Annotated in this window: 81 protein-coding genes and 1 pseudogene (1 of these 82 running past the window's edge); 30 read left to right on the plus strand and 52 right to left on the minus strand. The window is 51.5% G+C overall.

Annotated elements, in window-relative coordinates:
* The 3 genes from VV869_RS18300 to VV869_RS18310 all read right to left on the minus strand — a co-directional run.
* Positions 1-61, minus strand: the 5' end (the start) of a protein-coding gene (locus VV869_RS18300) for an RluA family pseudouridine synthase (RefSeq protein ID WP_337736350.1). It extends 1,622 nt beyond the left edge of the window; the window shows 61 of its 1,683 coding nt (coding positions 1-61); its start codon is at positions 59-61; its stop codon lies off the left edge, out of view.
* A gap of 107 nt (positions 62-168) precedes the next feature.
* Positions 169-834, minus strand: coding sequence for an alpha/beta hydrolase (locus VV869_RS18305; protein ID WP_337736435.1), 666 nt, complete (start codon positions 832-834; stop codon positions 169-171).
* A 126-nt stretch (positions 835-960) separates the two neighbouring features.
* Positions 961-1,428, minus strand: coding sequence for a glycine zipper 2TM domain-containing protein (locus VV869_RS18310; RefSeq protein ID WP_337736351.1), 468 nt, complete (start codon positions 1,426-1,428; stop codon positions 961-963).
* A gap of 241 nt (positions 1,429-1,669) precedes the next feature.
* Between VV869_RS18310 and VV869_RS18315 the strand changes: the two genes are divergently transcribed.
* The 4 genes from VV869_RS18315 to VV869_RS18330 all read left to right on the plus strand — a co-directional run bounded on the left by VV869_RS18315 (position 1,670) and on the right by VV869_RS18330 (position 5,491).
* Positions 1,670-2,938 (plus strand): O-acetylhomoserine aminocarboxypropyltransferase/cysteine synthase family protein, encoded by a 1,269-nt coding sequence (locus VV869_RS18315; RefSeq protein ID WP_337736352.1) that lies wholly within the window; start codon positions 1,670-1,672, stop codon positions 2,936-2,938.
* 301 nt (positions 2,939-3,239) lie between these two features.
* Positions 3,240-3,785, plus strand: coding sequence for a hypothetical protein (locus VV869_RS18320; RefSeq protein WP_337736353.1), 546 nt, complete (start codon positions 3,240-3,242; stop codon positions 3,783-3,785).
* 201 nt (positions 3,786-3,986) lie between these two features.
* Positions 3,987-4,730, plus strand: coding sequence for an SDR family NAD(P)-dependent oxidoreductase (locus tag VV869_RS18325; RefSeq protein WP_337736354.1), 744 nt, complete (start codon positions 3,987-3,989; stop codon positions 4,728-4,730).
* 104 nt (positions 4,731-4,834) lie between these two features.
* On the plus strand, positions 4,835-5,491 hold the full coding sequence (locus VV869_RS18330) for a DJ-1/PfpI family protein (protein ID WP_337736355.1): 657 nt from the start codon (positions 4,835-4,837) through the stop codon (positions 5,489-5,491).
* A 71-nt stretch (positions 5,492-5,562) separates the two neighbouring features.
* On the opposite strand, the gene VV869_RS18335 is transcribed toward VV869_RS18330, so the two are convergent.
* From VV869_RS18335 to VV869_RS18350, 4 genes are all read right to left on the minus strand, one after another.
* Positions 5,563-5,907 carry a DUF1840 domain-containing protein gene (locus tag VV869_RS18335; RefSeq protein ID WP_337736356.1) on the minus strand — a complete coding sequence of 115 codons (345 nt, stop codon included), beginning with the start codon at positions 5,905-5,907 and terminating at the stop codon, positions 5,563-5,565.
* Positions 5,908-5,972: 65 nt separating this feature from the next.
* A complete protein-coding gene (locus tag VV869_RS18340) occupies positions 5,973-6,542 on the minus strand; it encodes a rhomboid family intramembrane serine protease (protein ID WP_337736357.1) in 570 nt (189 codons plus the stop codon).
* A 116-nt stretch (positions 6,543-6,658) separates the two neighbouring features.
* Positions 6,659-7,465 carry a crotonase/enoyl-CoA hydratase family protein gene (locus tag VV869_RS18345; RefSeq protein ID WP_337736358.1) on the minus strand — a complete coding sequence of 269 codons (807 nt, stop codon included), beginning with the start codon at positions 7,463-7,465 and terminating at the stop codon, positions 6,659-6,661.
* 140 nt (positions 7,466-7,605) lie between these two features.
* Positions 7,606-8,001 (minus strand): DUF2391 family protein, encoded by a 396-nt coding sequence (locus VV869_RS18350; RefSeq protein WP_261604154.1) that lies wholly within the window; start codon positions 7,999-8,001, stop codon positions 7,606-7,608.
* Between the two features lie 102 nt (positions 8,002-8,103).
* Between VV869_RS18350 and VV869_RS18355 the strand changes: the two genes are divergently transcribed.
* On the plus strand, positions 8,104-8,316 hold the full coding sequence (locus tag VV869_RS18355; protein WP_337736359.1) for a hypothetical protein: 213 nt from the start codon (positions 8,104-8,106) through the stop codon (positions 8,314-8,316).
* A gap of 194 nt (positions 8,317-8,510) precedes the next feature.
* The gene (locus tag VV869_RS18360; RefSeq protein WP_337736360.1) at positions 8,511-9,623 is read left to right on the plus strand and encodes an LbtU family siderophore porin; all 1,113 of its coding nucleotides are present in this window, start codon (positions 8,511-8,513) and stop codon (positions 9,621-9,623) included.
* A gap of 128 nt (positions 9,624-9,751) precedes the next feature.
* Here VV869_RS18360 and arsB read toward each other — a convergent pair whose 3' ends face one another.
* Together arsB and VV869_RS18370 are read right to left on the minus strand one after the other, a co-directional pair.
* Positions 9,752-10,774: an ACR3 family arsenite efflux transporter gene (gene arsB, locus VV869_RS18365; RefSeq protein ID WP_337736361.1), complete on the minus strand. Its 1,023-nt coding sequence runs from the start codon at positions 10,772-10,774 to the stop codon at positions 9,752-9,754.
* A 115-nt stretch (positions 10,775-10,889) separates the two neighbouring features.
* On the minus strand, positions 10,890-11,198 hold the full coding sequence (locus VV869_RS18370; protein ID WP_337736362.1) for an ArsR/SmtB family transcription factor: 309 nt from the start codon (positions 11,196-11,198) through the stop codon (positions 10,890-10,892).
* 142 nt (positions 11,199-11,340) lie between these two features.
* Here VV869_RS18370 and VV869_RS18375 point away from each other — a divergent pair, with 142 nt between their 5' ends.
* A complete protein-coding gene (locus tag VV869_RS18375; RefSeq protein WP_337736363.1) occupies positions 11,341-11,856 on the plus strand; it encodes a DUF4136 domain-containing protein in 516 nt (171 codons plus the stop codon).
* A 154-nt stretch (positions 11,857-12,010) separates the two neighbouring features.
* Here VV869_RS18375 and aroG read toward each other — a convergent pair whose 3' ends face one another.
* The 5 genes from aroG to VV869_RS18400 all read right to left on the minus strand — a co-directional run bounded on the left by aroG (position 12,011) and on the right by VV869_RS18400 (position 17,001).
* The gene (gene aroG, locus VV869_RS18380) at positions 12,011-13,066 is read right to left on the minus strand and encodes a 3-deoxy-7-phosphoheptulonate synthase AroG (RefSeq protein ID WP_337736364.1); all 1,056 of its coding nucleotides are present in this window, start codon (positions 13,064-13,066) and stop codon (positions 12,011-12,013) included.
* 270 nt (positions 13,067-13,336) lie between these two features.
* Entirely contained in the window at positions 13,337-14,815 is a 1,479-nt protein-coding gene (locus VV869_RS18385) for a cobyric acid synthase (RefSeq protein ID WP_337736365.1), read from the minus strand.
* Between the two features lie 137 nt (positions 14,816-14,952).
* On the minus strand, positions 14,953-15,585 hold the full coding sequence (locus VV869_RS18390) for a histidine phosphatase family protein (protein WP_337736366.1): 633 nt from the start codon (positions 15,583-15,585) through the stop codon (positions 14,953-14,955).
* A gap of 10 nt (positions 15,586-15,595) precedes the next feature.
* Complete coding sequence (gene cobU / locus VV869_RS18395; protein ID WP_337736367.1) at positions 15,596-16,129, minus strand: bifunctional adenosylcobinamide kinase/adenosylcobinamide-phosphate guanylyltransferase; 534 nt, start codon at positions 16,127-16,129, stop codon at positions 15,596-15,598.
* Positions 16,130-16,413: 284 nt separating this feature from the next.
* Complete coding sequence (locus VV869_RS18400) at positions 16,414-17,001, minus strand: TetR/AcrR family transcriptional regulator (protein ID WP_337736368.1); 588 nt, start codon at positions 16,999-17,001, stop codon at positions 16,414-16,416.
* Between the two features lie 136 nt (positions 17,002-17,137).
* Between VV869_RS18400 and VV869_RS18405 the strand changes: the two genes are divergently transcribed.
* Positions 17,138-18,181, plus strand: coding sequence for an alkene reductase (locus tag VV869_RS18405; RefSeq protein WP_337736369.1), 1,044 nt, complete (start codon positions 17,138-17,140; stop codon positions 18,179-18,181).
* A 128-nt stretch (positions 18,182-18,309) separates the two neighbouring features.
* Here VV869_RS18405 and ileS read toward each other — a convergent pair whose 3' ends face one another.
* On the minus strand, positions 18,310-21,525 hold the full coding sequence (gene ileS / locus VV869_RS18410) for an isoleucine--tRNA ligase (RefSeq protein WP_337736370.1): 3,216 nt from the start codon (positions 21,523-21,525) through the stop codon (positions 18,310-18,312).
* Positions 21,526-21,837: 312 nt separating this feature from the next.
* On the opposite strand from ileS, the gene VV869_RS18415 reads away from it, so the two are divergent.
* Together VV869_RS18415 and VV869_RS18420 are read left to right on the plus strand one after the other, a co-directional pair.
* Positions 21,838-22,203, plus strand: coding sequence for a YgiW/YdeI family stress tolerance OB fold protein (locus tag VV869_RS18415; RefSeq protein WP_337736371.1), 366 nt, complete (start codon positions 21,838-21,840; stop codon positions 22,201-22,203).
* Positions 22,204-22,358: 155 nt separating this feature from the next.
* Complete coding sequence (locus VV869_RS18420) at positions 22,359-23,174, plus strand: alpha/beta fold hydrolase (RefSeq protein WP_337736372.1); 816 nt, start codon at positions 22,359-22,361, stop codon at positions 23,172-23,174.
* A gap of 54 nt (positions 23,175-23,228) precedes the next feature.
* Here VV869_RS18420 and VV869_RS18425 read toward each other — a convergent pair whose 3' ends face one another.
* From VV869_RS18425 to VV869_RS18445, 5 genes are all read right to left on the minus strand, one after another.
* Entirely contained in the window at positions 23,229-24,044 is an 816-nt protein-coding gene (locus VV869_RS18425) for an alpha/beta fold hydrolase (RefSeq protein WP_337736373.1), read from the minus strand.
* 168 nt (positions 24,045-24,212) lie between these two features.
* Entirely contained in the window at positions 24,213-25,571 is a 1,359-nt protein-coding gene (locus tag VV869_RS18430; protein WP_443147337.1) for an MATE family efflux transporter, read from the minus strand.
* Positions 25,572-25,717: 146 nt separating this feature from the next.
* Positions 25,718-26,296, minus strand: a complete 579-nt coding sequence (locus tag VV869_RS18435) for a nucleoside triphosphate pyrophosphohydrolase family protein (RefSeq protein ID WP_337736375.1) — start codon at positions 26,294-26,296, stop codon at positions 25,718-25,720.
* A gap of 157 nt (positions 26,297-26,453) precedes the next feature.
* Positions 26,454-26,810: a YibL family ribosome-associated protein gene (locus VV869_RS18440; protein ID WP_337736376.1), complete on the minus strand. Its 357-nt coding sequence runs from the start codon at positions 26,808-26,810 to the stop codon at positions 26,454-26,456.
* Positions 26,811-26,994: 184 nt separating this feature from the next.
* Positions 26,995-28,374, minus strand: a complete 1,380-nt coding sequence (locus VV869_RS18445; protein ID WP_337736436.1) for a multicopper oxidase family protein — start codon at positions 28,372-28,374, stop codon at positions 26,995-26,997.
* A gap of 288 nt (positions 28,375-28,662) precedes the next feature.
* Between VV869_RS18445 and VV869_RS18450 the strand changes: the two genes are divergently transcribed.
* The gene (locus VV869_RS18450; RefSeq protein WP_337736377.1) at positions 28,663-29,961 is read left to right on the plus strand and encodes a DEAD/DEAH box helicase; all 1,299 of its coding nucleotides are present in this window, start codon (positions 28,663-28,665) and stop codon (positions 29,959-29,961) included.
* 339 nt (positions 29,962-30,300) lie between these two features.
* Here VV869_RS18450 and VV869_RS18455 read toward each other — a convergent pair whose 3' ends face one another.
* The 7 genes from VV869_RS18455 to VV869_RS18485 all read right to left on the minus strand — a co-directional run bounded on the left by VV869_RS18455 (position 30,301) and on the right by VV869_RS18485 (position 34,588).
* A complete protein-coding gene (locus VV869_RS18455; protein WP_337736378.1) occupies positions 30,301-30,813 on the minus strand; it encodes a GNAT family N-acetyltransferase in 513 nt (170 codons plus the stop codon).
* Between the two features lie 163 nt (positions 30,814-30,976).
* Positions 30,977-31,330 (minus strand): glyoxalase/bleomycin resistance/dioxygenase family protein, encoded by a 354-nt coding sequence (locus VV869_RS18460; RefSeq protein ID WP_337736379.1) that lies wholly within the window; start codon positions 31,328-31,330, stop codon positions 30,977-30,979.
* A 67-nt stretch (positions 31,331-31,397) separates the two neighbouring features.
* Complete coding sequence (locus VV869_RS18465; protein WP_337736380.1) at positions 31,398-32,180, minus strand: methyltransferase domain-containing protein; 783 nt, start codon at positions 32,178-32,180, stop codon at positions 31,398-31,400.
* Between the two features lie 130 nt (positions 32,181-32,310).
* Positions 32,311-32,670: a hypothetical protein gene (locus tag VV869_RS18470; RefSeq protein WP_337736381.1), complete on the minus strand. Its 360-nt coding sequence runs from the start codon at positions 32,668-32,670 to the stop codon at positions 32,311-32,313.
* 415 nt (positions 32,671-33,085) lie between these two features.
* Complete coding sequence (locus VV869_RS18475) at positions 33,086-33,514, minus strand: hypothetical protein (protein ID WP_337736382.1); 429 nt, start codon at positions 33,512-33,514, stop codon at positions 33,086-33,088.
* Positions 33,515-33,527: 13 nt separating this feature from the next.
* Positions 33,528-33,959: a hypothetical protein gene (locus VV869_RS18480; RefSeq protein WP_337736383.1), complete on the minus strand. Its 432-nt coding sequence runs from the start codon at positions 33,957-33,959 to the stop codon at positions 33,528-33,530.
* A gap of 92 nt (positions 33,960-34,051) precedes the next feature.
* Positions 34,052-34,588, minus strand: a complete 537-nt coding sequence (locus tag VV869_RS18485; RefSeq protein ID WP_337736384.1) for a GNAT family N-acetyltransferase — start codon at positions 34,586-34,588, stop codon at positions 34,052-34,054.
* A gap of 107 nt (positions 34,589-34,695) precedes the next feature.
* On the opposite strand from VV869_RS18485, the pseudogene VV869_RS18490 reads away from it, so the two are divergent.
* Positions 34,696-34,923, plus strand: a pseudogene (locus tag VV869_RS18490) (IS110 family transposase); the annotation flags it as partial.
* Between the two features lie 378 nt (positions 34,924-35,301).
* Here the strand turns inward: VV869_RS18490 and VV869_RS18495 are convergent.
* Entirely contained in the window at positions 35,302-35,610 is a 309-nt protein-coding gene (locus tag VV869_RS18495; protein WP_337736385.1) for a hypothetical protein, read from the minus strand.
* A 452-nt stretch (positions 35,611-36,062) separates the two neighbouring features.
* Between VV869_RS18495 and slyA the strand changes: the two genes are divergently transcribed.
* Genes slyA through VV869_RS18510 form a run of 3 tightly spaced genes read left to right on the plus strand, consistent with a single transcriptional unit; the run spans position 36,063 to position 38,667 of the window.
* A complete protein-coding gene (gene slyA, locus VV869_RS18500) occupies positions 36,063-36,530 on the plus strand; it encodes a transcriptional regulator SlyA (RefSeq protein WP_337736386.1) in 468 nt (155 codons plus the stop codon).
* Positions 36,531-36,562: 32 nt separating this feature from the next.
* Positions 36,563-37,621, plus strand: coding sequence for an HlyD family secretion protein (locus VV869_RS18505; RefSeq protein ID WP_337736387.1), 1,059 nt, complete (start codon positions 36,563-36,565; stop codon positions 37,619-37,621).
* 11 nt (positions 37,622-37,632) lie between these two features.
* The gene (locus VV869_RS18510; protein WP_337736388.1) at positions 37,633-38,667 is read left to right on the plus strand and encodes a DUF2955 domain-containing protein; all 1,035 of its coding nucleotides are present in this window, start codon (positions 37,633-37,635) and stop codon (positions 38,665-38,667) included.
* Positions 38,668-38,737: 70 nt separating this feature from the next.
* Here VV869_RS18510 and VV869_RS18515 read toward each other — a convergent pair whose 3' ends face one another.
* Entirely contained in the window at positions 38,738-39,595 is an 858-nt protein-coding gene (locus VV869_RS18515; RefSeq protein ID WP_337736389.1) for a PfkB family carbohydrate kinase, read from the minus strand.
* 136 nt (positions 39,596-39,731) lie between these two features.
* Positions 39,732-41,597 (minus strand): beta-ketoacyl synthase, encoded by a 1,866-nt coding sequence (locus VV869_RS18520; RefSeq protein ID WP_337736390.1) that lies wholly within the window; start codon positions 41,595-41,597, stop codon positions 39,732-39,734.
* 116 nt (positions 41,598-41,713) lie between these two features.
* On the opposite strand from VV869_RS18520, the gene VV869_RS18525 reads away from it, so the two are divergent.
* From VV869_RS18525 to VV869_RS18535, 3 genes are all read left to right on the plus strand, one after another.
* The gene (locus VV869_RS18525; RefSeq protein ID WP_337736391.1) at positions 41,714-42,691 is read left to right on the plus strand and encodes a GlxA family transcriptional regulator; all 978 of its coding nucleotides are present in this window, start codon (positions 41,714-41,716) and stop codon (positions 42,689-42,691) included.
* A 114-nt stretch (positions 42,692-42,805) separates the two neighbouring features.
* A complete protein-coding gene (locus VV869_RS18530; RefSeq protein ID WP_337736392.1) occupies positions 42,806-43,330 on the plus strand; it encodes a hypothetical protein in 525 nt (174 codons plus the stop codon).
* A gap of 296 nt (positions 43,331-43,626) precedes the next feature.
* Entirely contained in the window at positions 43,627-45,504 is a 1,878-nt protein-coding gene (locus tag VV869_RS18535) for a methyl-accepting chemotaxis protein (protein WP_337736393.1), read from the plus strand.
* A gap of 110 nt (positions 45,505-45,614) precedes the next feature.
* Here the strand turns inward: VV869_RS18535 and VV869_RS18540 are convergent, their stop codons facing one another.
* From VV869_RS18540 to nhaD, 4 genes are all read right to left on the minus strand, one after another.
* Positions 45,615-45,851 (minus strand): hypothetical protein, encoded by a 237-nt coding sequence (locus tag VV869_RS18540; protein ID WP_337736394.1) that lies wholly within the window; start codon positions 45,849-45,851, stop codon positions 45,615-45,617.
* Between the two features lie 108 nt (positions 45,852-45,959).
* Entirely contained in the window at positions 45,960-47,909 is a 1,950-nt protein-coding gene (locus VV869_RS18545; RefSeq protein ID WP_337736395.1) for a HAMP domain-containing methyl-accepting chemotaxis protein, read from the minus strand.
* A gap of 235 nt (positions 47,910-48,144) precedes the next feature.
* The gene (locus VV869_RS18550) at positions 48,145-48,447 is read right to left on the minus strand and encodes a hypothetical protein (RefSeq protein WP_337736396.1); all 303 of its coding nucleotides are present in this window, start codon (positions 48,445-48,447) and stop codon (positions 48,145-48,147) included.
* Positions 48,448-48,654: 207 nt separating this feature from the next.
* Positions 48,655-50,079, minus strand: coding sequence for a sodium:proton antiporter NhaD (gene nhaD / locus VV869_RS18555; protein ID WP_337736397.1), 1,425 nt, complete (start codon positions 50,077-50,079; stop codon positions 48,655-48,657).
* A gap of 238 nt (positions 50,080-50,317) precedes the next feature.
* On the opposite strand from nhaD, the gene VV869_RS18560 reads away from it, so the two are divergent.
* Positions 50,318-51,529, plus strand: a complete 1,212-nt coding sequence (locus VV869_RS18560) for a D-alanyl-D-alanine carboxypeptidase family protein (protein ID WP_337736398.1) — start codon at positions 50,318-50,320, stop codon at positions 51,527-51,529.
* A gap of 96 nt (positions 51,530-51,625) precedes the next feature.
* Here the strand turns inward: VV869_RS18560 and VV869_RS18565 are convergent, their stop codons facing one another.
* The 5 genes from VV869_RS18565 to VV869_RS18585 form a co-directional block, all read right to left on the minus strand.
* Complete coding sequence (locus tag VV869_RS18565) at positions 51,626-51,751, minus strand: hypothetical protein (protein ID WP_337736399.1); 126 nt, start codon at positions 51,749-51,751, stop codon at positions 51,626-51,628.
* 126 nt (positions 51,752-51,877) lie between these two features.
* A complete protein-coding gene (sgrR, locus tag VV869_RS18570; protein ID WP_337736400.1) occupies positions 51,878-53,572 on the minus strand; it encodes an HTH-type transcriptional regulator SgrR in 1,695 nt (564 codons plus the stop codon).
* A 284-nt stretch (positions 53,573-53,856) separates the two neighbouring features.
* A complete protein-coding gene (locus VV869_RS18575; protein WP_337736401.1) occupies positions 53,857-54,951 on the minus strand; it encodes an ABC transporter permease in 1,095 nt (364 codons plus the stop codon).
* A complete protein-coding gene (locus VV869_RS18580) occupies positions 54,948-55,874 on the minus strand; it encodes an ABC transporter ATP-binding protein (RefSeq protein WP_337736402.1) in 927 nt (308 codons plus the stop codon). The genes VV869_RS18575 and VV869_RS18580 overlap by 4 nt, the downstream gene beginning before the upstream one ends.
* Positions 55,871-56,818 (minus strand): HlyD family secretion protein, encoded by a 948-nt coding sequence (locus VV869_RS18585; RefSeq protein WP_337736403.1) that lies wholly within the window; start codon positions 56,816-56,818, stop codon positions 55,871-55,873. The genes VV869_RS18580 and VV869_RS18585 overlap by 4 nt, the downstream gene beginning before the upstream one ends.
* 337 nt (positions 56,819-57,155) lie before the next feature.
* Between VV869_RS18585 and VV869_RS18590 the strand changes: the two genes are divergently transcribed.
* The gene (locus VV869_RS18590; protein ID WP_337736405.1) at positions 57,156-58,019 is read left to right on the plus strand and encodes a hypothetical protein; all 864 of its coding nucleotides are present in this window, start codon (positions 57,156-57,158) and stop codon (positions 58,017-58,019) included.
* 77 nt (positions 58,020-58,096) lie between these two features.
* Here the strand turns inward: VV869_RS18590 and VV869_RS18595 are convergent, their stop codons facing one another.
* The 5 genes from VV869_RS18595 to VV869_RS18615 all read right to left on the minus strand — a co-directional run bounded on the left by VV869_RS18595 (position 58,097) and on the right by VV869_RS18615 (position 63,138).
* Positions 58,097-58,708 carry a hypothetical protein gene (locus VV869_RS18595; RefSeq protein WP_337736406.1) on the minus strand — a complete coding sequence of 204 codons (612 nt, stop codon included), beginning with the start codon at positions 58,706-58,708 and terminating at the stop codon, positions 58,097-58,099.
* Between the two features lie 2 nt (positions 58,709-58,710).
* Positions 58,711-59,745 (minus strand): inorganic phosphate transporter, encoded by a 1,035-nt coding sequence (locus VV869_RS18600; protein WP_337736407.1) that lies wholly within the window; start codon positions 59,743-59,745, stop codon positions 58,711-58,713.
* A 78-nt stretch (positions 59,746-59,823) separates the two neighbouring features.
* A complete protein-coding gene (locus VV869_RS18605) occupies positions 59,824-61,659 on the minus strand; it encodes an ATP-dependent nuclease (protein WP_337736408.1) in 1,836 nt (611 codons plus the stop codon).
* A gap of 372 nt (positions 61,660-62,031) precedes the next feature.
* Positions 62,032-62,313: a peptidylprolyl isomerase PpiC gene (ppiC, locus tag VV869_RS18610; protein ID WP_007465584.1), complete on the minus strand. Its 282-nt coding sequence runs from the start codon at positions 62,311-62,313 to the stop codon at positions 62,032-62,034.
* Between the two features lie 138 nt (positions 62,314-62,451).
* Complete coding sequence (locus tag VV869_RS18615; protein ID WP_337736409.1) at positions 62,452-63,138, minus strand: VC0807 family protein; 687 nt, start codon at positions 63,136-63,138, stop codon at positions 62,452-62,454.
* A gap of 168 nt (positions 63,139-63,306) precedes the next feature.
* On the opposite strand from VV869_RS18615, the gene VV869_RS18620 reads away from it, so the two are divergent.
* The gene (locus VV869_RS18620; RefSeq protein ID WP_337736411.1) at positions 63,307-64,851 is read left to right on the plus strand and encodes a glutamate synthase-related protein; all 1,545 of its coding nucleotides are present in this window, start codon (positions 63,307-63,309) and stop codon (positions 64,849-64,851) included.
* Positions 64,852-64,960: 109 nt separating this feature from the next.
* Positions 64,961-65,500, plus strand: coding sequence for a hydrolase (locus VV869_RS18625; RefSeq protein ID WP_337736412.1), 540 nt, complete (start codon positions 64,961-64,963; stop codon positions 65,498-65,500).
* A 75-nt stretch (positions 65,501-65,575) separates the two neighbouring features.
* Here VV869_RS18625 and VV869_RS18630 read toward each other — a convergent pair whose 3' ends face one another.
* Together VV869_RS18630 and VV869_RS18635 are read right to left on the minus strand one after the other, a co-directional pair.
* On the minus strand, positions 65,576-66,328 hold the full coding sequence (locus tag VV869_RS18630) for a DmsC/YnfH family molybdoenzyme membrane anchor subunit (protein ID WP_337736413.1): 753 nt from the start codon (positions 66,326-66,328) through the stop codon (positions 65,576-65,578).
* Between the two features lie 136 nt (positions 66,329-66,464).
* Positions 66,465-67,874 carry an MDR family MFS transporter gene (locus VV869_RS18635; protein WP_337736414.1) on the minus strand — a complete coding sequence of 470 codons (1,410 nt, stop codon included), beginning with the start codon at positions 67,872-67,874 and terminating at the stop codon, positions 66,465-66,467.
* Between the two features lie 105 nt (positions 67,875-67,979).
* Between VV869_RS18635 and VV869_RS18640 the strand changes: the two genes are divergently transcribed.
* Positions 67,980-68,900: a LysR family transcriptional regulator gene (locus VV869_RS18640; RefSeq protein ID WP_337736415.1), complete on the plus strand. Its 921-nt coding sequence runs from the start codon at positions 67,980-67,982 to the stop codon at positions 68,898-68,900.
* A 180-nt stretch (positions 68,901-69,080) separates the two neighbouring features.
* Positions 69,081-70,205: an N-acetylglucosamine-6-phosphate deacetylase gene (gene nagA, locus VV869_RS18645; RefSeq protein WP_337736416.1), complete on the plus strand. Its 1,125-nt coding sequence runs from the start codon at positions 69,081-69,083 to the stop codon at positions 70,203-70,205.
* 194 nt (positions 70,206-70,399) lie between these two features.
* Here the strand turns inward: nagA and VV869_RS18650 are convergent, their stop codons facing one another.
* The gene (locus VV869_RS18650; protein WP_337736418.1) at positions 70,400-70,789 is read right to left on the minus strand and encodes an NADH:ubiquinone oxidoreductase; all 390 of its coding nucleotides are present in this window, start codon (positions 70,787-70,789) and stop codon (positions 70,400-70,402) included.
* Between the two features lie 580 nt (positions 70,790-71,369).
* Between VV869_RS18650 and VV869_RS18655 the strand changes: the two genes are divergently transcribed.
* Positions 71,370-72,314 carry a chemotaxis protein CheV gene (locus VV869_RS18655; RefSeq protein WP_337736419.1) on the plus strand — a complete coding sequence of 315 codons (945 nt, stop codon included), beginning with the start codon at positions 71,370-71,372 and terminating at the stop codon, positions 72,312-72,314.
* A 219-nt stretch (positions 72,315-72,533) separates the two neighbouring features.
* On the opposite strand, the gene VV869_RS18660 is transcribed toward VV869_RS18655, so the two are convergent.
* On the minus strand, positions 72,534-72,761 hold the full coding sequence (locus tag VV869_RS18660) for a hypothetical protein (RefSeq protein WP_337736420.1): 228 nt from the start codon (positions 72,759-72,761) through the stop codon (positions 72,534-72,536).
* Positions 72,762-72,779: 18 nt separating this feature from the next.
* Entirely contained in the window at positions 72,780-73,562 is a 783-nt protein-coding gene (gene pdsO, locus VV869_RS18665) for a sortase-associated OmpA-like protein PdsO (RefSeq protein WP_337736421.1), read from the minus strand.
* Positions 73,563-73,808: 246 nt separating this feature from the next.
* On the opposite strand from pdsO, the gene pdsR reads away from it, so the two are divergent.
* Both pdsR and pdsS read left to right on the plus strand, forming a co-directional pair.
* Positions 73,809-74,495 (plus strand): proteobacterial dedicated sortase system response regulator, encoded by a 687-nt coding sequence (gene pdsR, locus VV869_RS18670; protein ID WP_337736422.1) that lies wholly within the window; start codon positions 73,809-73,811, stop codon positions 74,493-74,495.
* On the plus strand, positions 74,483-76,723 hold the full coding sequence (pdsS, locus tag VV869_RS18675; protein ID WP_337736423.1) for a proteobacterial dedicated sortase system histidine kinase: 2,241 nt from the start codon (positions 74,483-74,485) through the stop codon (positions 76,721-76,723). The genes pdsR and pdsS overlap by 13 nt, the downstream gene beginning before the upstream one ends.
* 418 nt (positions 76,724-77,141) lie before the next feature.
* Here pdsS and VV869_RS18680 read toward each other — a convergent pair whose 3' ends face one another.
* The 3 genes from VV869_RS18680 to VV869_RS18690 all read right to left on the minus strand — a co-directional run bounded on the left by VV869_RS18680 (position 77,142) and on the right by VV869_RS18690 (position 79,473).
* Entirely contained in the window at positions 77,142-77,408 is a 267-nt protein-coding gene (locus VV869_RS18680; protein ID WP_337736424.1) for a hypothetical protein, read from the minus strand.
* Positions 77,409-77,554: 146 nt separating this feature from the next.
* Positions 77,555-78,673: a glycine cleavage system aminomethyltransferase GcvT gene (gene gcvT, locus VV869_RS18685; RefSeq protein WP_337736425.1), complete on the minus strand. Its 1,119-nt coding sequence runs from the start codon at positions 78,671-78,673 to the stop codon at positions 77,555-77,557.
* 164 nt (positions 78,674-78,837) lie between these two features.
* Positions 78,838-79,473, minus strand: a complete 636-nt coding sequence (locus VV869_RS18690) for a helix-turn-helix domain-containing protein (protein WP_337736426.1) — start codon at positions 79,471-79,473, stop codon at positions 78,838-78,840.
* A 568-nt stretch (positions 79,474-80,041) separates the two neighbouring features.
* On the opposite strand from VV869_RS18690, the gene VV869_RS18695 reads away from it, so the two are divergent.
* From VV869_RS18695 to gcvP, 3 genes are all read left to right on the plus strand, one after another.
* A complete protein-coding gene (locus tag VV869_RS18695; protein ID WP_337736428.1) occupies positions 80,042-81,337 on the plus strand; it encodes a serine hydroxymethyltransferase in 1,296 nt (431 codons plus the stop codon).
* A gap of 144 nt (positions 81,338-81,481) precedes the next feature.
* Positions 81,482-81,859: a glycine cleavage system protein GcvH gene (gene gcvH, locus VV869_RS18700; RefSeq protein WP_261604222.1), complete on the plus strand. Its 378-nt coding sequence runs from the start codon at positions 81,482-81,484 to the stop codon at positions 81,857-81,859.
* Positions 81,860-81,987: 128 nt separating this feature from the next.
* Positions 81,988-84,858, plus strand: a complete 2,871-nt coding sequence (gene gcvP / locus VV869_RS18705; protein WP_443147340.1) for an aminomethyl-transferring glycine dehydrogenase — start codon at positions 81,988-81,990, stop codon at positions 84,856-84,858.
* Positions 84,859-85,186 lie beyond the last annotated feature (328 nt).

Genomic DNA, 85,186 nt, shown 5'->3' on the forward strand with positions numbered 1-85,186 from the left:
GCAACGTCTGGGGATCGATCGGGTGCTGAAAAGGCGTAAAGCAGTGTTCCGGGGAATGCATATCAAGATCTATCGTGTAAAGTGACGCCGCCGGAACACATTGCTCCGGCGGCCAAACAGGCGACTGATTCTACCCTGTCACATCAGAATGATCACTAGGGCTGTCACTTATAACGCCAGAACCTGCTTTAACCACGCTGCAATGTCCCGAATTTGTGGCATGCAAACCTGATGTTCCATCGGATAAGTACGCCAGTTCGGCTTGCACCCTGCAGCCTCCAGATCCTGAACCGCCGCCTGGCCCATTGCTGGTAACACGACCGGATCATAACTGCCGTGCATCACTTCCAGCGGGATACTACGATTGGCCTCGGAGATCGTGATCCGATCGGAAGTCGGAAAATAAGTTGAGAGCGCCAGCAGACCGGCGAGTTTGTGCGGAAAACTCAGCGCAGCGTGATAGGCCACGGCACCGCCCTGGGAGAATCCGGCCAGCACAATCCTTTCGCTGGGAATGCCCCGCGCCATCTCCCGCTCAATCAGTGCGGTGACTTGTGCCGCCGAATGCAGCAGTTGATCCATATTCAGACGACGCCCTGCACCCATTTCCAAAATATCGTACCAGGCCGGCATCACCACGCCCCCATTGACGCTCACTGGCATCGAGGGAGAATGCGGAAACACGAAACGCACCGGCGCATCCGCAGGCAACTGCAACTCCGGTACGATCGCTTCAAAATCATGGCCATTGGAGCCTAAGCCATGGAGCCAAATTACCGCAGCAGTTGCCGCAACATTGTCCGGCTCCAGTTCAACACAGGAGAGGTAAGTCATCATGATGTTATCTATTTGTGATTCAATGCCCTGCATCTTGGCGAAGTTTCCCGGTCGGGTCAACAATGCGACTGCTGACCCGCTACCCGCCTCTCATCCATCCCTCATAACGCCAACCAGATCAAGCTATTCCGGAACGACGCGGGCGGTCCGACCATCAATATTCACCCGAACCCGCTGACCAACCCGGAAAATCATGTTGGGGTTAACTTCCTGAACGATCGCCACCGTGTCTCCTGCATCCATTTTGATGGTCAGGTTTACCCCTTGTCGCTGAGTCACGCCCTTCGCCGCTTTACTCCCGGCGACACCGCCCAGCACCCCCCCACCAATTGCAGCAATGTCGGATCCCGAACCGCCCCCGATTTTTGAGCCTAAAATCCCACCGATCGCAGCACCGGCGACGGCCCCGACCACCTGGCCTTCCCCTTCAATGGTCACCGGCTCGGTTTTCATAATGGTGCCATACCGCACCTGCTGAATGGTCCGGGTATCCGCGACACCATAAGAATCGCCATACGGGTTACTGGAACAACCGAATAACCCAAAGCCGATACAAGACAGTACGAAAACGCAGAAAATCTTACTCATCATCCCTACCTCACGATCTTTGTTGCTGTAAGTATAGCAAGACGTTATTTTCTTATTCAGAGAGACCGAAACACCCAACCAATTGACTTTTATGGATATTACCCAGGACTCGCCAAGTTCAACCACATGCATTTCAACGGGTTGAATCTTGAGATCCGGCTACAAGTTTTTCATGAATGTCTCTGCCATACTGAGCAGTCACGCGATCCGTAACATTCGCCTCCGTTGACCTCAAGGAAGACCCATGAAAGACGAAACGCTGGCCATTCACCATGGCTATGAAACCGATCCGACGACGAAATCCGTCGCGACACCAATTTACCAAACCGTGGCTTACGAATTTGACAGCGCCCAGCACGGTGCGGATCTGTTTAATCTAGAAGTGCCGGGAAATATTTATACCCGGATCATGAACCCGACCAATGATGTACTGGAAAAGCGCCTGGCCGCGCTTGAAGGGGGGATCGCCGGGCTGGTGGTCAGTGCCGGCAGCGCCGCGATCAACTACGCGATTCTGACGCTGGCCGAAGCCGGGGACAATATCATTTCCACACCGCAGCTTTATGGCGGCACCTATACCCTGTTTGCCCATATGCTGCCCAAGCAAGGGATCGAAGTGCGCTTTGCCAAGGATGACAAGCCGGAAAGCCTGGCTGAGCTGATCGACGACAACACCAAAGCGGTGTACTGCGAAAGTATCGGCAACCCGGCCGGTAACATTATCGATCTGGCGCGCATTGCTGAGCTGGCCCACGCGCAGGGAGTACCCGTTATTGTTGACAATACGGTCGCCACACCAGCTTTATGTAAACCCATTGCCCACGGTGCCGATATCGTGGTGCATTCGCTCACCAAATATATCGGCGGCCACGGTACCACCTTAGGCGGGGCGATCATTGACGCCGGCAAGTTCCCTTGGGCCGAGCACAAAGAACGTTTCCCGGTTTTCAACCAACCGGAACCGTCCTATCACGGCGTGGTCTACACTGAAGCATTTGGCGAAGCCGCCTTTATCGGTCGCGCGCGGACCGTCCCGCTACGCAACACCGGCTCAGCTTTGTCACCGATGAATGCTTTTTTGCTGATGCAGGGCCTGGAGACCCTTTCCCTGCGGATGGAACGCCACACCGACAATGCCCGCCAGGTCGCAGATTTTCTGAAACAACACCCGAAAGTCAGCTGGGTCAGCTATGCCGGACTGCCCGATTCGCCATACTATCCGCTGGCTGAAAAATACATGGCCGGCAAACCTTCAGCCATTTTATCTTTCGGCCTCAAAGACGGTTACGATGCCGGTGTCCGGTTCTATGACAGCCTGAATATCTTCAAGCGACTGGTCAATATCGGCGATGCCAAATCCCTGGCTTGCCATCCGGCTTCGACCACGCACCGCCAGCTCAACGAAGCCGAGCAGCGCCAGGCCGGGGTTAGTCCGGAAATGATCCGCTTGTCCGTCGGGATTGAACATATCGATGATATTCTGGCTGATTTGTCGCAGGCTCTGAACGCCTGATCTGGCGCCTGACCCAATAATCATGGCATGAAATCGTGTTCACCTCCGCGTTTGACGCGGAGGTGATTTTTCTGGTCTTATGCCCAATATCCAATACGTGCAGCAGCGTGATTTCATCTCTGAAACCGGCGATGGCAAACGACCCGGAAGCCCCTGAGGGTGACGTTGCTCAACTTCTTTGCGAAAACACCCTCCAAGTCAATGATGTGTAGTGGAATTATTCAATTTCGCATAGCTTTGCAACAAAGACTTTTGGCATAATCGCTTTTAATGGATCTTAAATAAGTGCAACAACCTTTTCATGAATGTAAAAAACCCGACGAAACTGCTGTGCTGTGCGGCGCTGTGTGCGGTTGCCGGATTCAGCTCAGCTGTCACTGCCGCGAATTTTCCGTACAACTACTTTGAGGTCCGTGTACCACTCAGCCCCGGGGGACTTGGTGTGGCCATGAGCCAACAGATCCACCCAAATGCCCATGTGATCGTGGAAGCAGAAAGTCATTTTGATGACGACTGGATCATCGGCGGCGGCTTTGGCTTCAATGCCCCGGTCAACCAATTCACCGATATCACCGGCCAGGTGAAACTGTTATCGGTCAAGAACGAAGACAATGACAAAGCGCTGGGCCGGGTATCCTCGGAACTCAATTTAGGCCTGTCGGCCTGGCTCCTGCCCTATCTTGAAACCGGCGGAAAAGTTGGGGTCATCTCTGCCCATGACGATTTATCGCTGATGTCACTCTATGCCCGTTTTCATTCCAGTGATGCGTTTTCTATGGGTGTAGAATGGCGGGTCACCGGGATCGAAAATCATATCCTGGCATTTTCTGTCCGCTATCCTTTTTAGGACGCACATTCACCAGACAAAACACGATACGGATATCGACGATGTCAAAAATGTAGATTGCATCGCCCATTTTCAGCCGAAACCCGAACACGAGCAGGAATGAGCTGGTCGTTGTGACAACCGTCATGGCAGCAACTCAGCTATGCTGGAAAAGCGACTCAAAGCTCAGCTTCATAATGAAGGTTCAAGGAGGAACAACGCATGGAAAGAAAAGTTGCCCTGGTCACCGGTGGCAGCAAGGGCATTGGCCTTGCACTCGTGCATCGTTGGGTTCAAGCCGGTCACCAAGTGATCACCTGTGCCCGGGACGCCGCCTGTTGGCAGACGGTTGTGGACAGGCATCCACACCTCAGCACCGTTGATTTCAAAGCAGTAGACCTCGCTCGCCCGGATCAGACCCAAGCGATGTTTGAAGCAATCCGAGCGGACTATGGCCGGCTGGATATTGCCGTCAATAATGCCTCCCCGAAATTGCAGTCCGGCGGCACATTTGCTCAGGTGGCACCGGATGATCTGTTCCAGACGCTGGTCGATGATCTCTGGGCTCCTGCCCGCTGCCTGCAACATGAGCTGAACCTGATGACATCCGGCAGCGCCATCGTCAATGTAAGCTCCATTAACGGCTTGCGGCCAACCCCGAGTGCCGCGATGTACAGCGCCGCCAAACACGGACTGGAAGGCCTGACCCGCTCGGTTGCCCTGGAAGCGATGCAATCTGGTATTCGCATCAATTCAGTCGCGCCGGGTGTCACCTGGACCCCGCGGTGGGAACAAAAACAACACGACACGCCGACCATCCGCGAGGATGTCGAGAAGCTGGTTCCGGTCGGGCGATTCGCTGAGCCTGATGAGATCGCCGAAGCCATTGAGTGGCTGTGCAGCGATCGCAGTCGCTACATCGTCGGCCACACGTTAGTGATCGATGGCGGACTGTCTCTGAAATAAAACCAAATGTAGTAAATCACGGGTCATTCGCTGTGCTGCGATCCCGTCTTCAACGGATGAGCACTATGCTTTCAAGAGTGTACGCAGACCATTGACAAGGCGCTATGACAGAAAGCAAATCGACAGATAGCGAATTGACCCGGGTTTCAAGCCCCTTCACCGTCACCGCCCTGCTCTACGAGCAGTTCGACCTCCTGGAAGTCAGCGGGCCGCTGGAAATGTTCGGCCTGCTGCCAGAGCAATTTACAATCCGGATGTTTTCCATGATTGGCGAACCGGTTGCCAGCATGCAAGGGCCCTCGCTATGTCCGGATTGCCATATGCCCGATCAATTTCAGAGCGATATTTTGCTGATCCCAGGCGGCAGTGGCTGTGAATCCGCATTGGAAAATGTTGTGTTGATTGACTGGCTGAAGCAACAACGCCAGCACACAACCTATGTTTGTGCCATCGGTACCGGTGCCGCGCTAGCTGCCCGGGCGGGTTTGCTGAAAGGAAAAGCGGCCACAACGAATAAACAGCACTATCGCTGGGTGACCGGCGTTGATTCAGAAGTAAACTGGTTTCCGGTTGCCCGCTGGACCATCGACGGCACCACCTGTACGGCGTCCGGTCGGGCCGCAGGCATGGATCTGTCCCTGGCCCTGATTGCCCACTTAATTAACGAAGAAACAGCCCGGAAAACCGCCGTAAATGCGGAATATCTCTGGATCAACGATCCCAGTGACGACCCTTTTGCCCCGCTCCATATCGTTCAATAACAGCGTTCAATAACAGCGTTCAGTAACAGAATGGTTTGAAGTAAAAAATCCCTGGCAACGCCTTGCAGGTGCTATTCCCACATCACGAAACACTGCTCTTTTTCTGCCGCTTCCAGCATTGCCACCAACGGCAGTGCGCGGGTCGCCATACTGATCACCGGCTCAACATCCTGCTCATCCAGATCATCCCCGGTCGTAGCTTCAGAGCTGGGTCCGTCGTCTTCCTGCCCCGCCTGCTCCAACTCATGGATTCGTTCTATATAGCGCCGCAAATGCGCCAAAGCTTCCGGGACCTGTTCCGCTTCAATCACACCGGGAATGTTTTCACATTGTCCCATCATTTTCAGCATTTGCCTGGCGACATCACCAAACATCACGATATTCCCACTCGCTTTACAATGAAACGTCACCAACATACCGACTCCTGTTGAATTCGTATGGTTGTTCAATAAACCCTGTCATCGCCCTGTCTCACCGCCGCTCAGGCGAACTGATCCCGGACTTTATCCCGCCGGGCATAAAAATACCCGGCCACGGCACCGGCCAGCGCGCCAAAGAAGTGGCTTTCATAGCTCACCCAGGCATGGGCCGGAATAAATCCCCAAACCATTGACCCGTAGAGAAACATCACAATCAGCGCAATCGCGATTGATTTTAAACTGCGATACATAATGGCGTAGATCAGCAAATAGGTCCAAAGGCCATAAATGATCCCGCTCAGCCCAATGTGATAATGCATCCGGCCGAACAGCCAGACGCCCAGGCCACTGCCAATCCAACTTACCAGAAAAATGGCCATGAAGCGGGCCAGACCGGAGCGGGACAACAGGTAACCGAGCACGGCAAATGAAGCCAGATTACTCAGTAAATGCCCCCACGAACCATGCAAAAACGGAAAAGCGATGATACCGGTAAAATGGCTGAAGTGGCGCGGCAGTAACCCATACTCATTGAGCTGCCCCTGAAGCAGCACATTGATGATATGAACCGCCAGGGTAAACAGGCAGACAAATCCTATAACTTTGATTGTATCGATATCACTCTGCCGCATCGCAGCTCCTCACCCGGACGGTTTACTTTCAAGTATATAGCGGTCAGGCATTCTGTTCACGAACGGCAGTGAGATCGTACAACGCGTGTCTCATCGTTCAGCAACGGTCAGCGTTCTCACCAGAACAACTGACGCGGGCGATATTCTTCATCCTGCCGGGTGCGCTGCCGTTTACCGGCAATTCGGAAATTTCGGCCCAGCAGTAGCCGGATCTGGCTGAAGGTTTCACCCGCCAGCAACCGCCGCTCGCCAGCCAGCCAATACCGGTTGGTCGTCCGTTTGATCGCGGCCAGCGCATCGGGTGACGCTTGCTGAAGTTGCTGACAAAATGCCTGGGCAGTTGCCATCGGCTGCTCGCTGACCTCTGTCACCAGCCCCAACTGCTGCGCTGTTTCTCCGCAGACAATCTCGCCGGTCATGGTCAGTTTCATCGCCACGTCTTTCGATACCACTTCGCGAAGTGACAACAGGCCCGCCATATCCGGCACCAGCCCCCAGCGGACTTCCATAATAGAGAGCTCACACGCCGGGGTGGCAATCCGAAAATCAGCCCCCAGCGCAATTTGTAACCCGCCGCCAAAACAACGCCCTTCTAATACAGCAATCACCGGCACCGGGATCCGTCGCCAGTTGCGGGAGACCCGTTGTACCAAGTTCGCATTTCCCGGCAGAATTTTAGCCAGTAACCGCAATGCCTTTTTGGGTGAGGTGGCCACGCTGTTGATATCCAGGCCACTGCTGAACGTTCCGCCGATGCCCGTCAGGATCACCGCGCGGATATCCCGCCGTTTTCGCAATTGCAGACTGACGGCATCCAACTCGTGAAACATCGCCATATCCAGTGCATTCAGTTTGTCCGGTCGGTTCAAAGCGACGGTGACAATCCCTTGTGCTTCCGTCACCACAATACTGGTCCATCCCATGTCTTATTCCTTCAATCTGGTCTGTCCAGTTAACATTAACACATGTTCAACAAATCACCAGCGAGCTCGGCAACAAAACAGCTGTAAATCGATGTTTCAAAAACATAAACTTCAAACATCTTTCAAAACTGCCCGTTGCGTTACTCTTTATCAAAGCTGTCCACCACGATGGCGCCCATGGAGGCCGGCATGGTGATCAGGACAATCCGCTTGAAGGAAAGTAGCGGTTCTGACAGCAAAGGGAGTTTATCAAGCGCCAGCAACACCAGGCACACAACGAAAGCGGTGATCAAGTAGGCCACCACAATCCGGAAAACAAAGACCGGTAAACGTCGACGAATATCGGCTTGAAACACGCTTTCGTAAGCAAAAAATCCCAGGAAGAAAACAGACAGAATAAACACCATCAACAAATTCTGCATCGGTAATGTTTCCCCCAAACGCCAGGCTTCTTCCGAAAAAGAGATGGGGACTGCCAGGGCAAACGCCCCAACAAAGACCTGGCTGGCATCCTCCAGGTTAAAACTGAATTTCATGATGACTCCCGTCATAGCTTGCCGATCAACGTCTTAGCAATAACACACATGGTGTTCAAGGCTCCACTACAATGAGGATATATCAATCTTCGAGCTGTTCAGATGGAAGAACGTATCTTAATCGCTGATACCAAAACTATTCTTGATGCATTTATCGAAAATGGCTTACACCATGACTACGCCATTTATTGCCAATTTCCGCATTGCGACAAAACCGTCATAGAGCTGCGCCGACATCATCCCCGCTCAGTTGAGTTTAACGACGGGTATCAGGTGACCGCAGGCTTGGCGACTTTTCCCACATCTTCAAAATAACCCCCCGCCATGCCTTGGAATAGCTGTTTATTTTACGGAAAGTCTCAACCCTGATAGGCATTCTCGATAATACCGCTTGGCCCGGGACAACATGCTGCCCTAAACTTGAAAAACAATAAAAACTACAAATACCACTTTTCCGGACAACCAGTTGAGCGCCCCATTGAACCATGTTTTTGATCAGGGACTGCGTTATGAAAGTGTCTATCACTGCTACACTCGTGGCGACTTGCATGTTTTCCACCCTTTCCGCAAATGCCGCTGAACCAAGTCTTGCCGGACTCGAGCATCGCATCGACGATCTGGAGCAACAACTCGAGGCGCAGGAAAACGATGGATACGGCTCCGCCCTGGAAGACAGCTGGACACAACAGATCAGTATCGGCGGAACACTGGAATTAGAAGCCAGTATCCTGAGTCCTTATATCGGTGATGCTTCCACCGATCTGGCCCTCGCTACTGCTGAGCTGGGGATCGCCGCCGATATAAACGACTGGGTCAGTAGTGAGATCATTTTCCTGTACGAGCAAGATGACACGCCGCTGGAAGTTGATGTCGCCACCCTGTATCTTTCGCCGCCGGATGAACCCTGGTATCTCACCGCAGGGCAGTTCTACCTGCCGTTTGGTGTCTATGACACCCAAATGGTTTCCAGTCCGCTGACTTCGGATGTAGGTGAAACCCGGGAAACCGCCTTCTTGACTGGTGTCGCACAGCGCGACTTTTATGCCAGTGTGTTTTTATTCAACGGCAGCAACAAAAAAGAGGGGAAAGAGCATCTCAACAACTGGGGTGTCCAGGTGGGCTTAGCAACGGAAACAGACAACATCGTACTCATTAGTGAGTTAAGTTACATCAACGACATCGGGGATTCGGATAATTTACAGGATGTCCTCAGAAGCCAGAATGTGAATGACTACACCGACGGCTGGAACGGGTTTGCCAAGGCGATCTCAGGGCCATGGACCGTGATTGGGGAGTACACCGCAACACTGAGCGGTTTTGAATCCAATGTGCTGACGTTTAATTTTCATGGCGCCAAACCCAGTGCCTGGAACCTCGAGCTGGGATATCAATTCTTCCTCGGCCAATTTGGAGCCACAGCCGCCTTCGGCTATCAGGGCACCCGAGAAGCATTGCCACTTGAGCTTCCCGAAGAACGGCTGCTGGCCGCACTCTCTGTCGACGTGCTGGATAATACCGCCATTTCACTGGAATGGGCCCGCGATCAGGACTATGAAATTGCGGAAGGCGGCACCGGAGAATCTGCAAGTACGATCACCCTGCAAGTGGCAGCCGTATTTTAACGACACAACATGCCAGCATGGCTTCCCCAAAGAAAAACGCCAGCCTGTTGTCTGTTCAGGCTGGCGTAAACGGCACCCCTCAGGGAATGTTGCTTATTGAGAGCGCTTATAAAGCCACAACCCCAACGCTATGACGCGCGGGCGCTAAACCGGAGTTTGGTTCGGTTTGCATAGGCCACCAGCGACAACATCACCGGTACTTCGACCAATACCCCGACAACCGTGGCCAGCGCCGCCCCCGAATGAATGCCGAACAGACTAATCGCGACGGCGACCGCCAGTTCGAAGAAGTTTGACGCGCCAATCATACTCCCCGGCGCTGCCACACAGTGCGGTTGTTGCCATTTTTTCATCCAGAAATAGGCAATCGCAAAGATCAGATAGGTTTGAATCAACAGCGGGATCGCAATCAGCACGATATCAACCGGATTATCCAGAATTGTCTGAGCCTGAAAGCCAAACAGCAAAATCACAGTGCCCACCAGGCCGAAAATCGAAAACGGCTTCATGGTCGCAGAAATCTTATCCAGTTGTTCGGCACTGCGGACAATCCGACGCGTCAGCACGCCCCCCGCCACCAGCGGGACCACCACAAACAAGCTCACGGACAGGAGCAGCGTATCCCAGGGAACGGTCACTTCCGTCACTCCCAGCAGGAACGCCGCGATTGGTGCGAATGCCACCACCATGATTAAGTCATTCACGGCAACCTGAGCCAACGTATAATTCGCATCCCCTTTGGTCAGTTGGCTCCAGACAAACACCATCGCCGTACAAGGTGCCACGCCCAGCAGGATCATCCCGGCAATATACTCTTCGGCCAAGGTGGCTGAAATCCAGTCACCAAAGACATGCCGCATAAACACCATCGCCAGCAAGGCCATGGTAAATGGCTTGATCAACCAGTTCACCACCAGGGTGATCACCAGCCCTTTGGGACGCCGACGAATATCCGCGACCGCTTTAAAGTCGACCTGCATCATCATCGGATAAATCATCAGCCAGATCAGCACCGCAATCACCAGGTTGATCTGCGCGTATTGCAGCTCACCCAACATGGTAAACACCTCGGGCAATACCGAGCCCCCCACCAGACCGGCAATCATCCCGAGTCCGACCCAAACACTCAAAAAGCGCTCAAAAATACCCATATTCACACCTTGAAACACTGCGGTTCATCCCGCGGTCGATTTAATAGAGTCAATCGTCGATTAACGATTGACTAAGCGATAAAAAAGGCCACATCTAGTGACCTCAGTGACATCGTTATAAATAGGATAACAACGCCCGAAATTCTTCCAGCTGCTGCTGGTTGACGGTAAAACAGGTCCGTGGCGGCTGAGATTCCGCCGTCACAAACCCGACTGCTTTCAGGATCCGCAAATGTTCAGAAACCGTCGATTGCGCCAGCCCCAGCTCCCCCACCAAGTCACTGTTCAGGCAGCCCTGCTGACGGGTCAGGATCCGTAGAATTCGAACCCGAGCCGGATGAGCCAGTGCCTTGGCAGCCGCTGCCAGCGCCTGCTCTTTATGCTCATCAATCTCAATGTCCGCTAATCCGGTGATGCACCCCATCACTTACCACCCTTTCGTTCATCGTCGAATGGCGATAATAGAAATAAATCTGAAAACTGTCAACGAGATCCCTTTCCCGCCGGACAGAAAGGATTCAGTGTGGGTTGCTATACTAGAGGAAGAATTTCACGAGGTGTCCATTATGATCCCGTTCCTTCGTCTGCTATTCCTGACTGTTGTGTTAACCGGCTGTAGCGCACCGGTGACGACGGACTACAACGCCCAAATCAATTACACCCAATTTAAAACCTATCAATTTGCACCGGGACAAAGTCACTCGGCATTGAGCCTGGACGAGTCCCGAGTTGAAGAAGCCATTTCCGTTCAACTACACAGTAAAGGACTCAAACCGGGTGAAAATGCCGATCTCACCGTGAAGCACTACATTCAGCAGCAGTCTGATTTTCAATCCTACGGGACTTCCGTCGGATTTGGATACGGCTACCGACATGTGGGCGTCGCGTACAGCACCCCGGTACGTTACCGCGAGTACACCTACGGGAAGTTAATTGTTGAGCTGATCGACAACCAAAGCAATAAAGTGGTCTGGCGCGCCGTCTCGCAGCGCAAACTCACCGAAAGTATGACCCCGTCATCGCGGGAAGCCTTTATTGATGAGCAAGTGTTTGAAATGTTCAAAAACTATCCACCGAGCTAATCTAAACGGGGCTCAGACTCTAACCGTCCTCCAAGAGGCAGCCGTCACTCATCACCTGAGTCATACATATCACTCAAACAGGAAAGCCAGGCGAATGCCTGGCTTTCTTACTATCGACAACAATGGATGTTTGTATCGTTTCTGGGTCTTCCATTTACTGAGCTGTGCGGCGCTTCGCCACATCAGCAGCCAGTTGGCGCAAGACTTTGGCGGTATCTTCCCAACCGATGCAGGCATCAGTGATACTCTGACCATAGGTCGCGGTTTGGCCATCCACAATATCCTGTCGTCCTTCAACCAGATGACTTTCAATCATGACCCCAAAGATCGCCTGATTCCCGCCGGCAATCTGCTCGCCGACATCTTCAGCAACCAGCATCTGGCGCTGGAACTGCTTCAGGCTGTTGGCATGGCTGAAATCAATCATCACTTTCTGACGCAGCCCGGCTTTCTCTAGCTGATCGGTGATGACCGAGACGTGTTCAGCACTGTAGTTCGGCGCTTTCCCGCCACGCAGAATAATATGACAATCTTCATTTCCGGCCGTCGAGACAATAGCCGAGTGCCCGTACTTGGTGACAGACAAAAAGTGGTGCGGTGCGCTGGCAGAGCCGATGGCATCGGTCGCGATCTTGATGTTGCCGTCAGTTCCGTTTTTAAACCCAACAGGGCAAGACAAGCCAGAGGCCAGTTCACGGTGAACCTGAGATTCTGTGGTCCGGGCCCCAATCGCGCCCCAGCTGATCAGATCACCCATATATTGCGGGGTGATCATATCGAGAAACTCACCTGCGGTCGGCACACCCATGTCGGTCAGATCCAACAACAGCTTGCGGCCGATCCGTAACCCGTCATTGAGCTGAAAACTGCCGTCCATGTATGGGTCGTTAATCAGGCCTTTCCAGCCCACGGTTGTGCGCGGCTTTTCAAAGTAAACCCGCATGACCACTTCAAGCTCGCCCTTCAGCTCTTCTCGCAGCGCTTTCAAGCGCTCACCGTATTCCAGTGCCGCTTTCGGATCATGGATCGAGCAAGGGCCGACGATGACAAGCAGGCGATCATCTTCATCATTCAGAATGTTGTGAATCGCCTGTCGAGCCTGAAACACAGTTTCAGAAGCGACTTCGGTCGCCGGATACTTCTCCAGTACCGCGACAGGGGGCAACAATTCTTTAATTTCGCGAATGCGTACGTCATCAGTTTTATGCATGTCTTTACTTCCCGTATTGCTCTTACCTGTCAATGTGTAAATATTAATATACGCACTTTGTTGACAGTAAATTCCACTTCCAGTTGACTTTAACTTATCGTCTTATCCATACATGTGCAATCAGTATTTAAAAATAAATTACAATCAAGGAGATAGCTTAAAAACTGAGCATCCCAAGTACATCCAGACCGGAAGGCAGGCAAGAAAAAAGCGGCCCCGTCATCGAAAGCCGCTTCCATCCCTGTGAACATGTCGAACTCTCATCAGAGATTACATGCCGAACTTGTCCTGCCACTGGGGCCACAACCTGGCTAAATCCATGTGTTGTTCAATCGTATCCGCCAAACGGTCGATATGCTGCTCCCGCAACGCATCAAAGTCCGGGGTCTGCGTCGCAGCCAGACCAGCCCAGGCCAGAATCGCATCACACGCTTCACGCTGCTCAAAAATACCGTGCAGGTAAGTGCCGAACACCTGATCATCAATCGCGATTTGCCCGTCCGGACCGTCGGTCAATTGCACCGGCGCATCCGACCGAACCCCCTGCGTCACTCCGGCATGAATCTCATATCCACGTACGGGCACCGGTTGCTGATCGGGCATCGTCAGCTCTCCCCGGGTTTGTTTCAATTGCTTGTGCGGGGCCAGCACGGTCGTTGTTTGCAAGTAACCAAGCCCCTGACTTTCACCAGCCTCGCCTTCAATCCCATTGGGATCAGCAATCGACTCGCCCAGCATCTGATAGCCACCACAAATTCCCATCAATTTGCCGCCAAGGCGAACATGGCGGGCAATTTGCTGATCCCAGCCTTGCTCGCGTAAGAAGGCCAGATCACTGCGCACACTTTTGGAGCCCGGAATGATAATCAGATCTGCCGGCGGCAATGGCTCACCTTTGCCGACAAATTGCAGATCGACCTGTGGGTGCATTCGCAAGGGATCGAAATCGGTATGGTTACTCACCCGAGTCAGCACCGGAACCACGACTTTCAGCTGTTTTGCCGCCGGCGCCACCTGCTGAACGTTAATCGCATCTTCCGCTTCCAGCATCAGGCCATGCAGGTATGGCAGCACCCCGAGCACCGGTTTGCCGGTTTTCTCTTCCAACCAGTCCAGACCGGATTCCAGAAGTTTGATATCCCCCCGGAACCGGTTGATAACAAATCCAATCACCCGGTTTTGCTCTGATTCGGACAACAAAGCCAACGTACCGTATAAGTGGGCAAAAACCCCGCCACGGTCGATATCTGCCACGATAATGACCGGAACATCCGCCTCTTCGGCAAATCCCATGTTGGCCACATCGTTCTCGCGCAGGTTGATTTCCGCCGGGCTGCCCGCCCCTTCGATCACCACGGTCTGGTATTGGGATTGCAGCTGCCGGAATGAGTCCATCACCGGCCCCATGACGACTTTCTTGTAACCGTGGTAACCCACCGCATCCATGTCCGCCAGGGCTTTGCCCTGCACGATGACCTGTGCGCCGATGTCGGTATTTGGTTTTAGCAGAACCGGATTCATATGAACCGTCGGTTCAATGCCGCAAGCCTGCGCCTGCACCGCCTGTGCCCGCCCAATCTCGCCGCCGTCTTGAGTCACCGCACTGTTGAGCGCCATATTTTGCGACTTAAACGGCGCAACCCGGATCCCTTTTCGCGCCAGCACCCGGCACAACCCGGCCACCAGCACACTTTTTCCGGCATCCGATGTTGTCCCTTGGACCATCAGTGCTTGCGTCGTTAACTGCATGTTTTCATTCTCACTTTTTGATTATTCTGTATTACGCCGACACAGACTTACCTGGTGTAGATACTGACCGTAGAACCGCACGAGCGCATATAACTCGGCGGCAGCGATCACCAGGCGTTATCCTGTCACGAATAGATTTACCAGGATTCATATTGCTGCTGGGTCGGCCACTGAATCTGCGGCCAGGACTGACCGTCCTGATCATGAAACACCGTGACGCGGTAACGTGCTGCATAAGGCAAATCCAGCCGCTGCAAGTACAAGGCATTTTCCGGCATTTCCAACAGGATACGAAGCAACTGCTTCATCACCCCGGCATGGGTCACCAGCAACAGCCGTTTGCCGCGATGCTGTTTCAGCAGCGATTGCCAGGCCCCCTGGATCCGGGCATCGAACGCTTGTAGGGTTTCTCCGCCGTGCGGCGTACTTTGCCAAGGGTCTTGCCAGTACTGCGTCAGCACTTCCCCGTGCGATTGCCAGAGCTGGTCCCGGCTTTCACCATCCCAGTGGCCAAAGTTCATCTCTTTCCACACATCCAGCTGCTCAATCGGCAGCGCATACTGATCAGCAAACTGCACGGCAAAGTCACAACAGCGTTTCAGCGGCGAGGACAACACCTGCTCAACATCCGCCAACCCGTCCACAGCCGCTGCCATTTGTTTCAGTCCGGCAGCTGTGATCGGAAAGTCCGTATGACCGCGCAAGCAGCCATCGCCTTCCGGTAAACCATGGCGCAAAATATCAATTCGGGTGGTTGATGTCTGACTCATGTTGTTCTCCTTACCATACAGGTCCTTTGAGCACTTGGGGGATCCCGGCGGTGACAAACACCACGCGCTCGGCCTGACGCGCGATGGCCTGATGCAGCCAGCCGCTTTCATCGACGAAACGCCGGGAGAGCTCACCCATTGGCACGATCCCCTGACCAACTTCATTACTGACCAGAATAATACGGCCTTCAGCGTGCAACAGTGCAGTTAAAAAATCATGTTTATGCTGCTGCCAGTGCTCATGGGTCGCTTCTTCGGCGCAAAGGCAATGGGTGAGCCATAAAGTCAGACAATCGATCAGCAGGCAAGTGCCCTTCCGACTATAGCGTTGCACCACGCTCGCCAGATCCTGCTGCTCTTCCACAACTTGCCAGGCTGCTGGCCGCTGGGTCTGATGTCTGGCAATACGCTCAGCCATTTCTTCATCGCCGGCCGTTGCGGTCGCAACATATATCACGTCCAGACCGGAGGCCGCGGCAAGTTGCTCTGCCAGGCGACTCTTGCCCGAACGTGCACCGCCTAAGATCAGTTCGGTCCCTTTCAAATCAGATTCCACGTCTCACCGTTATTCATCAATTCAAGATGTATCATCCTGCATTGTAAGGGAGCGCAGACACACCCTCAATGGTCAACAGGCCATGCCAACCCGGGGATCGGTGACGAAACAGGCAAAACATCAGGAAATGAATAAAGGCGCGGCATGTCTGCAAGCGGTGAAAACAGCGGTTTGGGAAAGTCAGGCCAGGATGATGAGGTCAGTTCGCGGGGTGATTCATTCACAGGTTCCATCCGCAGGTATTCCATCTGCGGATGATAATTTCAGAGGGTTTAGAGATCGCAGTTACGAATCGCATTCAGTAGCTGGGTAGCCAGTCGGTGCAATGCCCCTTTAGGCGGATGGGTATGAGAGAAGGTCCGGATGCCGTAGATCCCCATCACCAGAAACTGGGCCAATGCTTCACAGTCTTTGTCGGCAGGTATCTCCTGCTGCTGCTGGGCCAGGCGCAATTTTTCTGTGATTCCCTGCTGCCATTGATTCAACATTTCGCTAATCACGGCTTCCACTTCATCATCTTGGTGGGAGAGTTCACTCAATGCCTTTTGCAACAGACAATCTTTGATTTCTTCCCGCTCGCACTCCTCGACGATATGATCCAGATAGCACGCCAGAGCTGCCATCACGGATGGCGATGCCTCAAAAAAAGCGGTGAATTCTACCCGACGCTCTTCACGGTAATGCTCCAGAGCAGCCAGCAGCAAACCTCGCTTATTGTCAAAAGCGCAATAGATCGATCCGGGATGCAGCCCAGTTGCGGCCTTCAAATCCTTCATACTGGTTTTGCTGTAACCCTTGGCTATAAAAGCATCCATCGCCGCCCGAAGAACATACTCTCGGTCAAATTCTGCACTGCGCATAAGCTATCTCTGGTACTAAACAATGATTCCGTACAGATTGTATGGCATTTTGAATGCCTGTTCAAAAATATTTCTTGAACAATGATTCAAGTAAAGCTATCTTGAATGGGCATTCAAGATATAAGGAACAAGCACCATGACCGACAATTTATTTCAGCCTTATGCGCTCAACGACACACTGACGCTACACAACCGGATTCTGATGGCACCGCTCACCCGCTGTATAGCCGATGACAATCTGGTCCCGACAGACGCAATGGTCGAATACTACGCGCGACGCGCTGAATCCGGGCTGATCATTTCTGAAGCGACCATCATTCGCCCGGACGGTCAGGGTTATCCGAACACCCCGGGGCTTTATACCCCCGAGCAATTGGCAGGCTGGCGCAAAGTGACGGACGCCGTACACGCCAAAGGCGGTAAGATTTTTGCCCAGCTCTGGCATACCGGCCGGGTCGCCCATCCACACTTCTTCGGCGGAGAGTTTGTTCTGGCCCCATCTGCCGTGAAGGTTGAAGGCACCGTACCGCGGATGAGGGAGCTCAGCTATATCGAGCCGAAACCTGCCAGCCATGAAGAGATTGAACAACTGATCGCGGACTACAGCCAGGCGGCTGCCAATGCGATCGATGCCGGATTTGACGGCGTTGAGATCCACGGCGCGAACGGCTACCTGATTGATCAGTTCCTGCATTACAGCAGCAACCAGCGTGATGACGAATTTGGCGGCACACCGGAAAATATGGCACGCTTCCCACTGGCTGTGGTTGACGCCATTGCTGAGCGTATCGGTGAAGATCGCACCGCACTGCGGGTCTCTCCGGGAGCCTACTTCAACATAGAAACCGATGCCCGCGATCGCCAGGTGTTTGATTATTTCCTGGCGCAACTGGAGCAGCGCAACCTGGCCTTCCTGCACATCGGAATTTTCGACGACAGCATGGTCTTTGATTATCTGGACGGCACCGCATCGGCCTATACCCGTGCCCGTTACAGCAAAACGCTGGTGGGTGTCGGTAGCTATACTGCGGAAACCGGCAGTGAAGCCATCGCCGAAGATCGCTTTGATTTGCTGGCCATCGGGCGCCCGTTTATCGCCAACCCGGACTACGTGCAGCGAGTTAAAACTGGCCAACCACTGGTTGAATATTCTGATGCGATGCTGGCCGAGCTTGTCTAATCAGCCAATCAACGCCTGCGCATAAAAAACCGGAAGCCTTGGCTTCCGGTTTTCATGTGCAAGGGGGCAGCGAAACGATGGCGCACGTTAACCTCAAACCAACCTGTCACCCCCTGTTAGAACCTCAGTTACTCAGCCCTGTCACCCAACACCTGAGCCGAAATCGCAACCTGGCCGTGTTCAGTTTTGAACGACACTGATTGTGCATCCGGCGACTCACTGAAAATCAGCTCCTGAGTCAGGGTTTCTGCCGTCAGATAATCCTGATGACGCTTCACCCATCCCGCGAGTTGTGCTGGCGCATGCAGAGAAACCCGGATCCGATCGTCCACGTTAAACTGCGACTGTTTCCGTAGTTTCTGGATCCGGCTGACGACTTCACGCACTGCCCCTTCAGCGATCAATGCTTCCGTCAGCTCGGGATCGACATCCAGCGAGATAAAGCGATTGGAGACGGCATGGGTCCCCGGCTTGGCCTGACGATACAAGACGATCTCCTGATCGGTAAACGTTTGGCCCGCCAATTCAATGCTTCCCTGCTCCTGCAACTGCTCCAACTGCGCGTCGGTCAGCGCTTCAATCAAGCGGGTATATTGCTTCATCGCTTTGCCCAGCCGTTTGCCGAGCACCGGAAAGTTCGGTTTGGCATAGAAATCAATGTAAGCCGCTTCTTCTTCACTAAAATCGACCTGCTTCACGTTCAGCTCACTCTGGATATAACACGAGAGCTGCTGAACATCGGCCAACACGTCTGCTTTCTTGTGCAGCACCGTGACCCGGCTCAGTGGCGTTTTTACTTTGATTTTCAGATCATTCCGCTTTTGTCGACCCATCGCTACCAGATGTTGCAGGCGAGTCACCGACGCCTCCAATGCGGGTTTGGTCAAAGCCGATTCTGCTTGTGGATAGTCGCACAAATGGACCGACAGCGGCGCATCCGCCTCACTGCGAAACGCATTGAGACCCTGATACAAATGCTCGGACAGGAACGGCGCAAAAGGAGCCATTAGCTTACCAAACGTGTCCAAACAGCGGAACAAGGTGCTGTAAGCCTGCACCTTATCGCGGCTCATCCCGGCCTCCCAGAAGCGTGAACGATTCAGGCGGATATACCAGTTGGTCAGCTGCTCGATAAAATCAAACAGTGCTGGGACCACATTGTACAAGTGGTATTGCTGCATCTCGTCATTCACCGTCTGGGTCAGCGTCTGCAAGCGGGACAGGATCCATTGATCCAAAATGTTCTCGCTGTCCTGCGCAGACTCGCACCATTGCCAGCCGTCCAGCTCGGCATAAGTGGCGAAGAATTTGTAGCCATTGAGCCACGGCAGCAAGACCCGGCGCACCATCTCCTGCACCCCGGCATCGGTAAAACGCTGCTCTTCGGCTTTGACCAGACCAGAGTTGATCAGATACAGACGCAGCGCATCGGCGCCGTAAGTCTCCATCAGAATGTCCGGCGCGGTGTAGTTTTTCAGCCGCTTCGACATTTTCTTGCCGTCTTCGGCCATCACGATGCCATTGACGATGACGTTTTTAAACGCCGGTTGGCCGAACAGACACTGACTCAGGACCTGAAGCGTATAAAACCAGCCCCGGGTTTGATCGACCCCCTCGGCAATGAAAGCAGCCGGGAAATTCGATTCAAACTGTTCTTTGTTCTCAAACGGGTAATGCACCTGCGCGTACGGCATCGCACCGGATTCAAACCAGCAGTCCAGCACCTCATCAATCCGGCGATAAACGCCAGGCTCACCGGGAACCGTGAACGTCAGTTCATCGACATGGTCACGGTGAAGATCTTCAACCAATACACCGGTATAACGTTGCAATTCTTCACGCGAACCAATACAGCGCTGCTGCCCGGTTTCATCATTGATCCAGACCGGGATCGGTGTACCCCAGTAACGATTGCGCGACACGGCCCAGTCTTTCGCGCCTTCAAGCCATTTCCCCATCCGGCCTTGCTGCAAATGATCCGGCACCCAATTAATTTGGTTATTATTTGCCACCAGCGCATCACGCATTTGTTCGACCCGGATATACCAGGACGGTACCGTCCGGTAGATGATCGGCGTATCTGAGCGTGGGCAAAACGGATAGCTGTGAACCAGCGTTTCCTGACGATAGAGTTGCTGGCGTGACTTCAGCGCCTGAAGGATCAACTTATCGGCATCCTTCACATACAGCCCCTGATAATCCGGCACTTCCCCGGTAAACCGCCCCCGTTCATCCAGCGGACAAGGTGACACGGTCACACCATGGGCCTTCGCCACCCGTTGATCGTCTTCCCCGAATGCCGGTGCCATATGCACGATCCCGGTTCCGCTGTCGGTCGAGACAAAGTCATCGGCCAGGACCTGAAACGCACCTTCTTGCGCCATGTCGGCGAAATAGTCAAACAGTGGCTGATAGCGCTTCCCGGCCAGCTGGCTGCCCACACAACGTTCGGTCACTTCGACATCGCGATGGTGGCACACCGCCTCCTGGCGTGACTCAGCCACCCAGAAGGTAACCCCGGCTTCACGATCGTGAACTTTGACATAAGTCATGTCGCCACCGACACAGAGCGCCATATTGGATGGCAGCGTCCAGGGAGTGGTGGTCCAGGCCGCCAGATACACGTCTTCATCGGCGAGTTTGAACAGCACGGTGGCCGCCGGATCCTGCACATCTTTGTAGTTGGAGCTGGCCTCGAAGTTCGACAGCACGGTAGAAAGCTCAGTGGAAAACGGCACCACTTTTTCCCCCTGATAGACCAGTCCCTTGTCCCACAGCTGCTGGAAGACCCACCACACCGACTCCATATACCAGGGTTCCATGGTGCGGTAATCATTGTCGAAATCGACCCAGCGCCCTAGCCGGGTGATTGTTTTCTCCCACTCGCGAGTGTAACGCTGCACAATGCCGCGACACTCATCGTTGTAGCGGGCAATCCCCAGGCTCTCAACGGCTTCCTTGGCCGACATCCCTAAAGATTTATCAATTTCGTGCTCGATCGGCAGACCGTGGCAGTCCCAGCCAAAGCGGCGCTGCACATGGAAACCTTTCATGGTGAAATAACGCGGGATCACATCTTTGATGGTGGACGCAACCAAGTGCCCATGGTGCGGTAAGCCGGTCGCGAACGGGGGACCGTCGTAAAACACATAGTCGGGCTTGTCCTGCGTTTGCCGGAGTGACTGGTGAAACACCTGATTTTTTTGCCAGAAATCAAGCACGGCGTGCTCTGCATCGACAAAAGAAAAAGACTGACTGTCGGTCTGATCCGCCTGAACCGCCTGAGCGGCCGACTTGGCACTTGCATCATCTGCGCTGACTGGATTGTTTTGGGATGTACTCATCACTGCCTCATTCAGTTGGGCCCAAGATGCAGTGATGAAAAAACCCGCCTCCTGGGCGGGTTTTGAAATTCTGACAACAGCAACCCACCACTCCTATGGAATGATGATAATAATTCGCTGTTGGTTAAATAATGTCTTCATGGTTTCAACGTAATCGCTATCCCTTCGGCTGTCAATCAAATATTCAATCCATTGACTAGCGCCGGGTGATAAGCCTGCTGGTGGCCCGGATGAACCCCGGATGAATTGATGCCTCACGTTTCATTCAGTTCCCCTGTTATTTAATGGTCTCATCAACCCAAGGAGAACATCATGAAAAAGACCATTATTGCCCTGACTGCCGCCACTATCATGACCCCAGCTCTGGTGCTGGCCGACCAGGATCATCGACCAACACTCACTTACGCCGGCCCGGTGGAAATCGTGACGGTTTCGGAGTTACTGAAAGATACCGGCATGTTAGCCGAGCGAGATGCGGTCGTTGAAGGCCGGTTGATCAAGCAAATCAATGCCGATACCTATATCTTCAGCGACGCCACCGGCGAGATTCAGGTCGAAGTCGATGACCATGTTCAGCTACCGCAAGCTATTAATGCCTCAACCCGGTTACGCCTGTTCGGGGAATATGAAGGCGGCCGGACGCCGGAAATCGAAGTCGATCACATTCAGGTTTTATAACATCCCCAACCAACGCACAGCCCCCGTCTTTCTGACACGGGGGCTGGTGCCATTTCGCATATACACTCGATCACACATAAAACTGCTTCGTTGATTGTGCTAAACTTTTCCGGCTGCGTTCAATGTTGCATCGCCGTGAAAAGTTAAGGACCCCAATGTCAGATACCCTGTTGTTCCACAAAACATACCACCACCCATCCAGCCAGGACTGGGTTGTCTTTGTTCATGGTGCCGGCGGCAGCTCTTCCATCTGGTTCAAACAGATCAAAGCCTACAAACAACATTTCAATTTATTGCTGCTGGATCTCCGCGGACACGGCAAGTCCAACACCATGTTTCAGGACATGATGAAAAATCCGTATACCTTTAAAACGGTGACTCAGGATATTGTTCAGGTGCTTAACCATCACAAAATCCAATCGGCACATTTTGTCGGGATCTCTTTGGGTACCATCATCATCCGCACCCTGGCCGAGCTGGCGCCGGATCGGGTTAAAAGCATGGTGCTGGGCGGCGCGGTCACCCGGCTGAATACCCGCTCGCAGCTGCTGGTGAAAGGCGGGAACCTGTGCAAACACATCATTCCGTACATGTGGCTGTATCAGTTGTTTGCCTATGTGGTGATGCCGCAACGCACGCAAAAAGAGTCGCGCCTGTTGTTTGTGAGGGAAGCCCGCAAGCTGTGTCAAAAAGAGTTCAAACGCTGGTTCAAACTGGCGGCGGATGTGAATCCGTTGATGAAATACTTCAAGGAAAAAGAGCTGGCCATCCCAACCCTGTATCTCATGGGCGGCAATGACTATATGTTCATTAAGCCGGTCAAGGAAATGGTGAAGCAGCACAAGCACAGTCACCTGACCGAGTTAGAAAATTGCGGCCATGTCTGCAATGTCGAACGACCGGATGAGTTTAACCAGCATTCGATTGCTTTTATTCAGCAATATCAGGCACCTCAGGCTGTGATCCGCTGAGGTGCCTGCTTTCACGACTGGCTTGGCCTAACCGGCCACAGCAAAGGTTCAGGCTCAGCCGAGCACTTCGGCCAGGAATTCAGTTAACCGGGCCGTTACCAAATCCGGCTGCTCCAGGTTACTGATATGACCCGCAGCCGGGATGATCGTGTACTGGCTGCCGTCGATCGCATCATGCATCAATTGGGATTCAAGTGGCGGACGCGGACCGTCTTCTGCGCCAACCATTACCAAGGTCGGTAAGGTCAGTTGTTCGACGTCATCAAAGGTGTCACGACGACCAAAGACCATCCGGCCAATCGCCGCCATATCCACCGCTTTCTGCCCTTTCAGTTCAGCCAGTTGCTGACGAAACTGCGCGAACAGTTCTGGATTGGTTTCCCGGACATTGCGCGAGAAAAACATCGGCGGGATCACATCCAGCAGCGGCTCAGGCACAAATTGCAGTTCGTTGATGGTATCGAGCATGCCGAAATATTTATCCCGGGCGACTTCCGGTTCATAGCCGATAAACGTATCCATCAGCACCAGCGACTGAACACGCGCCGGGGCTTTGAGCACCAGTTCTGCGCCCCACATCCCGCCGACGGAAAGTCCAATGACTGAAAATTTTTCAATATTCAGGTGATCCATCAGCGCCAGAATGTCATCGGCATAGTCTCGCAGGCTACGAGTTTTAGTCGGTGCTGCATCGGACAATCCGTGCGCCCAGAAGTCCGGCACGATACAGCGGTAGTGCTGGCTCAGCGCTTCGACTTGCGGTGCCCACATGGCGCTGTCCCACAAGTAACTGTGGCCGAAGACCAATACCGGCCCTTCCCCTTTGTCCACAAAATGCATGGTTTTATTGTCGATGGTAAATGTGCCCATGAACTCAAGATCCTATTTCTGAACGTTTTTTCAGCCTGAATGATAGCAAGGAACGTCGCCGCTGTTGACTCTGGTATCGCTCAATTCTGATATTTCTCTCAACAAGTCCCACCGATAGCATAGCGCCCGGCAGAACCGGGCGCAAAATCGATGGGACAACCGCACCGGTTAAACCGGCTCTTCAGCACAATATTTCGCACTCGCCTTGCGGATCCCCTGATGATACAGCACCCAGGCCGTCAGTCCGGCGGCAATATTTCCCAGCATCGCACCCAAAAACAAGCCCTGGATCCCGGCTAACTGCGCGCCGAGCCAGAGCAGTGGCAAAAAGCACACAAACAGCCGCAAACCAGAAATAAGCAAGGCACGCATCGGCAACACCAAAGCATTACAAATCGATACCATCAGCATGCAGACCCCAAGCGGCCCCAGGCTGATCGGCACCCAGGTCAGATGGATCGACAGAATGTCACTGACCGATGCTTCACTGGTCAGAAGCGCCGTCAGAACCGGTGACGTGACCAACAAAATAGTGGCAATCACCAATTGCCAGATCAGGACAAATTTGACGGCAATACCGACCAAAGCTTTGATCTTATCGATTTCTTTCGCGCCCAGCATGCGGCCCACCATCGGCGGCATCGACATGGTCAGGGCCAGCACCACCACAATCGAGAAAAACTCCAGGCGCGAGCCCAATGCCCAGGCCGCAACCGTCGCCGCCCCGAATCCGGCCACCAGTTTGGTCGCCAGCATCGACGACAATGGCGGCAGCAGTTGGCTCATCATCGCCGGCGCCATAATATGGACCAGCTCTTGCACCGAGTCACCGACGGCCAGTCCCTGCCACTGAAAGCTCATCCAGTGCCGTTTCAGCACCAACGGGAACACCACCAGTAAACCAACGCCAAAAGCGGCAATCGTTGCCCAGGCCGCGCCGACCAGACCCATCTCCCAGTGGAAGATGAACAACGGATCAAGCACCATGTTCAGTACACTGGTCACCATCATCATAATGCCCGGCAGCATGGTATTGCCGTTCGCCCGGCATAAGCTGTAAGCGAAATAAAGCATGGCCCCGGTCCAGGCACTCATCAGCCAAACTGGCCAGTACTGGTCAACCACCGGAAACACATCCGCCGGCGCACTCAGCAGCGACAGGATCGGACCACGCAGGAGCCAGATCAGCACGCAAATCAGGAACACACTGAGCGCCCCAACCAGCACCACCAACCCGCCCAACTGCTTGGCCCGGGTGGTGTCCTGCGCACCCAGCACTCTGGCGATTAAAGAAGTGGTCGCAATCCCCAAACCGACCTGAAGCCCGATGATGACCATTTGCATCGGCAGCGTGAACCCCTGAGCCGCCAGCGGTAATACGCCAAGCTGCCCGATAAAGGCACTGTCGACCAGTTGGAAACTCATTAAGGAAAGCACCCCGAACAGCATCGGCCACGTCATGTTGAACAACTGACGGCCCAAGCCCGGGAAAGTTTTGACGGAATGATTAGAAATTGTAGAACCCATGAAACCTGATGGTTAAGAAAAATCAGGTTCGTAGTGTACGGACTTTTGTGAGCAAGCTAAAGCAAAGAAACGAAACTCAGCTGCGCTTGAGAGATACCGCAGCTGAGTTTGAACCGGCCCCAGAACAGGGTTACTGGGTTACTGGGTTACTGGGTGACCAGCTGTACCAGATTGGCCGGGCGATAATAGACCGACTTCAGCACTTTGCCCTGACGAATCACTTTTCCGTCCAGGTCAACATCTTTTGCACACTTGGCGATAATGTACTCGCCTTTTTTCGCAGCCATCAGCGCAACACCTTGCTTGGCATAGTGCGCTTCCGTATCAGCATATTCTTGCTCGTTCCGGCACACTTTGCTCATGTTGCTTGAGTGCACTTCATCCCAGCAAGCCACGAAGTCAAAGTTCAGACGCTGCGCAATTTGCAACAGCAGATCAATCAGGTAACTGATCCCGATGTTGTCTTCAACGCGCTTGTCCCCAAGGTGCACCAGGCGTCCCATCAGCACGTAGACTGAGTCGACAATCGCATCCGCCTGCTCAACTAAAGAATCTGCTTCTGCCAGCTCAGTCATCTCTTCAACGGCCAGAGAGGTGTGCAGCGTATCAGCCTGCTCATCCAGACTGGACGGGGTTTCGATATCCAGATCAAAAGTTGTCCGAAATTCACGGATATCTTGGTACAGGTGATCAAACAACGCTTGATCCAGAACTGCCAGCTTCATTCAATGATTCCTTGTTCACTACAGTGTTTGGACACAATACTAAGCGAATGAGCCACCGCGACCAACGACACTTCGGCGACCCGTTGCTCAGTATCCAAAATAAAAAGCAGCGCCGGAAGCCTAACTTCTGACGCTGCCTGATGATCTTAACAGAGCATTAAAACGCTTTCGGTGCAAAACCTGTCACTTCCGACAGACCCATCTCGCGACCCAGCGCAGTCATCGGGTGAACCACCACCAGACCTTTCACCGATTTTTTCAGTTTCCCCATATCGGCCTGTTCGGCTTTTGTCAGAGCACGTTTAAACGGCAGTGACTTCACATCGGACTCCTGCTTCGACAGCTGGCGTCGTTGCTGATTTTTCACCTTGGTGAGTTTCTTGGTCAGCGTTTCGATTTCGTTACTTGCTTGCGCGGCGATCGCCTCGTCGCCCCGCTCTTTCGCTCCAGCACGCTTACGACGTAACTTGTCTAAACGGTTGTTCATTTGCTGAAGCTCTTGCTTTAAATTCATGCGGCTACCTTCTCATTCGCATTTTCAGCCCGAGCGCGCTCCGCTGGGCTGACCGGCCGACAGTATATACCGGATACCACCGCTTTTCACGGTCCGTTCGAAAGGAACATCACCAGAATCAGCATAAAGCCTGCAAATGCCGCGCTTTTCACCGATCTGCTTTCGTATCCGGCATCGACGCCGACTAAACGACTTCAATATAGCCCATCAGGCCGGTTTTCATGTGCTCAATCACATGACAGTGATACATCCAGCGACCCGGGTTATCGGCCACAAACGCCGCTTTGGCATGACCATTTTTCCCCAGTAACACCGTGTCTGTATGGAACGGTGTCACCGGCTTGCCATCCATTTCCAGCACGGTAAACGTGTGGCCGTGCAGGTGGATCGGATGGTGATACTGCGTCACGTTCTTCAGATCAAAAATATAAGTTTTCCCTCGTTTCAGGCTGGCCAGCGGTGCCGGGATATTCTCTTTGCTCATTCCTTCCCAGGCGCGCTTGTTCATCAGCCAGAATTTCGGCACCGATTTACCGTCATTGCTCGCCGGGGTAACCGCGCCTTCCCATTCAAACACGAAGTGCAGTTCTTCGGCATTGGCCAGATCCGGCGCCGGGATTGGGTTCAGCGGCAACGCCGGAACCGGTTTCCCCGGCTGGAGTGTCGATGACACCGATCGGAAACTTGCCAGCGGGAACCCAAACCGCCCTTTCATCTGAACCACCTGGAACTGCTGTCCAGCCGCCGGGGCTTCAACCGCCAGGTCTAGGCGCATTCCCGGCGCAATTTTGTGCTGCGCCAGCTTCATCGGCTCACGAATCGGGTTGCCGTCAATCGCAATAATCCAGGCTTGTGCCCCTTCAACCGCAATCGGATAAGTGATGGTGTTGTCCACATTTGCCAGTCGAAGACGCGTCATGGCATGTTGTGGCAGCTCATAAGTCGGCTCATGTTTGCCATTCACGGTTCCCCACTCCCCCGGCGTCCCCATTCGGGCACTCAGTCTTGGCACCATCAGCTTTTTCCAGCGCCCCTGCGCATCCAGATGCCAGTGCTTGAGCAGCATCACCTGCTCGGCATCAAACTGAACCGGTCGGGCTTCTTCGACCACAATCGCGCCGACCAAGCCCATCCCCAGCTGAACCACACTATTCATATGCGGGTGATACCAGAAGGTGCCGGCATCCGGCGGCGTGAATTCATAAACAAAGGTTTCTCCGGGCATGATAGGCGGCTGACTGAGGAACGGGACGCCGTCCATTTCAATCGGGATCCGCAACCCGTGCCAGTGAATCGTCGTCGGCTCATCCAGTTTATTGGTAAAACGAATGGTGACCTTTTCCCCCTGACGACAACGGATCGTCGGGGCCGGGATTTGTCCGCTGAACCCCAGCACATCAGTCTGATATCCGGGCACCAGCTCCGCCGTCGCCGGCTCCGCGGTAATATCATAAAAATACCCGTCTTTTGTCTCGCGGGCCGAATTTAACGTACAGGCCGGCAAAACCATGGCACCAGCAATAGCAGTTGATAACTTTAAAAAATCGCGACGACTTACATCCATCATGCTTATCCTTTGACTTAACGCCCCCGAATGGTACCGAAATCTATGCAGTTGAGAAGTGATCTCATTTACAATTACTAAATTTTCAGCCGGTTGCAGTCACAACCATCCGGGTAATCCACCAAGCCCGTTGGTTTACCGCAATCCGCAGCAATAAGCCACCAAAAGCAGTTAATACGGGTAAATATCAGCCAATCACATGAAATTCTCCCCACAGCCTGCAATTATTCCTCTATAATCACCCACCATAATTTTGTCAGGCTCAGCCGTCTGCTTTAGGAACAAAGAATGTCATTTGCATCACAAAACTTTTCTCAGGATATAGTGCGCGCGCTCGATGAGTGCGGCTACGAGAAATTAACCCCTATCCAACAGCAAGCGATCCCACACGCTCGTCGCGGACACGATATTCTTGCCAACGCGCAAACCGGCACTGGTAAAACCGCAGCGTTCTCGCTGCCGATTATCCAGCAGATCCTCGACAACCCGAAACAAAGCAGCCGTTTCAATGCCCGCGCGCTGATCCTGGCGCCGACCCGAGAGCTGGTTGCCCAAATCGCCAAGAACATTGAAGACTACAGCAAGTACACCGACCTCAAAGTCGCCGCGATTTACGGCGGCACCAAAATGGCGTCGCAAGAGAAAAAGCTGGAGCAGGGTGTGGATATCCTGGTCGCGACCCCTGGTCGCCTGCTGGAACATATGGATCTGAACAATGTCAGCCTGGCCAACCTCGAATTCCTGGTCTTTGATGAAGCTGACCGTATGCTGGATATGGGCTTTATCGCCGATATCCGGATGATCATGAGCGACATCCGCAGCCAGCCGCAAACCATGCTGTTCTCGGCCACGTTCTCCAGCCAGATGAACAAACTGGCCAATGAAATTCTGCGCAAACCAAAACGTATCTCGGTCAGCCCGGAAAACGCTACTGCCGAAACCGTGGCGCATGTTGTCTACCCGGTCGACCAGGAGCGCAAGCGCGAACTGCTGTCAGAGCTGATCGGCAAGAAAAACTGGCAACAAGTGCTGGTGTTTGTGAACTACAAAGAAACCGCCAACGAGCTGGTCCAAGAGCTGAAACTAGACGGTATCAAAGCGGTGCTGTGTCACGGCGATAAAGCACAGAGCGCCCGTCGCCGCGCGCTGGATGAGTTCAAAGAAGGGAAAGCTCGTGTGATGGTTGCAACCGAAGTTGCTGCCCGCGGTCTGGATATTCAGGGGCTGCCGCACGTCGTGAACTTCGACATGCCGTTCCTGGCAGAAGACTATGTTCACCGCATCGGCCGCACAGGCCGTGCGGGTCAGCAAGGTCATGCAATCTCCTTCGTGAGCCGCGAGGAAGAGCTGACGTTGGTTCAGATTGAAAACCTGATCAAACAGCAGATTCGCCGGATCCAGCTGGCCGGCTATGAGCCGAAAAGCCGTGACGCCCTGCTGGAGAAAATGCACTCCAAGCCAGCTTTCCGTGACCGCCGCGGCCGGACCAACAACCCGAGCGAGCAGTCTGACGCCGAGCGCCGGGCGCGCCTTCGCCGGGCCGTGCTGAATAAAAGCCGGGCGAAAATCACTAAACTGAAGAAGTAATTCAAGAATGCCGCAAGCCTGATACTTGCGGCATTTTCTTTGCCTGCAATATCTTCCTCACCTCGTCCTGCGCAGCAATCCAGCACCCGACTTGTGAATCCAAACCTCACAGGTGTTACAGACGCTACTATTCTCTCCGTTTTCCGGGCGGTAAACTTTTCTTCGGTTGTATCTAGATGTCACAAGAAAGATGACTGCAACCAAAAAACAATGTTTCAGATACATCGTGACGGGTAGCCCACCGCTTCCCAGATAGTTAACATCAATGAACGAAGCGACACCCACGAAGATCAAGTACAAAATCACCGTGAAAATCATAGCTTCATCATTGTTGGAAATTCACGTCGATGAGAATTCAATGTCCAACGCCTTTTCCAGCCACATCGAACTGATGTACTGGCCATTTTTCTTCGCGTACTCTTGAAACACCCCCACTTCCCTGAAATCAAAACATCTGTGAAGTGCTAATGAGGCATCATTAGGCAGTGCGACACCAGACAAAACCCGGTGAACGCCTTGGTTACCCAACGCTTCGAACAACATTGAATACAGAATTGACCCGAGTCCTTTGCCCCTAGCTTCGGGCGCCAGATAAATTGTGGCTTCAACCGTATCCTCAAATGCAGGCGTTGCTCTATAGGGCTGAGAACATGCAAAGCCTAAAAGTATCCCGTTTTCGACCGCCACAAAGATTTGATATTTGGAATCGCCGGCAAACTGAGAAAACCACGCTTGACGGTCTTCATAAGATAGCGGCATCTCTTCGAAGCGCGCATTGGTATGTTCAATGTAGTAATTGAAGATATCGGTGACCTGCCCAATATCTGATCGTTTTCCGAATCTGATTTCCACGTAACGTCCTTATCATTTCGAATTTGATAGAATAACTTGATCTCGTTTTCAGGGAGCAGTTGATAAGTGTTAAAAAATACAGCACGATGGCGTTCAGAAATATTGGTTTCTCCACAGCTAACGCGTTCGCTTTACCTCTTGATACCTAGAGGGCTCATATGTATTACGTGATTGCCCCACGTAGACCAATTAAGTTTCCAAATGGATCTTCAACTTGGCACATAAAAATCCCATTTTCGATTTCTATTGGACCACGATAAAGATACGCACCAAGTGCTTCAAAGCGAGCTAAGGCGGCTGATAGGTTATTAACAGACCAATAGATGACAGTACCATTTTTACCTACACCTACCTTTTCATCTGCTTGGACGATTTCTAAGGAAAAGCCATTTAAATCGAGAACGGTGAAATCGAAGTCGGGATGATAGATTGGAACTGCTTCAGGAAAAGCTGTGTTATACCACTCAAGCCCTCTCGTCACGTCGGGAACATGAACAAGAACTGCTGCTGGGACCATGATTTCTCTCCTACCGAATAACGAATGACATGGCCTCTGATCAGGCTGCCACCGCACGCACCAAACGTTAGTGACCAACTTTTTTGTAAGCGACCACATGAGAAAGGAAGAGTAACGAATACCGTTCATTAAATCTGATTTTGTACTCAATTTCGTCTTCAGATAATTTTTCCCAATTCACACCAAAGTAGTCGTTAATGTCATCGACTGCTTCGCTTTCATTTTTCAGATGCTTTTTGCTCCATTGATAAGTGCATGATAAAACCAGCACGCCATTCAAAGCTGTTGCATCCATCAATGCATCCACTATAGCTCTGGGGGATTCACATTGATCCAGCACATTGAGGCAGGTGACTAAGTCAAATTCTTTGGTGACCAGCCCATGCTCAAAAGGAGCTTCTATCAAAGTGAATGCTACATGATCACAGGCTTTTGCTATTGATGATGCATCAAAGTCCAAATAACCCAGTTCATTCAAACTCTTGATATATGGGAACTGACACTTAGCACCTTCGATAATTATTTGTTTGAAATTTGATAGTAAGCGATGAGATGGTTCAACAACCGTGACAGAACTAATGGTGGGAACGTTAGTAACTAATTCGAAACTATTTCTTCCTAAAGCAGGTCCCACCTCTAATGCGCTATTAGGAGCGATATTTTCAGCTTCGAGTGCCTCAATAATAAACTGAGCAACGCTTTGTGTATGCGTTGAATAAATAAATGACTCAGGAACATGCCTAGATTTACTCTCTAACTGTTCAGTTACTCCATTTAGGCGAAGTTTATCAAGCCATTGAATCTCATAGTATGCTGCCAATCCTTTTTGATCGATGTAAAAATCGTCCACCTATAATTCCTTCTATAAAAGCTTCTTTTTTGGTGCGCATAGCGCCTAAATCATGGGCAAACAAAAATGGGACGCTTGCGGCCCAGGCCAGCTTGCCCATGATTTGTTAGTTAGCTTTTTAACTTCATTGCTACTCGGGTATTGCCACGATCTGAAACTCATCTTCATAAATGATATTGCCAGGAGATGCTGATGTTAACTCAGTAACAGCTAAGCCACATTCTTCAACAAGAGGCACGATAGTTCTTACACAGTCAATAATTTCAACTTGCGAGTTTTTGAACCAGCATACACCCTTAAGATTTTCTGGCTTATCAAAGATCTCTGGTGTCACAAAGGCATCCTCTAACCATTCAAGATGGCTATCTAGCTCGAGTTTGGCTGAGCCGTTCAGCTTCTCTTCTCGACTAAGGCGATACGCAGCGCCGAGTATTCCTTGGTTAACGCCGGATTGCCTATTTACATGGTCAACAACAAAACGCTTATACATTATTTGCTCATTCCTTGAAACTTAATCACAAAAGCTAACAAATGACATGGACTCCCCCTCATCAGACTTTGCCACACTTAGTAAGTCTGATCCCGTAATTACCGGAAGCCACCATGTCACCATCTGTTCTATGCAGGGTGAGAGCGCGAGTTAACAAGTTGTAAACTCACCACATAAAAGGCACGTTGGGATCTACAAAAAGATTGATTTTTAACCATCTGACACAGGTGTGAAATGCATGAGGTGTCTAATGATTACTCAACCAGCCCGAGGGAACTCACAGCTGTTCAAAAAGAGAACATACGTATTCTCACCCTGGCGAAGTAGACAGCCTTATTCTTCAGAAATATTGGCTGCTCCGCCGTCAACGGCTTCGATTTATCCCTTGACACCGAGAAACTTATATGTATTAAATTTATTGTGTAAAAAAACCTTCTGCTAGCATTTTTTGAATATTGGTTTCAATATTAATCGAAGTAATTGTCGGACTATTAGGAGCATCATAATAAGTAATAAATGCCAATATTGGCCCACCATGATATTCTAACACCGCAGATAAGTAACATGTCTTATTTCCTAATTGTTTTCTGCTAAAAATAGACAATGATTCTATATTTCCAAGGTATTTTTCAACAATAGTCAATATTTTCATTTTCTCTAATGAACTAGTATCCGTTTCTAATGGACCTCCAGCAACCATACTCTTCAAGAAAGCAGCATTACCATCTTTTTTATATACATTAAATTCTTGATTAAAGTCTTTTTCTGCAACACTGCAAAAATCTTGTGATAAAACAGAGCCACTAAAAAAAATCCCACCTATTAAAACCATATATTTAATCATAGCAACACTCCCATCAATCTTGAAACAAAACATTTGAGGATAGAATAACTTCAGCTTCAGTTTGAAAAGAAAATGAGGAAACAATAATTTCTTTTGAAGTTTTATAATACATAAGAGACATGAAAACTGGCCCTAATTCATACTCCAATATTGATGAAATAAAGCAAGACCTGTCACCTAATGACTTCTTAATTATAACAGATGTAGTTCCAACATCTCCAAATGATGATTCAATTCTTTGAAAGTGCTCGCTCTGATTTAGAGCTTTTTCATCTGATGAAAATTTACCTCCTTCTAACATAGTTCTAATAAAACTTACACTTCCATTTTCTCGATACTCATTAAATGCTTCCTGATATTTCACTTCTGAAACATCACAAATACCTTTAGAAAAAACAGGCCCGACATACATAAAAATGCTTAATAACACAATCCTTTTTATCACTTTATTCTCCTATAAGTTTAACGCCCAAATCATGGGCAGACAGGTTTGGGACGCTCGCGGCCCGAGCCTGGCTGTCCCTATAAATTTGCTGGTTATATGCCAACCCACTCATGCGAAAGAACTGACATTTGGACTTTATCAATAAACTGACCGTTGCGATATCCCGACTGCCTTTTCACGCCCTCATGAACGTAACCCGCTTTCTCATATGCTCTAATTGCTGATGGATTTGTGGCATATGCAGTTAGTTCTATCCGGTGAAGACCCAAGTCCTTGAAACCGTAGTCGGTCACTAACTTGGTTACTTCTGTACCTATACCTTTGCCCCAGTACTCCTTGTCACCAATAAGAATGAAGTACTCACCACATCGATTTAGAGTACTTATAGAAGCGATACCGGCATATCCAATCAACCTACCGGTTTCACCACAAGTAATACCAAGCGAAATACTCTTTGAATCGTTGTTTATTCCGGCCAACCATTTAGATATGTCGGTTTTTGACTTCGGGTAAGAGTAGGATGAGATGCTGAACTGGGTCACTTCTCGGTTACATGCCCACAGATAAAACTCATCAGTGTCATCAACGTCAAGTGGTCTGAGTTTTATCATTTTTGACTGTAGAAACATCCACATTCTCTCTTAGTATTATTGGCATATAACGAATGACATGGACTCCCCCTCATCAGGCTTTGCCACACTTGGTAAATCTAATCACGTAATTACCGGAGGCCACCATGTCACATTCCGTCTATGGCATTGATTTAGCCAAACATAGCTTCAGTATCCACGGTGAGGATCACCAAGGCAAGGTCTTGATCCACAAAACAATACCACGATCGAAAGTTCTCTCGACGTTTGCCAATATCCCGCCAGCAATTATCGGGATGGAAGCCTGCGGTGCCTCTCATTACTGGGCCCGAGACCTGGCTAAACTCGGCCATACACCAAAAATCATGGCATCAACAGATATGGCGTTTTTCAGGACGGGCCCCAATGAACACAGAACCACAGCAAGCAACACGGGACTGCCCAAGCTGTCGGCATACCATGTGCTTGTGTCGTCATCACCCGGCCGTGGTAGCCGGAAAAGGCACACAGAATGAGGAGAATGGCACTTACCCCCAACGAGGAGAAAGCCAACGCATAACCGAACTCAGGCGGTAACCCATTGAAGTGAAACACAGCGTGATCACTTCCAGGCTGCGCTCGCCCTGAAGAAAGACGCGGGCGCAACGCCCAACAACCCCCAATCGAGCAATTGACTTAATAAGGCTGTCCGGGCTTGTCCAACACCCGGATAGAAGTGTCGGCTGCGCGACACGTATCCTTATTTGTTATGTTTATTCTCGCTCAACAGCTAAAGTAACCCTGCCCTTATCAATGCTTGTGCACCCCATTTTTTGGGCATATCGTGTAGCCCTATCTAATACTTCTGTTTCCGACTCACTGTAGAATACACAAAACTCAAAGTCAGCGATCGAATTTAATGAATTAGCCCAAAGAACATAAGGTGAAGTGGGAGATAAGCCATCAGTACCCTTTGCGATGTTATACATTTCATTATGTGAAAACGTACCAACGCAATTATTGTTTCCAGATAAATATGCTGTCTTTGAAGCTAAATTTAATAGCGCTGTCAATTTATACATAAATATATTCCTACCAAGTTTATTTTTCTGCTAATTCTGAGTCATGAACATAAATGCAGCATGCTCGCTTTCACGCAGCTACCGCACCACTTCTTTTCACACACTATAGCCACAATTTGACTATTTTTCAGCTAGTTAGATCACCAAACCGTAAATATCAGTTCCAGATACTCCGCACAAAGTAGGCATTTCAATTTAACGAGACCGCATATGCAATAACACAAACAAAACCCTTTATGATCAGTGAGATAACTTTGATGAAGTTGTGCAACCCAGGCAATCTCTGCCTCGTGAATACCGGAAACTGACTGGAACTTGAAACAGCTTCCTATATCCAACCTTTGCTCCCCATCCCACCCGAAGCACTATTTTGTGACACGCATCACGACCATTTACTTAGCCTGCTAACTAAAGTATATTACTTAGCTTGCTAAGTATTTAAGGCGTCTCTCATGGTCAAGGACATCAATCTGCTGCAAAACTTATCGCTCGCTGAGCAGCTGGCGCGGGTTGCCCGCCTTTGGAAAATGGTCGCGGACAAGGAGTTAGCCCCGCTGGGGCTCACCCACCCGCGCTGGACTGCACTTTGGAAGTTGCAACGACTGGGCGACAGCGTCAGTCAGAAGGTTCTGGCAGAATCGCTTGAGATTGAACTGGCGTCTTTAATGCGCACCTTAAAACAACTCGAAGAGCAGTCGTTGATCGCCCGCCACTGCTGTCAGCATGATAAACGCGCCCGAATAGTCAGCCTGACCGACGAAGGACGCGCACTGCTCAAGCAGATGGAAACCCGGATCCTGCAAATACGGCAGAGTTTACTGACCGGGATCAGCGATGACGAGCTGGTCAAGATAAGTGGCACGCTGGAACTGATTGCCGGAAACGCCTTAAACACGCTCAACACCCACACCGAACAATAACAACGACGTACAGACGGAGAAGTAATCTTTTTATGACACCTGATCAGAAATTTGCCCGCTGGATCAAACACAGCATCATTCTATTTGTCCTGACTTTCGCCTATTTTCTCGTGGCTGACCTGGCCGTTCCGCTGACGCCGCAAGCGATGGCAACCCGCACGGTCACCCAGGTCGCGCCCCAAGTCAATGGCCCGGTCAGCAAGGTTTATGTCCATACCAACCAACCGGTAAAACAAGGTGACGTGCTATTTGAAATCGACGCGCAGCCGTTTGAGCTGGCCGTTGCCGAAGCCCGCTTACAGCTGGCCCAAGCCATCAAAAACAACGATCAACTGGATGCATCTATCGCGGCTGCTGAGGCCAAAGTGACCGCCAGTGAAATTATTGCTGAGCAGAAAGTCCGTGAAGCCAACCGTTTGAATACCCTTTTTCAGCGAAACGGTACTTCCCGCCAGCTTCGTGATGACGCCATCAGCGCCGCAACCGCCGCCAAAGCCGATCTGACTGCTGCACGAGCCAGCCTGAAAGAGCTGAAAGTCAATCGTGGTGCCGAGGATGACACCAACATCAATATCCGCGTCGCCAAGAACAAGCTTGAAAAAGCCCTGCTGAATCTCTCGTACACTCAGGTGACAGCCCGCCACGATGGGGTGATCACCAACCTGCAATTGGAACCGGGCACCTATGCCGCCGCCGGGAAGCCGTTGGTAGCCCTGGTGGATACCAAGTTGGATATCATTGCCGATTTCCGGGAGAAGAGCCTGCGTCATTTTGATCAGCACAGCAGAGCCTTGATTGCCTTCGACAGCCAACCGGGCACTGTGTATACGGCTGAAATCAGCAGCCTTGACGCGGGGGTCAGCAGCGGTCAGTTCAGCGCCGACGGTAACCTGGCAACACCGACTGAGTCCAACCGCTGGGTTCGCGATGCGCAGCGAATGCGTCTGCATCTGACGATGCAAGACACATTGGAAAAACCACTACCGGCTGGCGCACGGGCCACAGTACAGCTGGTTCCGGACGGCAGTTTGCTGTCATGGCTGGCTTTTGCCCAGATTAAGTTTCTGAGCACCCTGCACTACATTTACTAACCGGAGGCACCATGCGGCTTTGGGATCATCCATTATCCGAAAATGATCTGCGCCAGTGCGTCCGGATCGCCTGCGGCGCAACGCTGGGGTTCACCATCAGTAAAATATTCGGCTGGAATTACGGGGTTTTCTTTACCGTGTTACCGATGCTGTTACTAGGCATGGTACCGGTGATGTCGCTGCACGCCGCCCGGCAGCTCTTTGCTTCCGGGGTGGTGTGTGCGCTGGAAGTCGGGATCCTTGGGGGGCTGTTCGGCAGCCATCCGGGGCTGATGACCCTGATCGTCTTCGGCCTGTTCTTATACAAGTTCGCCTGTATGTCCAAAGGCAGCTTGTTCCTGTTCGGCGCCACGGGCGTACTGAGCCTGAGCATCATGCTCCATTTTGCCAGCTACCCGAATGTCGATCTCAATGAATTGATTGTCGGAAACCTGCTGGCCGGCACGCTGTCGGTGATCATCGCTTATCTGGTCTCTTTTTTGATCCCGGATGCGGAGCCTCGTCAGCCACCGCCACGCTCGACCGAGCCGAAGGGATCACACCGGATGCGGCATGAAGCGCTACTGGGTGCCACACTGGCAACACTCTCGTTTCTGGTGTTTCAGGTTCTGGATTTGAGCGATTCCATGTCGGCTCAGGCAACCACGATTTTGCTGCTGTTTCCGATGAACTGGAACGGAGCACTGGGCTCGGCGAGAAAACGAGCCATGGGCACAATTCTCGGGGTGGCGTTTGGTTTGGTCGGCCAGCTCTTCCTATATGACTGGTCCAGTCTCCTGCTGCTGGTGATCCCGCTGCTGTGGATCGGCACCATGCTGTTTAGCTATTTGCATGTCAAGGAAGCCAGCGGATCCGGGGTTGGATTTGGCGCGTTGACCACGCTGGGAATTTTGTTTGGTCAGTACCTGACACCGACCAATGATTTGATGTTCAGCGCACTGTACCGAATCGGTTGTATTGTGTTTGCGATTATTGTGACCCTGCTTGCAACTTACTTAGTGCATCGCCTGCTGAATAATTTCGAAGCCACCCGCTACGGCTACTGAGTCACGCTGAAATAGCTCAGCTCAATCCATCCTTCCCTGCCCCGGCCCAGTAATTCCCTGCCGGGGCCGGTTAGTTCCCCGAAGACAAAGAAAGACTGAGTTGCTGTTTGAGTGCTTCTCCTGGCGTTGAGCTTGATGTGCTCACCGCGCAAGCCGCCCATTTCGCCCCTTCTTCCAATGCGGTCTGAATCTGACTCTGGCTGATCAGGGCATGGATCAAACCGGCTGCAAACGCATCGCCGGCACCGGTGGTATCCACCACTTCCGCAGGCACTGCGGGAATCTCGACTTCTGTCCCTTCGCTATACGCCACAGCCCCGTTAGCACCGTCGGTCATCACGAAATATTGCAAGCTCTCACCGGCAATCCGGCGGGCATATTGCCACGGGGATAAATCAGAGCGTCCCTGCCAGTCATCTTTTGAGGTAATCAGGACATGACAAGGGCGAAGCCGCTCATCTTTGGCCAGTTGCGCCACAACCAGACATTTTGGCATCGCCGCTTGTGCCCATGCTTCGCAGCCTTGGGCGGAAGAGTTGAAATAGAGCACATCCCAGCGGGAAAAATCAGGGGGATTGCCGAGAATAAACGGCGGTCGGTGGGGACGGATAATGGTTCGCTCACCATCGGGAGTCATCACCAGCAATAGCTCCGGGGTAGCCACATCGTGACGATGTAACAGACTACAATTGAGCCCTTGCAGACTTGCCTCGGCAAGCAACCAGTCCGCCGTGTCGTCTTTGCCGACCTGACTGACCAGGGCAACCTGATGTCCGGCCCAGATCAATCCCAGGCCGGTATTCGCACCACCACCGCCCAGTCGGCGACCGCCGTCCTGATAATGATGACGGCCGCCGGGTGACAGCGGCTTATCCAGCGTCAGAACACGATCGCAATTGAGGTTTGCGACCAGCATGATATTCGCCAATGAATCTCTCCCTTTACCTAACCGGTATCTGACAGGCTTCAGCATGAACACTTAACAGCCCATGCTGCCTGATTATCCAGCCATTATAGGGAAATAAGCGCAGATTCCTATTCAGACGCGATTCGTTGCAGATATTTTAACCTTGCCCGGACTCGCTGTAATCGGCATAAGGATTGTGCTGGGGCAAAGCAATCGCCTGCTCAAATGCAGACAACGCGATCGATTCCCGAGTCAGTGTCACCGCACTTTCATCCATCACATGTTCCCCGAAGTGATAGCGGATCGTCTCTTGTCCGGCACAAGCTGCCTGATCATTGGCCGTTGCCTGCTGACGGACGCTCAGGTTTTTATCCCAGTAGTGCTGTAGCGCTGCCGAACCATATTTGTGTTCCAGCATGGTCAGGGTTTGCGCCGGTGACAGCACCAGACCCGTAGCGTTATTGCCACCAAAGCCCTTGGCATTAATGATCACCGCTTTATAGTCTTCACCGCGTTCTCCGGCGAACGCATGATCGGTCAGAATATTCAGGTGTGACTGGTGTACATCGTCGGCAATATGATCGATGGTTTTGATCCCCGGGATCCAGCCGTACTGCCATACCCCCAGCGAAGCAATCAGCTGATCGCCGGCAGCCACACTCATCGAGTGGCCGACGTAAGATTTAATCGCCGTCACCGGCCATTGGTCGATGGCGAAGGTTTTCGCCACCTCGTTCAGAATATGGCTTTCCGTCACCCGGTTCTGCGGCGTGCCGGTGCCGTGAGCCTGCACAAAGGTCTGCTTGACCCCTTCCGGGCCAAGAATCGCCTGAGCCAGCGCCGCTGCCTTGGCAACGGTCACATAGTTCCCGACTCCCGGGGCAGAAATCGACTTCTTGTTGGCATCGGCATTGATAAACACATCCGCCACAGCCCCGTAAATCGTGACCCCAAGTTCCAGCGCCAGCGCATCCTCCATCAGCACCACAAACTGCGCCGATTCGGCCATGGTAAACCCGGCGTTACTGGAGAACGGTCGGCAGGCGCGGCGGTTATCCACCGTTTCACTGTTATCCAGCGCTTTAAGCTGCTCATCTTCCGCCAATGCGCCCATCACCCGGAACCCTTCCATCACCTCGGCGACGACCGGCGCTTCCGCATTACCAACGATCACGACTTTGGCATGGCCCTGCTGGATATCCCGCATCCCCTGGCGCAGGTTATAAAGAAACGTGGCACAAGCCCCCATATTGGTGCCGGTCGAGCCCACACTGTTAATGACATAACTATTGATGAAATCCGCAGGCATTTCCGCAAACGACAGCGCCATCATTTTCGAACTAACCCGCCCCCCGGTCAGCGGTGCGGCGAGCATGCCAGCGAGCGACTGATCATCAATTTGTGCCAGCGCGCTGCCTGCATACACAGCCACTTCATCCGGGCGGATATGACTCAGCACGTCACGCCACTCTACCCCGAGGGAGTTCAGTGCGTCCGAAGCCCCATAAACGCTCAGTTTCAGGCCACGTGGGTGGTGACGGGAGTTGTACAACTTGCCCGGATCAAACCCGGCCGGAATGTTACCGCCACTGGTGACCGGAAAGCTTGTCCTATCCTCAAGCAACGCACCCAGCTCGCCGTGGACGGTGATCTTCACCCGGCTGCCTTGTCCTTCCAGTTGCCAGTTGTCCGGAATTCGGGTCGGCAATTTCGATTTGCGCAGCGTAAACTCAATGTGCTCATCCCCCCCGGTCAGTTGGGCTTGATACTGCTGTCGCACCTGATCCGGGTCAAATGAATCAATCCGGCGAATAAGCGTTCCGGCTTTGATCGCTTCAATCAGCTCTGGCGTGACATCGTCACTTTCCGACAGCCCCATCCGACGCGCCAAATCCTGCCAGGTCGCGGCCATCTCTTGCGCCGGGAGCACTTCGGCGATCATCCGTTTGTAGCTGTGAAATCCGGAACTGCGACCCGCGGCATTCATCCCACCAAGCCCGACAATCAAAGGTAACTTCGCCATGTTGTACCTGCATCAATTCGTAAAGATGGCTATAGGGTAATGATTTACACTGTTCATTCACCTCAAAAATATGCCAAAATTACTTAAATTCAGGCCAACCAGGCAGGCAAAAGTTCATGAAAGTTGGATTTGTGCTGTACGACAAAGCATTGATTACCGGCATTTCACTGGCTGCCGAGATGCTCAGTAGCGCCGCGAGCCTTCGACCACGTCAGCTTCAGCGGGAGAAGCCTTTTGACATTCAGGTGATTGCATCGACCCTGACGCCGCCACCCGTTTCTGCGGGATTGAAACTCCAGCCCGATACCACCTTTGGCAGCCTGCAAATCTTCGACATTATTATTCTGCCGCCGATGTGGGGAAACCCGATCGCTTCCCTGCGCCATACGCCGGCGATTGCCCCCTGGCTCAAGCGCCAATACCAACAAGGAGCACAACTCGTGGCCACCGGGACCGGCGTGATCTGGCTGGCCGAAACCGGATTACTGGATGATCAGGTCGCGACCACCCACTGGTACTACTACGATAAGTTTGCCGAACGTTACCCGAAAATCCGCTTAAACCGGCAAGCCTCGATCACTGCTGCAAACGGTCTGTTCTGTACCGGCAGTATCAACTCGCAAACCGAGATGATCCTCTATCTGATCACCGAACATTTCGGACAAAAAATTGCCGCGATTATCGAAACCCACTATGGCCATGAAATCTCCAAGTCTACCCAGCAGCCGTTTTACCAAATTGGCGGCCAGCTTCAGTTTGATGAGTCCATCGCACTGGCGCAGGACTGGATGAAGCGGCATATCGCTGAGCCCATCACAGCCAGAGAAATCGCCGAACAATGCGGGATCCCGCTCCGCAGTTTCAATCGGAAATTCAGTGATCAGGTAGGCCAGACGCCGCACCAATACCTGCAAAAAATTCGCATGGAATCGGCACAGCAATTGTTGCGTGACTTCGGGATGTCGACCCAGGATGTGGCCGAGCAAGTCGGCTATAAAAATGCCTATCATTTTTCGACCCGCTTCCAGCAGCAGTTTGGCATGACGCCCAGCCAGTACCGCCGGATGGTGAAAGCAAAAATCTACAACCCCTGATACTGAAAAAACCGAGATCACGGACTGTTTATGAAATGAGACACTCAGCAACTTAGATAGTATCTATGCTTTGACTGAACCTTGAGTCGTTGTCGTTTACAAGGATGAAGTCAGATGCAACCTATCGCTCTTTTTCACAAACTCTTTTTGATCACTTGTGCCATTCTTTTCTCAGGCCAAACCTTGGCCAAAATCGTGCCCACCAGTACGACCGAGCTCAGTCAGCAAAGCTGTCGACTGGACTTATACCACCTCACCAAAAACGAGCAGCAGCAGTTTGAAAGTAACCTGCAGTTGGCGCTGATCACGGAGAACCCTCTCCGGCAGCGATATATCGCTTTAAAAACAGCCAGTTCACATCGAAGTGGATTTGAAAACATTGGTTATTACCGCAGCGGTCAGCCTGTTGAGATCTTTACAGCCAACTGGCGGAAGTACAAAAATCAGTACAGCGTCAGTCGGCTGGTCGTTCTGGGCGGCACCAGCGATAAACAAGCATTTGATGTTTTTACCCGCCTGTTGAAACAAGATCAGGGCCATATTGAACTCAAAGCGTCAAACCTGAGTTACCGCTTCACGGTCCGTCAACAAGACCTGTCTGATTTTCAAGCCTGTATTGACCAGCACTATCACAAATAGCACGAATAACTGGAATAGCACGAGTAACAGGAAAAGCACGCCAAGGTGCTTTTCTTTTGACCAAAACTTATTTCCATTACAAATACCTAAGTATAGGCCATACTTATCAGGCAAATATTTTGTTGCAAAAAATCACCATAGAGAACAATTCTGTGACACAATAATTACTCAGCGACCATTTTGAGGAGGGTGAACCGCCAGCGAGTCGTCCATGGATGAATAATAATAAACAGTTCGCGATATGAGCAATCCAGCATTGCCGCGCAAATTCCCGTAAAAACAAGAGGAATGGAAGTTTGAACCTTTCTATCAAAAATAAACTCGCCCTGACCTTCGCAGGGATCATTCTGTTGACCGCCACGATTCAGATCTGGCTCACCCGTGAGCGCCTGACAGAAGAAACCAACCGATCAACACAAGAACTAGCACAATCTCTCACCCAATCTAACATCAGTACCATCAGCCAATGGCTGGATAATAAAACCGCCATTGTCCGGGCCTCCGTGAAAGGGTTTAACCAAAGTGCGGAGCCGATCCCGGCCCTGGCACAAGCGATGGACTCGGGTCAGTTCGATCTGGTGTATGCCGGTACCCAGCAAGGACAAATGATCACCGGTACACCCGTCAATTTTCCCGCCGGCTATGACCCGAGACAACGTCCCTGGTATCAGGCAGCCACGGCAAAGAACGGGCTGATTGTCACTAAACCCTACAAAGACGCAGCGTCCGGCAAGCTCATCGTCTCGGTTGCAGAGCCGTTTAGTGCCAAGATGAACAGCGGGATCATCGCCGGGGATGTCTCGATCGAGATGCTGGTCTCCGACATTCTGGCCATCGAACAGGAAGGTGTTTACGCCGGACTGTTTAGCCGTGACGGCACGATCATCGCTCACCCGAACAAGTCCCTGACACTGAAGCCGACCACAGAAATGGGCGCGGCATTTGACTCGGCCTTTATCCAGAAATCCGCGGCAAGCAATACCTTGACGACACTGAATGTCTCCGGGGTTGAGAGCCTGGTCAGTATTAAGCAGATTCCGGGAACAGACTGGTATTTCTCACTGATTATCGACAAGCCTCTGGCGTATGCACCGGTTCAGGAAGCCTTAACCGACGCACTGGTTGGCGCTGTGGTTCAGTTGCTGCTGACTTTGGCGGTTGCTGCTTTACTGATTGCCAAAGCCCTGAAACCTTTGGATACGCTCTCCGAGGCGATGGCCGACTTGTCACATGGTAACGGCGATCTGACTCGTCGTATCCAGTTCGATAAAGATGATGAGATTGGTCGTCTGAGCAAACATGTCAACGCCTTTATTGAGAAGCTGCATCGTTCGATCACCGGCATTTCCGGCTCGTCTGAGCAACTTTCCCAACAGGCAAAAGCCAGCCATAACCTGGCGCTGCAAACCAACGAAGCCCTGAGCTTGCAGGTGAATGAGATCTCGCAAATCGCGACGGCCATTCATGAGATGTCCGCCACCGCTCAGGAAGTTGCCAGCCATGCTGAGCAAACTGCCGGGGCTGCCGGGGCATCCCAGGAAAGCTGTAACGAAGGGAAAGACGTTATCCTGCGCAATCAGCAATCCATTACCGATCTTGCAGATCACGTCGAAAATGCGTCCGGGATCATTAAAGAGCTGGAGCATAATGCCCAAGGCATCAACGCAATCCTTTCGACCATTCAGGGTATCGCCGAACAAACCAACCTATTGGCTTTGAACGCTGCCATTGAAGCCGCTCGTGCCGGTGAGCAGGGCCGTGGTTTTGCTGTGGTTGCCGATGAAGTTCGGGTGCTGTCTCAACGGACCCACAGCTCCACCGAAGAGATTCGCGGCATGATTGAAACGCTGCAGCGCAATACTCACAGCGCGGTCGAAACTATGGCCCAAAGCCAGGAGCTGGCGACCAACAGCGTGGAAGAAGCGAACAATGCGACCCGGGCACTGGAGCAGATCACGGCGTCAATTCAGGAAATTTCTGATATGGCGACCCAGATCTCCAGCGCCGCAGAAGAGCAACGAGCCGTGACGGATGAAATCAGCCGCAACACGCAAGCCGTGAATGATGTCTCTGATCAGCTGTCCGGCGAAGCCAACGAAGCGCAGCGTCTATCTGAAGAGCTGAACGACATTGCCCAACACCTGAACTCTGAAGTCAGTAAATTCAGAATCTAACGCGCAATGTCGTTTCCGGTCTGCCAAGACAAAACGCCAGCCCAAAACAAAACGCCAGCAATGATTGCTGGCGTTTTCTTTTTTCAATATTGAATGGACTACGTCAAACGTTATGATGTTGCTTTTTGGGTAATGTCGTCAAATTCGCCTTCAATCACCGTTCCACGATCACCCGGTTCCCATGTGCCGGTTTTACCATTCGCAGCCACGGCGCGTTTGACTTTCATTCGGACAAACGGCAATGCAATCAGACCAGCGACCATCATAACCGCGGCCAGCAGACCGGCGACCGCAAGGACAACCAGGCCGACCATCAGGGAAATCGCACTCGCAACATATTTCTTCATAACAGCCCCTTCGCAGTGTTTTCGCGCGCTCAGCTTTTCAATCAATCGTTTCATTTTAGTTGGCAGTCTAACCACCCAACCATGAATGAAACATGAACAAGCGCGCTGTTAAACCCGAAAGCGCTCCACCAGCATTTTGAGCTGTTCAGACAGCTGTGCAATCTCGCTGCTGGCATTTTTACTCTGCCCGGCTGCCACCGCATTCTCTTCAGCAATCCGTTTGACGTTCACGACGTTTTTATTAATGCTCTCGGCGACTGAACTTTGTTGTTCAGCCGCACTGGCAATTTGCATGTTCATATCATTGATCAAGGTTACCGCGCGGGTAATCGCTTCAAGCGCAGCGCTAGCGTTAGCGGCCTGCGCCACACTTCGATCGGCCTGATCTTTCCCCTGACCCATCACCGTAACCGCGGTTCTCATTCCAGATTGCAACTGCTCGATCAGGGTTTGTATCTCTGACGTTGATGTCTGTGTACGTTGCGCCAGACTACGAACTTCATCGGCAACCACGGCAAACCCACGGCCCTGTTCACCGGCACGGGCAGCTTCAATGGCGGCGTTCAGAGCCAACAAGTTAGTCTGCTCCGCAATTTCCCGGATCACATCGAGGATGCGGCCAATGTTCAAGACCTCTTGCTCAACTTCATGCAGCTTTTCAGAAGAATCACTGACGCGATCGGACAACACATTAATCGAGGCAATGGTCTGCGCCACTACTTCATTCCCGGTACTGGCTTCATTGTCCGCCTGATTGGCAGCATCGGCAGCTTTCGCCGCATTATCGGCAACATCATGAACCGTGGCGGCCATCTCGTTCATCGCCGTTGCGACAAGCTCAGTTTCCCGTTCCTGCTCCACGATACCGCGACTGGCCTGATCCGTCGTGACAGCCAGCTCCTCGGCTGCCGAGGCCAATTCAACACTGGCGCCGGAAATTGTCGTAATCATATGCCGCAGTTGTTCACAGGTATTTTGAATGGCTTCCAGCAACCGGCCGGTTTCATCCTCCCCGGTATGGGGAATATCGACCGTCAAATCCCCTTCTGCCAGCTGATTTGCCGCTAACACAGCTTGTTTGATTGGCCGGGTGATAGTGATGGTCAGCAGGTAAGCCGCCAGAACGCCTACCGCAATCGCGGCAAAGGACAGGAATAGATTCAGGTTGATACTGTCAACCGTTCTCGCCTTTAAAGCCGGGCCAAGCTGATCCTGCTCCCGCATCACAGACAACTTCACGGCTTCGACTAACTCGGCAACTTCCGGGCCAATCCGATTCAGTTGCTGATTGACCAGCGCAGCACGGTGTTCGATGACCGTATGGGCGGACGACAGGCTCTCCAGATATTGCTGATGGCTCTGATTAAACTGGGTCAGTAGCTGGCGCTGCCCCGCATCTTGTAGCAGGCTGGTGAGGCGATCCCGTTCCTGGCGGAGTTCACTGCCCAGAGTCTGGTATGCCTTGTTATAGTCTTCCGAGCTGCCGGAGTTTATAAACAGTGCGACATACATCTCGCCCAACAAGAGTTTCTCCTGCACTTTTGCCGCATAATACGCAGCCTGGGTATCCGCATCCTCGTACGCGGAATCCATTAGGGTCGACAAGAGCCGGCGCATCGTGTCACCGGCAGGAACCACCTGCTGAGAGAGGATCTCATCCCGCTGACTCGTCAGCGAAACAACCTGATCAAATGCCTGCTGGTAAGCCTTAATCGAAGTTTCAACCTGACTGATCATTGCTGCGCGTTCAGGACTCTGAATACTATTTTTTGCTTCCGAGAGAAAAGCATTCATTTTCTCCTGATAATCCCGATATTCAGCCAGCTTTTGCTCCTGACGGATCATCAAATAATCTTTTACGTTCATTCTGACCATCAGCATATTGGCTTGCAGGCGTCCGGCGAGATTCGTGTCCCGGGCTAATTCCCGATAATTTTCGATGCCTTGCTCCGTACTTCTCAGTGCCATAATACTAATCGCCAGCACAATCGATAACAGCCCAAGAACAACGAAAAAACCCATCCCAATCTTTACGCCCAGACTTAAATTCCTAAACATAGCCACACCTTCATGATTTATTTATGTATTAAGTATTTTTTATCCAATGACATCACCCTGAAGTATTCATTATTGGTTTTAATTATAATTTTCCTGTTTACCCTTAAGAGTTATAGCATGAAACTTGGCGCATAATTATTTAAGTCAGACAAATCTGTGACGGAAAAAAAGGCCTTGATAAAAATCAAGGCCTTAGTATCCAGCTCGTATTCGTCTCTCAGGAAGTGATCATTCCTCAAAGATCCCGCATCAGAATTTCAAGCTCTTCTTCTGCTAATTCAATCAATTTCGCCAACTCTCTGGCATCTTTATTCTCCAGATGCAATTGCCAACGAACAGAGTCAGACTCGAGCGGCGCTTTACAAACCAGCTCAGTCCCATTCCCCGCAGAATAAAAATACAACTCTTCAAAATCTGCTTTTAACGGATGCGCTTCTTCCTGAATCTTCACTTCCAGTTCACCCGTTGGAATAACGGTGATATTTGCGTGTAACGCTTTTTGCCCTGGCAGGATAAACTGCCGACGTTCAGCTAACATAATCGCTGCCTCCACGATTCCCCGACCCATTTTAAGTTTAGTCAAGCCGCAGTGCCCCCGATAAGAATTCACAAAAACAACACAAATATTCAACATTATTTTTGAGGAAGATCATAGAAAGCGTAAAAAAGCGTGCCGCCCTTAGCCAATGGCGCGTGGGCGACACGCTTATCAGTCCCGCTTACGATGATGCCATTCCACCGGTGATTAGAAGAGATGTTGATTCATGAGCAGGTGGCAGACGATACTCCCGACATAACCCAGTGCAATGACCGGCATCCATTTCAGGTGACCAACGAAAGTATACTTGCCGTGTGCAGCTCCCATCAATGCGACGCCGGCAGCCGAGCCAATCGACAGCAGACTGCCGCCGACCCCGGCAGTCAACGTAACCAACAACCAGTTCCCCGCTGAAAGTTCAGGTTGCATACTTAACACCGCAAACATCACCGGAATGTTATCAACAATAGCGGAGAGTAAGCCCACCATGACATTGGCCCACACCGGGTTCCACTGGGTATACATCACTTCCGACGCCAATCCGAGGTAGCCCAGCAAGCTCAGTCCTCCGACACACATCACAACGCCGTAAAAGAACAACAGGGTATCCCACTCTGCATGCGAGATCCGCTTGAAAACATCGAACGGCACCACAGAACCTAATCGTCTTAACGCCGCCTCATCATTATTGGCCAGGGCAACCGCTCGTTTCCTCGCCAATGAGCCCGGCAATGTTTTACGCAGGAAAAATCCGAAAAATTGTAGGTAGCCAAGCCCCATCATCATGCCAACCACCGGCGGGAAATGAAGCATGCCATGGAAGCCAACCGCTGTAGCAATCGTCAGGATAAACAGCAGCACAATGCGACGTGCACCGCGTTTGAGCTCAATAAACTCACTCACCGTATCCGGTTGTGTCTTCGGCACAAACAAAGACATGATCAAGGCCGGGAGCAAGTAATTGACCAAGGACGGTACAAACAGATCCCCGAACTCCATAAACGTCACCAGCCCCGCCTGCCAGACCATCAGCGTGGTAATATCCCCGAATGGGCTGAACGCCCCACCCGCGTTGGCTGCGATGACAATGTTAATACACGCCAGGTTGATAAAGCGGCTATTTTCACCACCCACCTTCAACACCACGGCACACATCAACAAGGCAGTCGTGAGGTTGTCCGCAACGGGAGAAATGAAAAATGCCAGCAGGCCGGTTAACCAAAACAGCGCCCTGAAGTTAAAACCTTTGCTGACCATCCAGGATTGCAGCACATCGAATAATCGCCGCTCTTCCATCGCATTGATATACGTCATTGCCACCAGCAGGAACAGTAACAACTCGGCGTATTCCAGTAAGTTATGCTCCAACGCTTCTTTCGCTGCTTCGGCCTGCCCCATCTGCTGGTAAACAACCCCAATCATCAACCAGATAATCCCGGCCGCAAGCAAAACCGGTTTTGACTTGCGAAGCTGTAAAAATTCCTCGCCCATCACCAGGCAATAAGCCAAGCCAAACACCAGCAAGGATGCGTAACCGACGGTCGATTGCGTCAAGTCGAGCTCCCCGCCAGCGGCCAGGGCCGGTGAAGCTAACAAGCTGCCGGCGAATAACCATAAAAATCTTGCTTTCATGCTCTGTCCAACTCCATTTGCAACTGTCCTGCAGCCAGTTTACACATCCCCTGATGGCATTAACGTGAACACCCCAACAAGTTCCTGAAAAGCAACAACATACCTCTAACAAGCACACCTCCCTCTTTACAACTCGATAAATCAACAGGTGAACAAACAGGTAAAATTTATCCTGCCCTTTGCAAGTTTTTACTAAGCTCAATAGAGCGTTACCACTTGCGATGAAGGGTTTAGAGCTATGAAGTTTAAGAATTTCCTGACCATCCTCCCCCTGTTATCGACGCTCTGTGTCAGTCTCCCTACATTTTCGGAAGAACATACCGCCATGCCCACCCCACCCGAAATTGCTGCCAAAGCCTGGGTGCTGATGAGCTACAACTCCGGACAAATCCTGGCCAGTGAACATGCGCATGATCAACTGGCACCAGCCAGCCTGACTAAAATCATGACCAGCTATGTCGTCGGACAAGAACTGAAAGCCGGCCACATCGCCGCAGATGACCGGGTGGTGATCAGTGAAAATGCCTGGAGCCAGAAATTTCCCGGCTCTTCCAAGATGTTTCTTGATGTCGGGGATGAAGTGAGCGTGTATGATCTGAACCGGGGTGTGATCATTTCTTCCGGCAACGACGCAACCGTTGCCCTGGCAGAGCATGTGGCCGGACATCAACCCGCCTTCATTGAAATGATGAACCGCTACGCTGAAAAACTCGGCATGGACAATACCTACTTTGCGAACCCGCACGGGCTGGATTCCGACGATCAGGTGACTACCGCCTATGATATGGCTTTATTGACCCGCGCTTTTATTCGGGATCTCCCCGAGATTTATCCGTTGTTTAAAGAGAAGTCCTTCACGTTCCATAAAATTAAGCAAGGGAACCGCAACTCACTGTTGTGGGATACGACGTTGAACGTCGACGGGGTCAAAACCGGCTATACCAAGCAAGCCGGCTATAGTCTGGTTTCATCCGCTGAGCAGAGCGGTCAGCGCTTGATTGCGGTCGTCATGGGCACTGAAAGCGTCAGCGCCCGCAGTACCGAGAGCAAAAAACTGCTCACCTGGGGATTTCGCTTCTTTCAGGACATTACCCCGGAATTCAAACCCTCAGATCTGGACACCCTGAAAGTCTGGTACGGCAGCCCTTCCCGTATTCGCCTGGAAGTTGCGGATGGCGGGACCATCACCGTCCCGCGCCGACAGCGCAAAAACATCGAGTACAAAGTTTTTTATGACAATGACCTTGAAGCGCCGGTGGAAAAAGGCCAGCAAGTCGGCAAAGTAGAATGGTATCTGAACGAGGAGCTCCTGACAGAACAGCCCATTTTAGCTGCAGAAAGCGCGACATCTGCCCCCTGGTATCAATCAATGATCGATGTCGTGTGGCGTCCGATTGGTCAATGGTTCAGCCGTCAGGACTGGAAACCTGAACTGACCACCAGCCAATAATAAGGCGATAAAGGAAGTAGCAAGGCAATTACGAAACAAAAAATCAGGGCGGGATCATCCCGCCCTGTTCGAATGGGTCACACCCCGGAACGCACTTTATTCGAAGTCATTCAAATCTTCATTATCCAGCCAGTCTTCAACATCCAGCTCAACGTCATCCGGGTAGTCATCCCAGCTATTGTCTTCTGTCAGATCGACATCTTTCGGCTCAAAGTCAGGCATCGTCTCTTCTCCGTCGCAATCAGTGGCTTTGACCCTCTCTTTGTAATCACCCGGGATGACAAAACAATGACCGAAACGTGCCAGCAAGATGACAATCAATGCCTGCTGAAACAATGTCAAAAACGGCTATTGGGTCGGCTTCACCCAGACGGACTTGAAATCAAACCACCCCATGGAATTGGACTGCATCCCCTGGATTGAACCATTGTTATCAACCCCGAGCCAATTATGGAACAGCGGCAGGATCTGTCCGCTTTCCACCAACTTCGCCCCAATTTGCTGACAGGGTGACGCCTGTTGCTTGTCAGCACGCCAGCGCACCACGGCTTGATCCAGGGCCTCGAATTCTTCTTCCGGCATCACCCGGGCAATATGATCAAAGCTATAGAACCAGGACAGGATCGCATCATCCCGATAATTACTCAGGCTCATTCCGCCGAGCCAGATATCAATCTTATCCGCATGTTTGCCCGACTGAATTTCCCCGGTCGAGAGCTCCAGCTCCTTGATCTTGATGCCATCGGCGGACAGGATATCCCGAATCGCTTCAGCCACATGCGGATAAACCGGATGCTGCTGGGGATAGGCTAGCGTGACAATCCGCTTCGACGGTGGCGGCGCAATTGCCTGACTCAACGGGACATGGGCCCAACCCGGCAGCAAACCGTAAGCGTTGATCAAACGGAAATCACCGATTTTGTCCTGTTGCAGACGCTGCATGATATTCAGCGGCGTCAGGTGCGTGCGCAAATACGCCAGCCATTCCTGCTGACTGGCCAGACCGTTGATACGATTGAGCAACAGATAGTTACAGCCTTCGTCCAACTTAAGCCGGGCCGATACCGTCATCTCCTGCAACTGGCTGCCTTCCGTCATCGGCTGGAGAAAACACGACGCGACTTCCGACAGCATCCAAATATCGACCACATCAATCAACGCCCGAAGCCCGAAATACTGATCGAAGGCTTCGAGTTTAAAGCGCTGCTTGTCATTCTGGATCACCCGGTACGGCCCGGTCCCAATCGGAAACAACTCATTTTCCTTGTCATGATCGGTATCTGCCGGCTGGATCACCGCCAGCAGATTCGCCATTAAAGCCGGCAGCCGGTGATCATCCCGGCTCAAATGAATATCAATGGTATTGCTGAACGGTGAATCAACCTGGCTGAGATGCCTGAACAAGCGATGCTTACGGACCTGCTCCAGGGTCACAATGATGTCCTGGCAGTCGAGCAAACGGCCATCATGGAATTTTACCGCCGGGCGAATATAGAACCGCCAGTGCCGCGGTGACAGGGCTTCCCAGTGATGGGCTAAATCGCCTTCGACTTCCTCTTTTTCCTCATTAATTCGGGTCAGGCCGTTAAAGATTTGGCGAACCAGATGCTGCTCGGAGCGACGCAGCGGGTGCAGCGGATTCAAATTACTGAAAGGCCGGTAGTACGGTAAGCGGAGAATCTGTCGCCCCTGGGCCGTAGTGTGTCCCAGTTGTTCCTGAATTAACTGCGCCAGCTTGTCCGCGTTGTTGCCCAGCGCCTCTAGGGCAGGTTCCAGCTTCCCTTCGGCGACCAGTTTACGGGCATGCATGTATTGCAGTTCGGTGTCTGAACTTTGGAAAACCAGCTTTGACTGTTTCCCCCGGCCGACGGCAGGTTGCCAGTCGATCCAGCCCTTCTCCACCATTTTATTGATGACCATCCGCACATTACGGCGGGTACAGAACAGGACCTCAGCAATATCCTGCAAGTTCGTCTCACAATCTTCGCCGGAAAAGTGATTATAAAGACGCTGGAACTGGGCTTTCAGTCGCTGACTGCTCATAAAAGAGGAACCTTAATATTTTATTTGTTCTGTTTTTAACTTCCTATTTTAACGTAACAATAACCGAGTACAACACGTAACCCCAATTGTGACGGCAATTCACTTACCGACGATCTTTTTCCGCGTTTATTTTTAGTGGTCGGGACCGGAATCCAGCAATTTTACCCCCATTCAATTGTGAACTTCATGAATGTGTCCCGGCCACCTTTTTTAACTCAGAAGCTTATGTCACCACAGCAGCATGACAATTGGATGTCCAGCGCATCACACCAATCTCCCAACCCCTAATCCAATGATTTCTTGAATCGCAGTGACGCCAACAACAAGCCCAGCATGGTAAAGCCAACCATCCACAATGCATCACGCCAAAGTTCCATCAAATCAGCGCCGCGCAAGACGATCCCGCGGATCATGCGCATAAAATGCGTCGCGGGCAGGACTTCTGCAATCCACTGCGCCACATTCGGCATCGCCTCATAAGGGAAGATAAACCCGGACAACAGAATGGATGGCAGCAGGATAAAGACCGTCATCTGCATCGCCTGCAGCTGTGTTTGAGCCACCGTTGAAATCATCAATCCCAGCGTCAAACTGGCCGCAATAAACAGCAAGGTGCCCAGCAACAGTTGAGACAGCGCCCCGTTGATCGGGACATCAAAAATCAGGTGTCCCAGACCGAGAATAATCCCCACCTGGATCAGGCCAACGAAGATGTAAGGAATGATCTTCGCAATCATCAGCTCCAGCGGCCGGACCGGCGTGGTGATCAGCAGTTCTAAGTTGCCCCGCTCACGCTCACGGACAATCGCAGCCGAGGTAAAAAGCACCATGGTCATGGTTAGGATCACCCCAAGCAGCCCCGGCACAATATTCACGGCTGAGCGCCGGGACGGGTTAAAGTACAAGGCAACTTCAAAAGTCGATGCACTGGGCGGCTGGTAATTCGCCAGCTCTTGCAAAGGCATGCGTTGCAACTGCAACAGTGCGGAGCTGACCATGGTATCAGAGCCATCCACCAGCCATTGGCCGACCGTCTCCCGCTTCACAATGCGCTGGGTCAGATCCGACGGCAACACCAGCACCGCCCTGACCTGCCCCGCATTAATCGCCTGTTCGGCTTCCACCACCGTCGGGAAATGTCGGGTCACCGTCACCACTTGCGTCGCTTTCACCGCTTCGGTGATCACCCGTCCCACCGCAGAGTGGCTTTGATCCACCACGGCCACCGGAATATTCCGCACATCGGTATTAATGGCATAGCCAAACAGCATCAGCTGGATCAGCGGGATCATCACCACCATCCCGAAGGTGATCCGATCCCGGGACAGCTGACGGAACTCTTTGATCATGATGGCGCTCATCCGGAACACGCTTTTCATTGTCGTCCCTCCCCGGTACTGGTCACAAACACATCTTCCAGGCTCGGCCGGGCAAGACTCATTTCACAGTGCGCTAAATGAGGAAATTCAGACACGATCCAGTGCAACGGATCCGACACACGCTGGTCGATCAACACCCGCAGACGGATCCCCAGCTGCGCGGCAGAGCGAACTTCCGGCTTTTTCAACAAATCCGTTTTCAACGAACGCAATTGATCAGCCAGCACTTCCACCACATTCACGCCCATACTGTTCATCAAAACTTCCGGCGGCCCGTCGGCCCGGACCACCCCCGCTTCCATAATTGCCAGACCGTGACAGCGCTCAGCTTCATCCATGTAATGGCTGGTCACCAGAATCGTGGTGCCCTGATCACTGAGGTCAAACAGTTTTTCCCAGAAGTCGCGCCGGTTTTCCGGATCGACCGCAGAAGTCGGCTCATCCAAGAACAGCAAGCTGGGCCGGTGCATGGTTGCCGCAGCAAGGCCTAAGCGCTGCTTTTGCCCACCACTCATACTTCCCGCACGTTGCCGCGCCAGGCGGTCCAGACCATAGGTTGAAAGCTGCTCGGCGATCCTCGCCTTCTGCTCCTTGCGTGACATCCCAAAGATCTGGCCGATAAAATCGAGATTTTCCCGGACCGTCAAATCTTCATACAACGAGAATTTCTGGGTCATATAACCAATGCGCAGCCTGAGCGCCTCAGCTTCGCGGGGAATGTCCAGCCCCAGCACCTTAACGGTGCCAGCGGTCGGGCTCAGCAGGCCGGTCAGCATTCGGATGGTAGTTGATTTTCCACAACCGTTCGGACCTAAAAAGCCATAAATGATGCCTTTCGGCACTTTGAGATCCAGGCTGTTGACGGCTGTAAAGTCACCAAACTTTCGCGTCAACTGCTCCGCAACAATGGCATAGTCCGTCATAGCGGCATCTCCACCTGCACCGGCACCCCGGCAGGCAAGTTCTTGGCCTCTTGCGGCAAATCGACTTCTGCCAGATAGACCAGGCGAGCGCGATCCTGTTCGTTCAGTGCGTAGTACGGCGTAAATGCAGGCTCCATCGCAATCCAGCGTAAAGTTCCGGTATAGCTCTGCTCCAAGCCATCAATGTGAACTGTGAGTACATCGCCCGCCTTCAGCCGAATCCGATAAGGCTCCGGCACATACACTCTGGCATACGGTACGGTATCGGCCTGAATGCCGGCAACAATACTCCCGCTGCTGACCCGCTCCCCCACGTTGTACGGCAGGCTGTCCAACACGCCGTCCCGCGTCGCAACCACAGTCAAATCTTCCAGAATCTGCTGCTGCAAAACGACTTCCGCTTGGGCGGCATCCAGCGCCGCTTTGGCCTGAGTAATATCTTCCGGACGCTCCCCGCTGGTCAGTTTGGCCAGTTGCTCACTGGCAGAGCGATAATCGGCCTGTGCTGCGTCCCGTTCAGCCACGGCTTTGTCCCGCTCTGAATAGCTCACCAACCGCTGCTCAACCAGACGCGCAATCCGGCCATAATTACTGTTAGCCTCACGCAACGTTGCTTCAGCTCGCACCAGGTTCGCCTGAGCCGCAGCAATATCTTCCGGGCGCTCACCGTTGGTCAGCCGTAGCAGATAAGCCGCAGCTTTTGCTTCTTCGGCCTTCACCCTTGCAAGGACCGCCAGTTGCTGTTTGTCGTCAAGTCTCACCAGCACCTGGCCCTGCGTGACAAATTCGCCTTCTTTGATTGGTTGCTCTCGCACAATTTCACTGGAGGTTGCCGTCAGCGTGACACGGTCACGCTCCAGCGTTCCCAGCGCCTCCGTCGGCACCTGCTCGCTGCATCCAAACAAAGCCAGGAGCGCCACCCCAAAGACTGATATCCGTTTCATTCTATTCACCGCATTTCGATTACCTTTATTCAAAGTGTACGCCCTTGCTGTAAACAGACAATTGATTTAATTCGCGAAAATCCAGGCTTTGTTGAATAGTCCACAACGGCCAATACCACTAACGATTGTCCTGTTTACAAAAATGTCGAGTGTATCCCCGAACAGAGCAAAACGAATAACAATGAAAGTGCAACAATTTGAATATGGAGACAGATACTGTAGACTGAGCCGCGTCGCAAGAGGACAACCATGCTGTCGTAGCGACATCCGAACGAGATGGGATAGACGACCGACCGCGTTTGATTCCATGATTTAGCTAAGGTTTAATAAAAAAGATATGCAAGAATTTAACATCGACAAGCGGCTTATCACACTGATGAAATTCTGCCTGATTTTTTTTGTTGTATTGATGGTATCAAGCTTGATGATGCCCTTTATACCCGGTGAAGCTGACGAAGACTTCTATGCAAATTTAAGAGCATCAATATTTGGTTTCGTTGTTTGTAGTGGATTTACCGCCTTAGCTTATTACTTGCTCAGAAAGCTACCGTATACAAATGTCGTCGCGGATAACGACGGCCTGTGGTACAAGCATTTAGGAAAAGAGCGTGGTTTAGTCCGTTGGCGCGATATATCCAGTGTCAAACAAAGGCTGTTTTTACAGAGTATGGATCTGTTAGATGAGCACGGCAAACAGCTACTCCGGATAGAATACCAGCTGATTGGATTTCCCCTGCTTCGAGCAACCATCGCTGACAAGTTGCTGGCAAGCGTTCAAACAGAGCATCAAACCTACTTTTGCAAATCCAAAACTTATCATCTTTTCAACGTCATTAGCTTGCTACTCATGCTTGCTGGCTGTGTTTACCTGATATTCAACGATAGAGAGCTCCTTGGTTACAGCGCCATCCTGATCATATTGCTCGGTCTCCATGAGTATTTCACAACCATTGTTAGTCTTCGGTTGACTGAAAAAAAAGTTGAAATGTCGTACCCATTCACCAAAAAATACCTGTCACTCTCTGATATTGTGGATATACAGTTAGTCGATATATTTGATAACTCGAACCTGATCCCTCAAATATGGATCGTCTCGAGTCATGCCAAGAAGCCATATCGGTTTAATCGACTTGGTGTCGACGAAATCGGCCTATTGAACATCCTGCGAAAGGCTGTTCACAAGATACATCACCCTCAGTAATTCAAGCGCATTCCGAGTGGTCCGAATAACGAGCCAGTTTAAATCTCGATTGTCGCCGACCTCTTTAATAATCAATCTCACATGAGCTTGATGGCCATATCCTCCAGCGTGTTGGCGGTAACGTGCATGCGCTTTGCAATTTCCTTCAACTGAGACAGAATTTCATTATGAATGATAATGTGCTTCAGGTCGTCTTGTTGTAGCAGCTGCGCAACGTGCTGAGCGCGGTATTCCACCACCAGATCATACTTGTCATGAATCAACGCGATGCTGGGGAGTTCCTTTTTAGTGAGTTGCTTGAACCCATCTTCCAGCAGGCTTGCCATCTCTTTGAGGAGCTCGAAGATATCACGATAAACATCCAGGGCTTGTTTATCATGAAATGCATCCACTTCAACAACGAAGTGTTTCACACTGAGCGCTATCCAATCGAGTTGGGTGATAATACGGAACACAGATTCCTTATCATAGGGAGCAATAAAGACATCCAGCAGCTCCTTCATATTTTTGTCCTTAATCGCACTGGTTTCGCTGGTATCGTTCTTGATAGCATTGAAAGCCTCTTTTTCATGAAGGATGTAGGCGGCATAGAGGTCATGCACGATGTTTCTGGTGGCCAAAGTCTGTGCCTGTAGTGCCGCGACTAAATCCACATCTTTTGGCAGAATGAATTTCTGTATAAACCCCATGTTCACCCCCACAGTTTGATAAACAGGAAACAATACAACCAGCCCAGAGCCATGGATACGGGTACATTCATAAACCAACCTGTGACGATCCCCCGCGCCGTACGCCACTTCACATGCTGCGGTTTTTCTGCCGCACCATTACCCAACAATGTCGCCGTCACAACTTGCGTGGTCGAAGTCGGAGCACCGCTGATGGTGGCAATGGTATTAACCAGTGCAGAGCCCAGTTGATTGGCCACCGAATGAATGGTTTTCACACGAAACAGACCGAAGCCAAGCGTTTTGATGATACGCCAACCACCAAACATGGTCCCCAGAGTAATGGCAGAGGCGCACAAAAAGATTGCCCACACCGGAATAGAAAACTCGGTTGTGATGCCGCTTGCCAGTAACATCATCCCGATGACGGCCATGCCCTTCTGTGCATCATTGGCGCCATGGGAAAACCCGAGCCAGGCGACACTCACATATTGAGAAACAATCAAGATTTTATTTATCTTCGTCGTGGTTCGGCGCAGTATGAGAAAAAACAGTTTCAACACCAGAAAACCGATAACAAAACCAAAGAAAGGCGATACAAACAGCCCCACAACAACCTTCATCACTCCCTCAAGGTGTCCATTCTGTAAAGCCTTGACACCCCAAGCAATATTCGCACTGCCCACGCAGTAGAGCCCAGCCCCCACCAATCCGCCGGCAAGGGAATTGGAAGATGACGAGGGAAAGCCCAACCACCAGGTAACCAGATTGTAGGATACGGCAGCCAGCAGGGCTGCAATGACCAGGCTTTCACCCTGAATGGTTGTTACGGCACTTACATCCACAAAGGTGCCCACGGTATCCGCTACCGCCAGTCCCACGCTAAAGGGAGCGATGAAGGTGAAAAAGGTAACAATGCCGATAGCCATCCCCGGCTTCATCGCGCGCGAGGCGATCGCAGTGGCCACCATATCGGCAGCGTCGTGGAAGCCGTTGGTAAAATCGAATGCTGCGACCAGCACGACCACGAGGACCAGTAATATCGTCACCAAATCCATTTATTATTCTCACAGGATTGTACGTTTAGTGTAGTGGATCTGTGACTTACGCTGACGCAGAACTATGAATGTCCTCTATTAATCATCTGCACACATATTTATTATTTCATTTATGATAGTAATCATATCATCGCAAATTTCATTAGCGCTGATGAAATTAATATATTCTTCTTTGTCAAACTTAACTTTGAAGTGAGAGTTAATCCCTCCAAGGACAGGTTTTACATCCTTTATAAAAAGTGCCTCTGTATTACTCGCCCTATCAGAATTTTTATATGAATCAGGGACTACCAAACCGTGCTCATCTGCAAGGTAATTTCTAACTGCACCAACATCTTTTACAATATCCTGATTACGACAATTATTAGTGATATAACGGCTGATAGCTTCTGGAATTATCAGATAATTTTCTATCTCTCGACGTCTCAATGTTCTATACATCATTATCACATGCCGACCTGAGTCATCTCTTTGGACATCAAGACCATTATCATGTAGATTTGAATTTGTAGTATTATAATTATTATCGTCCAAATCTCTAAGACTATATGCCGTTATATGCCTGCCAGTTTCTTGAATGATTTTTTGGTTCAGCTCCACAATTAATGTTTTACGTTCTTTGTGTTTCTTATTTGTCACCCACTCGGCGATATTTTTAGGCCACTCCTTCCCTAACTTTTCACATAGCAATTTTAAAATTCTGGCGTCACTCGCATTTTCAACAAGCAAGACTTTTTTATGTTCTATCATAGAGTCAAGAAGTGGAAAATACTTGCTACCCAACCCCTCTAGAACCAACACCTTTTCTTCATTGTTTTTTAGGTATTCGGCCTTTGAGTTCTCAACATGCAGCACTTTCTGATAGTCAATTAACTTTATCAACTCAGAGCTATGACTAACCATAAGAATCTGTTTATTATTTTCTTCACATATCTTTTCCAGTTTTTCCATAAGAAGAGACTGCAGAGATGAATGTAAGTGGGCATCAGGTTCATCCAAAAGGAGAATATCATTATTTTTGTCTAAGGCTAAAGCGAAAACACTTAACCACTGAAGAAAACCGCTCCCCTCGACCATCAGATCTCTTTTACTTGAACTTTTTCTCTCTTTTTCTTGTGTGTCAGGATTTTTGATTAAATCCAAAACATCGACGCTTATGAAGTTATGAAATTGACTATCGAAATCATGCACATATAGATTTACATGAAATACTTCAGCAAGTATTCCTTTTAGCTGTCGCCATTCGGTACTAATATTTTCAAGTACCTGCTGATCTGCTTGTGATAATCTTTTTCTGCTCGGGAAAAGCTCATTCTTTTTTTCTTCAATGGTGGATTCATGAGCCTCATGTAAGTCCAATAGTAAATTTCTAATTACTGAACCAGCTTGTCCCTTTCCTATTAACTTTCTTCGGTCAGCAACGGACAACCAACTTTCATTTTCGTTCATTCCACCAAAAGGTGGCAGATAAGCAATGGTCGGTATTATATCTTTATCAGATAGATTTGAATCAGACTTTTTTATCGCAAAATTATTACCATTCAAAGTATAAGCAATCTCAAGAAATACATTTTTGTTGTCTGAACTTTTCCACCCAACTTTAATTTTGAGTTGATAGGACCCATTCGTTTTTTGGTCTTTCCAAAGATATTTAAGAGAGGGAATACTGATTGGCGAAAATGATTCAGGAGCAATACCAAGTCCTTTCCTCTCTATATCATACTCTTCGAGCAATGAATTTTTTCCACGATAATTTATCAAGAGAATTTTTGCATACTCCCATACAGCAAGAGCATGTAATAAACTAGTTTTCCCTGAGTTGTTAACTCCAGATATCAAAGTCAACCCATTTTCGTTTAGATCAACATTGATCCCATCAAATTTTTTAAAATTTTGTAATTCTATAAGGTTCACTATATACCGCCCGGATAAAGATAACTATTTCAGAAAACTCAGAGTTCGATTGATAAAATTAAAGCAACAGCAATAATATTACTATAACATACTGTTTTATCGATAAAAAATACTAATCTAATTACACAAGCAAGAAAATACACCACAGTGGGAGATTACTACGAAGATCGCGGAGAACCATTAACAAAACTATTGGAAACTAAAAGTAGTGGTGGTGAAAGCAACTTCTACACTGATTGGGGAAAAATGGAATTTGGTATGGCAGGTTAAAGCGGGAGTAGCTCTAGTCATCCCTGCCATAGGAGAAGTTCATAGTGGCGTCAATTTGTTCCTTGGTCGGCACAGATCATATGTAAGTCACCCGAATGCCAACTACGTCCGGTACAACACCTTAATGATGTGATACCCGAACTTGGTTTTGACCGGTCCGATGGGTTCCAGGACTTTGCCGGTGAAAACGGCTTTATCGAACGCCGGAACCATGGCACCTTTGCGGAACTCACCCAGATCGCCGCCCCGTTTGCCGGATGGGCAGGTGGAATATTTCTTTGCCAGCGTCTGAAATTTCGCGCCTTTTTTTAATTGCTTCAGGATATCGTCGGCTTGTTCTTTGTGTTTAACCAGAATATGAAGCGCTGCTGCTGTTGAAGCCATAATCGCAAACCTAATGTCACTTATCAAAAACGGGCAAAGTGTGCGATAAATCACGGCGACAGGCAAGCGCCTGGCAATAAAAAACCAGCCGCCAGGGCTGGTTTTCAGAATCAATTGGGTGAGTAGCCGTTCAATGTTTTACTGAGTTTTGAAAATCTGCGCGGTTTCCAACTGCGTCATCTGGCGGATCTGGCGCCACATGAAGTAGAAGATCCCCATCATCATCACCATGGACGGAATGGCAATCATCGGATAGCTCAGCAGCGTCATCTTACCCAACTCTTCATTGAAAGCCTGTGTGCCGGATGGACTGGTCACAATCGTGGTCGCCAGCACGTAGTTCATCACAGAAGAGAAGACAAACGTACCCGAGAACAGGTAGTTGGATTTAATCAGACAACGGGCGAAGTCTTTCTCTTTGCCGTGTTCGGTCAGCTTTTGCTTGATAACATCCAGGTTCAGGACCGTATCGTTGAACAGCAGTTTACTGACAACCGGGTACTTAGTGAACGTGGAGATGAATACCCCGGTACCAATCAGACCCGGGATCAGGGCTTCTTTGACAGCCAGCCATTTGGCATCCAGTTCCAGCAGCCCGATACCACCGGTCAACAAGACGCTGACAAAACCCAACAGCGAGATGAAGTTAAACTTTTTGTATTTGATCAGCTCATAGCCACCCAGGACCACAGGAAATGCCAGTGCCACCAGCAGGGCCATCAGAGAGCCCAGATGCTCTTCGCCGCTGAGTTTCATCAGCACGACAGACGGGACGATGACGTTAAAAATCAAATCGGTCAAAGGGTTTGCTTTCTTTTCAGCCATAATTCTACAAACGTTACCTAATAGTTAATGCGCGCCCATTGTTCCCCGAATTGATGCGGCTGTAAAGAGCGCGCGCCTGCAAATTCGCCCGTCCTCCCCCATACTCTATCAACAATCCCATCAAAAACGTGTCTGGATTCACGACGTTGCCGGTATGGAGAAAAAAGCATGAGCAAACCTGTCGTTGCCAATAACCAGCCTGTTAAGGTTAGTTTAGTTGAGGGCAAAGAATATTACTTCTGTCGTTGCGGCCGTTCCGCCAACCAGCCATTCTGCGACGGCTCTCACGCCGGCACTGACTTTACCCCGAAAAAGTTCAAGGCTGAAAAAAGCGGCGACGCATATCTGTGTGCCTGCAAACATACCGCGAATGCCCCCTTTTGCGACGGCACCCATCGGCGCTTCAGTCCTGAAGATGTCGGCAAAGAAGGTCCGGGCCCCTCTGCCGACGAGCAATCCATGCCGGAAGCCAAACCCACCAAAGAAGAGCCAACCGTCGCTTTTATTCACCAGCTGGCACGCGAAGGGCTTGCGGGGATGGGAAAACACGGTCCGATGACTGCGATGGGCGTGCCCCGCTACCTATTGCCCGACTGGAACGACATTCAGATCATGGTGGCTCAGATGGCGACCAAGCCCCTGCTGGATGAAGCCAAAGTCGGCACCGAGCTGGTGATTGGCCCCAAGGCCAAGCGCCCGCTGGTGTTGGATATTCCGCTGCTGGTGTCCGATATGAGCTTCGGATCCTTATCCGAAGAAGCCAAAATCGCTCTGGCGATGGGGGCTGAGCAAGCCGGCACCGGGATCTGCTCCGGCGAAGGCGGCATGCTGGCTGAAGAGCAACAGGCCAACAGCCGTTATTTCTACGAGCTGGCCAGCGCCAAGTTTGGCTATCACGAAGGCTTGTTACCCAAGGTGCAGGCCTTCCACTTTAAAGGGGGCCAGGGGGCTAAAACCGGCACCGGCGGTCACCTGCCCGCGGCAAAAAACATCGATAAAATTGCCCAAACGCGTTGTCTGGAGCCGGGAACCGAAGCCATTTCACCGGCCACCTTCATCGACTTAAAAACCACTGCTGATTTTGCCAAATTTGCTAATCACGTTCGCGACCTCACAGGCGGGATCCCAATCGGCTTTAAGCTCAGTGCCAATCATATCGAACGGGATATGGGCTTTGCATTAGAAGCCGGGGCAGATTACATCATTCTGGACGGTCGCGGCGGCGGCACCGGGGCAGCGCCGCAGATCTTCCGCGATCATATCAGCGTGCCGACGATTCCTGCCCTCGCCCGGGCACGCTATTTTCTCGATAAACAGGGCATGTCCGATCAGGTCACGCTGATCATCACCGGCGGACTCAGAACCCCGATGGATTTTGTCAAAGCACTGGCCTTGGGTGCGGACGGGGTTGCGATCGCCAACAGTGCCATGCAGTCGATCGGCTGCGTCGCGGCCAGGATCTGTAACACCAACAATTGCCCTGCTGGTATCGCCACTCAAAATGCTGATCTACGCCAGAAACTGAATCCGGAGAAAGCTGCGCACCAACTGACCAACTTTCTCACCGCCTCGACAGAGCTGATGAAAGTGATGGCTCGCGCCTGTGGTCACTGCCACCTCAATCAGTTCGACAAGGACGATCTGGCGACCTGGGATTATGAGATGGCACGTCTGGCCGGGATCGAGTTCTCGGGCTTCAAACAACGGGATTAATTGTGTGATGATAGCCGGGTCTGGCTCACAGTTAGACGATGTTCGAATAGAGAAGCTGGCAAAAGCAACTATGCTAACTGCTTGTAACGCCATATAAAAGGACACAATCATGCTGAATGCAAACGAAACCACGCTTGTCATTGTCGATGTTCAGGGCAAGCTGGCGCAAATCATGGATGAGCGGGATTCTCTGTTCCGTAACCTAGAAACGCTGGTGAAAGGTGCCAAGGTGCTCGAACTACCCATCGTATGGGTTGAGCAGTTGCCGGATAAACTCGGCCCGACCATCCCACAGATTGCCGATCACCTTCATCATCAGACGCCGATTGCCAAAAACAGCTTCAGTTGTTACAAATCACCGGAATTTGTCAGTGCGTTAGAAGCGACTGGACGCAAAAGTGTTATTGTTGTCGGGATTGAGGCGCATATCTGTGTTTATCAAACGGTCAGAGAGCTGCTCGATGCCGGATACCATGTTGAAGTGGTAGCCGATGCAGTCTCCTCACGCCAGGCCAACAACCGAGCAGTCGCCCTCAACAAGATGCAACAAGCCGGCGCCGGCCTCACCTGTACCGAGATGGTTTTGTTTGAGCTGCAGGCCATTGCTGAAGGCGAAAAATTCAAAGAGATCCTCAGCCTGATCAAATAACACGCGCTCCGAAAAAGAAAAGCCGGTGAATTTCTTCATCGGCTTTTCTGTCCGTCCTGATGGCACCCGTTTGGATTAACCGATACCGGCCCCGAAAGAAGATCCCGCCACCAACACCAGAGCGAATGTCATCACCGGCAGCGCAGGCTTGCTTTTCGTCAACGTCGGCATCAACCAAACACCGACCGAAGCCAACAGCATGCCCAAACTCAGCGCCTGGGCAACAAAAAGTCCGGCCGACTGTTCCACGTCGCCAGCCAGGGTGGCCAGTTGCGGCACCCCTACGAGAAAACAGATCACCGCGATGCCTGCACCCAGCTTCGGCAGATAACGGTCCACTTCCGCAACTTTGTGCTCAGCTTTGACCAATGCCGCATGAGCCAGAAGCGTACCGCCGCACAAAGTGGTCGCCGTAAAGTGAACCACTTCCAGCCAATGTTCGTCTCGTACCCAAACGCCGTGTCCCAAATACCCCAACCCACACAGCATCACCAACAACAGCCCAGCTTTGCGGAGCGCATCGCTGGCAAACAAAGCTTTTTCCGCAAACCAGTAGATCAATGCCATCGCAAAAAAGACAAAGATCAGCATAGCTTCCCGGGTAAAGTTGTAGCTTTCATGATGCGACTGCAACATAAAATCCGCTTCACGTAAGACGATTGCCGCGAACAACAGAAGCCAGAAGACCGGCATGGTTCTATGCAGGCGATCACTTTGGCCAAAACAGAGTCGGCCGCTGAAAATCACCAGCCCCAGCACAATAAAGGCACCAATGGTTAATTGAGCCAGCACGCTGGACAGGATCAGCGGCCAATCACCCCAAGTCATATTCATCCTCTCTATCTGCCGCCACCAGAGCAGCAAAAACTAACAATGCTCAAAAGGAGGCGTATTGTGCCTCAGCACACAATGATCTGCCAAACGGGATCAGGCCGTTATTCATCCATATTTACTGACTGGCCACTTATTTGGATTCATCAGCCGGTTGCGGCGAGGACATTTTCACCTCACGCGACAACGCCTGGCCCTTGAGGGCAACCAGGGTCGCAATCAAGGCAACCACCCCCACCCCGGCCATGCCGACATAAATCAGACTGAATGCCTGCTCCAAGCGCTGCGGATCAATCGCATCCGGACTCAGAGTGCTGCCGTCGCCGACAACCACCGGTACTTTGCTGTGAAACAACATGGCGCAAATCGCCACGCCGATCGCACCGCCCAATTCCCGGCCGTAGTTAAACATGGACGTCCCGATCCCGCGGTCCTCCGGCGGCAACACATTCTGCACCACAACACTCAATGACGGTAAAGTCAGTCCCAGTCCTGCGCCCGCCAGCGCCAATGCCACCACCGGCAACCAGCCGAGATACAAGGCCAAAAGGCCGACGGCCGCAAAGAAGAAGCCAATCACAACGAATGACTTGTAATAACCGGTTTTAGCGATTCGGCGGCCTCCCAGATAAGCACCACCCGTGATGCTGACCATAAAGGCCATCATCATCAAACCACTGTCAAAAGCAGACATCCCTTGTTGCCACTGCATCTGAAGCGGCAGATACACCAACACCGCAAACATCAACAGCTGAGAGCAACAAATCAGGATCACACAGGTGAGGTAACCCGGCAACTTCGCCAATCTGCCGGGCAAAATGGGATCGTGAACCTTTCGCTCCACCAGCACCAATGCCATGACAAACACAACGAACAGAACAATCACGCCGGTGCGATCAAAGGTCAGCTCCGGCGAAAGCATGAGGAGCAAGAGCGTCGTGAGCACCATCAACAACCCGGCACCAATCCAGTCGAAGGGGCTTTGGCGTCCCTGACTCAGGTGTTTCAAATTGGTGTTGATCAGCCATAACGCCAGACCACCCAGCGGCAGGTTGATCCAGAACACCCAGCGCCAGCTGAGCTGCTCGGCAAAAAAGCCCCCCAGCAACGGCCCGGCGATACTGGACACCGCATAAACTGCGGAGATATAGCCCTGATATTTCCCGACCTCACGCGCAGGAATGCTGTCGGCAATCACCGTAAAGGCAAGTGCAATCAAACCACCGCCGCCAATGCCCTGCAGTATCCGGGAAGCCACGAGTGAAGTCAGATCCTGAGACAAACCACAAGCAACAGAGCCCAGTACAAATAAGATAACGCTCATGTTGAGCATTTTGACCCGGCCAAAAATATCACTCAGCTTGCCATACACCGGCAAGACCGCCGTCGCCGCAAGTAAATAAGCCGTGATCACCCAGGTCAGTGCCTGCCCGGCCCCCATCTCTTCCCCGATGATCGGCAATGGCGTGGTAACAATACTTTTTTCTAGAGATCCCAGTGCAATCACTAACGCAACACTGGCAAAAATCGTCTTTGGCGACATGTATCCTCCTTCTTGTGGCGACGGCAAGCATAATGCAACTTTAAACTCTCGAAAATAGGATATAATGAACCTCAAAGTTCCATAAATGGGATATTAAGCGGAACAATGAAACTTGATGATTTAGAACTCTTCCTCGCAGTAGTGAAATCCGGCAGCTTTGCGGCTGCCGCGCGCAAAAAAAATATGCCGACCAGCACCCTCAGTCGCCGGATCCAGCAACTTGAAACCGATACCGGGCGTAAGCTGCTGCTCCGGCATGCCAAAGAGATGAGCCTGACCAAAGACGGTCAGCTCTTCGTGCAACAATTCTCCGCGCTGTTTGACGATATCGAAACCCGACTGATCAATATTGCAGAAGAAAAGGAGCAGCTGTCCGGACTGATTGTCCTGAACTCTCCGATCAATCCAATCCAGCATCAGATCGGCCAGTTGGCCCTGGAATTTGCCCGCCAGCACCCGAAAGTTCAGCTTCGCTTTCAGCTCGGAAACCAACTGGACTACTACATGCGGGGAGACATTGATATCGCACTGAGATTTGGCAAACAGCCGGCATCTGACTGGATCCAGAAATGGATCGCCCACAATCCGTCCGTACTCTGCGCCAGTCGTGAATACCTGGACACGCACCCGCCGGTGACGCATCCCAACCAACTGCATCAACATCACCTGTTAACCTCGAATCCGGCACATAAGTGGTTTTTCCGCCATCCCGACGGCGAAACCTTCCAGATGGTTCACAACGCCCGGATACAGTCTGATGAGCTGGAATCGGTCCATTACGCCGCCGCGGCGGGATTCGGTATCGCCAAGCTGCCGGAATGGTATGCCACAGAGCTCATCCACCGTCATGAACTGGAAGCAGTTTTGCCGGATTGGCAAATGGAAGGCACGGATCTGGTGATCCTTCATCCCCAACGCAAGTTGTTATCTGAGCGAGCGCTGGCCCTGATTGACTATATCAATACCCACTGGACCGGTGTCACCTCGACGTCTTTGCTAACACGAACACACCGTCATGAAACATAATTTCAACATATAATTTGATATTCAATGCAGATTTATCGCCGATGTCTTGACTCAGCCTTGCGTAGCCCGCTATCTTATTTCAAAGAGAAAAATAAGTGGTCCCAGTCCTCAGCACCGCGCTCATGGCGCAATCAAATACCCCGTGCTTGAGGTGAGTCTGACTTGATAAATGAGAAGCCTATGTTTGCCATAACCCACGTTGATGTATTTGACGGCCGCCGTACAATAAAAGATCAAGCGATTATCATCGAAGGCGATACGATCCAAACCGTCTGCCCAATGCAAGAAGCTCAGTTGCCTGAAGCAACCCTGGATGCCAGCGGCCTGACGGCCACAGCCGGTTTCATCGATATTCAACTCAATGGCTGTGGCGGTGTGCTGCTGAATACCGATATCCGACAGTCAACGCTGGATGTCATGAACCAGACAAACCTGCGCCACGGCACCACTCAGTACCTGCCGACATTTATCACCAGTGACCAAGAGCCCATGCATAAGGTGATTGATCTGATCGGTGATATTGATAACCGGGAAGCCCAGGGAATTCTTGGCCTCCACCTGGAAGGACCTTTTATTAACAAGGCTAAAAAAGGCGCGCACGATCCGATTCATATTCGTCATCTCGACGAAATGACCGCCTATTATCTGGCTGATCATGCCGATAAAATTAAGGTGATCACCTTAGCGCCTGAAAACTGCGAGCAGTCCGTCATCAATATTCTGACCGAGGGCGGCATCACAGTATCAATGGGCCACACCAATGCCCGTTATGATGAACTGCTGAATAAGCATGGGATTACCATGGCCACCCACCTGTTTAATGCCATGAGTCCTTTTGGCTCTCGTGAACCAGGCGCCGTCGGGTATATCTTTGATAAAAAGCCCTATGCCGGAATTATTGTGGACGGGGTCCACTCAGACTTTGCTTCAGTTCGGATCGCACACCAAGTGTTAGGCAATCGCCTGTTTATGGTCACCGATGCGGTAACGCCAGCCGGGACAGACATGACGGAGTATGACATGGCCGGCACCAAAGCCTATGTCACGGCCGGAAAGTGCCACTACGCAGACGGCACGATTGCCGGCGCCGCAATTACCATGATTGAAGGGGTCAAAAACCTGATCCACGAAGTCGGGGTCAGCCGGGAAGAAGCGTTGCGAATGGCCAGCCTCTACCCTGCGCGCGCGCTGAATATCGATGACGAATACGGAAAAATCGCCGCCGGGTATAAAGCCAATATCACATTACTGACTCCGGCGAATGACGTACACAGCGTCTTTCAGATGGGCGTTCAAAAAGTGTAGTCCGCGACCAGGTGGCCAAACGATACGACAAGGCTGCGCTGCTGATAGGCTTCACCGGCCCATCACGTGTAATACACAACAGCCAGTAATGAACTAAAACGACCTGTCAGTAACGACGAAAAAGCGATCCTCGGCTCGCTTTTTCATTGCAATGCTTTGTTACTTTCAACAAAGTTCGGTTGTTTTCGGTAAAATTAGTTTTGCGCGACAAGCTGACTCACGGGCGCCGCAGAAGCAGCCGTTTTCACCCGTGCCATCTGGAACTCACGCAGTCTTGAATACAGGTAAGTCACTACAATCGAGAAGAACAGGTAAGACAGTGCAAACACAATCGGCGAGTTAATCAACTTGGCTTCCATCCCCCACATAACGCCAGTGATGGTAACGCCCATTTTCGCCATCATCCCCATCAGTAGCATCAGCAAAGCCAATTGCGGGTAACGAGTCGAGCAACGGAATGCCAGCCAGTACCCCGTACCCACCGCCACCGCGGCGATACCAAAACCGGCCATAAATGAATGAAAATGTTCGCCGGAAAGTACGCCACCGACAGTAGACAATAGGAAAATCAGCACGAACTTCATGGTTTCACCCCAACCCAAATCACAAAAAACACAACTTTCGACAGGAATTTTCTTTACCGGGTTATTTTCCCATGACTTGTACATTTTTCATACTCAGCCCCACGAGGACAGTTCCTGATAATTCGCATAGTTTTCATTCGTTTACATTTTGTAACAAGCTAACCACATGATTCATCGAGCACGGCACGAATCACGTTAAAACATTGTTAATATTGTTTGGTTTTGTAAGTTATCTTTTCTATGCCGGGTTTGACCTTAATTTATTTCAACTCGAAGCAAAAATATTTCAGTCGCGCAGAGAGAAGTATCAAGGATGGTGTAGATTTGTTTATTAAATATGGAATTTAAGATTTGAGTTTTGCAGAACCAAAAACGTGAACCCGGCCACGTGAGATCGACCGATACCGAATCAGCGTAACAAGCCCGAATCATATGTGACCGAGCTCATAATAAGAAAAATGCGATCGTTATCAAGCTCTCCAATCACCATCTCCAACGGATTAAAGGGGTGACAACACAAGAATGTGGCACTTATAATCCGATGAAGTAACTAACAATTCTAAGAACAGTCGGGCAACCTATGGCCAATATTCTCGATTCCGTTGATCAGCGCACGCAGCTTGTTGGTGAGAACCGTTTAGAGCTCCTTATCTTTCAACTGAACTCTGCTCAGCTGTTTGCGATCAACGTGTTTAAAGTCAAAGAAGTTGTCAAACTTCCCAAGTTGAACAGCCTCCCCGGCTCTCACCCTAATATTACCGGTGTTGCCTGTATTCGCGGCCTCTCGATTCCAGTAATTGACTTGCGCCAGGCAATTGGTATGCGTGCGACCGAAACCGGGGGTGAGCAAAACATGATCATCACCGAATACAACCGGACCATTCAGGCATTTCTGGTCGGTCAGGTCATGAATATCGAAAATATGACCTGGAAAGATATTCAACCACCGCCAAGCCAGGTTGGCCGGAACAACTACCTCACGGCCATCACCAAGCTCCAGCGAGGAGGGATGGATCGCCTGGTCAGTATTATTGACGTTGAAAAGGTACTGGCTGAAATTGTCGATTACGATGTCCAGATTTCTGAAGATGTCCTGGATACCGAAATCGCCAATCACTTCCATGGTCAGAAAGTGCTGATCGTCGACGATTCTTCAACTGCGCGCGCTCAAATCCGCGATACCCTGTCACAGCTCGGCTTGCAGGTGATTGAAGCCAGCAACGGCCTGATTGCCCTGAACATGCTGAAAAAATGGTGCGATGAAGGCAAACACATCAATGACGAATTGCTGATGATGTTCACCGACGCCGAAATGCCGGAGATGGATGGTTATAAACTCACCCACGAAATCCGCAATGATGAGCGCATGAAAGACTTACATATCGCCCTGAACACCTCACTCAGTGGTAGTTTCAATGAGGCGATGGTGAAAAAAGTCGGCTGTGACCGCTTTATTTCTAAATTCCAGCCGGATCTGCTGGTTGAAGTGGTTCAGGAACGCCTCAGAACGGTCCTGTCAGCCTGATTCCTGACACTGTTATGCGGCTCAAGGCGCGTTTAGCCTTGAGTCGCTGATTCAGTGCCGAGCCATCGGGCCTCCCTTCTGCTTTCCCTTTTCTGTTTTTCTTTTTTCTGTTTTCTTCTTTCTCCTTGCTTTCGCACATCCCAATCCTCCGATGCCTAGCAGTAAATCAGGCTGAAATGGAGAACGGAAATTTTCAGGAACAGCGCGATCCATTGCGATTCATCCCAACACATTTGAATGCTCCTTCTGGGTAGGATCCATCTTGGTGATCGCCTCCCCCGGTGATGCGAGGGACTGCCAGGCCCGCAGGGTTTCCCCATGAAGAATATCAATCTGTTGTGCCCGTACATCGCCGGACTTCGCCACCAGTTGCAACACCAGCAACGCCAGGATACAAAGTGGAAGCACCCAACTCGGTGCTCCCTTTGCTGAGGTGTGTTTCATCATCAACCCTCTTCCATCCCCTTAGTTGGCATGTGCTGTCTGCACGGTGTCCAAAGAGCTGCGCAACGTGACACGACGATCGAAGAAGTCACCTTCAAAACTCTGCTCAGCTTTCAGCGGCTCCTGATCCCCAAAGGCTGAGGCAAACACCTGCTGCGGGCTGATTCCCCGTTGCTCCAGGTAAGTTCGCACCGCTTCAACCCGGCGCTTAGACAAATCGTAGTTTTTGATACTGTCCCCGCGGCGATCGGCGTAGCCCGACAGTTCCCAACTCACTTCCGGCGCTTGCTTCATCAACTCAGCCAATTCGTCCAGTTGCGCCATAAACAGAGGTTCAATCTCAGCCGAGCCCGTCCGGAAGTGCACATTCATTTCCAAACCCAGGTCAATCTGGCGCGTTTCCTGATCCCGCTCTGCCAGGCGTGCCTGAATCACTTCTTGTTGCAGGCGGGCCAGCTCAACCTGCGATGAATTAAACTCGGCGCTGATCCGCTCAAGCTCAGCATTGCGGGTGGTCAGGAACGCAACTTCTTCCGTCTGCTCCTGAATGTAGCTGTCCTGTCCAACCGTGGTGCCGACAATCCCGCCGACGATGGCCCCGACCACCGCACCAGCCGGACCGCCGATCAAGGCCCCCATTGCTGCGCCCGAACCCAGCCCGATCAGTTGCTCATCTTTCGCTACGCTGTAGCTGTTTTGATGCGGGCGATCGGACGACTGGACATTGTCCGCATGAGCCGAGGTGGCGACAGTGGATGTAATCAGCGTGGTCGCGATCAGTGTTGCAATAAGCTGCTTTTTCATGGTGTGTTCCTCATCGGTGATGTCGTGGCGAAGGGTATCCCTCGCTGCTGTTGATGAGTTCATTTAACCAAGCCGATCTGGCAATCCCGGGGACAAAAAAAGGCAATCTGCTGATCAATTGTGGCAAAAAAAGGGCAATCGCTGCACTGACCTTTTAACGCTTATTTTTTGATGTATAGTCAGCACATTGCCACAATCTGCCATCTGAAATTCGTTCAGTCTGGCACCGCGCAGCAAAGGTTTGTTATGAAGAAAATTGCCATTGTCGAAGATGAAACTGCAATCCGCGAAAATTACATGGATGTTCTGGAAAAACACGGTTATCACGTTCAGGGCTTCGATAATCGCCCGGACGCGCAGGCCGCGTTTGAACTCAACCTGCCGGATCTGGCGATTATCGACATCGGCCTGCAAAATGAGATAGACGGCGGCTTTACCCTGTGCCAGGCATTGCGGGCCATGTCCCCGACGTTACCAATCATTTTCCTGACCGCGCGGGACAGCGACTTTGATACCGTCTGCGGGCTGCGGATGGGCGCGGATGATTACCTGACGAAAGATATCAGCCTGCCGCATTTGATTGCCCGTATCGCCGCCCTGTTCCGGCGCAGCGATTTGCTGGCCACACCTTCCGGCCAGGAAACCCTGATGGAACGCGGCTCGCTCACCATTGATCAAAACAAAATGCAGGTCTTTTGGAACCAGCACCGCATTGAGCTGACCGTGACCGAATTCTGGATGGTGTATGCACTGGCCAAACGCCCGGGCCATGTCAAAAGCCGTCATGATTTGATGGACGAAGCTCAGGTGGTTGTCGATGACAGCACCATTACCTCCCATATCAAGCGCATCCGGAAAAAATTCCTGCAGCTTGATCCGCAGTTCGATCGGATCAACACCGTCTATGGTATGGGGTACCGATGGGGCGAGTAAGCACATGGCGTCTGAACCTGCCGAAACCAGCTTTTGGTCTGCGTACCAAAGTGATTCTGATCGCCAGTTTCCTGCTGGTTCTCCCCGGGATCGGCTATAAATTCATTCAGGAAATGGAGCAGCTGATGCGCCAGGGCCAGGAGCAAACCCTGATTGGCACCACGCGTGCAGTTGCCACGGCACTGAATGAGCGGCCAAACCTGTTCAGCGATCAGGCAAGCTTTCTGGAATCGGTCAAAATCGGCCGCGACCTGTACGCATTTGATCTGAAAAATCCGATTCAGCTCGACGGCGAGCTTAACGACTGGACCGATTATGACGATAAAATGCTCAGCTATAGTCAGGACTATGTCCAATTCAGCCGCCGCCCTTACACGGATAACAGTATTCGCTTTCGTCACCTGATCGGGAAATATGACGGTTACCTGTATGCCGTTTTTGCAGTCGCTGATCACAACCCGATCCTGCGGCGCAAAAACGCCATTCGGGTCGACCGGAATGACCATCTGATCCTCGCAATGACTTCCCCGGACGGGGAGTTTTTCCGATATGTGATTTCAGCTTACGAAGATGGCTGGGTCAATGCCTGGCAGATCCAGGATGAGATTACCGACACTGCGGCGCTGATGATGCAACCGCAAATCCAGGGCTACTGGAAAACAACCCAGGACGGCTACAATATTGAACTTCGTCTGCCGCTGTCGTTTGTCGGCAACAAGCTCGGCTTTGCGTTTTATGACATTAACAACCGGCAAAACCGGGAAATCGACACCATCATCGGCACCTCCAATACTTCAAACCAAAGCCGCCTCGGCACCGTCCTGGTCCCCTCGCCCGAAATAGAGAAAATTCTTCAGGGCATGGGGCATACCAGTACCCGGCTGTGGGTGATCGATCGCCACCAGCGCGTTCTGGCGCAAACTGGCGATATCCAGCAGTCTGACGGGGTCTGGTCCACTTCGGTGAAATATGCCAGCCAGGATAATTCCTGGTGGGCTGCGTTCGAAGAACGTTTCCTGCACCCACTCTATTATCGCTTCCTGCTGAGTAAACCCGAGCCGTTTGAAGATACCAGTCAGGATGCCAACCTGATCCGCGGGGTCCATGTTTCACAAGCCCTCACCGGCCGGGGATACTCTCACTGGCGTCCGTCAGCCGACGGGAAGGCGATGATTCTGGCAGCGGCTTACCCGATTTGGCTGGGTGAAAACGTGATGGGGGCCGTTGTGGCCGAAGAAACCACCCTCGGGATCCAAACCCTGCGGAACCGGGCGCTGGAACAATTGTTCAACGCCATCCTCGCCATTATTGCCATCGGCACCCTGACGCTGTTTTTGTTCGCCTCGAAGATCTCTTCTCGGATCCGCCGTTTGCGTGATGAAGCTGAACAAGCCATCGACAGCCAAGGCCGTATTCGCCAGCCGATCTCGCCGACCCGGGAGACCGATGAGATCGGCGATTTATCCCGCAGCTTAGCCGGGATGGTCGGGCGTCTCGGCCAATATAATCACTATCTGGAGAACCTGTCGTCCAGGCTGTCTCACGAGTTGCGTACCCCAGTCGCGGTGGTTCGTTCGTCCATTGAGAACCTGGCCCTGCAAGCCACCGATGACAGTTCACAGCGTTATATTTCTCGCGCCCAGGATGGGATCCAGCGTCTCAGTACCATTCTGTCGAGCATGACGGAAGCGACGCGGATCGAACAAAGCCTGCAAGGGGCTGAGAAAGAGCGGTTCCCGCTGAATGAATTGGTCGCCGGTTGTATGCAGGGCTACCAGTTGGCCTTTCCGAACCAGCGTTTTGACCTCCGGCTCGGTAAGGGGGATATTGAGATCATCGGCGCACCCGATTACCTGGCCCAGCTGCTGGATAAACTGATTGCCAATGCCGAAGACTTCAGTGCTGATCAGGACGCCATTGAGGTCAGCCTGACCGAAAACGCCACCATGGCGATTCTCACCATCAGTAACCAGGGGCCTTTGTTGCCTGAGGATATGGCCGATCAGTTGCTCAACTCGATGGTGTCGGTCCGTAGTCAGGAGAAACAAACCAAGCCTCATCTGGGCCTGGGGTTATTCATCGCCCGGCTGATTACTGATTATCATCAGGGGATCATCACACTCAGAAACCGCAACGATTCGAACGGTGTTGATGTGGTCATTCAACTGCCAAAAGCACCACTGACAATCACCGTAACGGCAGGGATGAACACTGATGCCTTCAGGTAAGCGGGCCATTTGCCCGCGTTTAAAAAACTGAAAGCAATTGCCCAAACGTAAAAGCACCCGTATTCAGGGTGCTTTTCTTCATTCAGACCATAGAAACCACGTTATCGCTTGTGGCAGACTTCAGCAAATATTGCTGACCAATTCCGGCCAATCAAGTCGATGCGGAACATGCCAGGGTAAATAAACCTACGGCAGCAACGATCGCAGCGATACTCATTAGTACCTCAAACAATACATTCTTCATCAGCACTCCTGCATAACACGTACAAACATCCGCCACCAGTCCCGACCATCCATATCGAGCATTATACTGATGGGGCTATCCAGAGATACTAATCGCCGAAACTAAATCACACCTGAACAAATGACAACTCGATGACAGCTCGGGATAGAGCCTGCGACTCACCGCCCACATTGTTCAATCCGCTCGTTGCGGTTGATCATCCAGACTTAGAGGCAAACGATCTGAGTCATCCAGAGGATCTGCCTGAGCCATCAACGCCTGCTCTTTTTTCTCAATCGCCTGGAACTGTGCTTCGCAGACACTTTTTGTCGTTCTGTCTTGCCCGTATGTGTCCATGCAGCGCGCCATGTATTCTTCATAAGACATCAACAAGCTTTCTGACTGCGCAGCCGCGACGATCATGAAGGCACATCCTGCCATTAAAAATGCAATCAGTTTCATGGTCTTCCCACCCTCACATCAAGGCAATTCAACATCTTTAAGTGAAGCGGATAGCAAGACAGGACAGCTGCTTATTTATGAGACAAATTCACAATAAAGAAAAAGGAGCACAAGGCTCCTTTTTCTTTGACTAATCAGTAAGATCATTAACCACGATAGTAGTTTTGCGGTACGAATGGCATTTTTTCTACTGTCATTGGTAGTTTTTTGCCACGGACTTCTGCAAAGACTTCCGTACCGATCGCCGCCAGTTCAGTTTTCACGTAGGCCATGGCCACCGGGGCGCCTTTTGTCGGGCCAAACGTACCACTGGTTACAATACCGATTTCGTTATCATCGGCATCGAACAGCTTGCTGCCTTCACGAACCGGGGCCTTCGACTGGCCGATCAGACCGACACGTTTGCGAGCAACGTCTTTGGTCTGGATCTGCTCCAGGATCAAGTCCGCACCCGGGAAACCACCGGCACGCTCACCGTCCGCACGACGCGGTTTGCTGATCCCCCACAACAGGCTCGCTTCAACCGGTGTAGTGGTGGTGTCGATATCGTGACCGTACAGGCACAGACCACATTCCAGACGCAGCGAGTCACGCGCACCCAGACCGATCCACTCAACTTCCGCTTGAGACAGCAGTTCACGCGCCAACGCTTCAGATTTGTCCGCTGGGACAGAGATTTCATAACCGTCTTCGCCGGTATAACCCGAGCGGCTGACCAGGCACTCAACACCCATCAGTTCAACCTTGGCCGCATCCATGAAAACCATGTCGCTTACGGCCGGATTCAGGCGTGCCAGTACTTCCGCCGCTTTCGGGCCCTGAAGTGCAAGCAGTGCACGATCGTCAATCAGCTCCAGTTCAACATCAGCAGGCAGGTTGGCTTTCAGGTGAGCGATATCCTGCTCTTTGCAAGCAGCGTTCACCACAACAAACAGGTGATCGCCGAAGTTAGTCACCATCAAATCGTCCAGGATACCGCCTTGCTCATTGGTAAAGAACGCATAACGCTGCTTACCCGCAGGCAGGTCGATAATATCAACCGGAACCAGTGCTTCCAGGGCTTTCGCTGCATTTTCACCATGTAAACGCAGTTGTCCCATGTGAGACACATCAAACAGCCCGGCCGCTTCACGACAGTGAATATGCTCTTTTCGAACCCCCAACGCGTATTGCACCGGCATGTCGTAGCCGGCGAAAGGAACCATTTTTGCACCCATTTCAATATGCAGCGCATGTAGAGGTGTGACCAGTAATTCTTGAGACATACGTATTACTCCGTTAACCGCGAGCAGTGCGGCTATTATCCTTATCGATTGTTGCGACTATGTTAAGCAGATTTTCTTATAGTAAACAAAGTTTCCTGGTGAACAACTTGTCCCACATCACAGATTTCACACCCAAGCCGAAAAACCTGACGCATGAACGGTATTTAAGAGGCAGTGACCCATAGAATCAGGGCGTCTTCCTCACTGACCGAGACCAGCATGTGACCCATCGTCGCATCGTAATAGACAGAGTCTCCTTCGCTCAGATTGACCGGCTCATAAAACTCTGAAAAGAAAGTAATTTCACCCGACAACACGAGTAAAAACTCCTCGCCGTCATGACGAATCCAGTCCGAATAGTCTTCGAATCGGCGTGCCCGAACCCGCGACTTAAACGGCATCATCTTCTTTCTGGTCAACTGAGTGGCCAACAGCTCATGCTCGTAAGTTGTGGTCGGATGCGGCTTCCCTTCTTCCCGACGGGTAATGTCTCTGCGGCCGGTCGCGACAATCTGCTTCGGTGGCGCAAAGAGCTGAGGAATATCAATGTTGAGCCCGACAGCCAGTTTCTGCATTGCCTGAAAGGTCGGAGAAATCTGTTCATTCTCGATTTTCGACAATGTGGAACGGGCCAAACCGGTTCTTTTACTGGCTTCTTCCAGCGTCAGTCCAAGCGACATCCTGAAATCTTTCAGCCGTTTCCCCAGTTGCAGCGGCTCAATCTTTTCTTCTTTCTCCGCTCCATGTTCCTTCGCTACTGTCATCGATGGATAGACATCCACCGGGTGTTCATCACTCATGTCACCTCTCCTTGGTACCGCATTCACTTCATTCTGGCATAGCCGATCTGAAACTCAAAAGTACAGCAGGTGAAAAAGTTTGACTCACCCAACATATTTGAAACAAAGTTTCCTAAAGGAAACACAGCTCGTATTGATGACTTTTTCAGCAAGGTGCAATGACGAATCCACAATGGGTTGTCATGTGAACAGCATCAGCTCCCGAACGGGATATCTCATCAAACCCCTTTTACGAAAAGGGCTTAACGTGATAAATCCCCCAGTTCTCATTGCAGCTCAGCAAACTTTATTCACTAAAATTTGCCGTCATCATAGATTTTTGCATGACAAGACGCAAACGTTTGCTTAAAATAGCGAGCACTAAAGTGAACAACGTTACACTATTGGAAATTTCCGTTTGATCGGCTATCTATAGAAAGGTATGTTACGCAGTTGTTAGGGTCAGTCGAGATTCGTTTGTTTCTTCTGATTGAAGCACTTAGCTGCCTGCATTATCCAAAATAACGAATCAGCCAACGGCGCTGGAACAATGGAACACCCGATAGGGCGCACTTGAGGATAACGTGAAATGAAAGCTTCATACCAAAACCACGATTTAGAGATGTTCTTTTCCACCAACCTTGCTCAGGTAGACGGAGCCGTCAACGCCGGCATCAATGCCGAACTGGCTCGCCAAAACCAGCAAATTGAACTGATCGCCTCTGAAAACATCGTCTCCAAAGCGGTGATGCAGGCACAAGGCAGTTGCCTGACGAACAAGTATGCCGAAGGCTATGCCGGCCGTCGCTACTACGGTGGCTGCGAGCATGTGGATGAAGTCGAGCGCATCGCGATTGCCCGCGCCAAACAACTTTTCCAATGTGAATACGTCAACGTTCAGCCGCACTCCGGTGCCCAGGCCAACGGTGCGGTGATGCTGGCCCTGCTTCAGCCGGGCGATACCATTCTGGGGATGTCGCTGGATGCCGGTGGCCACCTGACACATGGTGCCCGCCCTGCCCTGTCCGGCAAGTGGTTCAATGCCGTTCAGTACGGCGTTCGTGAAGGTAGCTGCGAGATTGACTACGAGCAGGTGCGCCAGCTGGCGATTGAGAGCCAGCCGAAGTTGATTATTGCCGGTGGCTCTGCCATTCCGCGCCAAATCGATTTCGCGAAATTCCGCGCCATCGCCGATGAAGTCGGTGCCTATCTGATGGTCGATATGGCCCACATTGCCGGCTTGATTGCCGCCGGGGAGCACCCAAGCCCGCTGCCACACGCACATGTCGTCACCACGACAACACACAAGACCCTGCGTGGTCCACGCGGTGGCATGATCCTGACCAACCACGAAGACATTAATAAAAAGATCAACTCAGCGGTTTTCCCGGGTCTGCAAGGCGGTCCGCTCATGCACGTGATTGCAGGGAAAGCCGTGGCGCTGGGCGAAGCCCTGGAGCCGGAATTTAAACTCTATATTAAAAATGTGATTAATAACGCGAAAGTTTTAGCCGAAGTGCTGCAAGCTCGCGGTTGCGATATTGTCACCGGCGGGACCGATACGCACCTGATGCTGGTTGACCTGCGTCCGAAGGGCCTGAAAGGCAACCAAGTCGAGGAAGCGCTGGAGCGCGCCGGCATTACCTGTAACAAGAATGGCATCCCGTTTGACCCTGAAAAACCAATGGTGACTTCAGGGATCCGTCTGGGCACTCCAGCCGGGACCAGCCGCGGTTTCGGTGCTGAAGAATTTAAACAAATTGGTGAATGGATTGGCGATGTCCTGGACGGACTGGCTGCCAATCCAGAAGACAACAGTGACGTTGAACAACGTGTGAAACAGCAGGTACAGAAACTGTGCAGCCGTTTCCCATTGTACGATTGATCGATACAAAACAATCGACAACAACAATCGGCAAAACCTGAGACCCCAAGTCTTTGGTTTCTGAAATGGAAATCCTGGTCCGGCCAAACACCGGGCCAGAAAATTGACAAAAATACTGCGGAAGCATTGCGCAAGGAGTTAGAAATGGAAAATTTGAAGTTCGCTGAAAGCCACGAGTGGGTACGTGATAACGGTGACGGCACAGTCACAATTGGTATCTCAGATCACGCGCAAAGCCTGCTGGGCGACGTGGTATTTGTCGACCTGCCGGAAGTGGGCGACACCACAGAAGCTGGTGAGTCTTTCTCTCTGGTTGAATCTGTAAAAGCGGCCTCAGACATTTATGCGCCTGTAACTGGTGAAATTCTGGAAATCAACGAAGAGCTGGAAGAAAGCCCAGAGCTGATCAACGAAGAACCGTATGAAGGTGGCTGGATTGCTAAAATCAAAGTTGCAGATGTTGAAGAGCTAGCCAAGCTTATCGACAGCGAGAAATATCTGGCGTCTATCGACGAAGACTAATGAAACATCGGCTTTTAAGACAGACCCCTTAAAAGCCGTTTTTCAATCCATTCTCGATGACTTCCCGCTAGCGTGCAATTGCTCAGGCACGGTTAGCAGCAACAGTTCAGGAAAGAACCATGACCGACATGACTCTTCTAAATGCATTAAGCGATGATAAAGAATTCGCAGCTCGCCATAATGGCCCGAATTCAGTACAACAAAAAACTATGCTGGAAACCATTGGTGTTGCCAGCGTCGATCAGCTTATTGAAGAAACGGTACCGGCAGCAATTCGCCTGCCAGAGCCGATGAAGCTGGATCAGCCGCTCAGCGAAGCAGATCTGCTGACTTCTCTGAAAGCAATTGCAAGCAAAAACGTAATTAACCGTAGTTATATCGGTCAGGGTTACTACAACACCTTCACACCTAACGTCATTCTGCGCAATGTCCTGGAAAATCCGGGCTGGTATACAGCTTACACCCCGTATCAGCCGGAAATCTCTCAGGGCCGCCTGGAATCGCTGCTGAACTACCAGCAGATGATCATGGATCTGACCGGCATGGAGCTGGCGAACGCCTCCCTGCTGGACGAAGCAACGGCGGCTGCCGAAGCCATGACGTTATGTCAGCGTGCCGGTAAGAGCAAGAGCGCAGCTTTCTTCGTCTCGAACGACCTGCACCCGCAAACAATCGACGTGGTTCGTACTCGTGCCGGCTACATCGGCATTGAGATCATCAGCGGCTCAATCGACGAGCTGGACAACCACGATGTCTTCGGTGCCCTGCTGCAATATCCGGGCACAACCGGTCAGGTGACCGATCTGACGGAAGTGATTGAGAAAGCGCACGCGAAAAAAGCACTGGTTGCTGTTGCCTCTGACCTGCTGGCCCTGACTCTGCTGAAAGCGCCGGGTGAAATGGGTGCAGACGTCGTGATCGGCTCTGCCCAACGCTTCGGCGTACCGATGGGCTTCGGTGGTCCACACGCTGGCTTTATGGCAACCAAAGACAAACACAAGCGAACCATGCCGGGCCGTGTGATTGGTGTTTCTAAAGACAGCAATGGCAACCAGGCACTGCGCATGGCCATGCAAACCCGTGAGCAGCACATCCGTCGTGAAAAAGCGACGTCAAACATCTGTACCGCTCAGGCGCTGCTGGCGAACATGGCTGCGTTTTACGCGCTGTACCATGGTCCGGAAGGTCTGCGCAAGATCGGCCGCCGCGTTCACCACCTGACCGCAATTCTGGCAGCAGGCCTGCGTAACTCCGGGATCGAGCTGGCCAACGACAGCTTCTTCGATACCCTGACGCTAAACACCGGCAAGAAAACGAACGAACTCTACAAAAAGGCACTGGATGCCGGCATCAACCTGCGCAAATTCGACACCCAACTGGGCATCAGCCTGGATGAAACCACCAAGGTTGAAGATGTCGAAACCCTGCTGGGCCTGTTCAGCGACAACGCGCTGAAAGCATCCATGTTCACAGCGGATATCGCTGCTGACGAGTTTGCTGCGATCCCAGAAAGCTGCCGCCGCACCAGCGAGTACCTGACCCACCCTGTTTTCAACTCGTATCACAGCGAAAGCCAGATGATGCGTTACATGAAAAAGCTGGAAAACAAAGACTACTCACTGACTCACGGCATGATCCCGCTGGGCAGCTGTACCATGAAACTGAACGCTGCTGCCGAGATGATCCCTATCACCTGGCCGGAATTCGGTGCCCTGCACCCGTTCGTCCCGGCGGATCAGGCACAAGGTTATACAGAACTGACCGACAAGCTGTCTGAAATGCTGTGTTCTATCACCGGCTATGATGCCTTCTCGCTGCAGCCGAACTCTGGCGCACAGGGCGAATATGCGGGTCTGATTGCGATTCAGCGCTACCATGAAGCCAACGGCGATAGCCACCGTAACGTCTGTCTGATCCCAAGCTCAGCCCACGGGACCAACCCGGCTTCTGCGGCGATGGTGTCGATGAAAGTCGTGGTGGTTGGCTGTGATGAGCAAGGCAACATCGATGTTGAAGATCTGAAAGCGAAGATCGAAAAACACCGTGACAACCTGTCTTGCATCATGATCACCTACCCTTCAACGCACGGCGTGTACGAAGAAACTGTTCAGGAAGTGTGTGAGCTGGTTCATGAAGCCGGCGGCCAGGTGTACCTGGACGGCGCAAACATGAACGCACAGGTTGGCCTGACCAACCCTGGCTTTATCGGCTCAGATGTTTCGCACCTGAACCTGCACAAGACCTTCTGTATCCCACACGGTGGTGGCGGTCCGGGCATGGGTCCTATCGGTGTGAAATCTCACTTGGCGCCATTCCTGCCGGGCCATGTCGAGAAGACAGAAACTGACAGCAAGCAATACGCTGTTTCTGCGGCAAACTTCGGCTCTGCATCGATTCTGCCGATCTCTTACGCCTACATCGCGATGATGGGTGAAAGCGGTCTGACTGAAGCGACCAAACTGGCGATTCTGAATGCCAACTACATCATGGAGCGTCTGCGCCCGCACTACCCGGTTCTGTACCGTGGTACTCATGGCCGCGTTGCCCACGAATGTATTATCGACATTCGCCCGATCAAAGAAGCGTCCGGCATCAGCGAAGAAGATGTGGCGAAGCGTCTGATGGACTACGGCTTCCACGCACCGACGATGTCATTCCCGGTTGCTGGCACTCTGATGATCGAGCCAACCGAGTCTGAAGATCTGGCCGAGCTGGACCGCTTCTGTGACGCGATGATTGCGATTCGCCATGAAATCGCCCGTGTTCAGGATGGCGAGTGGGATCTTCAGGACAACCCGCTGGTGAATGCTCCACACACCCAGGTTGACCTGATGGCAGAAGCATGGAACCGTAGCTACAGCCGTGAACTGGGTTGCTTCCCGTCTGCACACACCAAAGCGGCGAAATACTGGCCGACCGTCAACCGCGTTGACAACGTCTTCGGTGATCGCAACCTGGTGTGCTCATGCCCAGGCATCGAGAACTACATGGAAGACTAATCGGGTATCCCCGCTCCGTGAGCGGGGGAACTTGAAATAAAAAAGGCGAACCGAGTGGTTCGCCTTTTTGTCTGTGCGTCGTTTATAGTCTAGTGTAAACCTCCCCGGCCCGGCGCTCGCGCCAAGCCCAAAAAACGCGACGGAAGGTCATCAATTTGATGGTTCTATTAAGCTTTTTTCGATGATTCTGTACGACTATAGACTTGCCCCGCTATTACTGCACCAAGTAAAAATACACCATATAGTACATAAAACGTGGAATCGCTATGAACGACGCCTTGGTAAAAAGAAAGCTCTATTTCTCCAGAATTAACTTTCAGCCAATCAA

It is taken from the genome of Photobacterium sp. MCCC 1A19761 (assembly GCF_037389125.1).
Classification (GTDB): Bacteria; Pseudomonadota; Gammaproteobacteria; order Enterobacterales; family Vibrionaceae; genus Photobacterium.

Excerpts from the sequence above, each read along its gene's own strand:
- VV869_RS18485 (WP_337736384.1), bottom strand. The coding sequence starts at position 34,588 with ATGTTTCTACAGTCAAAAATGATAAAACTCAGACCACTTGACGTTGAT.
- VV869_RS18305 (WP_337736435.1), bottom strand. The coding sequence starts at position 834 with ATGACTTACCTCTCCTGTGTTGAACTGGAGCCGGACAATGTTGCGGCA.
- VV869_RS18620 (WP_337736411.1), top strand. The coding sequence starts at position 63,307 with ATGAGCAAACCTGTCGTTGCCAATAACCAGCCTGTTAAGGTTAGTTTA.
- VV869_RS18590 (WP_337736405.1), top strand. The coding sequence starts at position 57,156 with ATGCAAGAATTTAACATCGACAAGCGGCTTATCACACTGATGAAATTC.
- VV869_RS18600 (WP_337736407.1), bottom strand. The coding sequence starts at position 59,745 with ATGGATTTGGTGACGATATTACTGGTCCTCGTGGTCGTGCTGGTCGCA.
- VV869_RS18430 (WP_443147337.1), bottom strand. The coding sequence starts at position 25,571 with ATGGGTTCTACAATTTCTAATCATTCCGTCAAAACTTTCCCGGGCTTG.
- VV869_RS18615 (WP_337736409.1), bottom strand. The coding sequence starts at position 63,138 with ATGGCTGAAAAGAAAGCAAACCCTTTGACCGATTTGATTTTTAACGTC.
- VV869_RS18575 (WP_337736401.1), bottom strand. The coding sequence starts at position 54,951 with ATGAAAAGCGTGTTCCGGATGAGCGCCATCATGATCAAAGAGTTCCGT.
- aroG (WP_337736364.1), bottom strand. The coding sequence starts at position 13,066 with ATGCATAAAACTGATGACGTACGCATTCGCGAAATTAAAGAATTGTTG.
- VV869_RS18655 (WP_337736419.1), top strand. The coding sequence starts at position 71,370 with ATGGCCAATATTCTCGATTCCGTTGATCAGCGCACGCAGCTTGTTGGT.
- VV869_RS18460 (WP_337736379.1), bottom strand. The coding sequence starts at position 31,330 with ATGGTCCCAGCAGCAGTTCTTGTTCATGTTCCCGACGTGACGAGAGGG.
- VV869_RS18540 (WP_337736394.1), bottom strand. The coding sequence starts at position 45,851 with ATGAAGAAATATGTTGCGAGTGCGATTTCCCTGATGGTCGGCCTGGTT.
- VV869_RS18350 (WP_261604154.1), bottom strand. The coding sequence starts at position 8,001 with ATGAAATTCAGTTTTAACCTGGAGGATGCCAGCCAGGTCTTTGTTGGG.
- VV869_RS18690 (WP_337736426.1), bottom strand. The coding sequence starts at position 79,473 with ATGAGTGATGAACACCCGGTGGATGTCTATCCATCGATGACAGTAGCG.
- nhaD (WP_337736397.1), bottom strand. The coding sequence starts at position 50,079 with ATGAAAGCAAGATTTTTATGGTTATTCGCCGGCAGCTTGTTAGCTTCA.
- VV869_RS18530 (WP_337736392.1), top strand. The coding sequence starts at position 42,806 with ATGCAACCTATCGCTCTTTTTCACAAACTCTTTTTGATCACTTGTGCC.
- VV869_RS18695 (WP_337736428.1), top strand. The coding sequence starts at position 80,042 with ATGAAAGCTTCATACCAAAACCACGATTTAGAGATGTTCTTTTCCACC.
- VV869_RS18560 (WP_337736398.1), top strand. The coding sequence starts at position 50,318 with ATGAAGTTTAAGAATTTCCTGACCATCCTCCCCCTGTTATCGACGCTC.
- ileS (WP_337736370.1), bottom strand. The coding sequence starts at position 21,525 with ATGAGTACATCCCAAAACAATCCAGTCAGCGCAGATGATGCAAGTGCC.
- VV869_RS18445 (WP_337736436.1), bottom strand. The coding sequence starts at position 28,374 with ATGGATGTAAGTCGTCGCGATTTTTTAAAGTTATCAACTGCTATTGCT.
- gcvH (WP_261604222.1), top strand. The coding sequence starts at position 81,482 with ATGGAAAATTTGAAGTTCGCTGAAAGCCACGAGTGGGTACGTGATAAC.
- VV869_RS18520 (WP_337736390.1), bottom strand. The coding sequence starts at position 41,597 with ATGGCGAAGTTACCTTTGATTGTCGGGCTTGGTGGGATGAATGCCGCG.
- nagA (WP_337736416.1), top strand. The coding sequence starts at position 69,081 with ATGTTTGCCATAACCCACGTTGATGTATTTGACGGCCGCCGTACAATA.
- VV869_RS18420 (WP_337736372.1), top strand. The coding sequence starts at position 22,359 with ATGTCAGATACCCTGTTGTTCCACAAAACATACCACCACCCATCCAGC.
- VV869_RS18640 (WP_337736415.1), top strand. The coding sequence starts at position 67,980 with ATGAAACTTGATGATTTAGAACTCTTCCTCGCAGTAGTGAAATCCGGC.
- VV869_RS18505 (WP_337736387.1), top strand. The coding sequence starts at position 36,563 with ATGACACCTGATCAGAAATTTGCCCGCTGGATCAAACACAGCATCATT.
- ppiC (WP_007465584.1), bottom strand. The coding sequence starts at position 62,313 with ATGGCTTCAACAGCAGCAGCGCTTCATATTCTGGTTAAACACAAAGAA.
- VV869_RS18320 (WP_337736353.1), top strand. The coding sequence starts at position 3,240 with ATGAATGTAAAAAACCCGACGAAACTGCTGTGCTGTGCGGCGCTGTGT.
- VV869_RS18475 (WP_337736382.1), bottom strand. The coding sequence starts at position 33,514 with ATGATTAAATATATGGTTTTAATAGGTGGGATTTTTTTTAGTGGCTCT.
- VV869_RS18510 (WP_337736388.1), top strand. The coding sequence starts at position 37,633 with ATGCGGCTTTGGGATCATCCATTATCCGAAAATGATCTGCGCCAGTGC.
- VV869_RS18415 (WP_337736371.1), top strand. The coding sequence starts at position 21,838 with ATGAAAAAGACCATTATTGCCCTGACTGCCGCCACTATCATGACCCCA.
- VV869_RS18340 (WP_337736357.1), bottom strand. The coding sequence starts at position 6,542 with ATGCGGCAGAGTGATATCGATACAATCAAAGTTATAGGATTTGTCTGC.
- VV869_RS18650 (WP_337736418.1), bottom strand. The coding sequence starts at position 70,789 with ATGAAGTTCGTGCTGATTTTCCTATTGTCTACTGTCGGTGGCGTACTT.
- VV869_RS18325 (WP_337736354.1), top strand. The coding sequence starts at position 3,987 with ATGGAAAGAAAAGTTGCCCTGGTCACCGGTGGCAGCAAGGGCATTGGC.
- pdsR (WP_337736422.1), top strand. The coding sequence starts at position 73,809 with ATGAAGAAAATTGCCATTGTCGAAGATGAAACTGCAATCCGCGAAAAT.
- VV869_RS18470 (WP_337736381.1), bottom strand. The coding sequence starts at position 32,670 with ATGTATAAGCGTTTTGTTGTTGACCATGTAAATAGGCAATCCGGCGTT.
- sgrR (WP_337736400.1), bottom strand. The coding sequence starts at position 53,572 with ATGAGCAGTCAGCGACTGAAAGCCCAGTTCCAGCGTCTTTATAATCAC.
- VV869_RS18345 (WP_337736358.1), bottom strand. The coding sequence starts at position 7,465 with ATGGGATGGACCAGTATTGTGGTGACGGAAGCACAAGGGATTGTCACC.
- VV869_RS18400 (WP_337736368.1), bottom strand. The coding sequence starts at position 17,001 with ATGCGCAGTGCAGAATTTGACCGAGAGTATGTTCTTCGGGCGGCGATG.
- VV869_RS18360 (WP_337736360.1), top strand. The coding sequence starts at position 8,511 with ATGAAAGTGTCTATCACTGCTACACTCGTGGCGACTTGCATGTTTTCC.
- pdsS (WP_337736423.1), top strand. The coding sequence starts at position 74,483 with ATGGGGCGAGTAAGCACATGGCGTCTGAACCTGCCGAAACCAGCTTTT.
- slyA (WP_337736386.1), top strand. The coding sequence starts at position 36,063 with ATGGTCAAGGACATCAATCTGCTGCAAAACTTATCGCTCGCTGAGCAG.
- VV869_RS18495 (WP_337736385.1), bottom strand. The coding sequence starts at position 35,610 with ATGTATAAATTGACAGCGCTATTAAATTTAGCTTCAAAGACAGCATAT.
- VV869_RS18330 (WP_337736355.1), top strand. The coding sequence starts at position 4,835 with ATGACAGAAAGCAAATCGACAGATAGCGAATTGACCCGGGTTTCAAGC.
- VV869_RS18635 (WP_337736414.1), bottom strand. The coding sequence starts at position 67,874 with ATGTCGCCAAAGACGATTTTTGCCAGTGTTGCGTTAGTGATTGCACTG.
- VV869_RS18375 (WP_337736363.1), top strand. The coding sequence starts at position 11,341 with ATGATCCCGTTCCTTCGTCTGCTATTCCTGACTGTTGTGTTAACCGGC.
- VV869_RS18630 (WP_337736413.1), bottom strand. The coding sequence starts at position 66,328 with ATGACTTGGGGTGATTGGCCGCTGATCCTGTCCAGCGTGCTGGCTCAA.
- arsB (WP_337736361.1), bottom strand. The coding sequence starts at position 10,774 with ATGGGTATTTTTGAGCGCTTTTTGAGTGTTTGGGTCGGACTCGGGATG.
- VV869_RS18580 (WP_337736402.1), bottom strand. The coding sequence starts at position 55,874 with ATGACGGACTATGCCATTGTTGCGGAGCAGTTGACGCGAAAGTTTGGT.
- VV869_RS18680 (WP_337736424.1), bottom strand. The coding sequence starts at position 77,408 with ATGAAACTGATTGCATTTTTAATGGCAGGATGTGCCTTCATGATCGTC.
- VV869_RS18315 (WP_337736352.1), top strand. The coding sequence starts at position 1,670 with ATGAAAGACGAAACGCTGGCCATTCACCATGGCTATGAAACCGATCCG.
- VV869_RS18595 (WP_337736406.1), bottom strand. The coding sequence starts at position 58,708 with ATGGGGTTTATACAGAAATTCATTCTGCCAAAAGATGTGGATTTAGTC.
- VV869_RS18660 (WP_337736420.1), bottom strand. The coding sequence starts at position 72,761 with ATGATGAAACACACCTCAGCAAAGGGAGCACCGAGTTGGGTGCTTCCA.
- VV869_RS18625 (WP_337736412.1), top strand. The coding sequence starts at position 64,961 with ATGCTGAATGCAAACGAAACCACGCTTGTCATTGTCGATGTTCAGGGC.
- gcvT (WP_337736425.1), bottom strand. The coding sequence starts at position 78,673 with ATGTCTCAAGAATTACTGGTCACACCTCTACATGCGCTGCATATTGAA.
- VV869_RS18335 (WP_337736356.1), bottom strand. The coding sequence starts at position 5,907 with ATGTTGGTGACGTTTCATTGTAAAGCGAGTGGGAATATCGTGATGTTT.
- VV869_RS18385 (WP_337736365.1), bottom strand. The coding sequence starts at position 14,815 with ATGCAGTTAACGACGCAAGCACTGATGGTCCAAGGGACAACATCGGAT.
- pdsO (WP_337736421.1), bottom strand. The coding sequence starts at position 73,562 with ATGAAAAAGCAGCTTATTGCAACACTGATCGCGACCACGCTGATTACA.
- VV869_RS18565 (WP_337736399.1), bottom strand. The coding sequence starts at position 51,751 with ATGCCTGACTTTGAGCCGAAAGATGTCGATCTGACAGAAGACAATAGC.
- VV869_RS18450 (WP_337736377.1), top strand. The coding sequence starts at position 28,663 with ATGTCATTTGCATCACAAAACTTTTCTCAGGATATAGTGCGCGCGCTC.
- VV869_RS18390 (WP_337736366.1), bottom strand. The coding sequence starts at position 15,585 with ATGAGTCAGACATCAACCACCCGAATTGATATTTTGCGCCATGGTTTA.
- VV869_RS18545 (WP_337736395.1), bottom strand. The coding sequence starts at position 47,909 with ATGTTTAGGAATTTAAGTCTGGGCGTAAAGATTGGGATGGGTTTTTTC.
- VV869_RS18310 (WP_337736351.1), bottom strand. The coding sequence starts at position 1,428 with ATGATGAGTAAGATTTTCTGCGTTTTCGTACTGTCTTGTATCGGCTTT.
- VV869_RS18525 (WP_337736391.1), top strand. The coding sequence starts at position 41,714 with ATGAAAGTTGGATTTGTGCTGTACGACAAAGCATTGATTACCGGCATT.
- gcvP (WP_443147340.1), top strand. The coding sequence starts at position 81,988 with ATGACTCTTCTAAATGCATTAAGCGATGATAAAGAATTCGCAGCTCGC.
- VV869_RS18550 (WP_337736396.1), bottom strand. The coding sequence starts at position 48,447 with ATGTTAGCTGAACGTCGGCAGTTTATCCTGCCAGGGCAAAAAGCGTTA.
- VV869_RS18425 (WP_337736373.1), bottom strand. The coding sequence starts at position 24,044 with ATGGGCACATTTACCATCGACAATAAAACCATGCATTTTGTGGACAAA.
- VV869_RS18440 (WP_337736376.1), bottom strand. The coding sequence starts at position 26,810 with ATGAATTTAAAGCAAGAGCTTCAGCAAATGAACAACCGTTTAGACAAG.
- VV869_RS18370 (WP_337736362.1), bottom strand. The coding sequence starts at position 11,198 with ATGGGGTGCATCACCGGATTAGCGGACATTGAGATTGATGAGCATAAA.
- VV869_RS18405 (WP_337736369.1), top strand. The coding sequence starts at position 17,138 with ATGACCGACAATTTATTTCAGCCTTATGCGCTCAACGACACACTGACG.
- VV869_RS18585 (WP_337736403.1), bottom strand. The coding sequence starts at position 56,818 with ATGAAACGGATATCAGTCTTTGGGGTGGCGCTCCTGGCTTTGTTTGGA.
- VV869_RS18355 (WP_337736359.1), top strand. The coding sequence starts at position 8,104 with ATGGAAGAACGTATCTTAATCGCTGATACCAAAACTATTCTTGATGCA.
- VV869_RS18435 (WP_337736375.1), bottom strand. The coding sequence starts at position 26,296 with ATGAAGCTGGCAGTTCTGGATCAAGCGTTGTTTGATCACCTGTACCAA.